General features: G+C 74.1%; 27 protein-coding genes, 1 tRNA gene and 2 pseudogenes (1 of these 30 running past the window's edge). 7 read left to right on the plus strand and 23 right to left on the minus strand.

Annotated elements, in window-relative coordinates; translation table 11 throughout:
- The 11 genes from FHU30_RS44120 to FHU30_RS44170 all read right to left on the minus strand — a co-directional run.
- Positions 1–21,802 carry the 5' portion of a non-ribosomal peptide synthetase gene (locus FHU30_RS44120; RefSeq protein ID WP_253883706.1) on the minus strand. The gene continues 3,752 nt to the left of window position 1, outside the view, so 21,802 of the gene's 25,554 nt are visible here — the first part of the coding sequence; its start codon is at positions 21,800–21,802; its stop codon lies beyond the left edge, outside the window.
- Positions 21,803–21,921: 119 nt separating this feature from the next.
- Positions 21,922–32,793: a non-ribosomal peptide synthetase gene (locus FHU30_RS44125; RefSeq protein ID WP_253883707.1), complete on the minus strand. Its 10,872-nt coding sequence runs from the start codon at positions 32,791–32,793 to the stop codon at positions 21,922–21,924.
- 2 nt (positions 32,794–32,795) lie between these two features.
- Positions 32,796–37,412, minus strand: a complete 4,617-nt coding sequence (locus FHU30_RS44130) for a non-ribosomal peptide synthetase (RefSeq protein WP_253883708.1) — start codon at positions 37,410–37,412, stop codon at positions 32,796–32,798.
- Positions 37,409–55,570 (minus strand): non-ribosomal peptide synthase/polyketide synthase, encoded by an 18,162-nt coding sequence (locus FHU30_RS44135; protein ID WP_253883709.1) that lies wholly within the window; start codon positions 55,568–55,570, stop codon positions 37,409–37,411. Before FHU30_RS44135 ends, FHU30_RS44130 begins: the two co-directional genes overlap by 4 nt.
- A gap of 90 nt (positions 55,571–55,660) precedes the next feature.
- Positions 55,661–57,874: an ABC transporter ATP-binding protein gene (locus tag FHU30_RS44140; RefSeq protein WP_253883710.1), complete on the minus strand. Its 2,214-nt coding sequence runs from the start codon at positions 57,872–57,874 to the stop codon at positions 55,661–55,663.
- Between the two features lie 47 nt (positions 57,875–57,921).
- Complete coding sequence (locus tag FHU30_RS44145) at positions 57,922–58,146, minus strand: MbtH family protein (protein ID WP_253883711.1); 225 nt, start codon at positions 58,144–58,146, stop codon at positions 57,922–57,924.
- 99 nt (positions 58,147–58,245) lie between these two features.
- Positions 58,246–59,043 carry an enoyl-CoA-hydratase DpgD gene (dpgD, locus tag FHU30_RS44150; protein WP_253883712.1) on the minus strand — a complete coding sequence of 266 codons (798 nt, stop codon included), beginning with the start codon at positions 59,041–59,043 and terminating at the stop codon, positions 58,246–58,248.
- On the minus strand, positions 59,040–60,404 hold the full coding sequence (gene dpgC, locus FHU30_RS44155) for a (3,5-dihydroxyphenyl)acetyl-CoA 1,2-dioxygenase DpgC (protein WP_253883713.1): 1,365 nt from the start codon (positions 60,402–60,404) through the stop codon (positions 59,040–59,042). Before dpgC ends, dpgD begins: the two co-directional genes overlap by 4 nt.
- The gene (dpgB, locus tag FHU30_RS44160; RefSeq protein ID WP_253883714.1) at positions 60,401–61,108 is read right to left on the minus strand and encodes an enoyl-CoA-hydratase DpgB; all 708 of its coding nucleotides are present in this window, start codon (positions 61,106–61,108) and stop codon (positions 60,401–60,403) included. Before dpgB ends, dpgC begins: the two co-directional genes overlap by 4 nt.
- Positions 61,109–61,131: 23 nt before the next feature.
- On the minus strand, positions 61,132–62,301 hold the full coding sequence (dpgA, locus tag FHU30_RS44165) for a 3,5-dihydroxyphenylacetyl-CoA synthase DpgA (RefSeq protein ID WP_253883715.1): 1,170 nt from the start codon (positions 62,299–62,301) through the stop codon (positions 61,132–61,134).
- A gap of 118 nt (positions 62,302–62,419) precedes the next feature.
- A complete protein-coding gene (locus FHU30_RS44170; RefSeq protein WP_253883716.1) occupies positions 62,420–63,742 on the minus strand; it encodes an aminotransferase-like domain-containing protein in 1,323 nt (440 codons plus the stop codon).
- 211 nt (positions 63,743–63,953) lie between these two features.
- Between FHU30_RS44170 and FHU30_RS44175 the strand changes: the two genes are divergently transcribed.
- Positions 63,954–64,028: transfer RNA gene (locus tag FHU30_RS44175), tRNA-Leu, on the plus strand.
- 152 nt (positions 64,029–64,180) lie between these two features.
- Here the strand turns inward: FHU30_RS44175 and FHU30_RS44180 are convergent.
- Positions 64,181–68,434, minus strand: coding sequence for a LuxR C-terminal-related transcriptional regulator (locus FHU30_RS44180; RefSeq protein ID WP_253883717.1), 4,254 nt, complete (start codon positions 68,432–68,434; stop codon positions 64,181–64,183).
- 460 nt (positions 68,435–68,894) lie between these two features.
- Between FHU30_RS44180 and FHU30_RS44185 the strand changes: the two genes are divergently transcribed.
- The 3 genes from FHU30_RS44185 (at position 68,895) to FHU30_RS44195 (ending at position 73,943) form a co-directional block, all read left to right on the plus strand.
- The gene (locus FHU30_RS44185) at positions 68,895–71,492 is read left to right on the plus strand and encodes an AAA family ATPase (protein WP_253883718.1); all 2,598 of its coding nucleotides are present in this window, start codon (positions 68,895–68,897) and stop codon (positions 71,490–71,492) included.
- Positions 71,489–72,382 (plus strand): ATP-binding cassette domain-containing protein, encoded by an 894-nt coding sequence (locus FHU30_RS44190; protein ID WP_253883719.1) that lies wholly within the window; start codon positions 71,489–71,491, stop codon positions 72,380–72,382. The genes FHU30_RS44185 and FHU30_RS44190 overlap by 4 nt, the downstream gene beginning before the upstream one ends.
- 970 nt (positions 72,383–73,352) lie before the next feature.
- Positions 73,353–73,943 (plus strand): ABC-2 transporter permease, encoded by a 591-nt coding sequence (locus tag FHU30_RS44195; protein ID WP_253883720.1) that lies wholly within the window; start codon positions 73,353–73,355, stop codon positions 73,941–73,943.
- A gap of 325 nt (positions 73,944–74,268) precedes the next feature.
- Here the strand turns inward: FHU30_RS44195 and FHU30_RS44200 are convergent, their stop codons facing one another.
- The 5 genes and pseudogenes from FHU30_RS44200 to FHU30_RS44225 form a co-directional block, all read right to left on the minus strand.
- Positions 74,269–75,231 carry a ParB/RepB/Spo0J family partition protein gene (locus tag FHU30_RS44200; protein ID WP_253883721.1) on the minus strand — a complete coding sequence of 321 codons (963 nt, stop codon included), beginning with the start codon at positions 75,229–75,231 and terminating at the stop codon, positions 74,269–74,271.
- A gap of 502 nt (positions 75,232–75,733) precedes the next feature.
- Positions 75,734–77,119: an MFS transporter gene (locus FHU30_RS44205; protein ID WP_253883722.1), complete on the minus strand. Its 1,386-nt coding sequence runs from the start codon at positions 77,117–77,119 to the stop codon at positions 75,734–75,736.
- Positions 77,120–78,106: 987 nt separating this feature from the next.
- A pseudogene (locus tag FHU30_RS44210) lies at positions 78,107–78,918 on the minus strand (aminotransferase class IV family protein).
- Between the two features lie 537 nt (positions 78,919–79,455).
- Positions 79,456–80,199, minus strand: coding sequence for a maleylpyruvate isomerase N-terminal domain-containing protein (locus FHU30_RS44220; RefSeq protein WP_253881902.1), 744 nt, complete (start codon positions 80,197–80,199; stop codon positions 79,456–79,458).
- Positions 80,200–80,574: 375 nt separating this feature from the next.
- The gene (locus tag FHU30_RS44225) at positions 80,575–80,997 is read right to left on the minus strand and encodes a plectin (RefSeq protein WP_253881901.1); all 423 of its coding nucleotides are present in this window, start codon (positions 80,995–80,997) and stop codon (positions 80,575–80,577) included.
- A gap of 143 nt (positions 80,998–81,140) precedes the next feature.
- On the opposite strand from FHU30_RS44225, the gene FHU30_RS44230 reads away from it, so the two are divergent.
- On the plus strand, positions 81,141–81,764 hold the full coding sequence (locus FHU30_RS44230; RefSeq protein WP_253881900.1) for a TetR/AcrR family transcriptional regulator: 624 nt from the start codon (positions 81,141–81,143) through the stop codon (positions 81,762–81,764).
- Between the two features lie 21 nt (positions 81,765–81,785).
- On the opposite strand, the gene FHU30_RS44235 is transcribed toward FHU30_RS44230, so the two are convergent.
- From FHU30_RS44235 to FHU30_RS44245, 3 genes are all read right to left on the minus strand, one after another.
- Entirely contained in the window at positions 81,786–82,415 is a 630-nt protein-coding gene (locus FHU30_RS44235) for a LutC/YkgG family protein (protein ID WP_253881899.1), read from the minus strand.
- Between the two features lie 214 nt (positions 82,416–82,629).
- On the minus strand, positions 82,630–84,027 hold the full coding sequence (locus FHU30_RS44240) for an LUD domain-containing protein (RefSeq protein ID WP_253881898.1): 1,398 nt from the start codon (positions 84,025–84,027) through the stop codon (positions 82,630–82,632).
- Positions 84,028–84,082: 55 nt separating this feature from the next.
- Positions 84,083–84,817: a (Fe-S)-binding protein gene (locus FHU30_RS44245; protein ID WP_253881897.1), complete on the minus strand. Its 735-nt coding sequence runs from the start codon at positions 84,815–84,817 to the stop codon at positions 84,083–84,085.
- A gap of 367 nt (positions 84,818–85,184) precedes the next feature.
- On the opposite strand from FHU30_RS44245, the gene FHU30_RS44250 reads away from it, so the two are divergent.
- Entirely contained in the window at positions 85,185–85,388 is a 204-nt protein-coding gene (locus FHU30_RS44250) for a DUF5999 family protein (protein ID WP_253881896.1), read from the plus strand.
- A gap of 387 nt (positions 85,389–85,775) precedes the next feature.
- Here the strand turns inward: FHU30_RS44250 and FHU30_RS44255 are convergent, their stop codons facing one another.
- Positions 85,776–86,384, minus strand: a complete 609-nt coding sequence (locus tag FHU30_RS44255) for an alpha/beta hydrolase family protein (RefSeq protein WP_253881895.1) — start codon at positions 86,382–86,384, stop codon at positions 85,776–85,778.
- 67 nt (positions 86,385–86,451) lie between these two features.
- Here FHU30_RS44255 and FHU30_RS44260 point away from each other — a divergent pair, with 67 nt between their 5' ends.
- The gene (locus FHU30_RS44260; protein WP_253881894.1) at positions 86,452–86,877 is read left to right on the plus strand and encodes a PPOX class F420-dependent oxidoreductase; all 426 of its coding nucleotides are present in this window, start codon (positions 86,452–86,454) and stop codon (positions 86,875–86,877) included.
- A gap of 319 nt (positions 86,878–87,196) precedes the next feature.
- On the opposite strand, the gene FHU30_RS44265 is transcribed toward FHU30_RS44260, so the two are convergent.
- Both FHU30_RS44265 and gcvP read right to left on the minus strand, forming a co-directional pair.
- Positions 87,197–88,072, minus strand: coding sequence for a hypothetical protein (locus FHU30_RS44265; RefSeq protein ID WP_253883724.1), 876 nt, complete (start codon positions 88,070–88,072; stop codon positions 87,197–87,199).
- Positions 88,073–88,611: 539 nt separating this feature from the next.
- Positions 88,612–90,473, minus strand: a pseudogene (gcvP, locus tag FHU30_RS44270) (aminomethyl-transferring glycine dehydrogenase); the annotation flags it as partial.

The raw sequence follows: 90,473 nt of genomic DNA on the forward strand, positions 1-90,473 counted from the left end.
TGCGCTCCGGGCGTTCCCGGGGTGTCAGCGCCGCCCGGACGCCGCCGCGCTCGCCGTCCGCGAGTATCGCGACGGCCTCGGGCGTCGGCTCTGCGAACAGGTCCCGGACGGACACCTCGGTGTCGAGGACGGCGCGGACGCGGGCGATCAGCCGCATCGCCAGCAGCGAGTCGCCGCCGAGCGCGAAGAACGAGTCCTCGGCGCTGACCGCGTCCAGGCCGAGGACCTCGGCGAACAGCCCGCAGACGATCTCCTCGGTGGCGGTCGCGGGCGCGCGTCCGGCGGGCCGTCCAGCGAAGTCGGGCGCGGGCAGCGCGGCCCGGTCGATCTTGCCGTTCGCCGTGACGGGCAGCTCGTCCAGCGGGACGAACGCGGACGGCACCATGTACTCGGGCAGCCGCTCGGCCGCGTGCCGGCGCAGGCCCTCGACACCGGACCCGACGACGTAGGCGACGAGGCGCTTGACGCCCGGCTGGTCCTCGCGGACGAGCACCGCGACCCGCCGGACGGCCTCGTGCGCGGCCAGGACGGCCTCGATCTCGGCGGGCTCGACCCGGAACCCGCGGATCTTCACCTGGTCGTCGGCGCGTCCGGCGAACTCCAGGCAGCCCGAGTCGGTCCAGCGGACCAGGTCGCCCGTCCGGTACATCCGGTCGCCGAGGCCGAACGGGCAGGCCACGAACCGTTCGGCCGTCAGCCCGACGCGTCCGGCATATCCGCGCGCGAGCCCCGCGCCCGCGATGTACAGCTCGCCGGTCACCCCGGCAGGGACGGGCTGCAGGAACTCGTCCAGGACGTAGGCGCGGGCGTTGTCCATCGGGCGTCCGATGGGCACCACGCCGTCCACCTGAGCCGCGTCGGTGAAAGCGAGCTGCGTGGTGAACGCGGTGGTTTCGGTCGGACCGTAGGTCGTCCGGACCACCAGATCCGGGTGCGCCTCCAGCAGCGACCGAACCGCGTCCGGCGACACCACATCGCCACCCGTGGAGACCTCGCGCACCCCGGCGAACATCTCCGGCGCCTGCTCCGCCAAGGCCGCGAAGAGCCCGGCCGTCGCGTGCACGTTCGTGACGTTTTGCCTCGCGACCAGAGCCGCCCGCTCCCGGACGTCCACCTCGCCCGAAGGCACGATGACCAGGCTGCCGCCGTGCAGCAGCGGTGCCCAGATCTCGTAGGTCGAGGCGTCGAAGGCGTGGTTGGCCTGGATCAGGACGCGTTCCACCGTCTCGAAGGTCCAGCAGGACGACAGCGCGAAGTCCACGACGTTCGCGTGCGTGACCACGACACCCTTCGGCCGTCCCGTGGACCCGGACGTGTACATGACATACGCGGCCGAGTCCGGCGGAATCGCGACTCCCGGAGCCGACTCGTCGCCCGCGGCGAGCAGGGCGTTCGCGCGCAACGCGCCGCCGCCCGGCAGCACCGGATGCCCGGCCGACTCCCCGTCCGCGACGACGACCGAAACGTCCGACTCGGACAGGACGGTCCGCAACCGGTCGGCCGGGTGGGCTGCGTCGAGCGGCAGGTACGCCGCCCCCGTCTTCAGCACCCCGAGCAGGACGGCCACCAGGTCGGCCGACCGCTCCATCATCACCCCGACCACGTCCGAGTGCCCGACGCCGCGCGCGACCAGCCCGCTCGCAACACGATTCGCCCGCGCATCCAGCTCCGCATACGACAGCGTTACGCCCCGGAAGACGGCCGCGACCGCGTCCGGCGTCCGCGCGGCCTGCTGCTCGAACAGCTCGACCAGGGACGCGTCCGGCACCGCACGCGAGGTGTCGTTGAACTCCTCCAGCAGCCGGTCGCGCTCGACGACCGACAGGATCTCCACCTCGCCCGCGCGCAGCTCGGGGTCGGCCGCGACCTGCTCCAAGACGGAGGCCAGCCGGTCGGCCAGCCGCGCCGCGGTCGCCTCGTCGAACAGGTCGGCGGCGTAGTGGATGCCGCCGAGGAGGCCGGCCGGGTCGCCCTGCTCGTTCCGCTGCTCGGCGAGGATGACCGAGAGGTCGAACCGCGCGGCGAGCTTGTCGTCGGTCTCGACGGGCAGGACGCGCAGTCCGGGCAGTTCCCAGGGTTCCACGGCCTGCGGGAGGTTGTGCAGGGTGAGCATGACCTGGAACAGCGGGTGGCGGGACAGCGAGCGCGCCGGGTTCAGCTCCTCCACCAAGCGCTCGAACGGCAAGTCCTGGTGGGCGTAGGCGGCGAGGTCGGTTTCCCGGACGCGCGCCAGCAGCTCGCCGAACGTCGGGTCGCCCGAGACGTCCGTCCGCAGCACCAGCGTGTTGACGAAGAACCCGGCCAGATCCTCCAGCGCCGCATCTCCGCGGCCGGCGACCGCGGTGCCCAGCGGGACGTCGGTGCCCGCGCCCAGCCGGGCGAGCAGCACCGCGACCGCCGCCTGCGCGATCATGAACATCGTGGCGCCCTGCTCGCGCGCCACCTCCAGCAGCCGCGCGTGGGCGTCCGCGCTCACCCGCAGCGGCACCGACCCGCCCTCGAAGGACGACTCCACCGGACGGGGCCGGTCGGTTGGCAGCGCCAGCTCCTCGGGCGCTCCGGCGAGCGTCTCGCGCCAGTGCGCGAGCTGCGCCGAGATCAGGCTGTCCGGATCGTCCAGGTCGCCGAGCACCTCGCGCTGCCAGAGCGCGTAGTCGGCGTACTGAACGGGCAGCGGCGCCCAGTCCGGCAGGCCGCCGTTGCGGCGCGCGGTGTAGGCGTGGCCGACGTCCCGCGCGAGGACGCCCATCGACCAGCCGTCCACGGCGATATGGTGCGCGACGACCGCCAGCACCGACTCGGTCGGCGACAAGACGAACAGCCGCGCCCGCCAGGGCAGTTCCGTACCGAGGTCGAAGCCGCGGCTGACCTCGTCCGTGAGGACGGTGTCCAGCTCGTCCTCACCGACACGGCTCACGACCAGCCGGGGACGGCCAGCCGCGCCGTGGCGGATCTCCTGGCGCGGCGCGCCGTCCACGTACGGCAGGACGGTCCGGAGGCTCTCGTGCCGGTCGGCGACGTCGCCGAGCGCGGCCTCCAGCGCGGCGATGTCCAGGTCTCCGGACAGCCGCATCGTCAGCGGCACGTTGTAGGCGGCCCCGGCCTCGGCCTCTTCGAGGCGGTTGAGGAACCACATCCGCTGCTGGGCGAACGACAGCGGGATCACCTTGGGCCGTTCGCGGGCCACCAGCGCCGTCCGCACGCCGGACGCCCGCGCGCCGTCGACCAGCCTCGCCAGCTCGGCGACGGTCGGGGCCGCGAACAGCTCGCGGATGGTCAGCTCGGTCTCCAGGACGGACCGGACCCGCACGATCAGCCGGATCGCCAGCAGCGAGTCCCCGCCGATGGCGAAGAACGAGTCCTCGGCGCCGACCGATTCCCGGCCGAGGATCTCGCCGAACAGCCCGCAGAGGATCTCCTCGGTCGCGGTGGCGGGAGCGCGTCTCGCGGTCGGCCCGGCGAAGTCGGGCGCGGGCAGCGCGGCCCGGTCCAGCTTGCCGTTCGCGGTGACCGGGAACTCGTCCAGCACGACGAACGCCGCCGGGACCATGTAGTCGGGCAGCCGCTCGGTCGCGAACTCGCGCAGCCCGTCCGCGTCCCCGTCGCCGTCGCCACCGTTGACGTAGGCGACCAGCCGCTTGACGCCGGGCTGGTCCTCGCGGACGACCACCGCCGCCTGCGAGACCTCGTCATGCCGCGCGAGGACGGCCTCGATCTCGCCGAGCTCCACGCGGAACCCGCGGATCTTCACCTGGTCGTCCGCGCGGCCCGCGAACGCGAGCTGACCGTCGACCGTCCAGCGGACCAGGTCGCCGGTCCGGTACATGCGGGCACCGGGCGCGAACGGGCACGCCACAAACCGCTCCGCCGTCAGGCCGACCCGGCCGACGTAGCCGCGCGCCAGGCTCGGACCGGCGATGTACAGCTCACCGGTCACCCCCGGCGGAACCGGACGCAACGCCTCGTCCAGGACGTACACCGAGGTGTTCCAGATCGGCCCGCCGATGGTGATCGGCCCGCCCGGCACGAGCGGATCGCTCATCGTCGCACACACGGTCGATTCGGTCGGTCCGTAGGCGTTGAACATCCGCCGGTCGGATGCCCAGCGCTCAACCAGCGCGGGCGGGCACGCCTCGCCCGCCAGCACCAGCGTCCCGAGCCCGTCCGGGAGATCCTCGACCGTGGACAGCACGGACGGCGGGGTCGTCATGTGCGTGATGCCCGCGTCCGTCAGGAGGTCGCTGACGTTGGCCAGGACCAGCGTCGCGCCCGAGAGCAGCGCCATGCACAGCTCCCAGAACGCCGCGTCGAACCCCAGCGCCGCCATCTGCGCCACCCGCGAACCGGCGGCCACTCCGAACTGGTCCGCCTGCCACGCCGCCAGGCTGGCTACACCGCGATGCGACACGCCCACGCCCTTGGGCACGCCGGTCGAACCCGACGTGTAGATCACGTACGCCAGCTGGTCGGACGGGATCGCGAGACCGGTCGGGGTGTCGTCCTCGCCCAGCGTCTCCAGGAAGCCGGCGTCCACGACCACGACCGGGGCGGCGTCGCTCAGCATGAACGCGATCCGGTCCTCCGGGTAGGACGGGTCGATCGGCATGTACGCCGCGCTCGCCTTCATCACGCCCAGGATCACCGCGATCAGATCCGCCGACCGCTCCAAGCGGATACCGACCACGTCCTCGCGTCCGACACCGCGCTCGATCAGGGTGTGCGCGACACGGTTGGAACGCGCGTCCAGCTCGGCGTACGTGCAGCGGACGTCGCCGTACTCCACCGCCACAGCATCCGGCGTGCGCGCCACCTGCGCCGCGAACAGAGCGGGCACCGACCCGGACGGCACAGCACGCGTCGTGGCGTTCCAGTCGATGACGAGGCGTCGGCGTTCGTCGGCCGACAGCACTTCCAGGTCGCTGATCCGCTTCCGCGGATCGGCGGCGACCTGCTCCAGGACCCGGACGAACCGCTGGGCGATCGTCCGGACGGTCGCTTCATCGAACAGGTCGGTGGCGTACAGGAGTTCGCCGCCGAGCCCGGCGGGCTGCCCGTACTCGTCGCGCCGCTCCCCCAACGTGACCGACAGGTCGAAGCGGGCCGCGACCATCTCGTCCGCGCGGAGCGGTTCGACCTGGAGGCCCGGGAGCTCCCATCCGGAGTCGGCCGAGGCGTCGCCGAGGTTCTGGAGCGTCAGCGACACCTGGAACAGCGGGTGCCGCGACAGCGACCGGACCGGGTTCAGATCCTCCACCAGCCGCTCGAACGGCAAGTCCTGATGGGCGAACGCGCCCAGGTCGGCCTCGCGCACACGGTCGAGCAGCTCGCCGAACGACGGGTCGCCGCCGACGTCCGTCCGCAACACGAGCGTGTTGAGGAAGAACCCGGCGAGCCCTTCAAGTGCCGCGTCGCCGCGACCGGCGATCGCCGTCCCGATCGGGATGTCGGTGCCCGCGCCCAGCTTGGACAGGACGACCGCGAGGGCCGCCTGCGTGACCATGAACATGGTGGTGCCGCTGCGCTGGGCGACCTCCGCCAGGCGGGCGTGGACGGCCGGCGGCAGGCCCAGCGGGACGGCCCGGCCCTCGAACGAGCGCTCCTGCGGGCGCGGGCGGTCGGTCGGGATCACCAGCTCGTCCGGGATCCCGGCCAGCGTGCGGCGCCAGTACTCCAGCTGCCCGGAGATGCGGCTGTCCGGGTCGTCCAGGTCGCCGAGGACGTCCCGCTGCCACAGCGCGTAGTCGGCATATTGGACCGGCAGCGGCTCCCAGGCCGGCGCTTCGCCGCCGCGCCGGGCGCCGTAGGCGATGCCCAGATCGGCCGCGAGCACGCCCATCGACCAGCCGTCCACGGCGATGTGGTGGGCGACGGCGACCAGCACGTACTCCGAGTCGGGCAGCGCGAACAGCAGCGTCCGCCAGGGGAGCTCCCGGTTCAGCTCGAAGCCCTTCCGGACCTCGGCCGAGAGCGCGGACGCGAGGTCGGCCTCGGTGATCTGCCGGACGATCAGCTCGGGCCGCCCGGCGGGGCCGTCCAGGATCTCCTGGCGCGGCACGCCGGCCGTCTCCGGGAAGATCGTCCGGAGGCTCTCGTGCCGGTCGGCGACGTCCCCGAGGGCAGCCTCCAGGGCCGCCACGTCCAGGTCGCCGGACATCCGCAGCGCGAACGGCATGTTGTAGGCCGCGCCCGCCCCGGCCGCTTCGAGCTGGTTGAGGAACCACATCCGCTGCTGGGCGTAGGACAGCGGCACGGTCTCGGGCCGCTCCCGCGCGGTCAGCGCCGCCTGGACGCCGTCGCGCTCGCCGTCCACCAGCCGCGCGACGGCCGCGACGGTCGGCTCGGTGAACAGCTCCCGGATGCTGACCTCGGCGCCGGTCGTCGCGCGGATGCGGGCGATCAGCCGCATCGCCAGCAGCGAGTCACCGCCGACCGCGAAGAACGAGTCGTCCGCGCCGACCGACTCCAGGCCCAGCACCTCGGCGAACAGCCCGCACAGGGTCTCCTCGGTCGGCGTCGCCGGCCCGCGGCCGCCGGACAGTCCGGCGAAGTCGGGGGCGGGCAGCGCCGCCCGGTCCAGCTTGCCGTTCGCCGTCATCGGCAGCTCGTCCAGCTGGACGAACGCGGCGGGGACCATGTACTCGGGCAGCCGCTCGGCCGCGTGCCACCGGAGGCGATCGGTGTCGCCGCCGACGACGTAGGCGACCAGGCGCTTGATGCCGGGCAGGTCCTCGCGCGCCACCACCGCGACCTGCCGGACGGCCTGGTCCTCGGCCAGGACGGCCTCGATCTCGGCCGGCTCGACCCGGAACCCGCGGATCTTCACCTGGTCGTCGGCGCGTCCGGCGAACTCCAGCAGACCGTCAGCCGTCCAGCGAACCAGGTCCCCGGTCCGGTACATCCGGCCGCCGGGGCCGAACGGGCACGCGACGAACCGTTCGGCCGTCAGCGCCGGATTCGCGACGTATCCGCGCGCCACACCGGCGCCCGCGACGTACAGCTCCCCGGTCACGCCCGGCGGGACGGGCTCCAGGTGCTCGTCCAGGACGTAGGCGCGGGCGTTGTCCATCGGACGCCCGAGCGGAATGGAACCGGCAGCCTGGGTCTTGTCGGTCAGGCCCAGGTGCGTGGTGAAGGCGGTCGTTTCGGTCGGACCGTAGGTGGCGCGGACGACCAGGCCCGGGTGTGCGTCCAGCAGTGTCCGGACGGCGACCGGAGAGATCACGTCGCCGCCGGTAAGCACCTCGCGGACGCCCGCGAACATCTCCGGCGCCTGCTCGGCCAGCGCCGCGAACAGGCCCGACGCCGCGACCACGTGCGTGACGCCGTGGTCGGCGATCAGCGCGGCCCGCTCCGGGACATCGACCTCGCCCGACGGCACGACGACCAGTCGGCCGCCGCGCAGCAGCGGCGTCCAGATCTCGTGGGTCGAGGCGTCGAAGGCGTGGTTGGCCTGGACCAGCACGCGCTCCATCACCTCGTCCCGCCAGGCCGCGTCGGCGCAGAAGTCGGCGACGTTGGCGTGCGTGACGGCCACGCCCTTGGGCGTGCCGGTCGAGCCGGACGTGTAGATCACGTAGGCCAGTTGCTCGGCCGAGACCGTGACCCCGACCGGAGAATCGTCGCCGCTCAACGAGGCGAGGAACGCTTCGTCCACCACCACGGCAGGACGCGCATCGGCGAGCATGAACGCGATCCGCTCGGCCGGGTAGGACGGGTCGATCGGCAAGTACGCCGCCCCGGCCTTCACCACACCCACCATCACCGCGATCAGATCCGCCGACCGCTCCAGGCGGATGCCGACCAGATCCTCACGCCGAACGCCGCGCTCGATCAGCGTGCGCGCGACGCGGTTGGAACGTGCGTCCAGATCGCCGTGAGTCCAGGTGTCGCCGTTGAACGCCACTGCAGTGGCATCGGGCGTCCGAATCGCTTGTGCTGCGAACAGCTCTACCAGCGAACCGGCGGCCACGGGACGGGACGTGGCGTTCCAGCCGTCCACGACCAGATCGCGCTCGTCCGGTGTCAGGATCTCCAGGTCGCCGACGCGCACGTCCGGGTCGGCCGCGACCTGCTCCAGCAGCCGGACGAACCGCCCGACCAGCGTCCGGACCGTCCCCTCGTCGAACAGGTCGAGCGCGTAGAGGACCTCGCCGCCGATCCCGGCGGGGGCTCCGTTCTCGTCGCGGCGCTCGCCGAGCGTCACGGACAGGTCGAACTTGGCGGCGGCGGTGTCGTCATCGTCCTGCGCCAGCGGACGGACCTCCAGACCGGGCAGTTCCCAGGGTTGCTGCCCGCGTGCCAGGTTCTCCAGCGTGAGGGTCACCTGGAAGATCGGGTGCCGGGCCAGCGAGCGCTCCGGGTTCAGTTCCTCCACCAGGCGCTCGAACGGAAGATCCTGGTGGGCGTAGGCGGCGAGGTCGGCTTCCTGGACGCGTTCCAGCAGCTCACCGAACGTCGGATCACCCGACACGTCCGTCCGCAGCACCAGCGTGTTGACGAAGAACCCGGCGAGATCCTCCAGTGCCACGTCGGCCCGGCCCGCCATCGGCGTGCCGATCGGGATGTCCGAGCCCGCGCCCAGGCGGGAGAACAGCGCCGCCAGCGCGGCCTGCGCGACCATGAACAGGGTCACGCCGCGCCGCTGCGCCACCTCGACGAGCCGGGCGTGCAGGTCCGCGCCCAGCTCCAGCGGCACCAGCGCGCCGCGGAACGAGGCTTCGGCGGGACGCGGACGGTCCGTCGGCAGCGCCAGCTCCTCGGGCGCTCCGGCCAGCGCCGCGCGCCAGAAGTCGAGCTGCGCCGAGATCAGGCTGTCCGGATCGTCCGGGTCGCCGAGGACGTCGCGCTGCCACAGCGCGTAGTCGGAGTACTGCACCGGCAGCGGCGTCCATGCGGGCGCGTCGCCGGTCGAGCGGGCAACGTAGGCGGCCGTGAGGTCGCGGGCGAGGACGCCCATGGACCAGCCGTCCGCCGCGATGTGGTGCGCGACGACGATCAGCACGTGCTCGGTGGGCGAGAGTCGCAGCAGCCGGGCGCGCCAAGGAAGCTCGCGCTCGACGTCGAAGCCGCGGTCGGTCTCCGCGGCGAGCGTCTCGCCGAGCTGCTCGGCCGCGATGCCGTCCACCGCGAGGACGGGACGCCCAGCCGGGCCGTCGATGATCTCCTGGCGGGGGACGCCGTCCACCGCCGGGAAGATCGTGCGGAGGCTCTGGTGGCGGTCGGCGACGTCCCCGAGCGCCGCCTCCAGCGCAGGGACGTCCAGGTCACCGGTGAGCCGCAGCGCCAGCGGCATGTTGTAGGCGGCGCCCGCGCCGGCGGCCTCCAGCCGGTTGAGGAACCACATCCGCTGCTGCGCGTAGGACAGCGGCACCACCTCGGGACGTTCCCGGACGGTCAGGGCGGTCCGGGCGGCGCCGCGGCCGGTGTCGACCAGCCGCGCCACGCCCGCCGCGGTCGGCTCGGCGAAGAACTCCCGGATGCCGACGTCCTGCCGCAGGACGGCCCGAGCCCGGGAGATCAGCCGCATCGCGAGCAGCGAGTCCCCGCCGAGTTCGAAGAACGAGTCGTCCGCGCCGACCGTGTCGAGGCCGAGCACCTCGGCGAACAGCCCGCAGAGGATCTCCTCGGTCGCCGTCGCCGGGCCGCGCCCGCCGGCGAGGCCGGCGAAGTCGGGCGCGGGCAGCGCCGCCCGATCGACCTTGCCGTTGGCCGTGACGGGCAGCTCGTCCAGGACGAGAACGGCGGCGGGGACCATGTGGTCCGGCAACCGCGCCGCGAGGTGCGCGCGCAGGTCGCCGGAGGTGGCGGCCGCGGTGGCGTAGGCGACGATCCGCTTGGTTCCGGGCTGGTCCTCGCGGACCATCACCGTCGCCCGGCCGACCGCCTCGTGCGCGGTCAGGACGGCCTCGATCTCGGCGGGCTCGACGCGGAACCCGCGGATCTTCACCTGGTCGTCGGCGCGTCCGGCGAACTCCAGCAGGCCGGTGTCGGTCCAGCGCACCAGGTCGCCCGTCCGGTACATCCGGTCGCCGGGGGTGAACGGGCAGGCGACGAAGCGCTCGGCCGTCAGCGCCGGATTCGCGACGTATCCGCGCGCCACTCCGGCGCCCGCGACGTACAGCTCGCCGGTCACGCCCGCCGGGACGGGCTGTAGGTACTCGTCCAGCACGTAGGCGCGGGCGTTGTCCATCGGACGCCCGATCGGGACGACGCCGTCCGCCTCGGCGGGGTCGGTGAACAGCAGTTGCGTGGTGAACGCGGTGGTCTCGGTCGGACCGTAGGTCGTCCGGACGACCAGATCGGGATGCGCGTCCAGGAGCGTCCGGACAGCGACCGGCGAGACGACGTCGCCGCCGGTTGAGACCTCACGGACGCCCGCGAACATCTCCGGCGCCTGCTCAGCAAGCGCCGCGAACAGGCCAGCGGTCGCGTGGACGTTGGTGACGGCATGCTCGGCGACCAGGGCCGCGCGCTTCGGGACGTCCACCTCGCCAGGAGGGACGATGACCAGCTCGCCGCCGCGCAGCAGCGGGACCCAGATCTCGTAGGTCGAGGCGTCGAAGGCATGGTTGGCCTGCACCAGCACCCGCTGGACGACGTGGTCGCGCCAGCAGCTCGCCGCGCAGAAGTCGGCGACATTGGCGTGGGTGACCGCGACGCCCTTCGGCGTGCCGGTCGACCCGGACGTGTAGATCACGTACGCCAGCTGGTCGGTCGAGATCTCGATCTCGACCGGGGTGTCGTCGGTGCTCGGCGCGGTCAGAAAGTCGGCGTCCAGCACCACGGGGGGCGCCGCCTCGTCCAGCATCGACGCGACCCGCTCGGCCGGGTAAGACGGGTCGATCGGCAGGTACGCAGCGCCTGCCTTCAGAACGCCCAGCAGCGCGGCGATCAGATCGGCCGAGCGCTCCAAGCGCACGCCCACCAGATCCTCGTGGCCCACACCGCGGTCCCGCAGCGTGTGCGCGATGCGGTTCGCGCGGGCGTCCAGCTCGGCATAGGTCCAGCGGACGTCCCCGGAAGCCACGGCCAGCGCGTCCGGCGAGCGGACCGCGCGGGCCTCGAACAGCTCGACCAGCGAGCCGTCCGGCACCGGGCGGGCGGTGTCGTTCCAGCCGACCAGCAGCCGGTCCCGCTCGTCGGCGGCGAGGAGTTCGAGGTCGCCGACGCGCAGGTCAGGGTCGGCGGCGAGCTGCTCCAGCACCCGGACGAACCGGTCGGCGATCGTCCGGACCGTCCCCTCGTCGAACAGGTCCTCGGCGTACTGGAGGCCGCCCCACAGCCCGGCCGCCGCGCCGTGCTCGTCGCGGTGCTCGGCGAGCGAGAAGGACAGGTCGAACTTGGCGGCGGACGCGGCCTCCTCCTCGCGTCCCAGCGGCCGCGCCCGCAGCCCGGCCAGCGCCGAAGCCTCCTCGGACCGCGGCAGGTTCTGCAGGGTCAGCATGACCTGGAACAGCGGGTGGCGGGCCAGCGAGCGCGCCGGGTTCAGCTCCTCGACCAGCCCTTCGAACGGCAGATCCTGGTGGGCGTAGGCGGCGAGGTCGGTTTCCCGGACGCGCGCCAGCAGCTCGCCGAACGTCGGATCGCCCGACACGTCGGTCCGCAGGACGAGGGTGTTGACGAAGAAGCCGGCGAGGTCTTCCAGGGCGGCGTCGCCGCGTCCGGCCACGGCGGTGCCGATCGGGACGTCGGAGCCGGCGCCGAGCCGGGCGAGCAGCATGCCGAGCGCGGCCTGCGCGACCATGAACATCGTCGCGCCGTGGCGCCGCGCGACGGCGGCCAGCCGCCGGTGGGCCTCGGCGGGGACGTGCAGCTCCACCGATCCGCCCTTGAAGGTGGCGGTGGCGGGGCGCGGACGGTCGGTCGGGAGCGCGAGCTCTTCGGGCGCTCCGGCCAGGGCGTCGCGCCAGTAGGCGAGCTGCTCCGCGATCAGGCTGCCCGGGTCGTCCAGGTCGCCGAGCACCTCGCGCTGCCACAACGCATAGTCGGCGTACTGCGCCGGAAGCGGCGTCCAGTCGGGTGCGGTTCCCGCGAGGCGGGCCGCGTAGGCGGTGCCGAGGTCGCGGGCGAGCACGCCCATCGACCAGCCGTCCACGGCGATGTGGTGCGCGACGACCGCCAACACCGACTCGGTGGGCGACAGGACGAACAGCCGGGCCCGCCAGGGCAGCTCGCGCTCGACGTCGAAGCGGCGGCCCATCTCGGCGATCACGGTGTCGGCGAGCGCGTCCTCGCCGACCTGGGTCACGACCAGGGCGGGACGGCCGACCGGGCCGTCCAGGATCTCCTGGCGCGGCACACCGCCCGCCTCGGGGAAGATCGTCCGGAGGCTCTCGTGCCGGTCGGCCACGTCCCCGAGCGCCGCCTCCAGCGCCGCGACGTCCAGCTCGCCCGAGAGGCGCAGCGCCATTGGGACGTTGTAGGCGGCCTCGGCACCGGCGTTCTCCAGCCGGTTGAGGAACCACATCCGCTGCTGAGCGAACGACAGCGGGACGATCTCGGGGCGTTCGCGTGCCGCCAGCGCCGTCCGGGCGCCGCCGCGCTCGCCGTCGAGCAGGCGCGCGACGGCCGCGACGGTCGGCTCGGCGAACAGCTCGCGGATGGTGACCTCGGCGCCGGTCACGGCCCGGATGCGGGCGATGAGCCGCATCGCCAGGAGCGAGTCACCGCCGAGGCCGAAGAACGAGTCCTCGGCGCCGACCGACTCCAGGCCGAGCACCTCGGCGAACAGCCCGCAGAGGATCTCCTCGGTGACCGTCGCCGGGCCGCGGCTCGCCACCAGGCCCGCGAAATTGGGAACCGGTAGCGCGGCGCGGTCGACCTTGCCGTTGGCAGTCATCGGGAACTCGTCCAGCAGGACGAACGCGGCCGGAACCATGTAGTCAGGGAGCTTGGCCGCGACGTGCTCGCGCAACTCCTCGTCTGTGGCGCCCGCGACGAGGTAGGCGATCAGGCGTTTGGTGCCTGGTTGGTCTTCGCGGGCCAGGACGACGACTTGGGTGACGGCGTCGTGAGCTGCTAGGACGGCTTCGATTTCGGCGAGTTCGACGCGGAAGCCGCGGATTTTGACCTGGTCGTCGGCGCGGCCAGCAAATTCAAGGAGGCCGGTGCCGGTCCAGCGGACCAGGTCCCCCGTCCGGTACATCCGGTCAGCGGACGCGAACGGGCACGCCACGAAGCGTTCGCCTGTCAGCGCGGCCCTGCCGATGTAGCCGCGCGCGACGCCCGCGCCTGCGACATACAGCTCGCCGGTCACCCCGGGCGGGACGGGCTGGAGGTACTCGTCCAGAACGTAGGTACGGGCGTTGTCCATCGGTCGGCCCATCGGCACGACGCCGTTGAACTGCCCCGGAGTCGTGAGCGGGAGCTGCGTGGTGAAGGCCGTGGTCTCGGTCGGGCCGTAGGTCGTCCGGACCGTCAGGCCGGGGTGGGCCTCCAGCAGGCTCCGGACGGCGATCGGGGACACGACGTCGCCGCCGGTCAGCACCTCGCGGACGCCTGCGAACATCTCCGGCGCCTGCTCGGCCAGCGCCGCGAACAGGCCCGAGGCCGCCACGACGTGCGTCACGGCATGCTCGGCGACCAGGCCCGCGCGCTCCTGGACGTCCACCTCGCCCGAAGGCACGATGACGAGCCGTCCGCCGCGCAGCAGCGGCGTCCAGATCTCGTAGGTCGAAGCGTCGAAGGCATGGTTGGCCTGCACCAGGACGGTCTCCAGCACCTCGTCACGCCAGGCCGCGTCGCCGCAGAAGTCGGCGACGTTGGCGTGCGTGACCGCAACGCCCTTCGGGGTGCCGGTCGAGCCGGAGGTGTAGATGACGTAGGCGAGCTGCTCCGGCGCGACCTCGATCTTGACCGGGGCGTCGTTCTCGCTGAGCGAGGACAGGAAGTCGGCGTCCACGACCACGGCCGGACGGGCGTCGGCGAGCATGAACGCGATCCGCTCGGCCGGGTAGGACGGGTCGATCGGCAGGTAGGCGGCGCCTGCCTTCACCACGCCCAGGATGACCGCGATCAGGTCGGCCGACCGGTCCAGGCGGACGCCGACCAGGTCTTCCCGGCCGACGCCGCGCTTCAGCAGAGTCCGGGCGACACGGTTCGCGCGGGCGTCCAGGTCGGCATACGTCCAGGTGGCGTCGCCGAAGACCACAGCGACCGCGTCCGGCGACCGGACGGTCTGCGCGGCGAACAGGTCCACCAGCGAGCCGGTCACTCGCGGGCGGGCCGTCCGGTTCCAGCCGTCCACGACCAGCTCGCGCTCGCCCTCGGTCAGGACGTCCAGGTCCCCGACGCGCGCGTCCGGGTCCGCGGCGACCTGCTCCAGCACCCGGACGAACCGGTCCGCCAGCGCGCGTGCGGTCTCCTCGCCGAACAGGTCCAGGGCGTAGAGGATCTCGCCGCCCATGCCGGCCGGGGAGCCGTGCTCGTCGCGGTCCTCGGTCAGCGACACGGTGAGGTCGAACTTCGCGACCAGGTTCTCGGCCGGGGGCAGCACCTCGGCCCGCAGGCCGGGCAGCGCCCACGGCTCGGGGCCGCGGGCGTTGCTGTCCACGCCCAGCATGATCTGGAAGAGCGGGTGCCGGGCCAGCGACCGCGCCGGATTCAGCTCCTCGACCAGCCCTTCGAACGGTAAATCCTGGTGGGCGTAGGCGGCGAGGTCGGTTTCGCGGACGCGCGCCAGCAGCTCGGCGAACGTCGGGTCGCCCGACACGTCGGTGCGGAGGACGAGGGTGTTGATGAAGAACCCGGCGAGGTTCTCCAGGCCGGCGTCGCCGCGTCCGGCGATCGCGGTGCCGATCGGGAGGTCCGTACCGGCGCCCACCCTGGCCAGCAGCATGCCGAGCGCCGCCTGCGCGACCATGAACATCGTCACGCCGTGCCGCTGGGCCACGTCCGCCAGACGCGCGTGGACCTCGGCGTCCAGGCGCAGCGGGACCGCCGCGCCCTGGAACGACGACTCGGCCGGGCGGGGGCGGTCGGTCGGCAGCATGAGCTCTTCGGGCGCTCCGGCGAGGGTGTCGCGCCAGTGCGCGAGCTGCGCCGAGATCAGGCTGTCCGGGTCGTCCAGGTCGCCGAGCACCTCGCGCTGCCACAGCGCGTAGTCGGCGACCTGGACGGGCAGCGGCGCCCAGTCCGGCCTGCGTCCGGCGCAGCGGTCCGAGTAGGCCCGGGTGAGATCCTCGGCGAGGACGCCCATCGAGCGGCCGTCGACCACGATGTGGTGCGCGACCAGCAGGAGCACCGACTCGTCCGGCCCCAGGACGAGCAGCCGGGCGCGCCAGGGCAGGTCGCGGCCCAGGTCGAACGGCCGGTCCGCCTCGGTCGCCAGCACCGACTCCAGGTCGTTCGGTGCGACGTCATGCACGCCGAACGACGGGCGTCCGGCGGCTCCCTGAAGGATGCGCTGGTACGGGACGCCCTCGACGTCGGGGAAGACCGTCCGCAGGCTCTCGTGCCGGTCGGCCACATCGCCCAGGGCCGCGCGCATGGCGGCCACGTCCAGGGCGCCGGTGAGGCGCAGAGCCAGGGTGACGTTGTAGGCCGCGGCGCTGCCGGCCTCTTCGAGGCGGTTGAGGAACCACATCCGCTGCTGGGCGAACGACACCGGAATCCGCTCCGGCCGTTCCCGGACGGTCAGCGCAGGGCGTCCCGGGCGTGCGTCATCCTCGGGAAGCAGCCGCGCCAGTTCCGCGACGGTCGGGGCGGCGAACAGCTCGCGGATGGTCAGCTCCGTCTGCAGGACGGATCGGACCCGCACGATCAGCCGGATCGCCAGCAGCGAGTCGCCGCCGATGGCGAAGAACGAGTCCTCCGCCCCGACGCTGTCCAGACCGAGGACTTCGGCGAACAGGCCGCAGAGCACTTCTTCGGTCGCCGTCGCGGGCCCGCGGCTCTGGGCGGCTGCTGTTGCTCTGTCCGGCGCGGGAAGCGCGGCGCGGTCCAGCTTGCCGTTGGCGGTCACGGGGAACTCGTCCAGCGTGACGAACGCGGCCGGGACCACGTACTCCGGCAGCCGCGCGGCCGCGAACTCCCGGATCTCCTCGACGTCGCGGGCGGTCACGTAGGCGACCAGCCGCTTGACGCCGGGCTGGTCCTCGCGCGCCAGGACGGCGGCCTGGTCCACGTCCGGATGCGCGGACAGCACGTTCTCGATCTCGCCGAGCTCCACGCGGAACCCGCGGATCTTCACCTGGTCGTCCGCCCGGCCCGCGAACACCAGCTCGCCGTCGCCGGTCCAGCGAACCAGGTCGCCGGTGCGATACATACGGGCACCGGGCTCGAACGGGCACGCCACAAACCGCTCCGCCGTCAGGCCGACCCGGCCGACGTAGCCGCGCGCCAGGCTCGGACCGGCGATGTACAGCTCACCGGTCACACCCGGCGGAACCGGACGCAACGCCTCGTCCAGGACGTACACCGAGGTGTTCCAGATCGGCCCGCCGATCGACACGAGGTCTCCGGGCGCGAGGGCGGCGCTCATCGTCGCGCAGACCGTCGATTCGGTCGGCCCGTAAGCGTTGAACATCCGCCGACCGGGCGCCCAGCGCTCCACCAGGCCAGGCGGGCACGCCTCACCGGCCACGACCAGCGTGCGCAGGCCGTCCGGCAGGCTTTCGACCGTGGCCAGCAGGGACGGCGGGACGGTCACGTGTGTGATGTCCAGGTCCGTCAGCAGGTCATCGAAGCGGCCCTTGGGCGGCATCGTGTCGGCGTCGGCGAGCAGGAGCGTCGCGCCGGACAGCAGCGCCATGCACAGCTCCCAGAACGCCGCGTCGAACCCCAGCGCCGCCATCTGCGCCACCCGCGAACCGACACCGACTCCGAACTGGTCTGCCTGCCAAGCCGCCAGGCTCGCCACACCGCGATGCGACACACCCACACCCTTGGGCACACCCGTCGAACCCGACGTGTAGATCACGTACGCCAGCTGATCAGGCGAGATGCCGAGCTCGACGGGTGTGGCGTCGTCGCTCAGGCCGCCGATGAACTCGGCATCGACGACCAGAGCCGGGTCGGCGTCGGACAGCATGAACGCGATGCGCTCGGACGGATAGGACGGGTCGATCGGCATGTACGCCGCGCCCGCCTTCACCACACCCAAGATCACCGCGATCAGATCCGCCGACCGCTCCAAGCGGATACCGACCAGGTCTTCACGGCCCACGCCACGCTCGATCAGGGTGTGCGCGACACGGTTGGACTGCGCGTCCAGCTCGGCGTAGGTCCAGCGGAAGTCGGCGAACTCGACCGCTGGCGCCTCGGGCGTCCGCGCGACCTGCGCCGCGAACAGCGCAGGGACCGAACCGACCGCCACCTCGTGCGCCGTGGCGTTCCAGTCCACGATCAGGCGGTGGCGCTCAGCGTCGGACAGGACGTCCAGGTCAGTGATCCGCTTCTTCGGGTCGGCCGCGACCTGCTCCAGCACCCGGACGAGCCGCTCGGCGACGGCGCGGACGGTGTCCTCGTCGAACAGGTCGGCGGCGAACTCGATCACGCCGCCGAGTCCGGCCGGGGCACCCTGCTCGTCGCGGCGCTCCCCCAGCTCGAAGGCCAGGTCGAAGCGGGCGGCCATCGTGTCGCCGCTGTGCACCGGCCGGACGAGGACGCCGGGCAGGTTCCATGCCGGTTCGCTCTGGCCGGTGGCCTGGAGGTTGAGCGTGACCTGGAACAGCGGGTGCCGCGCCAGCGAACGCACCGGGTTCAGGTCTTCCACCAGCCGCTCGAACGGAAGGTCCTGATGGGCGAACGCGCTCAGGTCGGTTTCGCGCACGCGTCCCAGCAGTTCGGCGAAGGTCGGGTCGCCGCCGACGTCCGTCCGCAGCACCAGCGTGTTCAGGAAGAATCCGGCCAGACCCTCCAGCGCGGCGTCACCGCGGCCGGCGGTAGCGGTGCCCAGCGGGATGTCGGTGCCGCTTCCCAGCCGCGATAGAACCGACGCCAAGGCGGCCTGGACGACCATGAACATCGTCACGCCGTAGCGCTGCGCGACCTCCACCAGGCGGGCGTGCAGGGCTGCGCCGGTCTCCACCGGGACGACGCCGCCGCGGAAGGACGGCGTGGTCGGCCGGGGCCGGTCAGTGGGCAGCGGAAGTTCCTCGGGAGCACCGGAAAGGGCCTCGCGCCAGTAGCCGAGCTGCGCCGAGATCAGGCTGTCCGGATCGTCCAGGTCGCCGAGGACGTCCCGCTGCCACAGCGCGAAGTCGGCGTACTGCACCGGGAGCGGCGTCCACTCCGGAGCCGCGCCGGACCGGCGGGCCGCGTAGGCCGCGCTCAGGTCGCGCGCCAGCACGCCCATCGACCAGCCGTCGGCGGCGATGTGATGCGCGACGATGACCAGGACGTGTTCGGAGTCGGCGAGCGCGAGCAGGCGGGCGCGCCACGGGAGTTCGCGCTCGACCTCGAAACGGCGGCCGACCTCGGCGGTGATCGCGTCCGGCAGCGCGTCCTCGGCGACCTGCTCGACGGCCAGGACGGGCCGTCCGGCCGGGCCGTCCAGGATCTCCTGGCGCGGCACGCCGCCCGACTCGGGGAAGATCGTCCGGAGGCTCTCGTGCCGGTCGGCCACGTCCCCGAGCGCGGCCTGGAGCGCCGCCACGTCCAGCTCGCCGGACAGGCGAAGGGCCAGCGGCATGTTGTAGGCGGTGCCCGTTCCTGCCTCTTCGAGCCGGTTGAGGAACCACATCCGCTGCTGCGCATACGACAGCGGCACGGTCTCGGGACGACCCTGTACAGCGAGCGGCGGCCGCGCGTCGCCGCGTCCGGTGTCCACGAGGCTGGCGAGGCCGGCGACGGTCGGCTGCTCGAACAGGTCGCGGATGCTCACCTCGGACCGCAGCACCGCGCGGACGCGGGCGATCAGCCGCATCGCCAGCAGCGAGTCCCCGCCGACCGCGAAGAACGAGTCGTCCGCGCCGACCGTCTCCAGGCCCAGCACCTCGGCGAACAGCCCGCAGAGGATCTCTTCGGTGGCCGTGGCCGGGGCTCGGCCGCCGGACAGTCCGGCGAAGTCCGGCGCGGGTAAGGCCGCGCGGTCGACCTTGCCGTTCACGGTCACCGGCAGCGCGTCCAGCAGGACGATCGCTGCGGGCACCATGTAGTCGGCCAGCTTGGCGGCCACGTGCGCGCGCAGCTCGTCGGCGGACGCGTCGGCCACGGCGTAGGCGACCAGGCGCTTGGATCCGGCCTGGTCCTCGTGGGCGATGACCGTGGCGTTCGCGACGCGCTCGTGCGTGGTCAGCGCGGCCTCGATCTCGGCCAGCTCGACCCGGAAGCCGCGGATCTTCACCTGGTCGTCGGCGCGTCCGGCGAACTCCAGCAGCCCGTCAGCCGTCCACCGGACCAGGTCACCCGTCCGGTACATCCGGTCGCCGGGGCCGAACGGGCAGGCGACGAACCGCTCAGCGGTGAGCCCGGCACGGCCGACGTACCCGCGGGCCACGCCGGCACCGGCGATGTACAGCTCGCCGAGCATCTCCGGCGGGACGGGCCGCAGGCACTCGTCCAGCACGTAGGCGCGGGCGTTGTCCATCGGGCGTCCGAGGGGCACGACGCCGTCCGGCCGGCCCGGGTCGGTAAAGGCGAGTTCCGCGGTGAACGCGGTGGTTTCGGTCGGGCCGTAGGTCGTCCGGACGACCAGATCCGGATGCGCCTCCAGCAGGGTTCGGATAGCGACCGGAGACACCACGTCACCGCCGGTCGAGACCTCACGCACCCCGGCGAACATCTCCGGCGCCTGCTCGGCCAGAGCAGCGAACAGACCGGCCGTCGCGTGGACGTTGGTCACGCCGTGCTCGGCGACCAGCGCGGCCCGCTCCGGGACGTCCACCTCCCCCGGCGGCACGACGACCAGGCTGCCGCCGTGCAGCAGCGGCACCCAGATCTCGTACGTCGAGGCATCGAAGGCATGGTTGGCCTGCACCAGCACCCGCTGGACGACCTCGTCGCGCCAGCAGCTCGCCGCGCAGAAGTCGGCGACGTTGGCCTGCGTGACCGCCACGCCCTTCGGCACCCCGGTCGAGCCCGACGTGTAGATCACGTAGGCCAGCTGACCAGCCGAAACCGTGACATCGACCGGCGAGTCGTCCGCAGGCAGCGAGCCGAGGAAGTCTTCGTCCAGGACGAGCGTCGGACGTGCGTCGGCGAGCATGAACGCGATGCGCTCACCCGGATAGGACGGGTCGATCGGCAGGTAGGCCGCACCCGCCTTCAGCACGCCCAGGAGGGCGGCGATCAGGTCGGCCGAGCGTTCCAGGCGGACGCCGACCAGATCCTCGCGGCCCACACCGCGCTCGATCAGCGTGCGGGCGATGCGGTTGGCCCGTGCGTCCAGTTCGGCATACGTCCAGCGCAGGTCACCGGAGACGACCGCGACCGCGTCCGGCGAGCGGACCGCTTGCGCCTCGAACAGTTCTGCCAGCGGGCCTGCCGGAGTGGGACGCGCTGTGGCGTTCCAGCCGTCGAGCAGCTGCTCGCGCTCCCCCGCGATCAGGACATCGACGTCTCCCACCCGCAGGTCCGGGTCGGCGGCGATCTGGTCCAGGATGCGCGCCAGCCGCTTCACCAGGGCGGACGCGGTCTGCTCTGCGACCACGTCCGGCCGGTACTCCAGGCGGAGGTCCAGGGTGTCGAGTTCGGCGGCGACCAGGGTCAGCGGGTAGTGGGAGGCGTCCTCGCCCTCCGCGCCGGTGATACGCAGCCCACCGGACGCCTCCGCCGCAGACGCGCCGGTTCCGATTCCGCGCGGGTAGTTCTGGTAGACGAGCAGCGTGTCGTAGGCGGCGGCGCGTCCGGCTGCGCGCTGGATCTCGGCCTGGCCGAGGTGCTCGTGCGCGAGCAACCGCGAGCGCGCGTCCTGGACCTCGGTGAGGGTCGCCGCCAGCGTCCGCGCGGGGTCGAGCCGGACGCGGACCGGGACGGTGTTGATGAACAGGCCCAGCATCCGCTCGACGCCGGGCAGCTCCATGGGGCGTCCGGCGACGGTCGCGCCGAACACCACGTCGGTGCGGCCGGTCAGCCGGCCGAGCAGCAGCCCCCACGCGCCCTGGACGACCGTGTTCACGGTGAGTCCGGAGGCGCGGGCGGTCTCGCGCAGCCGGTCGGTCGCGGCGCGGTCGAGCCGGGTGGTCACGTGTCCGGGCTGGACGGGCAGGGCGGACGCCGCCGGGCGGACGAGGGTCGGTTCGTCCAGTCCGGCGAGGGCGTCCCGCCAGGCGGCGCGCGCGGCGTCGCGGTCCTGGCGGGCGAGCCAGGCGAGGTGGTCGCGGTAGGACGGGGCGGGCGGCAGCCCGGACGCGTCGCCTCCGGCGGCGTACACGGCCGACACCTCGTCGAAAAGGATCGGCTGCGACCAACCGTCCATCACGATGTGGTGCATCGTCACGACGAGCCGGTAGGTGCGGTCCGGGAGTTTCAGCAGGAGCAGCCGGAGCAGCGGCGGGACGGAAAGGTCGAAGCCGTTCTGGAGTTCCGTTTCGGCGAGCCGCCGGACTTCGGCGCGCGCCGCGCCGGCGGCGAGATCGGAAAGGTCGTGCTCGCGCCACGGAAGTGCGACGCCCTTCGCGATCACCTGGACCGGTCGGGGCGATCCGGCGGGCTGCCGGAAACTCGCGCGGAGGCTGGCGTGCCGGTCCAGGACGGCCTGCCACGAGGCGCGCAGCACCGTGCTGTCCAGCGGTTCCGATAATTCCAGGACGTTCTGGCCGACATAGATGTCGCGGGTCCGCTCGTCATATCCGGCGTGAAACAGCAGCCCTTCCTGAAGAGGGGACAGCGGCCACACATCGTCGATGCGGATCTGAGTCATCAGCGCCCTTCCGCCACACGCGAGAAATGCTCACCGAGAGCACATACGTGGCGGACTCTACCAAGCCCGAACGGGGCGGAAGGGCTGTCCAAATGCGCAATATGGAATGGGCGGCGGGCTCAGCCGAATTCGCCGGCGAGGCCCGACTGGAGTTCGTCGATCTGGTCCTGTCCGAGGGACACCAGGCTGAAGTCGGACGGGGTGTGCCCGCCGCCGCCGTCGGCGGTGTGCGCGGCGAGCCCGGCGAGCATGGCCGCCCAGCGGTCCGCCAGGTCGTCCAGGTCGGCGCGGGTGAACAGACCCGCCGAGCCGGCCAGGGCGAGCGTCAGCCGGGGGCCTGCGGGCAGGTCGTGGACGAGCCCGCCGGCCTCCAGCGCGTGGGTCGCGGTCATGCCCGCTGCCGTCCCGCCGCCGAACGCGGTCGCCCCGGCGGGCTCCCACGGCCGGGACGCGCCGGACGGCTCGGCGGCGAACCGTCCGAAGTAGTTGAAGGCGATCTCCGGGACGGGCAGCCGGGCCATCGCGGCGGCGGTGTCGGGGTTGAGGCGGCGGAGCAGGCCGTAGCCGAGCCCGTCGGCCGGGACGGCCCGCAGCTGCTCCTTCACCCGCTTGACCAGGGCGCCCGCCGCCCCGCCTCCGGCACGGACGGCCGCGTGGTCCAGCGCGCCCGGATCGAGCCGGACGGGATGGACGTCGGTGAACCAGCCGACGGTGCGGGCGAGGTCCATGCCGGGGGCGAGCGGCTCGCGGCCGTGGCCTTCGAGGTCGACCAGCACGCCGCCGGGCAGGTCGCGCCCGTCGCGGTGGCGGCGGCGCTCGCTCAGCGCGGCGACGAGCCCGGCGAGCAGCACGTCCTCCACGCCCGCGTGGAAGGCCGCCGGGACGCGGGTGAGCAGCGCCGCCGTGACCTCCTCCGGCACCTCCCGCGTCGTCTGGACCGCCGCGCTGCCCGCAGTCGCGGTGTCCGGTGGAGCGGTGTCGAAGGGGGACGCGGCGCCGTCCAGCATCCGCTGCCACAGCGGCAGTTCGGCGAGGCGGGACGGGTCGGTCGCCTGCGCGGCCAGCGCCCGCGACCAGCGCAGGAACGACGTCGGGACGGCTTCGGGGGCCGTTCCGGCGTAGGCGGCGGCGAGGTCGGGCAGCAGGATCCGCCAGGACACCCCGTCCACGGCCAGGTGGTGGACGGCGAGCAGGACCCGGCCGGTCCGGTCCGGGCCGGCGTCGAACCAGACCGCCTGGAGCATGATCCCGGCACGCGGGTCGAGCCGGCCCATCGCCGCGCGGACGGGCGCGCCGCCGCGCAGTTCGGCGATGCCCACGCGGCTCACGAGCCCGGATGCGGCGACGGTTCCGGCGGGCGGCACGACGAGCCGGCCGGCCAGCTCGTCCAGGCGAGCGCGCAGCATGCCGTGCCGGTCGAGCAGGGCTTGGACCGCGGTGACGAACCGGTCGAAGTCCAGGTCGGCGGGGGCGGTCACCAACATCGTCTGGCAGTAGGGCCCGGTCAGCGAGGCCGATCCGGCGCGGTCGGCGGTGTCGCGCATCACGGGCGTGAGCGGGAGGTCGCCGACACCGTCGTCCGCGACGGGCACGCTCGCCTCCGGGCGGACGGTCCCGGCGACCAGGGCCAGCCCGGAGGGTGTCTTAGCCTCGAACACCTGCCGCGGGGTGATCTCCAGTCCGGCGCGGCGGGCCCGCGACACCAGCAGCATCGACATGATCGAGTCGCCGCCGAGGGTGAAGAACGAGTCGTCCGCGCCGACCTCGGCGAGGCCGAGCAGCTCGGCGAACAGCGCGCACAGGACGGCCTCGGCGGGGGTGGCGGGCGGCCGTCCGCCGGACGACGCGGCGGACGGGTCGGGGGCGGGCAGCGCGGCCCGATCCAGCTTGCCGTTCGGAAGTGCCGGCAGCTCGCCGAGCACGACCACCGCGGCCGGGACCATCGCGTCGGGGAGCCGTGCGGCGGCGTGCGCGCGCAGCTCGGCCGGGTCGGCGTCCGGGCCGGTCACATAGGCGACCAGCCGCCGGATTCCGGGCCGGTCCTCGCGGACGACGACGGCGGCGCGCGCGACCGACGGGTGCTCGGCCAGCACGGCCTCGATCTCGCCGGGCTCGATCCGGATACCGCGCAGCTTCACCTGCTCGTCGGCGCGTCCGGCGAAGACCAGCTCGCCGTCGCGGGTCCAGCGCGCCAGGTCGCCGGTCCGGTACATCCGGGCGCCCGCCTCGTACGGGCAGGCGACGAAGCGTTCGGCGGTGAGCGCGGCCCGGCCGGAGTACCCGCGGGCGAGCTGCACGCCGGACACGTACAGCTCGCCGACCGCGCCGGGAGGGAGCGGCCGCAGGAACTCGTCCAGAACGTACACGCGGGTGTTCCAGACCGGCCGTCCGATCGGGACCGGGCCCGGGCCGCCGCCCGGCGGGCAGGGCCGGGCGGTGACGCCGATCGCGGTCTCGGTCGGGCCGTAGAGGTTGTGCAGCGGCGCGTCCAGCAGGCCGTGGAACTCCTCGACCAGCTCGGCGGGCAGCGCCTCCGCGCCGGAGAAGACCCGGCGCAGCCCGCGCGCCCGCCCGGCGGCGCCGTCCTCCCGCAGGAACGCCGCCAGCAGCGACGGGACGAACTCGGCGGCCGTCACGCCGCACCGCTCGACCAGCTCGGCGAGGTAGCGGGGGTCGCGCTGGCCGCCGGGCCGGGCGACCGCGACGGCGGCGCCGCTGATCAGCGGCATGAACATCTCCCAGACCGACACGTCGAACCCGACCGAGGCCTTGTGCAGCGCCCTGTCCTGCGGGGTGATGCCGTACTCGCCGCTCATCCAGGCGAGCTGGTTCACCACGGCGCGGTGGCTGAGGATCGTCCCTTTGGGACGGCCTGTCGATCCGGACGTGTACATCACGTACGCGGGGTGATCGGGGTGCAGCGGCAGCGTGCGCTCGGCGTCGGTGACGCGGGCTTCCGCCGGGTGCTCGGCGAGCGCCGCGGCCGTCGCGGGATCGTCCAGGACGAGCCGGTCCCCCGAAACGAGATGCTCGGTGTTGCGTGCGCACACGATCGCGTCGGGCGCGGCGTCCGCCAGCAGGTCCCGGACGCGCTCGGCGGGGTGTTCGGGGTCGATCGGCAGGTAGGCCGCGCCGGACTTCATGACGCCCAGCAGGACGCCCGGCAGCTGGACCGAGCGCTCGACCATCACGGCCACGACCGATTCCGGGCCCGCGCCGCGCGCGATCAGCTCACGCGCCAGCCGGTTGGCCTGCGCGTCCAGTTCGGCGTAGGTGAGGCGGGCGTCCTCGTCCAGGACCGCCAGCGCGCCGGGGGCCGCCGCGACCTGCTGGTCGAACAGTTCGACCAGGGTTTGCGCGGGGACGGGTGTGACGGTGTCGTTCCAGTCGTTCAGGATGATGGCGCGCTGTTCGGGCGACAGGATCTCCAGCTCGCGCAGGCGGGTGCCGGGCTCGGCCGCCACCTGGGCGAGGACGCGGGCCAGCCGCCCGGCCAGCTCCGCCGCGGTCTCCTCATCGAACAGGTCGGTCGCGTACTCGATCCCGCCGCCCAGACCCGCCGGGACGCCGCCGGCCAGCCGCTCCTCCAGGGTGATCGACAGGTCGAACTTCGCGGACGGCGCCTGCGCCAGGACGGGTTCGGTGCGCAGGCCGGGCAGCGTCCAGTCCTGCGTCGGCTCCGACTCCACGGCGAGCATGACCTGGAAGAGCGGATGGCGGGCGAGGGACCGGGCGGGGTTGAGGTCTTCGACGAGCCGCTCGAAAGGAAGGTCCTGGTGGGCGTAGGCGGCCAGGTCGGTGTCGCGGACGCGCGCCAGGACGTCCGCGAACGACGGGTCGCTGGACACATCGGTGCGCAGCACGAGCGTGTTGACGAAGTAGCCGGCCAGGTTCTCGGTCGCGGCGTCGCCGCGTCCGGCGATGGCGGTGCCGAGCGGGATGTCGGTGCCCGCGCCGAGCCGCGCCAGCAGCATCGCCACCGCCGCCTGGGCGACCATGAACAGCGTCACGCCGTGCTGCCGCGCCACGGCGACGAGCCCGGCGTGGGCGTCCGCGTCGAGCGTGATCGGGACGACCGCGCCGCGGAAGGACGCCTCGGCGGGACGCGGCCGGTCCGTGGGCAGGGCGAGTTCCTCGGGCGCGTCCTTGAGAGCGTCGCGCCAGTAGGCGAGCTGGGCCGCGATCAGGCTGTCCGGGTCGTCGGGGTCGCCCATCACCTCGCGCTGCCACAGCGCGTAGTCGGCGTACTGGACGGGGAGAGGCGTCCAGTCGGGTGGGTTGCCGGCGTGGCGGGCGGCGTAGGCGGAGCCGAGATCGCGGGCCAGGACGTTCAGCGACAGACCGTCCACGGCGATGTGGTGGACGACCATGACCAGCACCGCTTCGGTGCCGGAGATCCGCAGCAGCCCGACCCGCCAGGGCAGTTCGCGGGCGAGGTCGAAGCCCCGGGCGGTGTCGTCGTGCAGCATCGTGCTCACGTCGGCGGGCGCTGCGGCGCGGACGCGCAGGTCGGGCCGTCCGGAAGGACCGTGCAGAATCCGCTGGTAGGGGGTGCCGTCGGTGTCGGGGAAGACCGTCCGGAGGATCTCGTGCCGGTCGGACAGGTCACCGAGCGCGGCTTCGAGCGCGGGGACGTCGAGATCGCCGGTGAGGCGGACCACGAACGAGACGTTGTAGGCCGCGCGGGTGTCGTCGCCTTCGAGCTGGTTGAGGAACCACATGCGCTGCTGCGCGAACGACAGCGGAATCCGGTCGGGACGCTCGCGAGCGGTCAGCGGCGCGACGGAGGCGCCGCTCTCGCCCTCGATCAGTCGGGCGATCCCGGCGGCCGTGGGCGTGGCGAACAGCTCGCGAATGCCGACCTCGGCGTCCATGGACGCCCGGACGCGCGCGATCAACCGCATCGCCAGCAGCGAGTCGCCCCCGAGTTCGAAGAACGAGTCGTCCGCGCCGACCGTCTCCAGGCCGAGGATCTCGGCGAACAGGCCGCACAGCACCTCTTCCACCGGGGTCGCTGGAGGCCGTCCCTTCGCCGTCCCGGTGAGGTCGGGGGCGGGGAGGGCGGCGCGGTCGAGCTTTCCGTTGACGGTGATCGGCAGGACGTCCAGCTGAACGAACGCCGCTGGAATCATGTGCTCGGGCAGGCGCGCCGCCACATACTCCCGCAATGCGCCCTGGTCGGCATCGCCGACGATGTACGCGACCAGGCGTTGCGTCCCGGGCTGGTCCTCGCGGACGACGACCGCAACCTGACGGACGCCGGGATGCCCAGCGAGCACGGCTTCGATCTCGCCGAGTTCGACGCGGAACCCGCGCAACTGCACCTGCGCATCGGCGCGGCCGAGGTATTCGAGCGAGCCGTCTGGGCGTCGCCGTGCGAGGTCGCCCGACCGGTACATCCTGGTGCCGGAGCCGAACACGTCGGCCACGAAGCGGCTCGCCGACAGCCCGGCACGGTTCAGGTATCCGCGCGCAACGCCCGCGCCACAGACGTACACCTCGCCGACCACCCCTGGCGGGACCGGACGCAACCAGGCGTCCAACACCTGCACCCGCCACCCTGGGAGAGGCGAGCCCACGTGACTGCCCGCGCCCGGCACGCACAAGCTCTCATCGAGCCGACCCCACGTCACGTGGACGGTCGTCTCGGTGATCCCGAACATGTTGACCAGGGCAGTGTTCGGGTGGCGCGCGAACCACCCCGACAGGCGGCTCAGATCGAGAGCCTCGCCGCCGAACACGACCCAGCGCAGGCCCACGCCTGGAAGACCCTGGACGTCCATGAGCTGGTAGAACGCCGACGGTGTCTGGTTCAGGACCGTGACGCGCTCAGCGGTCAGCAGCTCCACCAGGCCATGCGGAGAACGCGATACCTCCCACGGCACCACGACCACACGGCCACCGAAACCGAGCGCTCCCCACAACTCCCACACCGAGAAGTCGAACGCGAACGAGTGGAACAACGCCCACGCTTCGTCCGCACCGAAGTCGAATCGTGTCGCTGCGGATTCCAGCAGGCGCACCACATTCGCATGCGGGACCACGACGCCTTTGGGCCGTCCTGTCGAACCCGAGGTGTAGATGACGTAGGCGGCCTGCTCCGGACGCACGCGGACGCCGATGGCGCTGTCGTCCTCGTCCAGGTGAGTGAGGAACTCGTCGTCCACGACGGCGACCGGGGACGCGTCGTCCAGCATGAACGCGATCCGTTCAGCCGGGTAAGACGGGTCGATCGGCAGGTAGGCCGCCCCGGCCTTCAGCACACCCAGCAGCGCAGCGACCAAGTCCGCCGATCGCTCCAAGCGCACCGCGACCAGATCCTCGGGCCCCACTCCCCCAACGCGCAGAGTGCGCGCGATCCGGTTCGACCGGGCATCGAGGTCGGCGTAAGTCCAGCGGGTCTCGCCTGAGACCACGGCGACGGCGTCCGGCGCGGCGTCGGCCTGCTCGGCGAACAGGTCCACCAGGGAGGCGTCGCGGAAGTCCGGGGTGGGGGCTTCCCGCAGGGCGAGAATGTCCCTGGCCTCCGGTTCGGTCAGGACGTCGAGCTGGCCGAGCCGGGCACGGGGGTCGGCGGCGACCTGGTCGAGCAGGCCGGTGAGGCGCTCGGCCAGCCGCTCGGCGGTGCTCCGGTCGAACAGGTCCCCGGCGAATTGCAGGTCGCCCGAGATGCCGGCGGGATGCCCGTGGTCGTCGCGGCGTTCCCGGAGCCCGAAGGTCAGATCGAACTTGGCCGGTACGGCGCCCTCGTCCGGTGGCAGCGGCCGGACGCGCAGCCCCGGCAGTTCCCAGGGTCGGTCGGCCTGCGGTGTGTTGTGCAGGGTCAGCATGACCTGGAAGAGCGGATGGCGGGCGAGGGACCGGGTCGGGTTGAGGTCTTCGACGAGCCGCTCGAAGGGAAGGTCCTGGTGGGCGTAGGCGGCCAGGTCGGTGTCGCGGACGCGCGCCAGCACGTCCGCGAACGACGGATCGCCGGACACATCGGTGCGCAGCACGAGGGTGTTGAGGAAGAACCCGGCCAGGTCTTCGGTGGCGGCGTCGCCGCGTCCGGCGGTGACGGTGCCGATGGGGATGTCGGTGCCCGCGCCCAGGCGGGCCAGCAGCATCGCGAGCGCGGCCTGGACGACCATGAACATCGTCACGCCGCGCCGCTGCGCCACCTCCGCGAGCCGCGCGTGGGTCGCCGCCGACACGTCCAAGGGAACCGAACCTCCCTGGAAGGACGCTTCGGCGGGACGCGGCCGGTCGGCGGGCAGGGTCAGTTCCTCGGGCGCTCCGGCGAGGGTGTCACGCCAGTAGGCGAGTTGCGTCGCGATCAGGCTGTCCGGATCGTCCGGGTCGCCCATCACCTCCCGCTGCCACAGCGCGTAGTCGGCGTACTGGACGGTGAGCGGCGTCCATGCCGGCGCGGTGCCGTCGCGGCGGGCGGCGTAGGCCGCGCGCAGGTCGTCGGCCAGCAGGCCGAGGGACCAGCCGTCGCCCGCGATGTGGTGAACGACGATGATCAGCACCGACTCGGTATCGGAGAGCCTCAGCAGCCGCGTCCGCCAGGGCAGTTCGCGGGCGAGGTCGTAGCCCCGGCCCACCTCTGCGGCGACGATCGCGTTCAGGTCGGTGTCGTCGGCCGCGTCCACGACCAGCTCGGGGCGGCCTTCGGCGCCCTGGAGGATGCGCTGGTAGGGGGTGCCGTCGGCCTCGGGGAAGATCGTCCGGAGGGTCTCGTGCCGGTCGGCGAGGTCGCCGAGCGCGGCTTCCAGGGCTGCAACGTCCAGGTCGCCGGACAGGCCGAGGACGAGCGGCATGTTGTAGGCGGCGCCCGCGCCCGCCTCCTCCAGGCGGCTGAGGAACCACATGCGCTGCTGGGCGAACGACAGCGGGATCCGGTCGGGACGCTCGCGGACGGTCAGCGGCACGGCCGAGGCGTCCCGCTCGTCCGCCACCAGCCGGGCGATCCCGGCGACGGTCGGCGTGGCGAACAGCTCGCGGATGCCGACCTCGGCGTCCAGGACGGCCCGGAGGCGCGCGATCAGCCGCATCGCCAGCAGCGAGTCCCCGCCGAGTTCGAAGAACGAGTCGTCCGCGCCGACCGACGCGACCCCGAGCACCTCGGCGAACAGTCCGCACAGGACCTCTTCGGCCGGTGTCCTCGGAGGCCGTCCCTTGGTGATGCCCGCGAGGTCGGGGGCGGGGAGGGCGGCGCGGTCGAGCTTGCCGTTGACGGTGATCGGCAGGACGTCCAGCGGAACGAACGCCGCTGGGACCATGTAGTCGGGCAGCCGTCCGGCCACATGCTCGCGCAGCACGTTCGGATCGGCGTCGCCGACCGTGTAGGCGACCAGGCGTTGCGTGCCAGGTTGGTCTTCGCGGACGACGACCGCGACCTGACGGATCCCGGGGTGCGCGGCAAGCACGGCCTCGATCTCGCCTAGCTCGACGCGGAACCCGCGCAACTGCACCTGCGCGTCCGCCCGGCCGAGGTAGTCGAGCGAACCGTCCGGACGCCATCGGGCCAGATCCCCGGACCGGTACATCCGGGCTCCGGTCCCGAACACGTCCGCGACAAAGCGGCTCGCCGACAGCCCTGCACGGTTCAGGTACCCGCGCGCGACGCCCGCGCCGGAGACGTACACCTCGCCGACAACACCGGGCGAAACCGGACGCAACCAGGCGTCCAGCACATGCACGCGCCAACCCGGAAGCGCCGAGCCCACAACACTGCCCGCGCCCGGCACGCACAACGTCTCGTCCAGCAATCCCCAGGTCACATGGACGGTCGTCTCGGTGATCCCGAACATGTTGACCAGGGCGGTGTCGGGATGGCGCGCGAACCAGCCTGCAAGGCGGGAGACGTCCAGCGCCTCACCGCCGAACACGACCCAGCGCAAGCCCACATCCGCGAGGCCCTCGACGTCCATGAGCTGGTAGAACGCCGACGGCGTCTGGTTCAAGACCGTGACGTGCTCGGCGGCCAGCAGCTCGACTAAGTCATGCGGAGAACGCGACACCTCCCACGGCACCACGACCACACGACCACCGAAGCCCAGCGCTCCCCACAACTCCCACACCGAGAAGTCGAACGCGAACGAATGGAACAACGCCCACACGTCGTCCGCACCGAAATCGAAACGCGAACCTGCGGACTCCAGCAAGCGCACGACGTTGCTGTGCGGGACGATCACGCCCTTGGGGCGGCCGGTCGATCCCGACGTGTAGATCACGTACGCCGCCTGCGACGAGCGCACCCGGAGGCCAACGCGGCTGTCATCAGTAGCAAGGTCAGCGAGGAAATCGTCGTCCACGACGGCGACCGGGGACGCGTCGTCCAGCATGAACGCGATCCGCTCCGCCGGGTAAGACGGGTCGATCGGCAGGTAGGCCGCGCCCGCCTTCAGCACACCCAGCAGCGCGGCGACCAGATCCGCCGACCGCTCCAGACGCACCGCGACCAGATCCTCGGGCCCCACTCCCCCAGCGCGCAGAGTGCGCGCGATCCGATTCGACCGGGCATCGAGGTCGGCATACGTCCAGCGGGTCTCCCCTGAAACAACGGCAAGCGCGTCGGGGGTGTGGGTGGCCTGGGATTCGAACAGCTCGACCAGGGACGCGCCCTCGGCCGACGGCTCGGGAAGGTCTTCCACCGTCCCCACGGGGCCGCGTTCGCCGGGGCGCAGGACGTCCAGGTCGCACAGCCGGATGGTCGGGTCGGCGGTGATCTGGTCCAGCATGCGGCCGAAGCGGTCCAGGAGTCCGGCGGCGGTGCCGGCGGTGAACGCGTCGGGCCGGTAGGTGAGCTGGAGGTCCAGCTCGTCGTGCGGGTTGACGACGAGGGTGAGCGGGTAGTGCGCGGCGTCCTCGCTCACGGCCCGGGTGATCGACAGGCCGCCGAAGCGCGGCGGGCCGTTCTGGGAGCGGGGGTAGCTCTCGTAGGCGAGCAGGCTGTCGAAGCCTGCTCCCGGCCCGGCGGCCCGCTGGATCTCGGCGAGGCCGAGGTGCTGGTGGTCGAGCAGCGCGGACTGCCGCCGCTGGACGTCGTCCAGCAGGTCCGCGAAGGGCTGCGCCGGTCCGAGCCGGACGCGGACGGGGACGGTGTTCACGAACAGGCCGAGCGTGTGCTCGATGCCGGGCAGCTCCATCGGCCGCCCGGCGACGGTCGCGCCGAACACCACGTCGTCGCGTCCGGACAGGCGGCCGACCAGCATCGCCCACAGCGCCTGGACGACCGTGTTGGGGGTCAGGCCGCGGGTGCGGGCCAGGTCGCGGAGGGCGGCGGTGCGGGCCTGGTCGACGGTGCCGCGGACCGTGCGCGGCAGGACGGGCGCGGCATCCCGCACCGCGGGCGCGACGAGGGTCGGTTCGTCGGTGCCGGTCAGGGCCTCGGTCCAGGCGCGGCCGGCGGCGGCGGTGTCCTGGCGGGCCAGCCAGCGCAGGTACTCGCGGTAGGACGTGACGGGCGGCAGCCCGGACGCGTCGCCGCCCGCGCGGTACAGCTCGGCCAGCTCGCGCAGCAGGACCGGCAGGGACCAGCCGTCCAGGATGATGTGGTGGGTGGTGAGCACCAGGTGGTGCCGGTCCCCGGGGAGCGTGATCAGCAGGAGGCGGAGCAGCGGCGGCGCGGTCAGGTCGAAGCGCCGGGCGCGTTCTTCGGCCGCCAGGTGCCGGGCCTGTGCGTCGGCTTCGGCGGCCGGCAGCCCGGACAGGTCCGTGACGCGCCAGGGCAGCGCCACCTCGCGGGGGATCATCTGGACCGGGGCGCCGGAGCCGCGCCGCCGGAAGCACGCGCGCAGGGCGGCGTGCCGGTGCAGCACCGCTTCCCAGGACGCGCGCAGCACCTCCTGGTCCAGCTCGCCCGCGAGTTCGAGAACCTGCGTCGCGACGTAGACGTCCTCGGCGCCTTCGGCGTGCCGGGCGTGGAAGAGCAGGCCTTCCTGGAGCGGCGACAGCGGCCACACCTCGACCCGCGCGGAGGCCGGTCCGCCTGCGGAGTTCACCATGGTCACAGTCCCCCTTGGCCGATGCCTTCGGCGAGGTCCGCCAGTTCTTCCAGCTCGTCCGGGCTGAGCTCGGTCCCGGACGGCGCGGCCGGGGCGCTGCCGCCGCCGGTCGCGGTGGCGTGCGCGATCAGGCCGCGGAGCATCGCGGTCCAGCGTTCGGCGAGGTCGGGCAGCGTCGCGGCGTCCCACACCCCGATCGGGCCGGTCAGCGAGACGGTCAGCTCGGGGCCGCGCGGGCCGTCGTGGACGACGCCGCTCGCATCCAGGGCGTGGACGGCCGCCATCCGCGGGTCGGGCGCGCCGCTCATCGCGTCCTCGCCCGCGAGCCGCCATGCGTTGGACACCGCGGACCCGCTCGGCGCGCCGGACGCCGCCGCTCCCGACTCCCTCACCCCGGCCGTGGCGCCGGTCGTCGCGCCGGACGTCGCGGTACCGGATTCGGTGGCGAAGCGGCCGAGGTAGTTGAAGCCGATCTGGGCACGCGGCAGGGCGGCGAGCGTGGGCGCGGTGTCGGGGTTGAGGTAGCGGAGCAGGCCGTAGCCGAGCCCGTCGCCCGGGACGTCCCGGAGGCGCCCGGCGACGTGCGCGACCAGCCGTGCCGCGGCGGGGCCGCCCGCGCGGACGTCGGCGTGGTCGAGCGCGCCCGCGTCCAGCCGGACGGGGTGCTCGGCGGTGCACCAGCCGACCGTGCGGGCGAGGTCGCCGTCGGCGCGGCCGTGGGTCTCGATGTCCACGAGCAGGCCGCCGGGGGTGCGGAGGCCGCGCGTCCGGCGCCATTCCTCGACCGCGGCCATCAGCCCGGCCAGCAGCAGGTCGTCGGTTCCGCCGCCGAGCGCGGACGAGGCGGCGGTGAGCAGCGCCGCGGTCTCGGCGGGCGGCAGGGTGAGGTCGGCGCGGCGCGTCCCGGCGGCCACGGTGTCGAGGGCCGGGTCCAGTGGGCGGGAGCCGAGGATCGCTTGCGGGCCGGCGAGCAGCCGGGACCACAGCGGCAGCTCGTCCAGGCGGGCCTGTCCGGTGGCCCCGGCGGCGAGGTTGCGCGCCCAGCCGCGGAAGGACGTCGGGACCGGGTCGAGCGTCTCGCCCTGGTAGGCGGCGGCGAGGTCGGGCACGAGGGCGCGCCAGGACACGCCGTCGACCACCAGGTGGTGCGCCACGAGCACCACGAGCCGGGCATCGGCGAGCCAGACGGCGCGCAGCATGATCCCGGCGGCGGGGTCGAGGTCGGCGGTCGCCTCCCGCAGCGCGCGCCGGACGTCCCGTCCCTCGGCACGCGTCACCAGGTCGCGGGCCGGGACCGCCGCATCGGCGTCGGGGACCAGGAGGCGGTCTTGGTCGGCCTCAAGCCTGGCGCGCAGGATCGGGTGGCGGACGAGCAGCGCGTCGATCGCGGCGGTGAGGCGGTGGAGGTCCAGGTCGTCCGGGGCGGTGAGGACGACGGACTGGCTGAACGTCCCGGCCAGCGCGGCCGGACCGGCCCGCTCGGCGAGGCCGCGCATCACCGGGGTCAGCGGGACCGGGCCGGTCGGCTCGTCCTTCTCGCCGCCGCCGGGGCCGCTCGCGCCGACGACCTCGGCGACCCGGGCGATCGCGGCCGGTGTCCTCTCCTCGAACACCTGCCGGGAGCTGATCACCAGGCCCGCGCGCCGGGCCCGCGACACCACCAGCATGGACATGATCGAGTCGCCGCCGAGGGCGAAGAACGAGTCGTCCGCGCCGACCGACTCCAGGCCGAGCACCTCGGCGAACAGCCCGCACAGGATCTCCTCGGCGGCCGTCGCGGGGGCGCGGCCTCCCGACGCTTCCGCGTAGTCCGGCGCGGGCAGCGCGGCGCGGTCGAGCTTGCCGTTGGCGGTCACCGGGAAGGCATCCAGCGCGACGAACGCGGCCGGGACCATGTGGTCGGGCAGGCGTCCGGCCGCGAACTCCCGCAGGCCCTCGGTGCCGGCGGCGACCACGTAGGCGATCAGGCGCTTCGCGCCGGGCCGGTCCTCGCGTGCCACGACCGCGGCGCGCTCCACGCCGGGGTGCGCGGCCAGGACGTTCTCGATCTCGCCCGGCTCGATCCGGAAGCCGCGGATCTTCACCTGGTCGTCGGCGCGCCCGCCGAACTCCAGCTCGCCGTCGCCGGTCCAGCGGACCAGGTCGCCGGTCCGGTACATCCGGGCGCCGGGCTCGAAGGGGCAGGCCACGAACCGTCCGGCCGTCAGCGCCGCCCGGCCCGCGTAGCCGCGCGCCAGACCGGCCCCCGAGACGTAGAGGTCGCCCAGGATGCCGGGCGGGACGGGGCGTAAGAACTCGTCCAGGACGTACACCGAGGTGTTCCAGATCGGCCGTCCGATCGTCACCGGGCCGTCCGGGGCGAGCGGGGTGCTCATCGTGGCGCAGACAGTCGTCTCGGTCGGGCCGTACGCGTTGATCATCCGGCGTCCGGCCGCCCAGCGCTCCACCAGGTCCGGTGGGCACGCCTCCCCCGCCACGACGAGGGTCTGCACGCAGTCCGGCAGGCTCTCCACCGTGGCCAGCAGGGACGGCGGGACGGTCACGTGGGTGACCTTCAGGTCGTCCAGGAGCGTTTCGAGGCGTCCGCGCGGCGGCATCCGGTCGGCGTCGGCGAGCAGGAGCGTCGCGCCGGACAGCAGCGCCATGCACATTTCGGACACCGAGGCGTCGAAGCCGAGCGCGGCCAGCTGCAGTACGCGCGATCCGGGGCGGACGTCGAAGCGTTCGACCTGCGCGCCCGCGAGCGTCGCCAGGCCGCGGTGCGAGACCACGACGCCCTTCGGCGTCCCAGTCGAGCCGGACGTGTAGATCACGTACGCGGAGTGGTCGAGATGCGGCGGAACTCGGCGCGGGCGGAGCGTGCCGTGCGGGGCGGGACGGACGGGGTCGTCCCAGACGAGCCGGTCCGGGCCTGCCAGGTGCTCGGTCGCGCGCGTGCAGACGACCAGCGCGGGCCGCGCGTCGGCCAGGACGAACCCGATGCGCTCCTCGGGGTAGGACGGGTCGACCGGCAGGTAGGCCGCGCCCGCCTTCGCGATGCCCAGCAGCACGGCGACCAGATCGGCCGACCGGTCCAGCAGGACGCCGACCAGGTCTTCGGCCTGGACTCCGCGCGCGGTCAGCTCACGCGCCACCTGGTCGGCGCGGGTGTTCAGTTCCGCGTAGCTCCAGCGGATGTCGCCGCATTCCACGGCCACCGCGCCGGGCGTCCGCGCGACCTGCGCCTCGAACAGTTCGGCCAGCGCAGCGTCCGCGACCGGACGGCCTGTGTCGTTCCATCCGGTCAGGACGCGCTCGCGCTCATCGTCCAGCAGCAGGTCGAGGTCGCCGACCCGCACGGACGGGTCGGCCGCCACTTGCGCGAGCAGCGAGGTGAGGCGGGCCATCAGCCGTCCGGCGGACGCGTTGTCGAACACGTCCGGGCGGTAATCCAGGCGCAGGTCGAGGTCGTCGCCGGGGGTCACCACGAGAGTGAGCGGGTAGTGCGAGACGTCCTCGCTGGTGTTGCCGGAGACGCGCAGGCCGTCCAGGGCAAGCGCCTCACCGGCGTCGCGCGGGAAGTTCTGGTAGACGAGCAGGGTGTCGAAGGCGGCTCCCGGCCCGGCCGCCCGCTGGATCTCGCTCAGCCCGAGGTACTGGTGGTCGAGCAGCACCGACTGGCGGCGCTGCAGGTCGGTGAGCAGCTCGCCGAACGGCCGCGCCGGGTCGAGCGTGACGCGGACGGGGACGGTGTTGACGAACAGCCCGACCATCCGCTCGGCTCCGGGCAGCTCCATCGGCCGGCCGGCCACGGTCGCGCCGAACACCACGTCGCGGCGGCCGGCGAGCCGTCCGACCAGGACCGCCCAGGCGGCTTGGACCAGGGTGTTCAGCGTCAGGCCGCGGTCCCGGGCGGCGGTCCGCAGCGCGTCGGCGACGTCGCGTCCCGCCTTGCCGAGCAGGTAGCGGGCCGGTTCGGGCTCGGTGCTTTCGGATGCTGCGGGGGCCATGAGGGTCGGTTCGTCCAGGCCAGCGAGGGCGGTCTTCCAGGCGTGGCGCGCGGCGTCGGTGTCCTGGCGGGACAGCCAGGCGAGGTAGTGCCGGTAGGGCGTGACGGGCGCGAGGACCGACGGGTCGGCGCCGGCCGCGTACAGCTGCGACAGCTCTTCGAACAGCACCGGCAGCGACCAGCCGTCCAGGACGAGGTGGTGCACGGTGATGACCAGCCGGTGCAGGTCGGGGCGGACCCGGACCAGCACCAGCCGCAGCAGCGGCGGGACGGTCACCTCGAAGCGGCGCAGCCGCTCGTCCTCGGCGAGCAGGCGCGTCCGCTCGTCGGCCTCGGCCTCGGGCAGGCCGGACAGGTCCTCCTCCCGCCAGGGCAGGGCCACCCCGCGCGCGACCACCTGCACCGGGTCACCGGTGCCGCGGCGCTGGAAGCTCGCGCGCAGCACGGCGTGCCGGTCGAGCAGCACCTGCCAGGACGCGCGCAGCGCCGCCGGGTCGAGCGGCCCGGCGAGGTCCACCACGCCCTGGACGACGTAGACGTCCCGGGCCCGCTCGTCGTACTCGGCGTGGAACAGCAGTCCCTGCTGGAGGGGCGACAGCGGCCACACGTCCTCCATCCGCACCTGCGTCACCGGGCTCTCCCGTCGTCGGCCAGCTTGAACTCGAATGCGTCGATGTCGTCCTGGTCGAGGGTGACCAGCGCGAAGTCGGAGGGCGTGTGGCCGCCGCTGCCGGGACCGGCGGCGTGCGCGGCCAGCCCGCCGAGCATGGCCTCCCAGCCGGCCGCCAGCGCGTCCAGGTCCGCCGTCGCCAGCAGCCGCTTCGGGGCGGTGAGCGCGACGGTCAGCGCGGGCCCGGCCGGTCCGTCCCGGACGACGCCGTGCGCTTGGAGCACGTGCGTCTCGGCCATGCGGGGTTCGGGAACGCCGCCGACGGCGGTGTCCCCGGCGGGCTGCCACAGCCCGTCCGGCCGCCGGGCGTCGGCGAAGCGGCCCAGGTAGTTGAAGCCCAGGCGGGCGTGCGGCAGCGCGGCGAACCGGGGTGCGGTGGCGGGGTTGAGGTAGCGGAGCAGCCCGTGGCCGAGCCCGTCTCCGGGGACGGCCCGGCGCTGCTCCTTCACCTGCTTGATCAGCTGTCCGGCGGCGTCTCCGCCTGCCTTGACCTGTGCGGGGTCGGCGCCTGCCGGGTCGATCCGGACGGGATGGACGGCGGTGAACCAGCCGACCGTCCGGCTGAGGTCCAGACCGTCGGCCGAACGGCCATGCCCTTCGACGTCGATCAGGATGCCGCCGGGCAGGCCGCCGCGCCATTCGGTCAGCGCCGCGACCAGGCCCGCGAGGAGGACGTCCTCGGTACCTGCGTGGAAGGCGGCGGGGACCGGGCCGAGCAGGGCGGAGGTCGCCTCGGTGGAAATGGTCAGCTCGGCGCGGTTGGTGCCCGCGGCGACGGTGTCGAGGTCCGGGTCGAGCGGACGGGTCGCGAACAGCGTGTCGGGCACGTCCAGGAGGTTGCGCCAGGCGGGGAACTCGGCGGTGCGGGCCGGTTTGGCGGCCTCGTCGGCCTGCTGCACCGCCCAGCGCCGGAAGGAGGTCGGGACGGGGTCGAGCGCGTCGCCGCGGTAGGCGGCTTCGAGGTCGGGGGCGAGAATCCGCCAGGACACGCCGTCGATGACCAGGTGATGGGCGACGAGCAGCAGCCGTCCGGGGCCGAACCGGACGACCTGCATCATCACACCGGCGCGCGGGTCGAGGCGGTTCGCTGCTGCCCGCAGTTCCGTGCCGGTGTCCGGGCTGGTGGCTCGGCGGATCAGGTCGGCGGCCTGGAGTTCGCCGGGCGGCGGGACGATCAGGCGGCCTTCGGCTTCGTCCAGGCGGGCGCGCAAAACGTCGTGGCGGTCGAGAAGCGCCTGCACGGCCTCGATCAGCCGCTCGCCGTCCAGGTCGTCCGGGACGGTCAGCAGCATCGACTGGCAGAAGATGCCGGACAGCGCCGCCGGGCCCGAGCGTTCGGCGAGTTCCCGCATCACCGGCGTCAGCGGGATCTCCCCCACGCCGTCGTCGGGGTCCGGCGCCGCGGTGGCGGTGTCGGTGCGCGCGGCGCGGGCCAGCGCGGCGGGGGTCTTCTCCTCGAACACCTGCCGGGCCGTGACGACCAGGCCCGCGCGGCGCGCCCGCGACACGACCAGCATCGACATGATCGAGTCGCCGCCGAGCTCGAAGAACGAGTCGTCCGCGCCGACCGAATCCAGCCCGAGGACCTCGGCGAACAGCCCGCACAGCAGCGCCTCGGCGGCGGTGGCCGGCTCGCGGCCAGTGGACCGCGCGGCGAAGTCGGGCGCGGGCAGCGCGGCGCGGTCGACCTTGCCGTTGACGCTCATCGGCAGCGCGTCGAGCGGGACGAACGCGGCGGGGACCATGTGGTCGGGCAGCCGCGAGGCGGCGTGGGCGCGCAGTGCGGCCGTGTCGGCGGCGTCCGCGCCGACGAGGTAGGCGACCAGCCGCTTGGCGCCGGGACGGTCCTCGCGCGCGACCACCGCGACCTGTTCGATCCCGGGGTGCGCGGCCAGCACCGCCTCGATCTCGCCCGGTTCGATCCGGAAACCGCGGATCTTCACCTGCTCGTCGGCGCGGCCCGCGAACAGCAGCGCACCGTCCGGGGTCCAGCGCGCCAGGTCGCCGGTACGGTACATCCGCTCGCCGGACGCGCCGAACGGGCACGGGACGAACCGCGCGGCGGTCAGGCCGGGCCGGTCGACGTAACCCCGGGTGATGCCGGCGCCCGCCACGTACAGTTCGCCGAGCGCGCCCGGCGGCACCGGACGCAGGAACTCGTCCAGCACGTAGGTCCGCACGTTCCGGATCGGCCCGCCCAGCGGCACGATGCCGGGGATGTCCGGCGGGCACTGCCAGCAGGTGACATCGACGGTGGCCTCGGTCGGGCCGTACTCGTTGTAGAGGGTGCGGCCGGGCGCCCAGCGGCGCAGCGTCGCCAGGCCCAGCTCCTCGCCCGCCGTGACCAGCGTCCGGACGGTCCGGGCGGCGGACGTCTCGACCGATTCGAGCACCGAGGGCGTGAACGTGGCGACCGTCGCGCCGAACGCGGCCAGTTCGGCGGACGGGTCGGTGTCGCGCCGCGCGACGCACAGGGTGGCCCCGGCCGCCAGCGTCGGGAAGATCTCGCAGACCGAGGTGTCGAACGCCACCGACGCGAACTGGAGGACCCGGTCGCGCGGGGTGATGCCGTAGGCGGCGGCTCTCCAGGTGACGTAGTTGACCGCGCCGCGATGCGGGACGACCACGCCCTTGGGCCGTCCCGTGGAGCCGGAGGTGTAGATGACGTACGCCGGATGTCCGGGCCGCAGCGGCCGGACGCGTTCGGCGTCGGTCGGTGCGCTCGCTGTGCCGTTGAGGTCGTCCCAGCGGACGCGCGGAACGCCGGTGTCGGCCACCAGCGGCGCGGTCGTGGCGGTGCACACCACCGCGGCCGGGTGCGCATCGCTGAGGGTGTAGGCGATGCGGTCGGCCGGGTAGTCGGGGTCGACCGGGAGGTAGGCCGCGCCCGCCTTGAGCACGCCGAGCAGCGCCGCGTAGAGGGCCGCCGAGCGTTCCATCACGACCGCGACGAGGTCTTCGGGGCCGACGCCCCTCGCGATCAGGTCGCGGGCGAGGGTGTTCGCGCGGGAGTCGAGGTCGGCGTAGGTCCAGCTCTCGTCGGCGCTGACCAGCGCGGTCGCGTGCGGGGCGCGGGCCGCGCTCGCCTCGAACAGGTCGACCAGCGTGCCGTCCGGGACCGGGCCGGCGGTGTCGTTCCAGTCGTCCAGGACCTGCCGCCGCCCGGCCGGGTCCAGGACGTCGATGCGGGCGGGCGGCAGGTCCGGGCGGTCCACGACCTGCTCCAGCACCCGGACGAACCGCCGCGCGAGGTCGCGCACGTCGGGCTCGTCGAACAGGTCGGGGCGGTACTCGAACCGGACTTCCAGGCCGTCGTCACCGGGCGTGACGACGAGGGTGACCGGGTAGTGCGCGGCGTCCTCGCCGCCGATGATCGCCACGTCCGGGCCCGCGAAGCGCGGCGGCGCGGCCGGGTGGTTCTGGTAGACGACCAGGGTGTCGAAGGTCGCGCCCGGTCCGGCGGCGCGCTGGATGTCGGCGAGGCCGAGGTGCTGGTGCGGGAGCAGCGCGGTCTGCTGGTTGCGCGTGTCGGCGAGCATCTCCGCGACGGGACGGCCGGGGTCGAGGACGACCCGGACCGGGACGGTGTTGATGAACAGGCCGAGCGCGCGTTCCATACCCGGCAGGTCGGCGGGCCGTCCGGCGACGGTCGAGCCGAACACCACGTCGCGGCGTCCGGTCCGCGCGCCGAGCAGGACCGCCCAGGCGCCCTGCACGAGCGTGCTGGGGGTCACGTCCAGCGCGCGGGCCGCGCCGTGAAGGCGGGTCGCGAACGCCGGTGAGGTCCGCAGCACGACGTGCCGTGGCACGGCGCCGGTGTGCCCGGCGTCGGCGGGGCCGAGCAGCGTCGGTTCGGCGGTTCCGGCGAGCGCGTCCCGCCAGGCGTCCCGGGCGGCGTCGTCGTCCTGGCGCGCGAGCCAGGCCAGGTGGTCGCGGTAGGACGTCGCGGGCGGCAGCACGGACGGGTCGCCGCCCGCCCCGTACAGCTGCGACAGCTCCTCGAACAGCACCGGCAGCGACCAGCCGTCCAGCACGATGTGGTGCATCGTGACCACCAGCCGGTGGCGGTCGGGGCCGAGCCTGGCCAGCAGCAGCCGGATCAGCGGCGGCGAGGCGAGGTCCAGACCTCGGGCCCGCTCGGATTCCAGGAGCGCGTCCGGGTCGGCGGCGGGATCGCCTGTCAGGTCAACCTCGCGCCAGGGCACGTCCACGTGCCGGGCGACGGCCTGGACGGGCCGGTCGAGCCCGGCGGGCTGGCGGAAGGCGGCGCGCAGGTTGGGGTGCCGGTCGAGCAGCCGCTGCCAGCAGGTCCGGAGCAGGGCGGTGTCCAGGGGGCCGGTGAAGTCGAGCGCGCGTTGCCAGAGGTAGACGTCCTCGGCGCTGTCGTCGTAGCGGGCGTGGAACAGCAGCCCGTCCTGAAGCGGCGAGAGCGGCCACACGTCGGCGAGGCCGGGTTCGAGGTCGTCCACCTGGCCCTGCGTGAGTGTGACCAGCGGGAAGTCGGACGGCGTGTGACCGCCCGCGCCGGGTGCGGCGGCGTGCGCGGCGAGGCCGTCGAGCATCGCGGCCCAGGCGGCGAGGATTTCGTCCAGCTCGTCGGTGCCGAACAGGCCGGCTGGCGCGGCCAGGGAGAGGGTCAGCTCCGGCCCGGACGGACGGTCCAACACGAGCCCGCCCGCCTCCAGCACGTATGCCAGGGCCATGCCGGGAGCGGAGGCGCCGCCGAATGCGTCGGGGCCGGCGGGCTGCCAGGCCGCGTCGGTGTCGTCCGGCGCGCTGAAGCGGCCGAGGTAGTTGAAGGACACCTGCGCGGAGGGCAAGTCGGCCAGCGGCGACCGGGCCTGGTGGCGGAGCAGGCCGTAGCCGAGGCCGTCGCCGGGGACTGCCCGGCGCTGCTCCTTGATCTGCTTCTGCAGCCGTCCTGCGGCGGGTCCGCCCGTCCTGACCTCGGCCGGGGCCGTGTCCTCGGGGCCCAGCCGGACGGGGTGGACGGCGGTGAACCAGCCGACCGTCCGGCTCAGGTCGAGCGCGCCGGCGGTGCGGCCGTGGCCTTCCACGTCCACCAGGAGCCCGCCGGTCAGGCCGTCGTGGCGTTCGGCGAGGGCCGCCCAGAACGCGGCGAGGAGGACGTCATCGACCCCGGCATGGAATGCCGCCGGGACCGTGGACAGCAACGCGGTCGCCACGCGCTCGGGAAGGACGGTCGAGACGCGGCGCGTCCCGGCACCCACGGTGTCGTGGGACCGATCGAGGGCGCGGGCGCCGAGGACCGGTTGCGGAGCGTCGAGCAGTCGCGTCCATTCGGCCAGCTCGTCGGTCCGGTCTCGCTCGGCCAGGGCGTTCGCCCATCGCCGGAAGGAGGTGGGGACGGGGTCGAGCGCGTCGCCTCGGTAGGCGGCTTCCAGGTCGGGGGCGAGGATCCGCCAGGACACGCCGTCGATGACCAGGTGGTGGGCGACGATCAGCAACCGTCCGGGGTCGAACCAGACGACCTGCACCATCACGCCTGCGCGCGGGTCGAGCCGTGCGGCTGCCGCGTCGAGTTCCGCTGCGGTGTCCTGGCCGGTGGCGCGGCGGACCAGGTCGGCCGCCGCGACCTCTCCGGGCGGCGGGACCACGAGGTGGTTTTCGGTCTCGTCCAGGCGGGCGCGCAGGACGTCGTGTCGGTCGAGCAGCGCTTGCACGGCGTCGATCAGGCGTTCCCAGTCCAGGTCGGCGGGGACGGCCAGCAGCATCGACTGGCAGAACGAGTTGCTCAAGCCGCCGCGCTCGGCGACGTCGCGCATCGCGGGCGTCAGCGGGACCGAACCGGTGCCGTCGTCACGCTCGGCGTCCGGGGCGTCGGTCTCGTCCTCCGCCACGCGTGCCAGGGCGGCTGGGGTCTTCTCCTCGAACACCTGCCGGGCCGTGATGACCAGGCCCTCGCGCCGGGCCCGCGAGACGAGCAGCATCGACATGATCGAGTCGCCGCCGAGCTCGAAGAACGAATCGTCGGCGCCGACAGCGTCCAGGCCGAGCGTCTCGGCGAACAGACCGCAGAGCGCCGCCTCGGCGGGCGTGGCGGGCGCGCGTCCGCCCGCTCGCGCGGCGAAGTCGGGCGCGGGCAGCGCGGCGCGATCGACCTTGCCATTGGCGGTCACGGGGAACGCGTCCAGCAGGACGAACGCCGCCGGGACCATATAGTCCGGGAGATTCGCCGCCACGTGGTCGCGGAGCGCCTCAACGGAGGTGTTGGTTTCGGTGACGGCGTAGGCGACCAGGCGCTTGGTGCCCGGCTGGTCTTCGCGGGCCAGGACGACGACCTGGGTGACGGCGTCGTGGGAGGCGAGGACGGCTTCGATCTCGGCGAGTTCGACGCGGAAGCCGCGGATCTTGACCTGGTCGTCGGCGCGTCCGGCGAACTCCAGGAGGCCGCCGGTCGTCCAGCGGACGAGGTCGCCCGTCCGGTACATCCGGTCGGCGGAGGCGAACGGGCAGGCGACGAAGCGCTCCGCGGTGAGGGCGGGCTTGCCGATGTAGCCGCGCGCCAGGCCGGTGCCGGCGACATACAGCTCGCCGGTCACTCCGGGCGGGACGGGACGCAGGTAGTCGTCCAGCACGTAGGCGCGGGCATTGTCCATCGGACGCCCGAGCGGGACTGTCCCGGGAACCGGCTGGGCTGCGTCGATCGGGAGCTGCGTGGTGAACGCGGTGGTCTCGGTCGGGCCGTAGGTCGTCCGGACGACCAGATCGGGATGGGCCTCCAGGAGCGTCCGGACGGCGATCGGGGAGACGACGTCTCCGCCGGTGGAGACCTCGCGGACGCCTGCGAACATCTCCGGGGCCTGCTCGGCCAGCGCTGCGAACAGCCCGGCGGTCGCGTGCACGTTGGTGACGGCATGCTCGGCGATCAGCGCGGCGCGCTGCGGGACGTCCGCTTCCCCGGGAGGCACGATGACGAGCCGGCCGCCGCGCAGCAGCGGGACCCAGATCTCGTAAGTGGAGGCGTCGAAAGCGTGGTTGGCCTGGACCAGGACGCGTTCCAGCACGTCGTCGCGCCAGGCCGTGTCGGCGCAGAAGTCGGCGACGTTGGCGTGCGTGACCGCGACACCCTTGGGTGTTCCGGTCGAGCCGGACGTGTAGATCACGTACGCCAGCCGGTCGCGGCTCACCCGGACATCGACCGGCGTTTCGTCCTCACCCAACGAGCTGAGGAAGTCTTGATCCACCACCAGCGTCGGACGGGCGTCGGCGAGCATGAACGCGATGCGCTCGTCCGGGTAGTTCGGGTCGATCGGCAGGTAGGCGGCGCCTGCCTTCAGCACGCCCAGCAGCGCGGCGATCAGGTCGGCCGAGCGCTCCAGGCGGATTCCCACCAGGTCTTCGTCGTCGACGCCGTGCTCGATCAGCTTGCGCGCCACGCGGTTCGCGCGGGCGTCCAGGTCGGCATAGGTCCAGCGCTGGTCGCCGAAAGCCACGGCGATCGCGTTCGGTGTCCGGGCGGCCTGGGCTTCGAACAGCTCGGGCAGCGAGCCGTCGGGGGTGGGGCGCGTCGTGGCGTTCCAGCCGTCCACGACCAGCGCCCGCTCGTCGGCGGTCAGGACGTCGAGGTCGGCGACGCAGGCGTCCGGAGCTGCGGCGAGCTGCTCCAGGACGCGGACGAACCGGCCGAGCAGGCTTTCGGCCAGGGGTTCGGCGATCGCGCCGGGCCGGTAGTCGAGGCGGAGTTCAAGGTCGTCGGTGGGCATCACGCCGAGGATCAGCGGGTAGTGCGCCGCGTCCTCGCCGGTCATGCCCGTCACGCGGACGCCGCCGGGGTCGGCCGGACGCGCCGGCGTGCGCGGGAAGCTCTCGAAGACCAGCAGGGTGTCGAAGGTCGCGCCGGGTCCGGCGGCCCGCTGGATCTCGGCGAGCCCGAGGTAGTGGTGGTCGATGACGTCGGACTGGCTCGCCTGGATTTCGGCGAGGACATCGGCGACGTTTCGCGCGGCGTCCAGCCGGACGCGGACCGGGACGGTGTTGAGGAACAGTCCCGGCATCCGCTCCACGCCGGGCAGTTCGGCGGGACGGCCCGCCACCGAGGCGCCGAAGACCACATCGGTGCGTCCGGTCAGCAGGCCGACCACGCTTCCCCAGGCGGCCTGGACGAGCGTGTTGAGCGTGACGCCGTGCCGCCGCGCGACCTCGCCGAGCGCGGCGGTCGTGTCGGCGTCGGCGCGGGCGTAGGCGTAGCGGGGCGCGGCCAGGTCGGCGGTCCGGTCGGCGGGCGCGATCAGGGTCGGTTCGGTGACGCCGGTCAGCAGCTTCTGCCAGGCGTCGCGGGCCGCGTCCCGGTCCTGGCGGGCGAGCCAGGACAGGTACTCGCGGTAGGAGGTGGCCGGCGGGAGCGCGTCGGCGTCGCCTCCGGCCGCGTACACCTGTTCCATCTCGTCGAACAGGACGGGCAGCGACCAGCCGTCCATCAGGATGTGGTGCATCGTGACCACCAGCCGGTGCCGGGTGTCGCCGAGCCTGATGAGCAGCAGCCGGATGAGCGGGGCCTCCGCGAGGTCGAAGCCGCGGTCGCGTTCCTCGGCGGCCAGGCGGTCGGCTGCCGCTTCGGCCTCGTGCGCGGGCGCTGCGGACAGGTCCGCTTCGCGCCACGGCGGGGTGACGTCCCGCGCGATCACCTGGATCAGCTGGTGCAAACCGGCGGGCTGGCGGAACCCGGCGCGGAGGTTGGGATGGCGGTCGAGCAGGGCCGTCCAGGTCGCGCGCAGGACGTCCGGGTCGACCGGGCCGTCCAGCTCCAGGACGCGCTGTTCGACGTAGGTGTCGCGGCCCTGGCCGTCGTAGTGGGCGTGGAAGAGCAGCCCTTCCTGGAGCGGGGACAGCGGCCAGACGTCCACGAGCCCCGGGCAGGTCCGGTCCAGGTCGTCGGTCTGCGGCTGGTCGAGGGTGACCAGCGGGAAGTCGGACGGGGTGTGGCCGCCTGCTCCGGGGGCGGCGGCGTGCGCGGCGAGGCCGTCCAGCATGGCGGCCCAGGCCGTGGCGAGGTGGTCGAGTGTCGTGTCGGTCAGGAGGCCGCCTGGAGCGGTGAGTTCGAGGGTCAGCCGGGTCGTCCCGTCGGGGAGGGCTTCGGCGAACGCGTCGGCCTCCAGGACGTGCGCCCCGGCGGCCTCGGCACTGCCGCCTGCCGCCAGGCCGCCGGGAACGGGTTGCCAGTCGCCTTCGGTCACCGAGGTTCGGCCGAGGTAGTTGAAGGCGACCTGCGCTGATGGGAGGTCGGCGAGGGCGGACGCGGTGTCCGGGGCGAGATGCCGGAGGATTCCGTAACCGAGCCCGTCTCCGGGGACGGCGCGCCGCTGCTCCTTCACCTGCTTGATCAGCCGTCCGGCGGCCTCGCCGCCTGACTTGACCTGCGCGGGGTCGGCGCCTGCCGGGTCGATCCGGACGGGATGGACGGCGGTAAACCAGCCGACCGTCCGGCTCAGGTCGAGGTCGTCTGCCGTGCGGCCGTGCCCTTCGACGTCGATCAGGATGCCGCCTGGCAGGCCGCCGCGCCATTCGGCGAGCGCGGCCACCAGGCCGGTGAGGAGGACGTCATCGGCGCCCGCGTGGAAGGCCGCCGGGACGGAGGAGAGCAGCGCCGCCGCGTCCATGGTCACCGAGGCGCGTCCGGTGCCCGCTCCCCCTGTGGTCTCGGTGACGATCGGCGCTGCGCCTTCGAGCAGGCGCGTCCACTGGGCCAGTTCGTCGGTTCGGTCCTGCTCGGTGAGGCTGTTCGCCCAGCGCCGGAAGGACGTGGGGACGGGGTCGAGGTCGTCGCCTCGATAGGCTGCTTCCAGGTCAGGGGCGAGGATGCGCCAGGACACGCCGTCGATGACCAGGTGATGAGCGACGATCAGCAGGCGACCGGTGTCGAACCACACCACCTGGACCATCACGCCCGCGCGAGGGTCCAACCGGTCGGCGGCCGCGCGCAGCTCGGTTTCGATGTCGTGGGTGGCTTGGCGGACCAGGTTGGCTGCGTTCACCGTGCCGGGCGGGGGAACCAGGAGGGTTCCCTCGGTCTCGTCCAGGCGGGCGCGCAGGACGTCGTGGCGATCGAGCACCGCCTGAACCGCCGCGACCAGGCGATCGTGATCCAGCCCGGCCGGGACGGACAGCACCATGGACTGGCAGAAAACATCGCTCAGGCCACCCTGCTCGGCCAGCTCTCGCATCACCGGGGTGAAGGGGATGGGACCGGTCCCGTCGTCGGCGAGCGCTGAGGTGGTCGTCGTGTCGGCGAGGCGCGCGAGGGCGGCGGGGGTCTTGTGCTCGAAGACCTGCCGGGCCGTGATGACCAGTCCTGCGCGGCGGGCCCGCGACACGACCAGCATCGACATGATCGAGTCGCCGCCGAGCGCGAAGAACGAGTCCTCGGCGCCGACCGTCTCCAGTCCGAGCACCTCGGCGAACACCGCACACAGCAGCGCTTCGGCGGCCGTGACCGGTTTCCGGCCGGCGGAGCGGGCGGCGAAGTCGGGCGCGGGCAGCGCGGCGCGATCGACCTTGCCGTTGGCGGTCATGGGGAGCTCGTCCAGCAGGACGAATGCGGCCGGGATCATGTAGTCGGGGAGCTTGGCGGCGACGTGTTCGCGGAGTTCCTCGTCTGTGGCGCCCGCGACGAGGTAGGCGACGAGGCGTTTGGTGCCTGGTTGGTCTTCGCGGGCCAGGACGACGACTTGGGTGACGGTGTCGTGGGCGGCGAGGACGGCTTCGATTTCGGCGAGTTCGACGCGGAAGCCGCGGATTTTGACCTGGTCGTCGGCGCGGCCAGCAAATTCAAGGAGGCCGGTGCCGGTCCAGCGGACCAGGTCCCCCGTCCGGTACATCCGGTCAGCGGACGCGAACGGGCACGCCACGAAGCGTTCGCCTGTCAGCGCGGCCCTGCCGATGTAGCCGCGCGCGACGCCCGCGCCTGCGACATACAGCTCGCCGGTCACCCCGGGCGGGACGGGCTGGAGGTACTCGTCCAGGACGTAGGCGCGGGCGTTGTCCATCGGACGGCCCATCGGCACGACCCCGTCCAGCTGGCGCGGGTCGGTGAAGGGGATCTCGGTGGTGAACGCGGTGGTTTCGGTCGGACCGTAGGTGGCCCGGACCACCAGGCCGGGGTGGGCTTCCAGGAGCGTCCGGACGGCGATCGGGGAGATCACGTCGCCGCCGGTCAGCACCTCGCGGACGCCTGCGAACATCTCCGGGACCTGCTCGGCGAGCGCCGCGAACAGCCCGGACGGCGCGACCACATGCGTCACCTGATGGTCGGCGACCAGGGCCGCGCGCTCCTGGACGTCCAGCTCCCCCGGCGGGACGATGACGAGCCGTCCGCCGCGCAGCAGCGGCGTCCAGATCTCGTAGGTCGAGGCGTCGAACGCGTGGTTGGCCTGCACCAACACCCGCTCCAACACCTCGTCCCGCCAGGCCGCATCGGCGCAGAAGTCGGCGACGTTGGCGTGCGTGACCGCGACGCCCTTGGGGGTGCCGGTGGAGCCGGAGGTGTAGATCACGTAGGCGAGCTGCTCGGGCGCGACCGCGCCGCCGACCGGCGAGGCGTTCTCGCTCAGGGACGTGAGGGACTCCTCGTCCAGCACCAGGGCCGGGCGGGCGTCGGCGAGCATGAACGCGATCCGCTCGGCCGGGTAGTTCGGGTCGATCGGCAGGTAGGCCGCGCCCGCCTTCAGCACGCCCAGCAGCGCGGCGATCAGGTCGGCCGAGCGTTCCAGGCGGACGCCGACCAGATCCTCGCGGCCCACACCGCGCTCGATCAGCGTGCGGGCGATGCGGTTGGCCCGTGCGTCCAGGTCGGCATACGTCCAGGCGACGTCGCCGAACACGACCGCGACCGCGTCCGGTGTGTGGGTCGCCTGGGTGGCGAACAGGTCGGGCAGTGAGGCGGTCACCTCGGTGCGGGCGGTGTCGTTCCAGGTGACCAGGACGCGTTCACGCTCGTCCGGAGTCAGAATCTCCAGGTCCCGCAGCCGGATGTCCGGGTCGGCCGCGACCTGCTCCAGCAGGCGGACGAACCGTGCCGCCAGCGCGCCCGCCGTCTCCGGGTCGAACAGGTCGAGGGCGTATTCCAGCGTTCCGTCCAGGCCGCCGCTGTCGCGTTCGGTCAGGGTCAGCGACAGGTCGAACTTGGCCGGGAGGGCGTCGATCGGCAGTTCCTCGACGTCCAGGCCGGGCAGGTCCCAGCGGATCGGCGGGAGGTTCCGGACGGTCAGCATGACCTGGAACAGGGGATGCCGGGCCAGCGACCGCTCGGGGTTCAGCTCCTCCACGAGCCGCTCGAACGGCAGGTCCTGGTTCGCGTAGGCGGCGAGGTCGGTGGCGCGGACGCGGTCCAGCAGCTCGGCGAAGCCCGGGTCGCCGCCGGCGTCCGTCCGCAGGACGAGCGTGTTGAGCAAGTGCCCGACCAGCGCTTCGGTCTCGGGTTCGTCGCGGCCGGCGATCGGGGTGCCGAGGGGGATGTCGGTGCCGGCTCCGAGGCGGGACAGCAGCGCCGACAGGGCCGTCTGGAGCACCATGAACAGCGTCGCGCCGTGGCGTCGGGCCAGGTCGGTGAGGTGGCCGTGGACGTCGGCGTCCAGGTGCAGCGGCAGGGTCCCGCCGGCGAAGGACGCGACGTTAGGGCGCGGGCGGTCGGTCGGCAGGGCCAGCTCTTCGGGGGCTCCGGCGAGGGTCTCGCGCCAGTGGGCGAGTTGCTCTGCGGCCGGGCTGTCCGGATCCTGCGCGTCGCCGAGGACGTCGCGTTGCCAGAGCGCGTAGTCGGCGTACTGGACCGGCAGCGGCGTCCAGTCCGGGGCGCGTCCGGCGCGCCGGGCGTCGTAGGCGGTGCCGAGGTCGCGGGCGAGGACGCCCATGGACCAGCCGTCCACGGCGATGTGGTGCGCGACGACCAGCAGGACCGCTTCTCCGGGCGCGAGGGTCAGGAGCGTGGTCCGCCACGGGGGCTCGGTCGTGAGGTCGAAACCCCGGTTGAGGTCGGCGGTGATCGTCCGGTTCAGGTCGGATTCGGTGGTCGTGCCGCGCGCCAGGACGGGACGTCCCGCCTCGCCGTCCAGGACGCGCTGGACCGGCGTGTCCCCGACCTCGGGGAAGACCGTGCGGAGGCTCTCGTGGCGTTCGGCCACGTCGCCGAGTGCGGCTTCAAGGGCGGCGCTGTCCAGTTCGCCGCGGACGCGCAGTGCCAGGCCGATGTTGTAGACGCCTTCGGCTCCGCCGCGTTCGAGCCTGTCGAGGAACCACATCCGCTGCTGGGCGAACGACAGCGGCAGGACGTCGGGGCGCGGGTGTGCTGCGGTCAGAGGCGGACGGGTCCGGCGGCGCGTCCCGTCCACCAGGCGGGCGACGGCGGCCACGGTCGGGTCGGCGAACAGCTCGCGGATGCCCACCTCGGTCGGGCCGACCGCGCGGAGCCGTGCCAGCAGCCGCATCGCCAGCAGCGAGTCGCCGCCCAGGGCGAAGAACGAGTCGTCGGCGGCGACCGCCTCCACGCCCAGCACGTCGGCGAACAGCCCGCACAGGATCTCCTCGGTGACCGTGGAGGGCGCCCGGCCGCCGGCCGATCCCGCGTGGTCCGGCGCGGGCAGCGCGGCGCGGTCGAGCTTGCCGTTGGCGGTCGTCGGGAACGCGTCCAGCGCGACGAACGCGACCGGAACCATGTATTCGGGCAACCGCGCGGCGACGAACCCGCGCAGCCGGTCGCCGGACGCGGTCCCGGTCACGTAGGCGACCAGCCGCACCGCGCCCGGCCGGTCCTCGCGGGCGAGCACCGCGGCCCGGTCCACGCCGGGATGCGCGGCCAGGACGTTCTCGATCTCGCCGAGCTCGATCCGGAACCCGCGGATCTTCACCTGGTCGTCCGCGCGGCCCGCGAACACCAGCTCGCCGTCGCCGGTCCAGCGGACCAGGTCGCCGGTGCGGTACATCCGGGCGCCGGGCGCGAACGGGCAGGCGACGAAGCGTGCGGCGGTCATCGCCGCGCGGCCGAGGTAGCCGCGCGCCAGGCTCGGCCCGGCGATGTACAGCTCGCCGGTCACGCCGGGCGGGACGGGCCGCAGCGCCTCGTCCAGGACGTACACCGAGGTGTTCCAGATCGGCCCGCCGATCGACACCGCCCCGCCTGACGCGAGCGGCGTGTCCGGGGCGAGCGGGCTGCTCATGGTGGCGCAGACCGTCGATTCGGTCGGGCCGTAGGCGTTGACCATCCGCAGGCGCGCGGCCCAGCGTTCCACCAGGCTCGGCGGGCACGCCTCCCCCGCCACGACGAGGGTCTGCATGCAGTCGGGCAGGCTTTCCACCGTGGCTAGCAGGGACGGCGGGACGGTCACGTGGGTGACGTCCAGGTCGTCCAGCAGCGTTTCGAGGCGTCCACTCGGCGGCATCCGGTGGGCGTCGGCGAGCAGCAAGGTCGCGCCCGATAACAGCGCCATGCACATCTCGGAGACGGACGCGTCGAACCCCAGTGCCGCCAGTTGCAGCACCCGCGACTCCGGTTTCACCGCGAAGCGTTCGATCTGCGCTCCGGCCAGGCCCGCCAGGCCGCGGTGGGAGACCACGACGCCCTTGGGGATGCCGGTGGAGCCGGAGGTGTAGATGACGTAGGCGGCCTGGTCGCATGCGGCCCGGACGCCGACGGGCGTCGTGTCGTCGCTCAGCGAGCGGAGGAACAGCTCGTCCACGACCAGGGCCGGGGCGGCGTCGGCGAGCATGAAGGAGATGCGCTCGGCCGGGTAGGCCAGGTCGATCGGCAGGTAGGCGGCTCCGGCCTTGGCGATGCCGAGCAGCACCGCGACGAGGTCGGGCGAGCGCTCCAGCAGGACGGCCACCAGGTCCTCGCGTCCGACGCCGCGGGCGAGCAGGGTGCGGGCGATGCGGTTGGCGCGGGCGTCGAGCTGGGCGTAGGTCCACCGGGTTCCGCCGTGTTCCACGGCGACCGCTTCGGGTTTCCGCGCCGCACGCGCCTCGAAGAGGGCGGCGAGGGTACCGTCCGCGACGGGGTGGCGGGTGTCGTTCCAGCGCGCCACCACGCGCTCGCGCTCGTCCGCGACCAGCACGTCGAGATCGCCGATCCGCACGGACGCGTCGTCCACGACCTGGGTCAGGACGGAGCCGAGCCGGGCTACCAGGGCCCGGACGGTCGGCTCCTCGAACAGCTCGGCGGCGTATTCGACGACGCCGGTGATGCCCTCGCCGTCGCCGGTGTCGGTGAGGACGAACGACAGGTCGAACCGTGCGGGGGCGGCCTCGGCGGGCGGCTGGATCCGCCGGATCCGCAGGCCGGACGGGTCCCAGGCGGCCTGCGCGCCGGGCAGGTGGTCCAGCGCGAGCAGCACCTGGAACAGCGGGTGGCGGGCCGCCGAGCGCGCCGGGTTCACCTCTTCCACGAGGCGTTCGAACGGCAGGTCCTGGTGGGCGTAGGCGGCGAGGTCGGTGTCGCGGACGCGCGCGAGCAGCTCGGCGAAGGTCGGGTCGCCGCGCAGGTCGTTGCGCAGGACGAGGGTGTTGGAGAAGTAGCCGGCCAGCTCGTCCAGGGCGGTGTCGGCGCGTCCGGCGACGGCCGTGCCGAGCGGCACGTCGGGGCCCGCGCCGAGCCGGGACAGCACGGTCGCGAGCGCGGCCTGCACGACCATGAAGGTCGTGACGCCGTGCCGCCGGGCCAGCCGGGTCAGCGCGGTGTGGAGGTCGGCGGGGACGTCCAGCGGGACCGACGCGCCACGGTAGGACGCCTGGACCGGGCGCGGACGGTCGGTGGGAAGCGCCAGCTCCTCGGGCGCTCCGGCCAGTGCGTCGCGCCAGTGCGCCAGCTGCGCCGCGACCGGGCTCGCCGGATCGTCGGGCTCGCCGAGGACGTCCCGCTGCCACAGCGCATAGTCGGCGTACTGGACGGGCAGCGGCTCCCAGTCCGGGCCGCGGCCGTCGCATCGCGCCGCGTAGGCGGTGCCGAGGTCGCGGGACACGGTGTCCATGGACCAGGCGTCCAGGGCGATGTGGTGGGCGACCAGCACCAGCACCGCGTCGGTCTCCGAGAGCAGGAGCAGCCGCGCCCGCCACGGCAGTTCCCGCGCCACGTCGAAACCGCGGTTCAGTTCCGCGGCGATCGCGGTGGTGAGGTCGTGCTCGCCGATGCGCTCGACGGGCAGGTCGGGGCGTCCGGGCGGGCCGGTGATGATCTGCTGGCGGGGCTCCCCGCCGGTTTCGGGGAAGATCGTGCGGAGGCTCTCGTGCCGGTCGGCGACGTCGCCGAGGGCCGCGCGCAGCGCGCCGGCGTCCACGCCGCCCGACAGGCCGAGGACGAGCGGGACGGTGTAGGCGGCGCCCGCTCCGGCCTGCTCCAGCCGGTTGAGGAACCACATCCGGCGCTGGGCGGGTGACAGCGGGAGCGGGTCCGGCCGCTCCCGGACGGTCAGGGCGGGCGGGCGCGGGGTGTTCTGGTCGGCGCGGGCGGCCAGGCGGGCGACTGCCGCCGGGGTCGGGTCGGCGAACAGGTCCCGGATGCCGATCTCGGCGTCGAGCGCGGTGCGGATCCGGGCGATCAGCCGCATCGCCAGCAGCGAGTCGCCGCCGAGGTCGAGGAACGAGTCGTCCGCGCCGACCGTCTCCAGGCCCAGCACCTCGGCGAACAGGCCGCAGGCGATCTCCTCGGCGGCCGTGGCGGGGGCGCGGCCGGTGCCGTCCGCGGTGAGGTCGGGGGCGGGCAGCGCGGCGCGGTCGACCTTGCCGTTCACGGTGACGGGCAGCGCGTCCAGGACCACGACGGCCGCGGGGACCAGGTGGTCGGGCAGCCGCGCTGCTAGGTGGTCGCGCAGTTCACGGCCGGTCGCGTCGGCCGTGGCGTAGGCGACGAGGCGCCGGGTGCCGGGCCGGTCCTCGCGGACGACGACCACGGCGCGGCGGACGGCCTCGTGCCCGGCGAGGACCGCTTCGACCTCGCCGGGCTCGATCCGGAAGCCGCGGATCTTCACCTGGTCGTCGGCGCGTCCGGCGAACTCCAGCAGGCCGTCCGGCGTGCGGCGGGCGAGGTCGCCCGTCCGGTACATGCGCCGGTCCGGGACGAACGGGCAGGCCACGAACCGTTCGGCGGTCAGGCCCGGGCGGCCGAGGTAGCCGCGCGCGACGCCGGGTCCGGCCACGTACAGCTCGCCGGTCTCCCCCGGCGGGACGGGACGCAGCGCATCGTCCAGCACGTGGATCCGGGCGTTGTCCATCGGGACGCCGAGCGGGACCGTGCCGTCCACCTGCGCGGGGTTGGTGAAGGGGTACTCGGTGGTGAACGCGGTGGTCTCGGTCGGGCCGTAGGTGGTGCGGACCACCAGGCCCGGGTGGTTTTCCAGCAGCGTCCGGACGGCGATCGGAGGCACTACGTCGCCGCCGGTGGACACCTCGCGGACCCCGGCGAACATCTCCGGGGCCTGCTCGGCCAGCGCCGCGAACAGGCCGGCGGTCGTGTGCACGTTGGTCACCCGGTGCTCGGCGATCAGCCGCGCGCGCTCCGGGACGTCCACCTCGCCCGGCGGGACGATGACCAGCTCACCGCCGTGCAGCAGCGGAACCCAGATCTCGTAGGTGGAGGCGTCGAAGGCGTGGTTGGCCTGCACCAGGACGCGTTCCAGCACCTCGCCGGCCCAGCAGCGGGCGGCGCAGAAGTCCGCGACGTTGGCGTGCGTGACCGCGACACCCTTGGGGACGCCGGTCGAGCCGGAGGTGTAGATGACGTAGGCGAGCTGGTCGGCCGCCACGTTTACCGAGTGGCGGGCGGGGGTGTCGGCGAGCGTCGCGAGGAACGGTTCATCGACGACCAGGGCAGGGCGGGCGTCGGCGAGCATGAACGCGATCCGCTCGGCCGGGTAGGACGGGTCGACCGGCAGGTAAGCCGCTCCCGCCTTCAGTACCCCGATCAGTGCCGCGATCAGGTCGGCCGAGCGGTCCAGCAGGACGCCGACCAGGTCCTCGCGGCCGACGCCCTGCGCGCGCAGGGCGCTGGCGACGCGGGCGGCGCGCGCGTCCAGCTCGGCGTAGGTCCACCGGACGCCGCCGAACGCCACCGCCGCCGCGTCCGGTGTCCGCGCCACCTGCGCCTCGAACAGCTCGGACAGCGAAGGCAAGCCAGTCATCTGGGTCCTCTCCCAAGAACACGGGCGGGGAAGATCCGGCCCGCGCGCCCGCGCCGTGCGGGGGCGGCGGACCGGTCGGCGATCCGGGCGTCAGCGGCTGGGCGGCGCTCCGTTGGGTGCGGCTCCGTTAGGTGCCGCGCCGGCGGGCGGTTCGTGGCCCGGGCCGCCCTGGCGGGGGCCGGGGCCGGGGCGGGGGCCTGGACCGCCGATGGGCATGGGTGCCGGGCCGGGACCGCCGCCGGGCCTCGGCCCGCCGGGCATGGGTCCGGGCATCGGGCCGCCGGGCATCGGCCCCGGCATGGGGCCGCCGAACATCGGGCCGCCGGGCATCGGGCCGGGGAACGGGCCGTCGCCGGGGGCGGGCTCCTCGCGGAGCATCGGGCGGGCGGCGGCGAACTGGGTGCGGCACAGCTCGGCGTACAGGCCGTCCCGCTCCAGCAGCTCCTCGTGGGTGCCGCGCTCGCGGATCCGGCCGCCGTCCACGACGAGGATCTGGTCGGCCTCGCGGATGGTGGACAGCCGGTGCGCGATGACCAGCGAGGTGCGTCCGGCCAGGGCGGTGCGCAGCGCCCGCTGGACGGCCGCCTCCGACTCGGAGTCCAGGTGCGCGGTCGCCTCGTCCAGGATGACGATCCGGGGCGCCTTCAGCAGCAGCCGCGCGATGGCGATGCGCTGCTTCTCCCCGCCGGACAGGCGGTAGCCGCGGTCGCCGACCACGGTGTCCAGACCGTCCGGCAGGGACGCGATCAGGGACCAGATCAGCGCCGCCTCGCACGCCTCGATGATCTGGTCCTCGGTCGCGTCGGGACGCGCGTACAGGAGGTTGGCGCGCAGGGTGTCGTGGAACAGGTGCGCGTCCTGGGTGACGACGCCGATGGTGTCGCGCAGCGAGTCCAGGGTGGTGTCGCGGACGTCCTGGCCGCCGATCCGCACCGTGCCGGTCGTCGCGTCGTACAGGCGCGGCACCAGGTGCGTGATGGTGGTCTTGCCCGCACCGGACGGTCCGACCAGCGCGGTCAGCTTGCCGGCGGGCGCGCTGAAGGACACCTCCCGCAGCGTCGCCTCGGGTTCGGCGCCGTTGGGTCCGCCGCCGTTCGCGCCGTTGGGCGAGGGCGGACGGCCGAACAGCTCCAGCGAGGCGACCGACACCTCGCTCGCCGCCGGGTAGCGGAAGGTGACGCTCTCGAACTCGATGTCGGGCGCCGCCTCGGCGGAGCCGGTGGACGCCGCCGGGCGGGCGGTCAGCGGTTTGGCGTCCGGGGACTCGGTGATCAGCGGCTTCAGGTCCAGGACCTCGAAGACGCGGTCGAAGCTGACCAGTGCCGTCATCACGCTGGCCTGCATGTTCGACAGCTGGTTGATGGGGCCGAACAGCCGTCCGAGCAGGGTGGCGAGCGCGACCAGGGTGCCGAGTCGGAAGTCCCGCTCGATGACCAGCGCGCCGCCGAGCCCGTACACCACGGCGGTGGACAGCGAGGCGATGAGCGTGACGGTGATGAGCAGCAGCTCGGAGTAGACCGCGGTGGTCGCGCCGATGTCGCGGACGCGGCGGGCGCGGCGGGCGAACAGCGCGGCCTCGTCGCCGGGCCGCCCGTACAGCTTGGCGAGCAGCGCGCCGGTGACGTTGAAGCGCTCCTGCATCAGGGCGCCCATCTCGGCGTCCAGCTGCATCGACTCGCGGACGAGGCGCTGCAGCCGGCGGCCGACCAGCCGTCCGGGCAGGGTGAAGAACGGCAGCACGACCAGCGCGATCAGGCTGATCTGCCAGGACAGGTAGATCATGGTGCCGAGCACCAGCGCGAGGGTGATGATGCTGGACAGCACGTTCGACAGCAGCGCGGTGATCGCGCGCTGCGCGGCGATGACGTCGTTGTTGAGCCGGCTGACCAGCGACCCGGTCTGGGTGCGGGCGAAGAACGCGAGCGGCTGGCGCTGGACGTGCTCGAACACCTCGATCCGGACGTCGCAGATCAGGCCCTCGCCGATGCGGGCCGACAGCACGCTGTCGGCCCAGCGCATCACCGCGTCCAGGACCGCGAGGCCGGCGACGCCGAGCGCCACCCAGACCACCACCGAGGTCGTCTCCGGGATGATCCCCTCATCGATGATGACCTTGAAGCTCATCGGGATCGCCACCACCACGCCGGCGCCGAGCGCGGTGAGCAGCAGCAGCGCGGCCACCCGCCAGCGGTAGGGGCGGGCGTAGGGCAGGATCCGCCGCCAGGTGCCGGGCCGCACCCGCTGGCGGGTGAGCCCCTCCTCCATCGGGCCGCCCATCATTACCGGCCCCGGACCGCCGATCATGGCAGCTGAACCTCATCTCTCTCCGGCCTGCGACCGGGCTCGGGCATTCACTCGGCCTTTTCGTACTGGCGCATTTCCTCGACCAGGCTCAGCGGCCGCATGTCGGTCCAGTTCTGCTCGATGAACTCCAGGCAGGCGGCCCGGGTGTCCTCGCCGTGCGCGATCGTCCAGCCCTGCGGGACCTCGGCGAACGAGGGCCAGAGCGAATACTGCCCCTCGGTGTTGACGAGGGCCAGGAAAGTGCCGTTCTCGTCGTCGAAAGGATTGGCCATGCCCACTCCTCTGATCGGTTCACCGGACACGCTAGCCACGCTCCGGAAATTGCATCAAGGCGCACAGTTGGACGAGCGCCGGAATTGGACGGCGCGCAATCAATTCCCCTGCCAGCGCGGTGGCCGCTTCTCGGCGAACGCGCGCGGGCCCTCGGCGGCGTCGGCGCTGTTCCGGCGGCGCTGCTCCCAGGCGTACTCGGTGGTGAAGGCGTCCGGCAGCGGCAGGTCCAGCGAGCGCATCACCGCCTCCTTGAGGGCGCGCAGCGACAGCGGCGCGGAGGCGAGCAGGTCGTCGACCCAGCCGGCGACGCACTCGTCCAGGCGCTCGGCCGGGACGACCTCGTTGACCAGCCCGTAGTCGAGGGCTTGCGCGGCGGTCATGCGGCGTCCGGTGAGCAGGTAGCCCATCGCGGCCTTCAGCGGGATCTGCCGGGGCAGGCGGAACGCGCCGCCCGCCCCGGGGATCAGCCCGAGCCGCGCCTCCGGCAGGCCGAACACCGCGTCCTGGGAGGCGATGACCAGGTCGCAGGCGAGGGCGAGCTCGAACCCGCCGCCCAGCGCGTACCCCTGGACGCGCGCCAGGACGGGTTTGGACAGGGTGAAGCGTTCGGTCAGCCGGGGCCATCCGGGCAGGCCCCGGCTGCCGAAGGTGGTCGGCGGCGCGCCCTGCTCGCCGAGCCGGGCGCGCTCCTTGAGGTCCTGCCCGACCGAGAAGGCCCGGCCGCCCGCGCCGGCGAGCACCGCGACGCGGACCGCGTCGTCGGCCTCGACGTCGTCCCAGATCCGCGCGAGCTCCTCGTGCATGCGCAGGTCCATGGCGTTCAGGACGTCCGGCCGGTCCAGGGTGATGTAGGCGACGTGGTCCTTCTTGTCGTAGCGGACGCGCCGTTCGGTCATGCCCGCCCGGCCCCCGCCGCCTGGGCCGCGTCCGCCTGGGCCGCGCCCGACTGGGCCGCGGTCGGCAGGGCCGCGGTCGGCTGGGACGCGGCGGTGAAGCGGCCGACCTTGGCCAGCACGTCCTGGCCGTAGATCCGCAGCGCCTGCTGGAGCGCGAACTCGGCCGCGTAGCGCCGGAACCGGTCGGTGTCCTCGTCGGCGAGGTTGAGCATCCGGCGGTTGGTGACCACAGCCGGGCCCTGGAGGCGCGCGACCGCGCGTTCGACGGCGGCGTCCATGTCGGGGCCGGGCGGGACGACCTCGTCCACCAGGCCGGCGGCGTCGGGTTCGGTGGCCCAGATGCGGCGGCCGCTGAGGATGACCTGCCGCGACACGCGCGGGCCGGTGGACCGGCCGAGCCGCAGGTTCCCGAAGCCGGGGATGATGCCCTCCTGCGCGGCGGGCAGGCTGAAGTAGGCGTCGGCGGCGGAGATGACGTGGTCGAATGCCAGCAGCAGCTGGGTGCCGCCGCCGATCGCGAACCCGTCGACGGCCGCGACCCAGGGCTTGTCCACGGTCGGCCAGTGCCACGGCTCGCCATCCGGGGACCGTACGCCGCGGACGAGCTTGCTGATGTAGCCGAGCTCGCGGCGCAGCAGGAACCCGACCAGCGAGATGTCGCCGGCGTGCAGGGCCTTGAGGTTGATCCCGGCGCTGAACACGCGCCGCCCCCGGTACCGGGGGTGGGTCATGACCCCGCCGCGGACGAGCCCGACCCGCACGTCCGGGTCGAGCATCGCCAGGTCGACGGCGGTCTCCATGTCGTCGACCTGGGTCTCGTCCTCGGCGTTCAGGCGGTCGTCGCGGCACAGCGTCACGTAGGCGACGCCGTCGCGGCGCTCCAGCTCGACGGCCTCCATGCGGAGCGTCCCGGTGCGGGTGAACTCCGGCAGCAGGTCCAGCGCGCGACGGGTCGGGGTCAGCATCGCGTCCAGCAGGTGCGGCCCGGCGACCGGGGACCGCAGGATGCCGCGCAGGAAGATGCCCTGGTCGATCTCGCGGCCTTCCTTGTCGGCCTGGGCGCGGGTGCGTTCGGCGGCCAGCTGCTCGGCGGTCGGGACCAGGCCGGGGTAGGCGTCGGCGGCCGCTGTGACCAGCTCGTCGATGCGCAGGTCGCGGGTGCGTCCGTCGGTGAGCCGGTCGTAGACCTCCTCGGCGTGCTCGTCCATGAACCGCATCCGCATCCGGCGGACGCCGTCGGCCTCGGCGGCCAGCGCGGCGCGCTGCGCCGGGGTGCGTTCGGCGGGCGCGGGCGTGACGTCCAGGAGGTCCTCGAACCGGGCGGCGGCCTCGCCCAGGTCCGGTTCGGTCAGCGCGGTCACGGCCGGACCCCGGCGGTGCGGCGCAGCTCCCGGTCGCAGGCGGCCAGGTGCGCGCCGAGCGCGTCCTCGTAGCTGGTGGTGGCCGCGTCGAACATCAGCTGCCGGCGGATCGACAGGTCGGGGCCGGAGTAGGCGCCGTCGCGGCCCGCCAGCTCGGCGAGGGCGGCGCCCGGGTCGTCGGTGACCTGGTCGAGCAGGCCGAGGCCGAGCGCCTGGTCGGCGGTGATGGGCTCGCCGAACAGCACGGCCCGCCGGACGCGCGCGGCGCCGACCTGGTTGACCAGCCGGAACGTCGCCATCCCCGGCCAGGTCGTGGACCGGTCGGACGGGACCAGCAGCCGCGTGCCGGGGCGGGCGAGGCGCCGGTCGGTGACCAGCAGCGCGTCCAGCGCGGCGCCGCCGCAGTCGCCCGCGGCGACCGCGACGGTGGTCATCGGCAGCCGCTCCAGGCGGCGCAGGGTGCGCTCCCACCGGTTGACGGTCGGCAGGTCGAGCGCGTCCGTCCAGCCGGGCTCCGGCGCGCCCGACACGTGCACCAGGACGACGCCGGGCCCGTGGTGGTCCTCGGCGCGGTCGCAGACCGCGACCGCCGCGGCGACCGCGTCGGCGTCGAACGGCCGCGAGCCGTCGACGTGCAGCTCCAGATCGTCGAACACCTCGAAGTCGCGCATCGCGTCGCCTTTCATCACATCGGTCTCGGTCATGTCGCCTCGCATCGTGTCGCCGCTCACCACTGGACCAGCGCGGTCTCGAGCGTGGAGCCGGGGCCCATCGTCATGAGCACCCCGTAGTCGCCGGGGCGGGTGACGCCCTCGCGGACCAGGCGCTGGTAGGAGAACAGGAACGAGCCGCTGGACAGGTTCCCGTAGTCGCGTAGCACGCCGGTGGTGTGGCGGACGTCGTGGCGGCGCAGGCCGAGGTTCACCACGACCGCGTCCACGACCTTCTTGCCGCCGGAGTGGACGAGCCACTGCGCGATGTCGCTGCGCCGAAGGCCGGTGCCGGACAGCAGCCGGTCGACGACGATCTCGGCGTGCGCGCCGACGACGTAGGGGATCTGCGGGTCCAGGTAGAAGCTGAAGCGGCCGAGGTCGCGGTCCCAGTCGTAGCGCATGGCGTCCACGGCGTCGGTGACGATGCAGCTGGCGAACCGCAGGATCCGCGGACCGCCCGCGGTCCCGCCGGACGCGCCGCCCGGTGCCGGTGTGCTGGTCAGGCCGTCGAGCGCACCGGCGCCCGTGGCGGACGGCGTGCCGTCGTCGGCGACCAGGGCGACCGCTGCCGCGCCGTCGCCGAACAGGCTGTTCACCACGGCGGTGCGCATGGTGGAGTCCAGGGCGTAGGCGGCCGAGCACGCCTCGGTGCACAGCACCACCGCCAGCTCCCCGGGATGCGCGACGGCCCAGCCGTTCACGACGTTCAGCGCGTTCAGGCCGGCGTTGCAGCCCATCCCGACGATGTCGGAGCGGGAGCAGTGCCGGTCGATGCCGAGCTTCTTGATCAGCAGGGCGCTGAGCCCGGGGGTGAGGAAGCCGGTGGTGGTGACGCAGCACAGGTGCGCCAGGTCCGACAGCCGGTGGCCGGAGTCCTCCAGGCAGGCCAGCAGCGCCTCGGCGCCCATCTCCAGCGCGATGCGCTTGTGCTTGTCGAGCAGGTCGCCCTGCGGCTCGGGGTGGCGGACGCCGTCGGGTCCCGGCTCGGGGAGGGTCAGGTGGCGCCGGTCGATGGCGCTGTTGAGGAAGACCGAGCGGACCTTCGGGTCGGTGATGCCGAGGGTGTCGAGGACCTCGTGCTGGGTGTAGACGGTAGGGCTGCTCGCGGTGCCGACGCCGGCGATGCGGGCGAGGACGCGGGCGGACGCGCGTTCGGGCGCGGTCTCCTGGACGAGGACGGTCATCGGAAGGTCCACCCCCACATGCGCGGCTTGCTGCGTAAACGGCTCGTGCTCTGCACGGCGCTCACCTCTCGGATCGGTCCGGTACGGACGGTTCGGATGGGTTGTTTCGGGAGGGAGGTCAGAGGCGGGACGCCTGGGCCTCGATGAAGCGGGTGAGCCGGGCGACGCCCTGCTCGATCTGCTCGTCGGACAGGTAGCTGGTCGACAGGCGCAGCTGCCGACCGCCGCCGCCTTCGGGGTGGAAGTAGGACATCGGCGTCCAGATCACGCCGAAGTCGTGCGCGGAGCGGTGCAGCGCCTGCTCGTCGGCGGCGAACGGCACGTCCACGCGGATGAAGAACCCGCCGGTCGGGGTGTTCCAGCCGACGCCGAGGGCGGCGCGGCGGGCGGGCGGCAGGTGCCGGTCCAGCGCGTCCAGGGTCGTCTTCATGGCGTCGCCGTAGTAGCCGGCGGCGGGGCCGCTGAACTCCGACAGGCGCCCGTCCGCGGCGAGCAGGACACCGGCGACGGCGGCCTGGCTGAGCGAGGGCGTGTTGACGGTGACCATGCTCTTGATCTTGGAGATCTCGTCGGCGAGCAGGCCGGTACCGCCCTCGGCGTCCACCACGGGCTGGTCGGCGATGACGAACCCGACGCGCGCGCCGGGGAACACGGTCTTGGAGAACGAGCCGATGTGCACCACGCCGTGGGCGCGGTCCAGGGACTTCAGCGTCGGGTGCGGCAGGCCGGGGCTGACCAGGCGGTAGGGGGTGTCCTCCAGGACGAGGACGCCGTGCCGGGCGCAGAGGTCCAGCAGCTCCCGGCGGGCGCCGGGCTCCATGGTCGTGCCGGACGGGTTGGAGTGGTCGGGGACGACGTAGAAGGCGCGCGCGCGGCGTCCCTGGGCGGCCTCGGCCAGGATCGCGGCCTCGACGTCGGCGACGTCCAGGCCGTCGGGGCGTTCGGGCACCGGGGTGACCGGCAGGTTCAGCAGGCACGCGGCGCCGGTGATGCCGACGTAGCAGGGGCTGGCGACCAGCAGGACGTCCTCGGGGGCGGCGAACAGGGCGCGCAGCGTCAGCAGCATGCCCTCCTGCGCGCCGACCGTCACCACGATCGACTCCGGCGGCACGTCGATGCCCTCGTCCTGGGCGAGGGAGTCGGCGATCACCGTCCGGATCAGGCCAGGCGTCGGGCCGTACTGGAACAGCACCGTGCGGATCTCCTCGGCGGTGCGGCCCTGCTCGGCGAGGTGGTCGAGATAGCGGTGCATGTAATCGAAGATCTGCTCGTTGCCGAAGAAACCGTCGTAGGGACGGCCCGGCGCAAAGGAGATCGCCTCGGGATAGCGCAGCGTGATCTCGTTGAGGAAGGTCATCGTGTCCAGCAGCGGACTGGCGACGCTGGCGTGCAGGGACTCCTTCCGGAGCACCCCGTCCCGCGCCAAAAGCTGTTCGGTCATTGGACCCCCGGACGGCATTGATCGAAGATCGTCGGCATTAAAGGCCGGGTCAGCATTACACGGGCCCGCGGAACCGGACAAGGAAGCTCCGCATTGTCCAGACAGGCCGCGGCGCGCCATTGTCCAAGCGGCCGAATCGCCGGTTGGACGGCTGAATGCGGGCGGGCCGGCCGTGTTGAGTTCCGCGCCCCGGCGCAGTTACGATCACCGCGCCCCCGTAGCCCAATTGGCAGAGGCAGACCCCTTAAAAGGGTTTTGGTTGTCGGTTCAATTCCGATCGGGGGTACGCACCGCACCGTCCCGGGCGGCCCCGAGCCGCCCGGGACCGCCCGGACCCCGCCGACACCGCCCGAGCACGGCCGAGACCGCCCGAGCACGGCCGCAGACCGGCCTGGGCCGGCCTCCGCCCAGCTGGAATCGTCCTTCCGCCCGTCCTGTTCAGGCCTCGGCGGGGGCGCCCGGACGATCGGTCGAGACGCGCGGCAGGTCGGTGCGGCGGCGGATCTTCAGCTTCCGGTAGATCCGGGTCAGGTGCTGCTCGACCGTGCTGGCGGTGACGTGCAGCCGGTGCGCGATCTGCCGGTTGGTGAAGCCGCCGGCGGCGAGCGTCGCGACCCGCCGCTCGGCCTCGCTCAGCGCGGTCAGCGGATCGGTGGCCGATGCCGGACCGCCCGGCGCGAACGCGGCGGTCCCAGTGGGGGCGCCGTCCGGGAACGCGGCGGATGCGATGAAGCCCGGCGCGTCCGCCCGTGGGGCCGGACCGTCCGGGAGGGTGGCGGGCTCGCGAAAGACCGCGGCGTCGGGGTCGGCGGCCGTGCCGGTCAGCACGACGCCGCAGTCGTCGGCGAGGGCGCGGGCGCGGCGGGCCAGCGCGGTCGCGGCGGCGCGGCGTCCGGCCCGGCGGTGGTGGTCGGCGAGGTCGGCGAGCGCGCGGGCCAGCTCCAGCCGGTCCGGGGACCGTTCCAGCAGCTCCACGGCCTCCGCGAGCGGCCAGATCCGCCGGTCGGGCGGCAGGGCGAGCGCCAGCACCCGCAGCGTCGCGCCGCGGGTGCGGGTCTCGCCGGGCGGGAGCAGCTCCAGCTGCTCCATGGCCAGCCGGTGCGCGGTGCCGGAGTCGCCCAGCGCCAGGTACGCCTCGGCCAGGTCGGTGCGCCACGGCACCACGCACGGCAGGTCCAGGCCGCTGGAGGCCATGAGGTCGCGGCAGGCCATGAACTCGGTGAGCGCCGCGCGCGGCCGCCCGGTCGCGAGCCGGTACCGTCCGCGCGCCCGCAGGTAGGGCAGGACGAGCGGGCTGGCGAACAGCGCCTCGGGCAGCGGCCGCCGCAGCACCGCGTCGGCCTCGGCGAACCGTCCGGTCACGGTGAACGCCTCGGCGGCGACCGCGAGCGGTATCCCGACGAAGATCCCGAAGCCACGCGCGGGCAGCAGGTCGAACGCTCCCCCGGCACACCGCGCCGCCGCGTCCGGCTCCCCCCGCCGAATATGGATCAGCGCGCGCAACACCAGGACCAGCGCGTCCGCCAGCGGCGGCCGCCGCCCCTCCTCCCGGTCCAGCGCATCGCACCAGCGCTCGGCCTCGTCCGGCTCCCCCGCATGGATCAACGCGGCAATGACCGCGATCCGCGTCAGATGCCCGAACCCCAGCCCCGCATGCCGCAACGTCTCCTCAACCGCCGCCACAATCCGCTCCCGAGCCCCAAACCCCCCATCACCCCCTTCCCCACCCCACCCCTCCCGCCCACACCCGTCCCCGACCCCCGCCTCCCGCGCAGCGCCCCCATCCCGCGCCGGAGACGTGCCGTGAGCCGCGGCCGCATCGCGCGCCGGGTGCCCATCCCGCACGGTGGACTCGTCCTGCGCAGCAAACGCACTGTGCGCCGGTGACGCAACGCGCCCGGCAGACGCGTGGGCGTGCGCGCCCTGCGCGGCGGACGCACCGTATGCCGGGGGCACACCGTGCGCGGCGGGCGCCTCCTGCGTAGCGGTCGCAGCGTGCGCCAGCGAGGCGTCCTGATCCACCGTTGTGCCGTGAGCTGCGGACGCGTCGCGCGCCGAGGCCGCATTTCGCGCTGCGGACTCGTCCTGCGCAGCGGGCGCGCCGTGCGCCGGGGACGCGTCCCGCGCGGCGGACGCACCGTGCGCGGCGGGCGCCTCCTGCGTGGCAGGCCCATGGTCGGGCGAGACCTGCGCGATAGATGCAGCGGAGGGCGCGACCACATCGCGCGCGGGCGCGTCGTGCGTCAGCGCCGCGTCGCGGGCTACGGGCGCATCGTGTGCCGGGGGCGTGTCGCGCGGCGGGTGTGCATTGCGTGTGGCGGACTCGTCCTGCGGGGCGGGCGCATCGTGCGCCGGGGGCACAGCGTGCGCGGCGGACGCGTTGTGGGGGGTGGGTGTGTTGGGCGGCGGGGGTGTGGCTTGGGTGTGGGCGGTGGCGGCGGGGTGGCGGGCCAGGCCGGGGTAGGCGTAGCGGAGCCAGGAGTCGGGGACGTGGAGGCGGTCGGCGGAGCCTTCGCGGGACGCGCCGGACGCCTCGACCAGCACGTCCAGGACCTCCTCGGCGCGGCCGAGCCACAGCATCCAGGTGACCAGCGTGACGACGGCCTCGGCGGGCAGGAGGCCGGCGCGCGCGTCGCGGCCGAGATCGGCCAGGTGGCGGGCGGCGGTGGCGGGGTCGATCTGCCACTCGGCGCGGGCGAGCTCGAACCGGACGAGCGGGGTCCGGTCGTCGGTGCATTCGCGCAGCGCGAGGCGGAGCCGGTCCACCGCGTCCGGGGCGCGGCCCTCGGCGAGCGCTTGCCCGGCGGCCTCGCGGAGCGCCGCGACCGACCATGCGGCGGGGGCGCGGTCGGCGGCGACCAGGCGGTCCGCGACGGCCTCGGCGGGAGCGCCGTCGTGGTGCAGCAGGTCGGCGGCGCGCAGGTACAGCGCGGTCCCGGCCCGCGATCCCAGGCCGCTCAGCACGGCCCGGGTGATCGCCGGGTGGCGGAACCGGTCGCCCTCGACCAGCCCGGTCCGGCGCAGCAGGTCGTGCGCGAGCCGGATGCTCTCGCCGTCCAGGCCGGTGAGCTCGCCGTGCAGCTCAGCAGGGGTGCCGGTCGGGAGGACGGCGAGCGCCTCGGCCGGGCCGGTGGTGCCGGACCGGTGCAGGCAGGCGAGCACCGCGTGGCGGAAGGCGTCGCCGAACACCGGGCCGTCGGGGCGTCCGGCGGCGCGTCCGTCTTCGGCCAGCGCCCGGACGAGCCGGGGGTTGCCGCCGGTCGCGCGGCGCACCTCGTCGGCGAGCCCGCGCGCGGTCGGGGCGTCGTAGTACTCGGCGAGCAGGGCCGTCACCCGCCCCTTGGGCAGCGGACCGAGGCGCAGCCTGCGGGTGCGCGCGGAGTACAGCAGCTCGGTGTGCGGGGCCCGGCGCGCCGGGCCGGACGGCGGGTACCCGGTGAGCACCAGCAGCAGCCCGGCGGCCTCGGGACGCCGGGCGAGGTGCAGCAAGAACTGGAGGGACGCGGCGTCGGCGTGGTGCACGTCGTCCACGCCGATCACCACGCGGGTGCGCTCGGCGAGGCCAAGCAGGATGTCAGCGAGCTGGTTGAAGACCGGCGTCGGTACGGACGCGTCCGTACCGACCGTCCCGTCCGGGGGAAACCCGTCCAGACCCAGCCTCGGCACCCCTCCCCCGGCTTGTGGCGGCACGTCGCTCAACTCCCAGGACAGCAGCCCGTCCACGCCCGAGCCTTCGAGGCCACCACCGGCCAGGGGCGGCAGCCCGTCCGAGCCCGGCACCGGTAAGTCCCACATGTCCAAGGGCGGGAAACCACTGCCGCCGGAGGGGTTCAGACCGTGCCCGCCTCCGGACGGCACCGTTCCGTTCCCGGCCGCACGCGGCGGGACGCTCCCGTCCGAGATCCGCAGGTCACTCCGGTCCGCGAAGCCAAATCCGCTCCCGCCAGCCGGGAACGGCAGGTTGCCCGCGCCCGGGAACGTCAGGTCGCTCCCGTCCGCGTACCGCAGGTCACTCCCGCGCGCGTCCGGCTGGACGCCCTCGCCCGCGAACGGCGGGACGCCTTCGTCCGCGAACCGCAGGTCGCAGCTTGCGAGCGGCGGGAGGTTTCCGGCCGGGGACGGTAGGTCGGGCCTAGGCGCGAACGGTGGATTGTTTCCGTCCCATGGAGGCGCATTGTGTGCGGCGGAGGTTGTGCGGTCGGTTGCGGATGGGGACGGCAGGCCGACGGCGTCCAGGGGCGGGAAGTCGGCCGTGTCCAGGGGTGGGGTGCCGTGTGTGTGCGGGGACGGTGTGCCGGGCGTGTCCGGGGACGGCGCGGGGCGTGCGGCGGTGGGGAGGGGGACGGAGGTGGGGAGGCCGGTGGGGCCCTGCATGGCCGACAGGGTGGCGGCGATGAGGGCGCCGTCGCGCAGGAGGCGCTCGGCGCGGGCCACCTCGTCGGGGGTGAGGGCGGGGAGGGAGAACAGCTGGCCGACGGTGCTGAGCGGGAGGTCGCGTTCGGCGCTGGCGCCGGCGGCGCTGAGGAAGGCGGCGCCGCCGCCGGCCATCCGGCGGCCGAACTGGTGCAGCAGGCTGGTCTTGCCCATGCCCGCGGCGCCCTCGATGACCACGATGTCGGCGGCCGGGGGCAGCCCCGGCCGCTCGGTTCCGGCCAGTGCGGACGGTTCGCCCGGCGACCCGGCGACGCCCATGCTGCGTCCACCCCCTGTGCGGTGTCCAACCCCCTGGGCCGTTCCGGTCCTGGCTCCGCTGGCGCCGGGAACCGTTCGGCCCGTTGGATCGTCGCACCGCACCGACACCGAGACAAATCACCTTTCGCACACATTTCACTGCGTACCGCAGCCGCGCCGGTCCGACCTGCGCACTTCGCCAACCGGCCGCCGGTCCCGGCCGAAGGTTATTCACATCGTTGACAAGTCCCCGCCGCCCGTGTTGTCACCGCTTGTCGAACCGGCGCCGCCGCGGCCGGACGGTCCGGCGGCCGGACCCGGCCGCGACCGGCGGCCGACCGCTCCACCTGGGGTGATGCGCGGGGTCGTGACGTTACGTCCGTGTGACTTCACCCGTGATCTACTCCTCGCGTCATCCCGCCGGACGGCGACGAGGGCGGGCCGCACCCCCGGGCGCGGCCACCGAGGCACAGGGGCGAGCATGGAACTGATCGAGCGGTCCGCGGCGCTTGCGGCGCTGAGCGCGCTCTACGCCGAGGCGGCCGCCGGACGCGGGCAGGCGGTCATGATCAGCGGGCCGGTGGCGGTCGGCCGGACCGCGCTGCTGCGCGCCTTCGCCGGACGCGCGGCCGCCGCGGGCGCGCTGCACGTCGGCGCGGCGGCGCTGCGGACCGAGCGCGGCGAGGCGTTCGGGGTGGTGCGCAAGCTGCTGGGCGCGCTGCCCGCGCCGGGCCCGGGCGAGGCCGATCCGGTCGTGGAGGCCGCCCCGGACCGGTACGTCCTGGACGGCCCCTACCGTGCGCTCCTCGGCCGCGCCGCCGAGACGCCGCTGGTCATCAGCGTCGACGACGTCCACCACGCCGATCCGGACTCGCTGCGGTTCCTGCTGTACCTGTCGCGGCGGATCACCTCGGCGCGGGTGCTGATGGTGCTGACCGAGAGCACCGGCCCGTGGCAGGGGCACGGCTCGTTCCGCGCCGACCTGCTCAGCCAGCAGCACGGCCGGCTGCTGCGCCTGGACCCGCTGTCGCGGCGCGGCCAGACCGAGCTGCTGGCCACCCGGTTCGGCGCCTCGACGGCGCTGCGCCTCACCCCCGTCTGCGACGCGCTGAGCGGCGGCAACCCGCTGCTGGCGCACGCCCTGCTGGAGGACAACCAGGCCGTGGACGAGACCGCTGCCGACCTTTCGGTCGACGCCGCCTACACCCAGGCGGTGCTGGCCTGCCTGCACCACGGCGGGCCCGCGATGACCCGGGTCGCGCGGGCCCTGGCCGTCCTCGGCGAGCCGGTCTCGCCGACGCTGCTCGGCCGCCTGGTGGGGCTGAGCGGGGACCGCGCCGCCGAGGTGGTCGCGGCGATGGACGCGGCGGGCCTGCTCGCCGCCGGCCGGTTCCGGCATCCGGCGGCGCGCGCGGCGGTGCTGGACGGCATCGCCCCCGAGGACCACGCGACGCTGCACGCGCAGGCGGCGCGGCTGCTGCACGAGGCCGGCGCGGACGCCTCGGTCGTCGCCGTCCACCTGCTGGCCGCCGGGACCGTCGCGCCCTGGGCCGCGCCGGTGCTGACCGAGGCCGCCGAGGAGGCGCTGACCCGCGGCGAGCCCTACACCGCGGTCGCGCACCTGCGGCTGGCGCTGGCCGGTTCGGAGGACGAGCGGCACCGCGTCCGGACGGTCAGCACCCTCGCGCGCGCCGCGTGGCGGATCGACCCGGCGTCGGTGACGCGGCAGCTGCCCTCGCTGGTGCGCGCCGCGCGGGAGGGACGGCTCGGCACGCGGCAGATGGTCGAGCTGCTGCACTACCTGATTTGGCGCGGCATGCCCACCGAGGCGCTCCAGGTGCTGGAGCGGCTGTCGGCCGACCCCGGCCCGCCGTGGGAGCACGCGCTGCAGATCGAGGCCGTCCGGCTGCTGCTGGCGTGCCTGTACCCGGGGCTGGCGGGACGGCCCGCGTCCGGCGGCGCGGACGCGATTCGGCACGCCTCCCCCGCCGCCGTCCGGGAGGTGCGCGCCGCCGCGGCGCTGGCGGCCGCGCTGACCGGCGACCCGGCGGGCCCCGACGTCGCCGCGACCGCCGAGCAGGTGCTGCAGGAGGTCCGGCCCGGCGACACCGCCGGCTGGTCGGTGCTGGCCGCGCTCGCGGCGCTGGCCTGCGCGGACGACCCGGAGCCGGCGGCGCGCTGGTGCGACCTGCTGCTGTCGGGGACCGCCGCGCTCGGCGGCCCGGCCGAGCGGGCGGGACTGCTGGGGATCCGGGCCGTCCTGCACATCCGGCAGGGCGATCCGGAGGAGGCCGAGTGGCACGCCCGCGCCGCGCTGGCGCGCATCGCGCCGGCGGGGTGGGGGGTGGCGATCGGCGTCCCGATCGCGGTGATCGTCCTGGCCGCGACCGCGCGGGGACGCCACGACGACGCCGCTGCGTACCTGGCCATCGGCGTGCCCGAGACGATGTTCGAGACCCCCTACGCGCTGCCGTACCTGCTGGCGCGCGCCCGGTTCCGGCTCGCGACCGGCGACGCGGCGGCGGCGCTGCGCGACCTGCGGGCCGGGCAGGCGCTCACCGAGGCGTGGGGGTTCGCCTCCCCCGGCCTGGCGCCCTGGCACACCGGGGCGGCGCGTGCGCTTGTGGAGTCGGGCCGTCCCGACCAGGCGGCGGCGCTGCTGGACGACCAGCTCGTCCGCGTCCCGCCGCCGGCGTGGGAGCAGGTCTCCGGGCCGTGGGACCGGCCCGGCGCCGGGTACGCCGGCGACCTCGGGCTCGGGGAGTACGGCGAGCGGATCGAGGACCGCGCGCTGTACTCGGCGCTCGCCGGCGGGTCCGGGCCCGCGGGCGGCGGCCCGTCCGGAACCGGCCCCGAACCCCCGGGCGCCTCGCCGGACGGCGAGCTGGAGCCGCCGCTGACCGAGGCGCAGCGCCGCGTCGCCGAGCTGGCCGCGCTCGGCCGGACCAACCGGCAGATCGCCGCCGACCTGGGCATCACGGTCAGCACCGTGGAGCAGCACCTCACCCAGGTGTACCGCAAGCTGGGCGTCTCCCGCCGCGCCGAGCTGCGGTCGCGGCGCCCCCCGGAGGAGCCGTGATCGAGCTGCGTCGGCTGAGCAAGCGCTACCGGACCTCCGCGGTGCTGGACGACCTGACCGCCACGGTCGGACCGGGCCAGGTCACCGCGCTGGTCGGCCCGCACGAGGCGGGCAAGACCACGGTGCTGCGGCTGATCGTCGGGCTGGTCGCGCCCACCCGCGGCACCGCGACCGTGATGGGCCGCCGCTACGCCGACCTGCCCGACCCGATGCGCCGGGTCGGGGTGCTGCTGGACCCGCCTGGCGCGCACGGCGGCCTGCGCGTCCGCGACCACCTGCTGTGGCTGGCCCGCAGCAACGGCATCCCGCGCCGCCGCGTCGCCGAGGTGTGCGGGCTGACCGGCCTGGACGGCACGAGACGGCACCGCATCCGGACCCTGCCTCCCGGGCTGCGGCTGCGGCTGGCCGTCGCCGGGACGCTGCTCGGCGACCCCGAGACGCTGATCTACGACAGTCCCGCGGCGGGCTTCGCTCCGGCGGGCGCGGACTGGGCGGGCGCGCTGCTGCGCGGCCTGGCCGGCGCGGGCCGCACGGTCCTGGTCACCGGCCGCCGCATCGACGAGCTGGACGGCGTCGCCGAGCGGTTCCTGGTGCTGCACCGGGGCCGGCTGGTCGCCGACGGCAGCGCCGACGACCTGATGCGCGCGGACGCGGCCGAGCGGGTCCTGGTGCGCTGCGACGACCCCGGCTACCTCGCCCGCCGGCTGGCCGAAGCCGGAGCGGTGGTCCGCTTCGCCGGCCGCGACGGCCTCCTGGTGACCGGCCTGCACGGCGCGGAGATCCACCGGCTGACGGTGCGCTGCGCCGTCCGCCTGCACGAGCTGACCCCGCAACGCACCACCCTGGAACAGGCCTACCGCGTCCTGACCACCCCGCCAGGAACCCCATGACACCCCCACCCCGCCCATCCCCTGCCGCAGCAGCCCCACCGAAACTCACATCACGCCCGTCCCTTCACGCCGCCGCGACAACCCCCCTGACACACGCATCGCAACCACCCCTGCCCACCGTCACGCCAGGCCCCGCAACGCGCGCGCCGCAACCATCCCTGCACGCCCTCGCCGCAGGCCCGACGACGCACAACGCACGACCGTTCCAACATGCGGCCGCGACAAGCCCCGCAGCACCCGCGGCACGCGCGACACGTCCGCTCCTAAATGCCGTCGCGCGACGCCCCGCGGCACGCGTCGCGCGCCCGTCCCCACATGCCGAAGCGGCAGACCCTGCGGCACGCGCGGCGCGTCCGCTCCTGAACGCAGTCGCGGCAAGCCCTGCGGCGCACGCAGCGCGTCCGTTTCTGCGTCCCGTCACGGGACTCCCTGCGGCACGTGCGGCGCGATCGCTCCTGAACGCGGTCGCGGCAGGGCCTGTCGCGCACGCAGCGCGATCGTTCCTGCATGCCGTCGCGGGACGCCCCGCAGCACCCGTCGCGTGGCCGTTCCGGCACGCCGCAGCGGCAGACCCTGCGGCATGTGCGGCGCGTCCGCTCCTGAACGCGGTCGCGGCTAGCCCTGTGGCACACGCAGCGCGATCGTTTCTGCGTGCCGTCGCGGGACGCCCCGCAGCACACGTCGCACGGCCGTTCCCGCATGCCGCAGCGGCAGACCCTGCGACACGTGCGGCACATCCGCTTCTGCATGCCGTCGCGGAACGCCCCGCGGCACGCGTCGCACGGCCGTTCCCGCATTCCGCAGCGGGAGGCCCTGCGGCGCGCGCGGCGTGTTCGTTGCTGCGTGCTGTTGTGGGAGGGCCGGTGGCTGTCGCGGGGCTGTTTCTGTGCGCGGTCGCGGGGGGCTGGTGATGCGCGTGGTGCGGGCGTTTCTGCATGCGGTGTGGGCGGAGGGGACGAAGTTGCCGGCGTTGCCTGCGACTCGGCGGGTGCTGGTGGTGGCGGCGCTGCTGGCGGTGGTGTTGCGGGTGCGGCAGCCGGACGCGGCGGGCGGTGCGCCCGATGTCGGCGGCTACGTGCTGGTCCAGGTGCTGGCGGCAGCGCTCGGGGCCCTCAGCGTCACCTCGGAGTACGCAACCGGGATGATCCGGCTCAGCCTGGTGGCGGTGCCCCGGCGCGGCCGGGTGCTGGCCGCCAAGGCGGTCGTCTGCTCGGCGGCGTCCTTCCTGATCGGGGCACTGTCGGGGCCGGCGGGCGGACTGTACCTGGCGCTGGCCGGGGTGACCGGGGTGGCGACGGGGTTCCTGGTGCGCTCGGCGACCGCGGCCTGGGCGCTGCTGGTCGGGGCGGCGGTGGGCGACTCGCTGCTGGTCCGGCTGCTGCCGGACGGTCCGGCCCGGGTCGCCGAGCGGTACTCGCCCACCGCGGCGGGAGACCGGCTCCTGGGCGGACGGCACGTCCAGCACGTGCCGTCCCCCTGGGCCGGTGCGGGGCTCCTCGCCGCGGTGGCGCTCATCGCTCTGGCGAGCGCGTTGGTCGTCTCCCGCCACCGGGAGCATTGAATGGACACGCCGACCGCGTCCACCTCACCCGGTGCCCGCGTCGCGCCCGGCAGTCAGACCACGCCCGGTGGTCGGGCCTTGCCCGGCGGTCAGACCACGGCCGGCGGTCGGGCCTTGTCCGGCGGTCAGACCGCGGTCGGCGGTCGGGCTTTGGCCGGCGGTCGGCCGCGGCCGGCGCCCAAGGCGCGACCGTCAGTCGGGCCGTGCCCGGCGCTCGGGCCTTGGCCGGCGGTCGGGCCTTGGCCGGGGACCGGGGCGCGACCGTCGGTTGGGCAGCGTCCGGCGGTCGGGCGGGGTCCGGCGGTCGGGCCGGTGGTGGGCGGGGTCAGACCACGCCGACCGTTCTGCCTTCCATGCGCGTCGCCACCTCCGTCCACAGCTCGGCGCAGTCGCGGGCCAGTTGGGCGACGACGCCGACCCGGTGCGGCGGGACGTTGTTGATGATCTCGTCCCAGTCCTGCTGCTTCAGCGTGTGCACGTTGAGCAGCATGAGCAGGTTGCGGCCGGTCTCGGTGAAGCGCAGCGCCGGGTCCCCGCGCAGCCGCTCCACCACCGCCGCCCGCTCGGACGGCGGGGTCCGGCGCTCGGCGGCGCGCCGGGCCGCGGGCGCGCGGCGGCGCGCGGCCAGGCTGACGGTGCGGTTCCGCTCCGAGCGCGGCGCCGGCACCGGGTCGGCGCCCTGGTTGAGGCGGTTGCGCACGTCCCGGACGGTCTCGGGCGAGATGCCCACCGCGCGCGCCACCTGCCGGAGCGACAGCCCCGGATCCTTGCGGATCAGCTCGGCGGCCAGCCGCCGGCCCTCCACCCCGTTCACCGGCCGGGCCCGGCCGTCCTGCCCGATCCGCACCTCGGCGGTGCCCCGGGTGCGGCGCCTGATCTCGGCGACCGTGCCCGGCGCGATCCCGGTGGACGAGGCGATGCGGCGGTCCGACCACTGGGGGTGCGAGGCGATGATCCGCTCGGCCGCGCTCTTGCGGTCCGCCAGCGACAGCGGCAGCCCGTGCGCGATGTTGTGCTGGACCGCGACGACGAACGCGTCCGCCGCGTCGCCGTCGAAGAACCGCACCGGGATCCGGTCGTCGCCGCGCAGCCGCGCGGCTCTGAGGCGGTGCGCCCCGTCGATGACGTTCATCGTGGCGCGGTGCACCAGAATGGGCGGCAGTTCGTCCTCCACCGCCGCCAGTGCCTGGACGTGGTCCGGGTCCTCCCCGAGGACGCGCGGCGAGTCCCTGGTGGACAGCGCCGCGATCTCAACGAACCGGACCACCGTTTCCGCGCCGATCTCCATGCATTCCTGCCCTGAATTCACTTCAGCTCCCGCGGCAAGCATCCATCAAGTTTCCGGCCGATCATCCGCTGAATTTCCCGCCATCATCCTCCCCCCTGCGAAAAACATATCGATTCGCGCCCATATTGAATGGCGAGATTCACCATAACAGCGGCCGTCGGGGCCGGATACCCCCTACACTCCCCAGAGCGATCCCGGAATACGGACGGAACCATATCCGTGTACTGGATGGCCTTTATCCCACCCTCGCAGGGGACTCGGCGCCCGCTGACCTGCGTTCCGCCCCATCCGCCCCGCCATCCCCCTAAGCGCGCGTAGGGGACGGGCCGTCCGCCCGGCCGAAGCCCCCGCGATGAACGACGGCGCCGGCGGCCGCGAAATGGCCCGACAATACAACACCGCCGCCCATTCGCGCCGGACGAACCGGCATCCAATCCGAAAACGCGAAGAGCGCCTCCGGTGAACGGAGGCGCCCTTCGCGCCCGAAGTTTCCGGCCGGTCCTCAGACGCCGGTTTCGGCGAGGCTCCGGCGGTGCTCGCCCACATGCACCTTCCGCAGGTACACCGCCCACGTCAGCGCCGTGCAGGCGACGTAGAATCCCGCCAGGATCAGCAGCGCCGGCGTGATGCCGCCCGTCCGCTCGATCGAGATCCGGAACGTCTGCTGGATCAGCACACCGCCTGCCGCGCCGACGGCCGAGATAATCCCGATCGCCGCCGCCGCCGTCCGCCGCGCGCTCGCCAGCGCCGCCGCCTCGTCCACCTGACCGCGAGCCGCTCCGGGCACCGACGCCAGCGCCCGCGCCCGGAAAATCGCCGGGATCATCTTGTAGGTCGAGCCGTTGCCCAGTCCCGTCGCGACGAACACGAACAGGAACGCGCTCAGGAACAGCGGCCACGACCCGGCCTTGGCCGCCCACGCCACCGCCGCGACACCGGCGCCCATCAGCAGGAACGTCACCACCGTCACGCGCGCCCCGCCCAGCCGGTCGGCCAGCCAGCCGCCCAGCGGCCGCGCCAGCGACCCCGCCAGGGCGCCCAGCCAGATCACGTGCGCGCCGTTCACGTGCGGGAACTGGCTCTTGATCAGAACCCCGAACGTGAAGCTGTAGCCGATGAACGACCCGAACGTCCCCACGTACAGCACCGACATCACGACCGTCTGCGGGTCCCGCGCCGAGGCGGCCATCTCCCGCGGCGTGTACGCCGAGGACGCGTGCGCCAGGTTGTTCATCAGGAAGTACGCCGCCGCCGCGGCCACCAGCACCAGCGGCATCCACACCCAGCCGACCGCAGCCAGCCCCGCCGCCACGATCAGCGGCGGCATCGCCAGCTGCGTCACCGACGTCCCGAGGTTGCCGCCCGCCGCGTTCAGCCCGAGCGGGAGCCCCTGCCGGTCAGCGGGGTAGAAGTGCGTGATGTTCGCCATCGACGACGCGAAGTTCCCGCCGCCGAGCCCCGTCGCCGACGCGATCAGCAGCAGCGCCCAGAACGGCAGCTCCGGATGGTGCACCGCATAGACGAACAGCCCGCACGGGACGAGCAGCAGCAGCGCGCTCACCACCGTCCAGTTCCGCCCGCCGAACCGGGCCGGCGCGAAGGTGTACGGCACCCGCATCGCCGCCCCGACCAGGTTCGGAAGCGTCGTCAGCCACAGCGTCTGCCCGACCGACAGCGCGAACCCGGCCGACTTCAGGTTCAGCACCGCGATGCTCCACAGCAGCCACACGCAGAACCCGAGGTGCTCGGTGACGATCGACACCACCAGGTTCCGGGTCGCCACCCGCCGTCCGGTGGACGCCCAGAACCCCGGGTCGTCCGGATTCCAGTCCTCGATCCAGCGGCCCCGACGGCGGACGTCCCGGGCCTGGTCGATCAGCGCCGTCATGGCGTCTCCTCACGGTGTCCTCGATGCGATACCGCGAGAATCTAGAAGCGCCGCGTTACACAACGGCACGCACCGTGTACCCCCACTGCTACATCGTCCGCACACCCGACACACCCCCATGTGAGCCGCACACCCAGCTCAACGCCCTGTGAGGAACCCCCCTCCGCCCCAAAACGCCCCCACCCCGCAAACCGCCACGAGCCGCCCAGCACGCAAAACCCAGCGCGCCGGGACGCGCGGCTCGGCGCCCAGAGCGCCGTGAGCAGCCCAGCACGCGGGACGCTGCGCGCCGGGCACGGCGCGTGGGGGCGGGGCGCGGGACGCATGGCTCGGCGCAGGACGCGGTGCCCAGAGCGCCGCGCGCGGCCCAACGCGGAGCGCAGGGCACAGGGCCCAGCGCGCGGAGCGCATAGCGTCGGGCGTCGGGCGTCGGGCGTGGGGCGCAAGGGGCGGGGCGCGGGACGCGCGGCTCAGCGCGGGGCGCGGTGCCCAGAGCGCCGCGACCGGCCCAACGCGGAGCGCAGGGCGCAGCGCGCGGAGCGCAGGGCGCAGCGCGCGGAGCGCAGGGCGCAGCGCGCGGAGCGCAGCGCGCGGAGCGCAGCGCGCGGAGCGCAGGGCGCAGCGCGCGGAGCGCAGGGCGCGGAGCGCAGGGCGCAGCGCGCGGAGCGCAGGGCGCGGAGCGCAGGGCGCAGGGCGGGGCGCAAGGGACGGGCGCGGGACGCGCGGCTCGCCGCGGGGCGCGGTGCTCAGAGCGCCGTGAGGCGCCCAGCGCGCGGGGTGCGGGCGCGGGGTGCGGGGCGCGGGGTGCGGGGTGCGGGCGCGGGGTGCGGGGTGCGGGGTGCAGGGCGCGGCTCGGGTGCAGGGCGCGGCGGGGCGGCCCTGCGCTGGGGGCGTGGTGAGGGCGGTCCAGCGCTCATGCGCGCGAGTGGCTCGGCGTGCGGGGCGTCGGGAGCGGATCAGGGCCCAAGGGACCGCGGTGTTCAGGGTTCAGGGGGTGGTGAGGGGCTCGGCGCGGTAGGCCTCGTGGAGGAGGGCGACGAACTCTGCGGCGTCCGGCAGGGCGACGGCGCCGAGACGGCGGACCTCGACGCCCGGCGTCCAGGAGTTCATCACCACCGCCCCGGACAGGTCCGCCACGCCCTCCGGCGTCACCTCCTGGACGATCTGCGGCACGCCCATCGCCTCCAACTGCCGCCGGACGATCCCCATCGTCGTCCCGACCAACATCGGCGCGTCCGGCCACACCACCGCCTCGGCCTCGCCGTCCCAGAACGCCAGGTTCCAAATGGTCGCCTCCGACATCCGTCCCCGGCGATCCACGAACGCGGTGTCGTCGAAGCCCTCGGCTTCCGCCCGCCGCCGGTAGTAGGTCTTCCCGACCTCGCCGACGTGCTTGATCGCGGGGAGGTCCCGCTCGTGCTCGACAGCGGCCAACGCCAGCGGTCCCCGCGGCCCCTCCGCCGCCGGACGCGTCCGGACCAGCACCTCCAGGTCGGCATCCTCCGCAGCGGGCTGCGATGAATACACACGAACGCCGACAGCGTCAGGTCGTCCGGGCCCGCCTCGATGCCCGCGCGCAGCAGCTCCCGCACCCGCTCGTCCGGGACGGCGCGTCCGAAAAGCTCCAGCGACGCGTTCCGCAACCGGTCCAGATGCAGGTCCAGGCCGCGAACCTCGCCACCGCGCACCTGCATCGCGGTGAAATGCGCATACCCGGCGAAAGCCAGCGGCCCCAGCTCCGCGGCGGTCGCCGGACGCCCATCCCGCTGCACGACGAACTCAGAAACGGCGGTTCCCATCGCTCTCTCCCCAACCCTCGACGCGAACCACCACCCTGCCCGATCAAAGCGGCAACAGCACCGCCACCGCGCCAGGACACCGGCGCGCCGTGCGGTCAGTGAGTCCGAGCCGACAGCGAGTCAGAACCAGCAGCGCGACCAAGCCGTCCGCGACCCGTGCGATCGGCGCTGCGCACGGCCAGCGCGGCGGAGCCGTCCGCGCGGCGTGCGGTCAGCGCGGCCGAGGCGTCCTCGCGGCGATGCCGTCTGGGCGGCATGCGGTCTGCGCCTCGTGCGGTCAGCGCGTCGCCGGTCGGCGCGGCGGAGCCGGCAGCGCTGTCGAACCGGCAGCGTGCTGCGCGGTCAGTGCGGCGTACGGGCCAGCGCGGCCGGACCGGCGGCGCGGCCGAGCAGTCTGCGCGGTGTACGGCCAGCGCGGCGAAGCGGTCGGGGCGCCGTGCGGTCGGCGCGGCCGGACCGGCAGAGCGGTCGGCGGGGCGGGGCTGGCAGGGCGGTGGGGTGGGTGTGGGTGGGGCGCGAGCGGGGTGGAGGTTGGTTTCAGTGGGGTGTGGTGGGTTGGGGGGTTTCGGGGGTGGGGGTGCTGTCTGGGGGTTTGCGGGTCTGGCGGGTGCGGCGGCGCGGCTGCGGGGGTGGTGTGGGGTCGGGGGCGGGCCACACCGGGGAACGTCCGGACGAGCGCAGTACCGCTTCCCACGCGTCGCCGCGTCCGGCCTCGCGGACGGCCGACAGCGGCAGGTGCGGCACGCCCCAGTGCCACGCCGACACCAGCAGCTCGGGATCCTGCGGGCGGTAGTCGGCGCCGACCGCGCGCGCCAGGTCCCAGGCGTGCAGGTGCCATTCCACGCACGCCGCGCCCGCGTGGTCGCCGACGGTGTACTTGGTGCCCCGGTACACCAGGTGCGTGCGGTCCCACATGTCGGGCATCAGGTCGGCGTACGCGCCGGCCGACACCGTGAACGCCGTGATCCGCCCGCCGCCGGGCTCCGGCGGCAGCACCGCCAGCTCCGCCGCGTTCTGCCGGGCCTGCTGGCGGATCAGCACCGCCGCCGCCGCGTCCTGCGCGAACAGCTTCGCCAACCGGCTGTCCGGGGAGTCCTGCAGGTACTCCAGGTAGCTCTCGGCGACGCAGCGCAGGTGCCCGGCCAGGTCCATCACCTGCCACTCGGTGCAGGGGGTCGGAGCGGTCCAGTCGGTCACCCGCGCCGCCAGGTCGCGGATCGCCCGCACCCCGGCCTGATAGCACTCCAGGACCCGTTCCCGGTCCGGCGGCGTGCGCTCCACCTGCATTCCCCCCGCGTTCGCGAAAGCCCCCCGAGCTCCGGTGGCTGCCAGTTCCGGCCGGACCGCCCCGCCCCCCAGCGGTGGCCCCCGGCGCTCCCCGAGAGGGGAGGATGCCAAAGTTCGCTCTCCGGTGCCACTCCGCTCCGCTGTGTCGTCGGCTTAGTGCGTGTCAAAAGCTCACCTCGCCCCGTCCGGACGAGCGGCCCCGACGACCGGACGACCCGGGCGACCCGGGCGGCGAGCCCGCCCGGACGACCTGAGCGGAAATCCTCGCGGTCGGCCCGAGCGGAAAGCCTGCGCAGCGGATCTGAGCGCCGAGGCCCCCGCGCGTGTCGCGGCAGGCAGGGTGCCCGGGTCCGGTGCGTGGACGTGGCGTCAGGCCACGGCGGTGACACCCCGTCCCGCACGGTAGCTCAACCGGTGGGTCTCGCGGGCGGTCCGGAGCCGATCGATCTCGTCGGTCCACGGGCGGACGCTCCACCGGGCGCGGGCCTTGCGGGCGGCGATCTCGGCGGCGCGGCGGGCGGCGCCGTCCTGGCCCTCGGGCGCGTAGGTCTTCGGGCCCATCTCGACCCGCTCGGCGGCCTGCGCGGCCTCGATGGCGGCGGTCAGCGCGAGGTCGAACGCGACGTCCAGCGCCTTCACCTCGTCCGCCGGACGGCCCTCGGCCTGCGCGGCGCGCAGCGCGGCCTCGGCGGACGTGGCGTCGCCGAGCCGGTCGCGGTAGGTGCCGGCCAGACCGCGGTCGGCCTCCATCCGCGCGGCGACGTCCTTGCTGATGCGGCGACCCAGCGGCATGCGGTGCTCCTCGAACCTCGTGCTCGTACGCGTGCGCGTACGTCGTCATCCGTCGATCTTCGTGACCGGTCAGGGGCCAGCGTACGCTCGGGACACGCCGGTTGTGACCCCGGACACCCCGAATCCCGCCTTTACGCAGTAAGGTGAGCGGTGTCGCCGCCCGCGAGCAGGAGGGACCGTCCATGGTCCGGCAGCCGAGCATCAACGCCCAGCACCGCCCACCGCTCACCACCGACCGGATCATCGAGTCCGCGCTGCACATCATCGACGGCCAGGGCCTCGCCCGGCTCACCATGCGCCGGCTCGGCGACGCGCTGGAGGTCGAGGCGATGGCGATCTACCACCACCTCCCCCGCGGCAAGGAGCAGCTGCTCGACCACCTGGTCGCGCACGTCGGCGCGATGCCCGCCCCGGACCCCGGCGGCGCGGGCTGGCGGGAGAGCCTGATGGGCTGGGCGCGCGGCTACCGGGCCCGCCTGGTCGAGCACGCGGGCGTGCTGCCGCTGCTGGTCACCCACCGCAACCCGCCCGCGCTCGCCGAGACGGTCGCCTCGCTGCGCGAGCACCTGCGGCTCGGCGGCGTCCCCGAGCAGACCGCCGCCGTCGCCGCGCACACCCTGCTCGGCTACGTCATCGGACACGTCGCGCTGGAGGTCCGCGACACGCGGGGCGACCTGCGCGCCGAACCCGGTGAGCCCCCCGTCGACTGGGACGCCCGCTTCAACGCGGGCCTCGACCTGGTCCTGGCCGCCGTCAACCCCGGCTGACCTCGGCTGACCTCGCGGCGCTCAGTCCTCGACGACCAGCATCTCCAGGGTGCGGGGGCCGTGCGGCGGGCCGTCCCCGGGCGTGGCGACGGGAGGTCCGCTGATCCAGGCCTGCGGGACGTCCGGGTCGAGCCGCCGCACCGCCTCGGGCACCGAGCCCACGATCTGGTCGGCGTGCACGACGCACAGGTGCCGGTCCGGGACGAGCGTCAGCGCGCGGCGCCCCTGCGCGCGTCCGCCGTCCAGCACGACCGTGCCGGTCTGCGCCACCGCCGCCGCGCAGCCGGTCACCACGCCGTCCACGGCCGCCAGGGCCGGGACGTCCAGGACCGTCGAATCCGCCAGCGCCCGCACCCCGTCCAGGTCGGCGAGCCACCCGTACGGCAGGTCGGCCGGGACGACGATCCGCTTGGCCTCCCATCCCCACAGCACCGCCGCCACCGCCGTCGCCAGCTCGTCGCCGCCGACATGCCGGACGGCCACCCCGAGCGCCGCGACCCGCTCGGTGAACAGCGCCACCACATCCGCACGCGACGCCGCGTCCGGCCCGGTCAGCCGCGTCAGGTACCCGCGCGGCACCGCCACGTCCGCGCGCCGCCGCTCCCCGAGCGCCCCCCGCACCCCCGCCAACACCTCGTCCCGCCCACTCATCCGCCCCGCCCCCAGGACGCCCCGAAGCCGCACACACTCCCCCGACCCAGCACCTCGCTGCGCGCACTCCCCCGACCCGGCACCGCGTTGCACGCACTCCCCCGACCCGGCACCGCGTTGCACGGGCTTCCCTGGCCCGGCATCCGGCTGCGCGCACTCCGGCCCGGCGCTTCGCTGCGCGGGCTCTCACCGCGCGGCGCCTCGTCCCGCCCACTCATTTGGTGCTCCGGCGGGAGGGGGCGCGGCGGCGCCACCAGGCTCGGAAGGGCTCGGCGGGGGGTGCGGTGAGGTCGCGGGCCTCGGTCCAGCGGCCCAGCAGGCCGGGGAGCCGCCGGATCCGGCCGCCGCGCGACAGCAGCCGCGCCCACCGGGCGCCGCTTCCGGTCGCCGTCTCGAAGCGGCGCGCGTCGGCCATCGTCCAGGCGACGCCGCGCATCACCGCCAGCTCCGGTGTCGGGACGGGCCGGTGCCGCCGCGCGTCCACCACCTCGCCCCGCAGGTGCACCAGCAGGCCGGGGATGTCGATCTTCACCGGGCAGACGTCCGCGCACGCCCCGCACAGGGTGGACGCGAACGGCAGCGACGCCTCGGGAGCGCGGTCCACGCCGCGCGCCAGCGGCGTCCAGACCGCGCCGATCGGCCCGGACCGGCCCGTCCCGCGCGGGTCGAAGGGGCGCTCCCCCACCCGCTCGTAGACCGGGCACACTGCCGAGCAGGCACCGCAGCCGATGCAGCGCAACGCCTCGCGGCCGACCTCGTCGGCGAGGATCCGGGCGCGGCCGTTGTCGACCAGCACGACGTGCACCTCGCCCGGGCCGTCCCCCGGGACGGCGCCGGACCACGCCGACACCTGCGGGCTGAGCCGGTCGCCGCGCCCCGCGCGCGGCAGGAGCTGGAGCAAAACCTCCATGTCCTCCCATTCGGGGACGACCCGGTCCAACCCGGCGACGCACACCAGCGTCTCCGGCAGTGTCAGGCACGCGCGGGCCGCGCCGTCCGCCTCCAGCAGCAGGACGGTCCCGGAGTCGGCGACCAGGAAGTCGGCCCCGGTGACGGCGACGCGCGCCGCCCGCACCCGGTCGCGCCCCTCCGGCCCGGACGCGTCGAGCACCGCCAGACCGCGTGCGGCGAGCGAACCGGCCAGCCCGGTCTCGCGCAGGACGGGCCCGTCGGCGACCGCGACCTCGCCGTCCCCCGCGTCCCGGACGAGCGAGGCGACGATCCGGCGCGCGGCGGACGCGTCGCGCGCCCAGTGCACCGTCCCGCCCGCGTCCGCGACGGCCTGCTCGAAGGTCTCCAGGTGGACGTCCAGGTCCAGCAGCGCCCGGTCGCGGATGGCCGCGCCCGCCGCCCGCAGCGCCTCCCAGTCGGGCAGCTCGGAGACCGCCGCCGCCGTCCGCTCGCGCGCCGCGGCGGCCGACTCGGCCAGTTCGTGCCGCGCGCCGGCGTCCGCCAGTGCCTCCCGTGCCGCCTCGGCGAACCGCGGAACGACCGGTTTGCCTTCAGCTCTGCGCCGCCGCGCCGCGCTCCCCTGCTGGCCGTTCACCAGCCCCAGCAGCGCCCCGATACCGAACCCCGCGTGCGGATCAGGGCCGCCCGCAGCGGAAGTCACGAGCCCTCCCCTGCGAGCACGCCGGCCCCGGCGAGGGCCATGCCCGCGACGGGGATCATGAAGGGTCCCCGGTGGAGGCGAGGATCTCGGCGAGGTGGGCGGTGCGGACCCCGGCGCGGAGCCGGGACAGGGCGCCGCCGATGTGGGCCAGGCAGGCGTTGTCCAGGGCGCACACGACGTCCGCGCCCGTGTCGCGGACGTGCCGGACCTTGTCGGCGACCATCGCGACCGACACGTCCGCGTTCTTGACCGCGAACGCGCCGCCGAACCCGCAGCACTCCTCGCCGGCCGGCAGCTCGACCAGCTCAAGATCCTTCACCGCGCGCAGCAGCCGCAGCGGGCGGTCCCCGACGCGCAGCGCCCTGGCGGCGTGGCAGGTCGGCTGGTAGGTGACCCGGTGCGGGAACCGCGCGCCGACGTCGGTCACGCCCAGGACGTCCACCAGGAACTCGGTCAGCTCGTAGACCTCCAGGCCGGCGGCGGCGCGTTCGAGCCCGGGGTCCCCGGCGGCGCGGGCGATGCTCCGGTAGGACGACCGGACCGCCGCCGCGCAGGACGCCGACGGCGTCACGACCGTCCCCCCGGCCCCGGCGAAGACCCCGGCGAACCGCCGCGCGAGGCCCGCCGCCTCGCGCCGGTAGCCGGTCGTCCAGTGCAGCTGGCCGCAGCAGGTCTGGTCGGCCGGGAACACCACCTCGTGGCCCAGCCGCTCCAGCAGGGACGTCACCGCGCGCCCGGTGCCCGGGAACATCGCGTCGTCGACGCAGGCGACGAACAGCGCCACGCGCATCGGGCCTCACCTCCCCACGGCTCGGGCCCCGCCCCAAGGGGCAATCGTAGGGCTCAGGCCCCCGCCCACCGGGGCGGAACGATCGCTTTGGCGGAACCGGACGCGCGGCCGGTGCCGGACAGCGCACCGGACGAACCGGGGAAATTTACGCATCGGACGGCGTGTTGTGCTGTTGTCGTGACCTTTGCGCGGGCACGCTGATCACCTGCACCCGAGGGTGAGGCGGACCACACGCGAACGGTACGGAGGTACCACCGGACAATCGTCCCATCGGGCTATGGCAGCCCGGGGTCGAACCGTTCCACACTCGGATGCGTCGTAAAGAACAAGCACCACTCATCGAGCACCTGAGACCGGAGGCACGCCGATGTGCCCACACCAGCCGCACTGTCCCACCTCCGAAGGACCCGACCGCGACGCCGCGCGGACCGTGGCCTCCCACCCCGAGCAGGGGTGGAGCCTGCTGTGCAACGGCATCGTGATCTTCGAGGACACCGGTGAACTGCTCCCCGACGGGGAGGTCGTCGACCCGCACCGCCCGACCGATCTCGGTCTCGGCGCGGTGGCCTGACCAGTCTCGTACGGGGGACTAGTCCGAACGGGTGATCTTTCCGGGGGCGGCAGCACCCCACCGGACCCTCCGGCCACCCACCGGAGGCAGGGAACGGAAGAAGAACGAGCCCCGGCCGAGCCGCCGGGGCTCAACGCTGTCCAGCCCCGTCCAGGACCGGATCCGGCCACGCCTCCGTCCCCGAGCACGCGAAGCCAGCTCAGGCAGGCAAGCCCCGAGCAGGCATGCGAGGCCGACTCAGGCCGGTGAGGCCAGGACAGGCACGCCAGACCGGATAGGACGCGGCAAGCGCGTAAAGCCCGCTCAGGCGCGTCGAGCCGGATCAGGCATGTGAGGCCGACTCAGGCCCCTGGGCCCGTGGCGCCGGGTGGGGCCCGTGGCGCCGGGTCAGGCGCGGCCGATCCAGTGGCGGAGCCAGGTCTCCACCGCGATGCCGACGGCGGCGGGGTTCTTGTTCAGGTCGTGCCGCTCCCCCGGCAGGACGACCACGTCGATGCCGTCGGAGGGCTCCGGGACGCCGAACGGGTCGCGGTCGCCGTTCACCACCAGCGTCGGCATCCGCGCGGCGCGCAGCTCGCCCTCCCGCGACTTCTCCGGCTTCCCCGGCGGATGCAGCGGGAACGCCAGCGCCACCACACCCGACGCGCCCGCGTCCCGGGCCGTCCGGCACGCCACCCGCGCGCCGTTGCTGCGCCCGCCCTGCACCAGCGGGACGTCCCCGAACCGGTCGCGCAGCAGCTTGACGACCTCCAGCCACGCCTCGTCCTGCTTCTCGATCACGCCGGGCGCGCGCCGGCCCGCCTTGCGGAACGGCTGCTGCACCCGCGCCACCGCGCCGCCGAGCTCCAGCGCCGCCTCCCGGGCGGCCAGCAGGTCCGGCGCGTCCAGCCCGCCGTTCGAGCCGTGCGTCAGCACCATCAGGAACGCGGCCCCGTCCGCCGCGCGGGGATCGTCCACCGTCACCTCGGCGGGCCCGTGCGCCGTCAAGATCTCCATGTTGCTCACCGTAGCGCACCGGCCCCCCGCGTGACCACGGCCGTCCCTCCTGTTACAGACTGTGGCCATGAAGACGATGACCAAGGACGAATGGCACGCGTTCGTCACCGAGGGCACCCGCACCGGCAAGGTCGCGGTCACCCGCAAGAACGGCGCCCCGCACGTCACGCCCGTCTGGTTCGTGCTGGACGGCGACGACCTGCTGTTCAACACCGCCCTGGAGGGCGTCAAGGGCCGCGCGCTCGCCCGCGACCCGCGGGTGTCGATCGCCGTGGACGACCAGGAACCGCCCTTCTCGTTCGTGATGATCGACGGCAAGGCCGAGATCATCACCGACATGGACGAGATGCTGCGCTGGGCCGTCGCCATCGGCGCCCGCTACATGGGCAAGGAGAAGGGCGAGGAGTTCGGCAAGCGCAACGCCGTCCCCTCCGAGTGCCTGGTACGCGTCCACGTCACCAAGGTCGTCGCCCAAAGCGACCTAACCGCCTAACCCACCCACCAGGCCAAACCCGGGCTCCCGCCGAGCCCGGCCCCTCAACCACGCCAGGCCACCAGGCGCACCCTGCGCGTCAACCGCGCCCTCGGAGTCCGAGGCGTTGTGACCGTCAGGCGCACGCGGGAGGTCACTGGCGCCCGGGACGTCAGGCATGCCCTGCGCGTCGGGTGCGCCCCAAACGTCAAGCACGCAGGGGGCATCTAGCGCGCCCTGCGCGTCCTGGACGTCAGGCGTGGCCTGTGGGTTGGGGGTGCTTGGGGTGTTGGGTGTGGGCTCGGGGGGGGGCGGGGCTTGCGGGGGTGTTAGGTGGGGGCTAGGGGTCGGGCCAGGTGGGGGGGAGGGAGGCGGTGGGGCCCATGGCGAGGCGTAGGCGTTCGGCGAAGCTTTCGTGGAGCAGGGGGCCCCAGGTGTAGTCGGAGGGCACTCGGACGGCGCGTCCGATCACCTCGTGGGACTCGCCGGGACGGCGGTCGGCGGCTTCGGCCGCGTAGCGGACGCCCAGTAGGGCGTACATGTGGTCCAGTGCGCCGAACGCCTCGCCGGCCAGCGCGGGCAGCGAGCCCTCGGCGACCGACTGCTCCAGCAGCGGCTCCCACCACAGTTCGGCCTGGTCGTCGCCGTCGTCGGAGCCGAACTCGCGCCGCAGCCGCGCCCGCACCTGCGCGGCGGTCGCCGGGTCGGTCAGCCCGCGCCGCCAGGCCTCGCGGGCCTCGCCGTCGCGGCCGCGCAGCGGCAGGGTGCGGGCCAGCAGCTCGGTCGCCAGGGGGCCGACCTCGCTGTCGGTGGGTTCCCCGGCGGCGCCCAGCGCGGCGCCGAACGCGCCGATCGCCTGGTCCAGGCAGGCGATGCCGAGCGCGACGGCGAGCCGGGAGTGCGCGTGCGGCGCGGACTCTCGATCTATCAGCTTCAGGCCGGCTGTCAGCGCCCGCTGCGCGCGGGCGGGCTCGCCGCGCTCCAGCAGCCGCTGCGCCAGGTCGTGCGCGGCGAGCGGGCCGTACTCGCGGTCGCCGGTCGCGACGGTCCTCCTCCCAGTGCGCGCGGGCGCGGTCGAAGTCGCCCGCGTCGTCGGCGAGCCGGGCGAGCGCCAGGTGCGCGGGCGGCAGGTAGGACGGGTTGCCGAAGTCGACCACCAGGCGCCAGGCGGGTTCGGCCTCGTCCTGCTCCCCCGCGCGCTCGTGGGTGAGCGCAAGGTGGTAGGCGGCGCGCGCGCCGTATTCGGCGTCGCCGGTGGCGATCGCGGCGCGGTCGGCTTCGCGGGCCCCGGCCACGTCGCCCGCGTCGTCCAGCACGACCGCGAGGCCGAGCGCGGCGCGGGCCCGCAGCGGGGTGTCGCCGAGCGCCAGCACCTCCCCGAACAGCTCCGCCGCGCGGTCGGACTCGCCCTGCTCGGCCAGCCGCCGCGCCTCCTTGCACAGCTCCGCCGCGCGCGCGTCCGGGGCGAGTGTTTGGGGTGTGGGGGTCGGGCGGGCGGCGGGGGTGCCGGTCGCGGTGTCGGTGGACGGCTCGGGCGGCGGGCCGGGGCTGTCGCTCATGATCGTCTACTGCCCTCTGGGGACGGGGGTTCGGCGGACCGAGCCTAGCGATCCGGCCGCCCGGCGTCCCGCCCCGACACACCCGGACTTGATCATGTGCCCGGCCCGTCGCCTTTACAAAGTAGATCACTCCCCCGGACGAGCGAGGGCCCGCCCCGGAACCGACCGGGACGGGCCCTCGGGCAGCACGGGCGGGTCAGTCCTCGAACGCCTCCGGCGGCGGGCAGGAGCAGACCAGGTTGCGGTCGCCGTAGGCCTGGTCGATCCGGCGGACGGGCGGCCAGTACTTGCCCTCGCGCAGCGACGGCAGCGGGTAGGCGGCCTGCTCGCGCGTGTAGGCGTGCTTCCAGTCCTCGGTGACCAGCGCGTCGGCGGTGTGCGGCGCGTTCTTCAGCGGGTTGTCCTCGGCGTCGAACGTGCCGTCCGCGACGGCCTGGATCTCCCGGCGGATCTCCACCATGGCGTCCACGAACCGGTCGAGCTCGGCGAGGTCCTCGCTCTCGGTCGGCTCGATCATCAGCGTCCCGGCGACCGGGAACGCCAGCGTCGGGGCGTGGAAGCCGTAGTCGATCAGCCGCTTGGCGACGTCCTCGGCGGTGATCCCGGTGTCCTTGGTGATCTTCCGCAGGTCGGCGATGCACTCGTGCGCGACCAGCCCGTCCCGGCCCGTGTAGAGGATCGGGAAGTGCGGGGCCAGCTTGGCCGCCAGGTAGTTCGCGGCGATGATCGCGCCCCTCGGTCGCGGCGCGCAGCCCGTCCGGGCCCATCATGGCGATGTAGGCCCAGGAGATCGGCAGGATGCCCGCCGAGCCCCACGGCGCCGCCGAGATCGGCCCGACGCCGGTGTCCTGCGGGCCGGCCCTCGGCGCGCAAGCGGGTGGGACGGCAGGAACGGCGCCAGGTGCTCGCGGACGCCGACCGGGCCGACGCCCGGGCCGCCGCCGCCGTGCGGGATGCAGAAGGTCTTGTGCAGGTTCAGGTGGGACACGTCCGAGCCGAACTCGCCGGGACGGGCGAGCCCGACCAGCGCGTTCAGGTTCGCGCCGTCCACGTAGACCTGGCCGCCGGCGTCGTGCACGGCCTTGCAGACGTCGGTGATGGTCTCCTCGAACACGCCGTGCGTGGACGGGTAGGTCACCATGATCGCGGCGAGCGCGCCGCCGTGCTTGTCGATCTTGGCATGCAGGTCGTCCACGTCGATGTTGCCGCCGTCGTCGCACTTGACGACCACGACCTTCATCCCGGCCATCACCCGCGGACGCGGCGTTGGTGCCGTGCGCCGAGGACGGGATCAGGCAGATGTTGCGGTGGCTCTCCCCGCGCGACTCGTGGTACCCGCGGATGGCCAGCAGCCCGGCCAGCTCGCCCTGCGACCCGGCGTTCGGCTGCACCGACACCTTCGCATAGCCGGTGATCTCGGCCAGCCAGTCCTCCAGCTCGCCGATCAGCTCGACGTACCCGGCGGCCTGGTCGAGCGGCGCGAAGGGGTGGATGTTGGGCGAACTCCGGCCAGGTGACCGGCTCCATCTCGGTCGTGGCGTTCAGCTTCATCGTGCAGGAGCCGAGCGGGATCATCGACCGTCGAGCGCGATGTCCTTGTCCTGGAGGCGGCGCAGGTAGCGCAGCATCGCGGTCTCGGAGCGGTGCGCGTGGAACACCGGGTGGGTCAGGTACGGGGTCTCGCGGCGGACGGCGTCCAGCGCGTCCCCGGCCGGGCCCTCCTCGACGCCCTCGACGCCGAACGCCCGCCACACGGCGGCGACGTGCTCGTCGGTGGTGGTCTCGTCGCAGGCGATGCCGACGTGGTCGGCGTCGGCGAGGCGCAGGTTCACGCCCTGCTCGCGCGCGGCGGCGACGATCTGGGCGGCGCGGCCCGGCACGTTCACGAACACGGTGTCGAAGAAGTGCTCGTGGACGACCTCGACACCACCCGCGCGCAGCCCCGCGGCCAGGCGCAGCGCGTGCCCGTGCGCGCGCTGGGCGATCGCGGCCAGCCCCTCGGGGCCGTGGTAGACCGCGTACATGCTGGCCATGACGGCCAGCAGGACCTGCGCGGTG

It is taken from the genome of Actinomadura rupiterrae (genome assembly GCF_024172125.1).
GTDB lineage: Bacteria > Actinomycetota > Actinomycetes > Streptosporangiales > Streptosporangiaceae > Spirillospora > Spirillospora rupiterrae.

Coding starts and splice junctions, on each gene's coding strand:
- dpgA (WP_253883715.1), bottom strand. CDS start 62,301: ATGACCGTCCTCGTCCAGGAGACCGCGCCCGAACGCGCGTCCGCCCGC.
- FHU30_RS44135 (WP_253883709.1), bottom strand. CDS start 55,570: ATGACTGGCTTGCCTTCGCTGTCCGAGCTGTTCGAGGCGCAGGTGGCG.
- FHU30_RS44185 (WP_253883718.1), top strand. CDS start 68,895: ATGGAACTGATCGAGCGGTCCGCGGCGCTTGCGGCGCTGAGCGCGCTC.
- FHU30_RS44255 (WP_253881895.1), bottom strand. CDS start 86,384: ATGGAGATCTTGACGGCGCACGGGCCCGCCGAGGTGACGGTGGACGAT.
- FHU30_RS44140 (WP_253883710.1), bottom strand. CDS start 57,874: ATGATCGGCGGTCCGGGGCCGGTAATGATGGGCGGCCCGATGGAGGAG.
- dpgD (WP_253883712.1), bottom strand. CDS start 59,043: ATGACCGAACGGCGCGTCCGCTACGACAAGAAGGACCACGTCGCCTAC.
- FHU30_RS44200 (WP_253883721.1), bottom strand. CDS start 75,231: ATGGAGATCGGCGCGGAAACGGTGGTCCGGTTCGTTGAGATCGCGGCG.
- FHU30_RS44170 (WP_253883716.1), bottom strand. CDS start 63,742: ATGACCGAACAGCTTTTGGCGCGGGACGGGGTGCTCCGGAAGGAGTCC.
- dpgB (WP_253883714.1), bottom strand. CDS start 61,108: ATGACCGAGACCGATGTGATGAAAGGCGACGCGATGCGCGACTTCGAG.
- FHU30_RS44125 (WP_253883707.1), bottom strand. CDS start 32,793: ATGGTGAACTCCGCAGGCGGACCGGCCTCCGCGCGGGTCGAGGTGTGG.
- FHU30_RS44225 (WP_253881901.1), bottom strand. CDS start 80,997: ATGCCGCTGGGTCGCCGCATCAGCAAGGACGTCGCCGCGCGGATGGAG.
- FHU30_RS44260 (WP_253881894.1), top strand. CDS start 86,452: ATGAAGACGATGACCAAGGACGAATGGCACGCGTTCGTCACCGAGGGC.
- FHU30_RS44235 (WP_253881899.1), bottom strand. CDS start 82,415: ATGAGTGGGCGGGACGAGGTGTTGGCGGGGGTGCGGGGGGCGCTCGGG.
- FHU30_RS44145 (WP_253883711.1), bottom strand. CDS start 58,146: ATGGCCAATCCTTTCGACGACGAGAACGGCACTTTCCTGGCCCTCGTC.
- FHU30_RS44180 (WP_253883717.1), bottom strand. CDS start 68,434: ATGGGCGTCGCCGGGTCGCCGGGCGAACCGTCCGCACTGGCCGGAACC.
- FHU30_RS44205 (WP_253883722.1), bottom strand. CDS start 77,119: ATGACGGCGCTGATCGACCAGGCCCGGGACGTCCGCCGTCGGGGCCGC.
- FHU30_RS44250 (WP_253881896.1), top strand. CDS start 85,185: ATGTGCCCACACCAGCCGCACTGTCCCACCTCCGAAGGACCCGACCGC.
- FHU30_RS44245 (WP_253881897.1), bottom strand. CDS start 84,817: ATGCGCGTGGCGCTGTTCGTCGCCTGCGTCGACGACGCGATGTTCCCG.